This window comes from Streptomyces sp. NPDC005004 (genome assembly GCF_053600675.1).
Genome location: NZ_JBSGAH010000008.1, coordinates 115344 through 228163, shown reverse-complemented (window position 1 = coordinate 228163; position 112820 = coordinate 115344). Strand labels below are relative to the sequence as shown.

The window sequence follows — 112820 nt, the reverse complement described above, 5'->3', positions numbered from 1 at the left end:
CCAGGTCCTGGGCCTCGCTCTGACGGCCTGTGCCAACGCGCCGCTGGGAGAGCCCCGGTTCGGCGTCTTCCGGATGTAGAGGGAGGGGAATTCGTGTTCGACACAGTGCTGGTCGCCAACCGGGGCGAGATCGCCGTACGGGTCATCCGTACGCTCCGCGCGCTCGGCGTGCGCTCGGTGGCGGTCTTCTCCGACGCCGACGCAGGAGCGCGGCACGTCCGGGAGGCCGACACGGCGGTCCGGATCGGCCCGGCGCCCGCAGGGGAGAGCTATCTGTCGGTGGAGCGGCTCCTCGAGGCCGCCGCCCGCACCGGCGCCCAGGCCGTGCACCCGGGGTACGGCTTCCTCGCGGAGAACGCGGGCTTCGCGCGCGCCTGCGAGGAGGCGGGCCTGGTCTTCATCGGCCCGTCCGCCGACGCCATCGCCCTGATGGGCGACAAGATCCGTGCCAAGGAGACCGTCGCGGCGGCCGGGGTCCCGGTCGTGCCGGGCTCCAGCGGCAGCGGACTGACCGACGCCCAACTGGCCGAAGCGGCCCGCGAGATCGGCACCCCGGTACTGCTCAAGCCCTCGGCGGGCGGCGGCGGCAAGGGGATGCGTCTCGTCCGTGACGTCTCCGCCCTGGAGGAGGAGATCGCGGCCGCCCGCCGCGAGGCCCGCGCCTCCTTCGGCGACGACACGCTGCTGGTGGAGCGGTGGATCGACCGCCCCCGGCACATCGAGATCCAGGTGCTGGCGGACGGACACGGCAACGTCGTCCACCTCGGCGAGCGCGAGTGCTCGCTCCAGCGGCGGCACCAGAAGGTCGTCGAGGAGGCGCCCAGCGTCCTGCTCGACGAGGCGACCCGCGCCGCGATGGGCGAGGCGGCAGTGCAGGCGGCCCGCTCGTGCGGGTACCGGGGCGCGGGCACGGTGGAGTTCATCGTGCCGGGCGGCGACCCGTCCTCGTACTACTTCATGGAGATGAACACCCGTCTCCAGGTCGAGCACCCGGTCACCGAGCTGGTCACGGGCCTGGACCTGGTGGAGTGGCAGCTCCGGGTGGCCGCCGGTGAGCGGCTGGGCTTCGCGCAGGAGGACGTGACGCTGACCGGGCACGCGGTGGAGGCCCGCATCTGCGCGGAGGACCCCGCGCGCGGCTTCCTGCCCTCGGGCGGCACGGTCCTGCTGCTGGCCGAGCCCCAGAGCGACGGCGTCCGCACGGACTCCGGCCTCTCCGAGGGAACCGAGGTCGGCAGCCTGTACGACCCGATGCTGTCCAAGGTCATCGCCTACGGCCCCGACCGCGCGACGGCCCTGCGCAGGCTGCGCGGCGCCCTGGCGGAGACGGTCACCCTGGGCGTGCCGACCAACGCGGGCTTCCTGCGGCGGCTGCTGGCACATCCGGCGGTGGTGTCGGGCGAGCTGGACACCGGTCTGGTGGAGCGGGTGGTGGACGATCTGGTCTCCACCGAGGTCCCGGAAGAGGTGTACGAGGCGGCGGCGGCCGTCCGTCTGGAGGAGCTGCGGCCCGAGGGGGACGGCTGGACGGACCCGTTCTCGGTGCCGAGCGGATGGCGGCTGGGCGGGACGCCGAAGCCGGTGTCGTTCCCGCTGCGTGTCGCGGGACTCGAACCCGTCACTCGGACCGCCCGCGCCGCCGTGGTCACCGGTGACCACGTGACGGTCACCCTGGACGGCGTCCGCCACACCTTCCACCGCGCCGCCGACTGGCTGGGCCGCGACGGCGACGCATGGCAGGTGCGCGACCACGATCCGGTGGCCGCGTCCCTCACCCGCTCCGCGCGCGCCGGCGCCGACTCGCTGACCGCGCCGATGCCCGGCACGGTGACCGTGGTGAAGGTGGCCGTCGGCGACGAGGTGGAGGCCGGGCAGAGCCTGCTGGTCGTGGAGGCGATGAAGATGGAGCACGTCGTCTCCGCGCCGCACGCGGGCACGGTCGCCGAACTCGACGTGACACCCGGCAGCACGGTCGCCATGGACCAGGTCCTGGCGGTCATCGAGCCGAAGGAGGCGGCGGAGTGAGCACCGACGGGCTCCCCATGGTCGTACCGGCGCCGGGTCTCCCGGCCCGGGTGCGCATCCACGAGGTGGGCGCGCGCGACGGCCTGCAGAACGAGAAGACGGCCGTACCGACGGCGGTGAAGGCGGAGTTCGTGCGCCGTCTGGCGGACGCGGGCCTGACGACCATCGAGGCGACCAGCTTCGTGCACCCCAAGTGGGTGCCCCAACTGGCCGACGCGGAGGAGCTGTTCCCGCTCGTCAGCGATCTGGACGCGGACCTGCCGGTGCTGGTGCCCAACCAGCGCGGTCTGGACCGGGCCCTCGCGCTCGGGGCCCGCCGGATCGCGGTGTTCGCGAGCGCCACCGAGTCCTTCGCCAAGGCCAACCTCAACCGCACGGTGGACGAGTCGCTGGCCGTCTTCGAGCCGGTCGTACGGCAGGCCAAGGACGCGGGCGCGCATGTGCGCGGCTATGTGTCGATGTGCTTCGGCGACCCGTGGGAGGGCGCCGTCCCGCTCCACCAGGTCGTGAAGGTGTGCACGGCGCTGATGGACATGGGCTGCGACGAGCTGAGCCTCGGCGACACCATCGGCGTCGCCACCCCGGGCCACGTTCTCGAACTGCTCTCCCTGCTCAACGAGTCGGGCGTGCCGACCGACGCCCTCGGCGTGCACTTCCACGACACCTACGGCCAGGCGCTGGCCAACACCTACGCCGCCCTCCAGCACGGTGTGACCACCGTGGACGCCTCCGCAGGCGGCCTGGGCGGCTGCCCCTACGCCAAGTCCGCCACCGGGAACCTCGCCACCGAGGACCTGGTCTGGATGCTGCACGGTCTCGGCATCGAGACCGGCGTCGATCTCGACCGGCTCACCGCGACCAGCGTGTGGATGGCCGAACAGCTGGGCCGCCCGAGCCCCTCCCGAACCGTCCGCGCCCTCGGCAACACGACTCAGCCCGACAAGGACCAGTGATCAGCATGGACCACCGTCTCAGCCCCGAGCTGGAGGAACTCCGCCGCACGGTAGAGGAGTTCGCGCACGACGTCGTGGCGCCGAAGATCGGCGACTTCTACGAGCGGCACGAGTTCCCGTACGAGATCGTCCGCGAGATGGGCCGCATGGGCCTGTTCGGGCTGCCGTTCCCGGAGGAGTACGGCGGCATGGGCGGCGATTATCTGGCGCTCGGCATCGCGCTGGAGGAGCTGGCCCGGGTGGACTCGTCCGTGGCCATCACCCTGGAGGCGGGCGTCTCGCTCGGTGCCATGCCGATCCATCTCTTCGGCACCGAGGAGCAGAAGGCCGAGTGGCTGCCCCGGCTGTGCGCGGGCGAGATCCTCGGCGCGTTCGGCCTGACCGAGCCGGACGGCGGCAGCGACGCCGGGGCCACCCGCACCACGGCCCGCCTGGACGCGGACACGAACGAATGGGTGATCAACGGCAGCAAGTGCTTCATCACCAACTCCGGTACGGACATCACGGGGTTGGTGACGGTCACGGCGGTCACCGGCCGCAAGCCGGACAGCAAGCCGCTGATCTCCTCGATCATCGTGCCGTCGGGCACCCCCGGTTTCACGGTCGCGGCGCCGTACTCCAAGGTCGGCTGGAACGCCTCCGACACCCGTGAGCTGTCCTTCCAGGACGTGCGCGTCCCCGCCGCGAACCTGCTCGGCGCGGAGGGCCGCGGGTACGCCCAGTTCCTGCGCATCCTGGACGAGGGCCGCATCGCCATCGCCGCGCTGGGCACCGGGCTCGCCCAGGGCTGCGTGGACGAGTCGGTGCGCTACGCCAAGGAGCGGCACGCCTTCGGCCGGCCCATCGGCACCAACCAGGCCATCCAGTTCAAGCTGGCCGACATGGAGATGAAGGCCCACACCGCCCGCCTCGCCTGGCGCGACGCGGCGGCCCGCCTGGTCGCCGGCGAGCCCTTCAAGAAGGAGGCCGCCATCGCCAAGCTCTACTCCTCCACGGTCGCCGTCGACAACGCCCGCGACGCCACCCAGATCCACGGCGGCTACGGCTTCATGAACGAGTACCCGGTGGCCCGCATGTGGCGCGACTCCAAGATCCTCGAAATCGGCGAGGGCACGAGCGAGGTCCAGCGCATGCTGATCGCCCGGGAACTGGGGCTGACGGGCTGACACACTGCGGGCAGGTGCCCTATTCCTTGGGCACTTTGAAGTATTCGGGAGCGACGAGCGAAAGCTCGAACACCATGCCATAGCGCTTCCGGATGCCGGCCACCGTCACCGTGCCGGGTTCCCGCACGCACCGCATCACAGGCGGATTGTCGGCAAAACACGGCTGTGGCTCCCTGACCTGCGCAGGGGGCCTGTCGTGGAACTGCGTGTCCCAGGACAGGGAGTGCCATGCGTCGTCCAGTCTGGAGGGTTCGCTGCCGTTGTCTCCGCCGTGATGCCGGTAGTAATCGACGATGACTCCGTTACCGCGATGAGTGAACGGGATGCGCGACCCGGGCCGCTCACCGGCGGTGAGGATGTCGTCGAGGATCGAGGCGATGCGTTTGGGGTCGGCGCCGAAGTACGCGGTGACCTGCATCGTGCAGTTGGCTTTGTAGGTGTCGTCGCCGTTGGAGTCGAGCCACTGCTTGGCTTTTCCTCCCGCGCATGTGTCACGCAGGACAAGCAGGCCGAGGGCAAGGGAGGTCTGGTCCGTGTACTCGCGCACGGTGGCCCGGAGCCTGGCCTCCGTCCGCTGACGGGCCCCCTCCGCCTGAGCGCTGCCGGCCAGCCTGCGCACCTCCTCCGGGCTGGTGGCGCGGTCGGCCGTACAGGCGGATACGGCCAGCATGACGACCGTGGCGATGGTGCCCCACACCGTCTTGCGGGATCCCGACATGCTCGCGCCTCCCGTTCCCATGTGTTCCTGCGCCGTCTTCCGTCACTGTCCCGCCGGTCGGCGGATCGCGCATGAGTACCCGTACCTACACGCGATCGTTCCGGGGCGGCCCGGCGAAGGGGCGCCCCGGAACGATCGAGCAATCTACTCAGAGGCCCATGCCCGCCATGGTGCGTTCAAGCGAGTTGGCGTACAGACGTGCACCGCCGATCTTGGGATGGAACGACTGGGCGGAAAGCCCGTAGTCCTTCAGGATCGGCCAGTCCTTCACGGGCTTGTCCGAGGCGGTAAGAGTCTTGACGATGCCGTGGATATGTTCGGGATCGCCGCACACTCCCTTCCCTGCGAAGTCATCCGCCGGGTTGGAGAACCATGCGGAGACACCCTGAGCCTTCACGTCCTCGACGGCTCCCTTCATCGCCGACGCCAAGGTGCCGGCGGTGTCGCCGAGCCAGTTCGCGGAGTCCCCTGACAGACCGATGGGGCCGATTCGCAGACAGGACCCGGCATCGGAGATGAGCGGCGGATAACCCATGAGGACGATCTTGGCGTTGGGTGCCCGATCATGAATCGCCATCAGCGTCGTGACGATGTCCGGACGCACGATCTCGTTGATGATGCCAGGGACGGCAGTGCTCAACGGCAGACCGACAAAGCCCGCATCGCGACCGTGAACGTCATCGTCCTTCATGCTCGCATCAAACGACTTGCCGGCACAGTTTCCGCCCGTCCACATGAGGAGACACGCTTGGATGATGTCGCTGAACCGTGAGTCGTTGCCGCCGATGGAGATCGTGACCAGGGTCGTGTTCCCGTCGAGGTATCCCTGGCGGATCTGCGGTATCTCCCTGCTGTCCTGGAATTTGCTCAGGACGTTGTATGTGCGGGCTCCGGAGCAGGCGATGAGGTGGTAGTCCATCCGCGCGCTCCAGGAATCGTCCAGGGCCCCCGTCGACTGGGCTTCCCCGGGGATGGTCGCCTGCCTCGACCACGCCTGGCGGGAACGGTGGCAGGCGTCGCGGTCGCCCGTGACGCTGTTGCGGTTGTTCGTCTCCACGTAATAGTCGCGGTCACCTTCCGACGCGCCTTCGCCGGACGAGTAGGAGTCACCCATGGCGACAACCACATTGTTCGGTTTGCCGGACAAAGGCTGGAAGGCGACCGAGTCCCAGGCGACGTCCTCGTCCGCGGTCCCGTCCTCGGTGGTATTGGTCAGCGTGACACTGGGAGCACCGGTGAAGCGGAAGACGCCAAGGCTCACCCAGCGGTTCGCGCGCTGCTCCACCACCCGCTTTCCATTCGAATTGGTATCGGTCCCGTTGACCTCGTACCAGGCCTGACGTGTCTGCGCTCCCGTGTCTGGCAAATGAACCAGCACACGCGCCCATGTCAGGCTGGAGTCCAGGGTCCAGGTGCCCTTGATGGTCATCCGGCCGCCGTCGCCGCCTAGGTGAGCCGTGTCCCGAGTGTGCGCGTACCAAAAGTGACCGTCGTAACCGCCGCCGATCTGATGCAGATCGGCCTTGGCCTCGTACGGGCCGAGGCCGGGACCGGTCGCGGCCGGGTCCGCGTTGAACGTGAAATCGAAGTGCCCGTCGTCGGTACCCGTTTTCCCGCAGTCGCTGTAGGTGTTGATGTTGTCGGGCATGGAATGCACGATCCGCGTGTTCGGCGGCAGATCTGAGCGGGTGCAAACCGGGGTACCGTCGTGCAGACGGTAGCCGCGCCCCGGCTCGTCGCGCAGGGTGGCGTACTTGAGGCTCTCGTTTCCGCACGCGCCCAGTGCGCAGGCCTTCCAGGTCGCGTTGGATTCGTGCCACCAGTACTGGGTGAAGCAGGCCTTGTCCGGGCACTTCGGGGGGTTGGCCGAGTCACAGTTGTTGTGCGTGTTGCAGAAGGTGTCGAGGGGCGGCTTGATCGTATTGCGGTCCCCGTTGCTCAGCCACCATGCCGGCTGGAAGCCCGCCGTGGCGTATCCGGACTCGCCGAGCCAGTCCTGCCGCCCGGAGGTCGCGTAGGAGTAACCAGTGTCGATGGACCAGGCGGACCAGCCGAGCACCTTCTCCTCGTACGGCCAGTCCTGCGGGTGCGCGGGGTCCTTCGCCCAGCCGTCCGGATCCAGACTACTGTCCAGGAACGGCTTGCGGTCCGGCTTGAAGGTCGGGTTGGCGGGGTTGTTGTACCAGCCCAGGCCCCAGTTGCCGGCCTCACCCGCCTTCCCGGCGGGGTTCAGACCCGAGTTGTAGTTCCACAGCGCCGCGAACCAATTCTCCGGGCGCGCAGGGTCATCGTCGTTGATGGTGATCCTCTGCCCCGGCTCGTGGATCTCGTTCCACTTGTCGGCAAGGATGTACATGGAGGCGGCGATGTTCACGGCGTAGTCCAGCGCAACGCCACGCTGCTTGGCCGGCGACAGGGCCGTCTCCCCCTCCTTCTCGTATCCGGCGAGACGCATCCCATCGGTGACCTGCCCCACGCCGTAGCCGCAGTCTGAGAGATCCCAGTGGATCGCCCAGTACGAGTCCGGGTCGCCTTCTACCGGCTTGTGCCCGTAGAAGCCGTCGTAGGAGGCCAGCGGATTACCCACCTGGCCGGGGATCGTTCCGCCCTCGGCCTGCCACAGATTCGACTCCTGGGCCATGATGCCCAGCAGGACGTTGGCGGGGATGCGGCCGCCCCCGGTCAGCGACGGCCGGGGGAAGAGGCCCTGCGGATCTACGGTGCCGAGCCCGCTCTGGTCACGCCAGCCGCCCTGGACGAGCCACTGCGAGTGCAGCTCGCCTCGTACGGCCATGTCGACGGCCCATTCGACCTGATTCGGCGTCGGCTGCAGCGCCAGGAGCTTGATGTCGTTGCGAGGGACCGAGCACCACCGGTCAGTGTCCGTCGGATCGTGCGACACGGCGGCGGCAGCCACCCCGGCGCGAGGGCTCGCCTTCGACGTCTGTGCCGTCTGAGTACGCAGCGCCGGCGAGAGAGCGTCGTTACCGGTCTTCGCCACAGTGACAGCAACGCTCTGAGTGATCTTCTTCCCCGTGGCGGTGGCGGTGGAAGTCACCGTGGTCGGCTGGTCCGTCGCGACAGTATCCGGAGCCGGGGCTACCCGGTCCGTGGCCTTGGGGTTTGCGGTCTTCTTGTCGAAGCCCTTGCCCGCGTTCGCGACGTTGGCAAGACCACGCCGGACGCCGGGGGTGACAACTTGGCCGACGGCAAGTCGGCCGTGAGTGGAGATGTCCGCGTCGGCCGGAGCGGTGAGGTGAGTTACACCGGTTCCTGCCGTCTGCGGGGCATCCGTGGCGTGACCAGTGAGGAACACCCGCCCACGGTCGCCCTGATGAAGTGCCAGGTGGCCCAGCTTGCCCTTGGCAATCTGAGCCACTTTTCCATGGGCCTGCCAAATCTTGGCCACGGCAATGTCCTTGCCCTGGCGATCCATGAAGGCGACCTGACCATCCGCCGCGGACTGGATCTCGAATGGCACGTCGGAACCCGTGGCAAGGTTCTTCACCTTGCCAAGGCGGTCGACATGGACAAGATGGCGACCCTGCGCCGCCACCACCCCGTCCTTGACCGGGACCGCGCTGGTGACCTCACCAACAAGGGCGGTGACACGGGCCGTCTTGGCGGACGTGTCGACGGTGACCAGGCGCGTCTTCATCTTCGCCGGGTCGCTCATGTTCCGAAAGGCCGTGAACGCCGCCGTACGCGTCACCGTGTCACACGAGGGGTCGAAGTAGGCGAGCGAGGCAGTGAACGGCAACTTCGTCACGTGGCCGGTGCCGAGATTCACGATGGCTGCGAACGCACCGCCCTGCATGAGATCCGGCTTATTGGTGAACATGCGAGGTGCGTAGACGGCTGCAACGTGGTCGCGGTCCATGACGCACGTGTTACCGATCCACGAATCGGCCGGGACGCCAGGCTCGGCCAGAGCAGCCACAGTCTTCCACTCATACGCCTTCGTGGAGTCGGCTACGAGAATCTTGAAGCTGTTCGCATCAGAGGCGTCGGTGACCGCTCGGTCGTCGGAGGTGTCCCAGCCCTTGCCGAGACGGTGCACGGGGTCCGTGACGCGGGAAGGCGGCACGGAACTCGGCTCGGTCGAGGGGGAGGATGACGGTTGGGGTTTGGCCTCTATGGCGAATGCCGACGTGGTCGCCTGCATGAGGGCGGCCACGACCACCGTGGCCGCTAAGCCTGCCGTGACACGGACATGGCGGCCCCGTCTGGTGCCTTTTTGCATATTCGTCCTTTTCGTTGTCTCTCTGGACACGGCACAGCGACACCAAGGCCCGCCAGCCCGGTTCAGGCGGGCAGGCGGGGCGACGAGGCGTTGCTGTCGATGCGGGAAGCGGGCAATCCGAGAAGTGAGGAAGTGCGGCGTCAAGTAAGAGGAACCCGCGATTCTGACTGTGCGCATGGCGAATCGACGGCCGTTTTTCTCCTCCCTTGACGGCAGCGAAAACTCGTAACCACACGCCACACCAGGTTGAAGAACCTGTCAACGCCCCAACGCCGGGGGAGCATAGGCCACTCACAGGATGCGCAATAGAAGGTCAAAGGTGAAGGGTTTACAAAGCGGAGGGCGTCGCTACCCAAAGTTCCATCCCGTGCCCGCTTTCTCGCCTTTCGGGCCGCCTTCCTCTGACTTACTACACTCTCCCCCGACCGCCGGAGAGAAGTCGGCGATTCTCGGTCAGGTCCACACGATGGATGCACCGCTTTCGGTCGAGATACCTCCGCAGAACAACGAAGAAGGTTTGATCAGATTGCACACAGTGAGTAGTTGACCACCCCTGTGATCTAGTTCACACAAACCCAGTCCAGGTCGTCATGCTTGCGAAGTACTGGCTGTTCCAACTGATGGTCCCGGTGGACGTCGACGATACCTACGAACGTGTGGGGAATCGGTCAAACTCGACCACAACGCACGGCCTGTACAGATGCCCCTGAGCATGTTGGGCGAGAGATCAGCATCCGGCCAAACATGGCCGAGCACCCGCCGTAGCACTGGACCCTCCGCTCCCAGCTCCCCACAGGAACCTCGCACGCTGGAGGCGGTGGCGGCAATTGGCAAGATCGCGTCTGCTTCTGGCACGCAGGGATCGATTTCCTGCCACGCCCTCGATCAGGTCTTGCGACTTGCGTTCACGTCGCGACTAAAGTAACCCAGGCCGGAGCTGAATATCCCAGACCAGAAGCTTCGAGCCTTGACCATACACGGGGGCATGTCCAAGGGTGCGGGACCGCACACAACGGGACACCCCTTGGTGTGCAGAAGGCAAAAGGGGGACACATTGGCGCGTCTTGTAAGACCCATAACCACTCTCGCCACTGCGGCGGCGGCGCTCGCGGCCGTCTTTGCAACCTCACCACCCGCGTTCGCCGCGACCTCATACGTGGCTGACGAGTGCAGCTCCAGCTACAACCGGGCATGCTTCCGCATTCACTACGCCTCCCGCTCCGAGACAACGCAATTGTCCGAGAGCGGCTGTTTCATCAGCAACAAATCGATCACGAACCACTGGGGCTACTCCCCCAACGGGGCTTCGGTTGTTCGATACATCTTCAGTGCATTCCCTGGCTACTACACCGACCCTGACGGTGACACCCACAAGGGCATGTCCGCCCCGTGTGACAACAAGGGCGACGGACAGTACGCCACAGACAATGCCGCTTCTGCTTACAACCAGGACCCTTCCCACTCGTACACCGTCTACAGCAACACCGGGTACGCCGGCAGCAAGAAGACGATCCCAAAGTACGACGGCATCGCGCGGAACCTGAGCAGTGGCCTGAAGAACAAGAACTCGTCGAGCAAGAGGAATTAGTCATGCCCAAGAAGTGGATACGTTCCGCTGCGCTGGTCATCTCATGCTCGGCGCTCGCCAGCACCGCCGCATGCGGTACCGAGCACGCTCAGACCCGCCAGACGGTGCACACCAGAACCGAGGCCGGCTCCCTTCCGGACGCCGGCCTCCACGCCAAGTGGCCGACGGCCCGAGTGGAAAGTGGCCTTGCGGCGGGCATGCGGCTACCGCTTGAGGACTACATGCTGTCCTACCCGGACGAGGTCACCATCGAGACCGCTAAAGACAAGGTCAAGACCGCATGCATGGCGCGTCTGGGGTTCAAGTTCGCCCCGCCCGCTTCCGGCTCGACCCCGGCTCTTTCATATGACGACATGAACATGGAGCGTCGCTACGGCATCACCGACGCCAAGACCGCGCAGACGTACGGTTACCAGGCGCCCGGAGCAGCCGAGGAGCCTGCCGACGACACCGCCACGGAGGAGGAGACGGAAGGCCGCAGCGAAGGGTGGTTCGACGCCCTGGAGAACACATGCGTGCCTGAAGCCAATAAGAAGGTCGGCATTCTTTACGAAACCGACCTCGCCGGAGACCTCGCCGCTGAATCACTGGAGACCACGCAGCAGGACCCGAAGGTTGCGGCGGCCATAGCCAAGTGGTCGGCATGCATGGCCAGGCAGGATTACCCTGTGGACGACCCGCTCAACGCCATGCCTTCGGCGGCAGCAGGCACGGCGGAGAAGGCGTCCGTCTCCGAGATCGACCAGGCCAACGACGATGTCACCTGCAAGCGGTCGTCCGACCTCGTCACCGTCTGGCACGAGGCCGAAGCCGTGCACCAGCAACAGCAGATCGACGACCATAAGGCAGAGCTCAAGGCCGAGAAGGCCCGTAATGACAAAATGACCGATACGGCCCGGACCGTCCTCAGCGAGAACTAGCCGCCCCTTCAGGCCGAGTGCAACCGCCGCGGCTGTCCCCAGCCGCGGCGGTTGGCTCTCTCGTCCCGCAAACACGAGAATCCGCTCGGCAACGCCGGAAGCGCAACCGGCCCAGCCGGAGTCCATGCTCTACCCACATATGCGGCGCGGCCCCACCTCCGTGACCGGAAGCTCGCGGCGGTGGCCAGGTTTGCCGAACCAACAGCCCGGAGTCGCTTCATGCTCATGCGAACCTATACGCGCCGATCAGCTGGACTCGCCCTTCTTCTCCTGGCCCTCTCGGCGTGCACTGCCGACGCTGACCCGCAGGGACACAAGAGCACTTACGCACCAAAAGGCGACGTAACTATCACCCAGTACGACGTGGAAGCCACGAAGACCGGCCTTGTCGCCAAGGCCGAGTACCGTATCCGCAATAACAGACAGCACCCGCTCACCTATACGATCGCCTTCGTCTTCCTCGACTCCGACGGCTACGGAGTCGCCCAGCGGGCCGTACACAAACGCGTCAATGACCACACCACGTACACCGGAACGGTCAGCGCTCCGTGGAGCAGTCGGTCCGGATCTGCCGGCGCTCGTGTAGCCGACGTCGCCGTCGGTTGACCCACCTCGGCGATTACTTGATGAAGGATCAATTAACTCTCATGTCATCAGGGTTAGCCATGACGCCTCGCATCGCACGTCCCACACGCCCCCGCTCGCAGGCGATCGCCGCGCTCGCCCTGACCGTGTTCCTGGTCGGCGGGGGCACCGGCTGTTCGGTGCTGGAGGACAGTGCGCGGCCGGACGGCACGACGCGGGCGGCGGAGAAGCTGCCCGCCGACCAGGACCGGACGCGCTCGAAGGCGAACGCGCGGGAGTTCCGGGCCTGGACCGCCGTACACGGCACCGAGGCGCAGAAGTCGGCCGCCGCCCGCGTGGACCGCATCGTCGGCACCTGGGACGCGCACGCGGGCAACGCCTATGTCGCCACGGACATCGGCGGCGGCCGCACCCCGGTCGCGGACCCGCAGGGGGCGGCGGACGCCATCGCCGAGGCATTCGCCTCGTGGAAGGACTCCACGGCCGGATTCGTCTCCGTCTACGACGTCTTCGGCAACGCCGTCGTCACGAATCACAGGTTCTGACGGCCCCTCGGGCATCGATCGCACACCGGAAGGCCCCTGCCACCCCCTGGACATGGAGCAAGGTTAGGCTAACCTTGCTCCAAACCAGTCCGGCGGGCGACCCGCCCCGGTCGAAAGCAGTCACTCCATGTCCCACTCGCGTACCACCCTCACTCGTCGTGGCCTGCTCACCGCGGGCGGCGCTCTCGGGCTCGGCGTCGCGCTCGCCGCCTGCGGGGACGACAAGGGCAAGAGCGGTGACGCCGAGGGGCAGGCCAAGCCCGGCAGGTCCGGTGCGTGGAGCTACAAGGACGACCGCGGCACCACCGTGAAGCTGGACAGCGTCCCGACGCGGATCGTCGCCTTCACCGGCATGGCCGCCGCGCTCCACGACTACGGCGTCGAGGTCAAGGGCGTGTTCGGCCCGACCACGACGAAGGACGGCAAGGCCGACGTGCAGGCCGGCGACCTGGACGTCAAGAAGCTGACCGTCTTCGGCAACGCCTGGGACCAGTTCAACATCGAGAAGTACGCCGCCTTCGGCCCCCAGGTCCTCATCTCCACGAGCTTCGACGCCAAGGGCACCCTCTGGTACGTGCCGCAGGAGTCCGCCTCGAAGATCGCCAAGCTGGCGCCGAGCGTCGCGATCTCCGTCTTCGACCGCCCGCTGTCCAAGCCGCTCCAGCGCGTGTGGGAGCTGGCCGAGTCGCTGGGCGCCGACATGAAGGCCGCCGAGGTGCTCGCCGCGAAGAAGCGCTTCGAGGACGCCTCCGAGCGGCTGCGCAAGGCCGCGAAGTCCCGCCCGGAGATCAAGGTCATGGCCGGTTCCGCCGCCCCGAGCGTCTTCTACGTCTCCGGCACGCACCTCTCCGCCGACCTGGAGTACTTCAAGTCCCTCGGCGTGAACTTCGTCGAGCCCTCCGAGTCCGCCAAGAAGGCCACCGGCGGCTGGTTCGAGACGCTGAGCTGGGAGAACGTCGACAAGTACAAGGCCGACATCATCATGATGGACGACCGCACCTCGGCCCTCCAGCCCGCCGACATCACCAAGGCCACCTGGAAGAAGCTCCCCGCCGTCAAGGCCGGCCAGGTCATCCCGCGCTCCGCCGAGCCGATCCTGTCCTACGCCAAGTGCGCCCCGCTCCTCGAAAACCTCGCGAAGGCCATCGAAACGGCGAAGAAGGTCGGCTGACCTTCCCCTTCCTGACCTTCAGGAGCCCTCCCCCGCATGACGACGGCCCAGGCCGCCCTGATCCGCCACCCATCCCCCGGGGCGCCGCGAAAGGGGCGGCCTGGTTCGCATGCGGGGCCGCCCGCCGCCTGAGCGGAGCGCACCGAACACCACGACGGCGTACGGCAGGTGACGCAGACACCCCTGGCCGACGCCCACCCGGCCGCCCCGGCCCCGACCCCCGGTCACGGGGGCGAACTCTGGCTGCCCGACGCCCGGAAGACCCCGCCAAGAGGCGTCCACCCGACCGGCCGCACCCCCACCCCCGGCCCATCAGCCACAGTCGGCCGCGCCCTGACGCTCCCCACGCGAGCGAGCGCACAGCCCCACCCCTGAGCCCCGGCCCCCCGCGCCTGATACCAGCACACCCGACACCCTCACCGTCGAAGCCGAGCGCACCAGCGACGTGACCCCCGTCACCGCACCTCCGCGATCAACCCCAAGTCAACTAAGGTTAGGCTAACCTAAGCTGACGTTCCCGCACGGACAGTCCCCTCGGAGGACCCCACATGCGCTCGCACCTGCTCAATGGCCTCACCGCGGAGCACTACCGCCGCTCCGTGACCGAAGGAGTAGAGCGGGTGGCGGCCAAACTCGCCACCACCGAACGTCCGTTCACCGGCGTCACCGCCGACGACCTCGCCCCCCGCATCGACGCCGTCGACCTGGACCGCCCGCTCGGCGACACCGCCGCCGTGCTGGACGAGCTGGAGGAGCTGTACCTCCGCGACGCCGTCTACTTCCACCATCCCCGCTACCTCGCCCACCTCAACTGCCCGGTCGTCATTCCGGCGGTGCTCGGCGAGGCCGTGCTCTCCGCCGTCAACTCCTCGCTGGACACCTGGGACCAGTCGGCCGGGGCCACGCTCATCGAGCGGAAGCTGATCGACTGGACCACCGAACGCATCGGCCTCGGCGAGAACGCCGACGGGGTCTTCACCTCCGGTGGCAGCCAGTCCAATCTCCAGGCCCTGCTGCTCGCCCGCGAGGAGGCGAAGGCCGAACCCCTGGAGAAACTGCGGGTGTTCGCCTCCGAGGTGAGCCACTTCAGCGTGAGGAAGTCCGCGAAACTGCTCGGCCTCGGCCCCGACGCGGTCGTGACCATCCCCGTGGACCACGACAAGCGGATGCACACCGTCGCGCTCGCCCGCGAGCTGGAGCGCTGCGCACAGGACGGCCTGGTCCCGATGGCGGTCGTCGCCACCGCCGGCACCACCGACTTCGGCTCCATCGACCCGCTGCCCGAAATCGCCGAGCTGTGCGCCCAGTCCGGCGTGTGGATGCACGTGGACGCCGCGTACGGCTGCGGACTGCTCACCTCGCTGAAGCACCGCGACCGCCTGAACGGCATCGAGCGCGCCGACTCGGTCACCGTGGACTACCACAAGTCCTTCTTCCAGCCGGTGAGTTCGTCCGCCCTCCTGGTACGCGACGTGGCCACCCTGCGCCACGCCACCTACCACGCCGACTACCTCAACCCCCGTCGCACGGTCCAGGAGCGCATCCCCAACCAGGTCGACAAGTCCCTCCAGACCACGCGCCGTTTCGACGCGCTCAAGCTCTGGATGACGCTGCGCGTGATGGGCGCCGACGGCATCGGCGAACTCTTCGACGAGGTCTGCGAACTGGCCCGGCAGGGCTGGAAACTCCTTGCCGCCGACCCCCGTTACGAGGTGGTCGTGGAGCCCACCCTGTCCACTCTCGTCTTCCGGTGCGTCCCGGCCGGTGTCACCGACCCCGCCGAGATCGACCGCGCCAACCTCTACGCCCGCAAGGCCCTGTTCGCCTCCGGTGACGCCGTCGTCGCGGGCACCAAGGTCGGCGGCCGCCACTACCTGAAGTTCACCCTGCTCAACCCCGAGACCACCCCGGCCGACATCGCCGCCGTCCTCGATCTGATCGCCGGCCACGCCGAGCAGTACCTGGGAGAGTCCCTTGACCGCGCTTCCTGACGCCGGCCCCGTCCTCGACTTTGTCGGCATCGGCCTCGGCCCCTTCAACCTCGGCCTTGCCTGCCTCACCGAGCCCATCGACGAGCTGAACGGCGTCTTCCTCGAATCCAAGCCCGACTTCGAGTGGCACGCCGGGATGTTCCTCGACGGCGCCCACCTCCAGACGCCGTTCATGTCGGACCTGGTCACCCTGGCCGACCCGACCTCGCCGTACTCCTTCCTCAACTACCTGAAGGAGAAGGGCCGTCTGTACGCGTTCTACATCCGCGAGAACTTCTACCCGCTGCGGGTCGAGTACGACGACTACTGCCGCTGGGCGGCCAACAAGCTGACCAGCGTGCGTTTCGGCACGACGGTCACCGAAGTCACGTACGAGGACGGCGTGTACGCCGTGCACACGGACGCCGGTGACATCTACCGCGCCCAGCACCTGGTCCTCGGCACCGGCACCCCGCCGCACATCCCCGAGGCGTGCCAGGACCTCGGCGGCGACTTCATCCACAACTCCCGCTATCTGGCGAGCAAGGCGGAACTCCAGAAGAAGCGCTCCATCACCCTGGTCGGCAGCGGCCAGTCGGCCGCGGAGATCTACCACGACCTGCTCGGCGAGATCGACGTCCACGGCTACCGGCTGAACTGGGTCACCCGCTCCCCGCGCTTCTTCCCGCTCGAATACACCAAGCTCACGCTGGAGATGACCTCCCCGGAGTACATCGACTACTTCCACGCGCTCCCGGAGGACACCCGCTACCGCCTCACCACCGCGCAGAAGGGCCTGTTCAAGGGCATCGACGGCGAGCTGATCAACGAGATCTTCGACCTGCTCTACCAGAAGAACCTCGGCGGCCCGGTCCCCACCCGCCTGCTCACCAACTCCGCGCTCACCAAAGCCCGTTACGAGGACGGCACCTACACCCTCGCCTTCCGCCAGGAGGAGCAGGGCAAGGACTTCGAGCTGGAGAGCGAGGGGCTGATCCTGGCCACCGGCTACCGGTACCGCGAGCCGGAGTTCCTGAGGCCCGTCCGCGACCGCCTGCGCCACGACTCCCGCGGCAACTTCGACATCGCCCGCAACTACGCGATCGACGTCACCGGCCGGGGCGTCTTCCTCCAGAACGCCGGCGTCCACACCCACAGCGTCACCAGCCCCGACCTGGGCATGGGCCCGTACCGGAACGCCTCCATCATCCGCGACCTGCTCGGCAGGGAGTACTACCCGGTGGAGAAGAGCATCGCCTTCCAGGAGTTCGCCGTTTGACATGTTCCCCGCCCCACAGGGGCGGGGACCCTCACAGCTCGCGCTCTGAGCATTCCTGCTTCGTCACCGACCGCCCGCCCGGAGAGTTTCCGTTGAGGTCTTACATCGGCTCCACAGGCCGACACCGCCTGCCCGACGGCCAGAAGCCTGTACTCCAGCATTCGCCGCAATTCGCCCCACGCGGCATGGGCGATGGACCGCGCCAGCGGCCGGTTACCCATGAGATTCCGGACGGGGAGGTCCTCGATCACGACCAGTTGGTTCTCCTGGACGATTCGAGTCGAGATCTTATGCAGGACATCACGTCTGCGGTCAGCGATACGCGCGTGCAGTGCGGCCACTCTCCGGCGGGCTTTGACCTGATTCCTGGACCCCTTCTCCTTACGGGCCAACTCTCGCTGCGCCCTGGAAAGACGACCGGCTTGCTTGGCATCAACTCTGGAGGGAGACACCTTTTCACCGGCGGACAGAGTCACAAGGCCGTGAAAACCGACATCGATACCGGCTGCCGTATGGGTTTTCCGATGAGGCCATCGGATGCGGTCCTCCACGAGAATGGACACGAACCAGCGTCCGGCGGCATCGCGCGACACCGTCACCGTGGTCGGCCGGGATGCGTCCGGCAACGGTCGCGACCAACGGATATCAAGCGGAGCCGTCATCTTTGCCAGCGTCAGCTCACCGTTGCGCCATCTGAATGCGGATCGCGTGAACTCGGCCGCCTGCCGGGAGCGCTTCCGCGATTTGAAGCGGGGCCGTCCGGAGTGCTTGGCGAAGAAGCGGTCCCGTGCCACGTTGAGATGACGCAGCGCCTGCTGGAGCGGGACCGAGGAGACGCTGGACAGATAAGCGAGGTCATCTCGCCTTTTCCATTCGGTCAGTATTGCGGACGTCTCCGGATAGCGAATCCGGCGGCGTTCCTCGGTCCACGCTCGATCACGAGCCTCCAACGCCATGTTGTAGACCTTGCGAACGCAGCCGAAGGTCTGCTCAAGCTGCGTAGCTTGGTCCGACGTCGGATAGAAGCGGTACTTGAAGGCTCGCTTCACACGCTGCTCCCCCATGGCCCGAATCTAGCCGCCCGGAGAAACCCATCCTGCGCATCCGCTGAATACCGCACCCGAACGGATGAACGTGCGTGCCCTCGAGATCTGCCGCACGAAGTCACGCACCCGAGGAGTTCTTGATGAGTAGTACCCCCCTGCTGGGCTTCACGATCCGCCCCCTCGACCCCCTGAAGGACGCCAGTCTCGTCCACGGCTGGGTCACGGACCCGAAGGCGGCGTTCTGGATGATGCAGGACGCGCGGCTCGTGGACGTCGAGCGCGCGTACATGGAGATCGCGGCCGACGCGCACCACCACGCCTTCATCGGGCTGGACGGGTCCGGGGTGCCGGCCTTCCTGATGGAGAGCTATGACCCCGCCCACCGGGAGCTGGTCGGGCTGTACGAGCCGGAGCCGGGGGACGTGGGGATGCACTTCCTGGTGCCGTCCACGGACACGCCCGTGCACGGGTTCACCCGGTCGGTGATCACGGCCGTGATGGCGCATCTGTTCGCGGACCCGGCGACCCGACGGGTGGTCGTGGAGCCGGACGTCGGCAACAAGGCCGTGCACGTGCTCAACGAGACCGTCGGCTTCGAGGCTGTACGGGAGATAGCGAAGCCGGAGAAGCGGGCGTTGCTGAGTATCTGTACGCGGGAGCGGTTCGAGGCGGCGACGGGGGTGAGCGCGTGACGCTCGCCGATTCCGTCGCCCACCTCTCCCCCGAGCGCTGGGAGCAGGCCAACCGGCTGCTGATCCGCAAGGCTCTCGCGGAGTTCGCCCACGAGCGGCTGCTCACGCCGGAGGAGGACGGGGAGCGGTACGTCGTCCGCGGCGACGACAGGCTCACCTCGTACCGCTTCGCGGCCGTCCGCCGGGAGCTCGACCACTGGCAGGTCGACGCCGGTTCGATCACCCGGCACCGGGACGGCGCCGAACTCCCGTTCGCCGCGCTGGACTTCTTCGTCGAGTTCCGGGAAGCGCTCGGTCTGAGCGAGGAGATCCTGCCGGTGTACCTGGAGGAGATCTCCTCCACCCTGTCCGGCACCTGCTACAAGCTCGCCAAGCCCCGCGTGAGCGCGAAGGAGCTGGCGGCCGGCTCGTTCCAGGAGATCGAGACCGGGATGACCGAGGGCCACCCCTGCTTCGTCGCGAACAACGGACGGCTCGGCTTCGGCGTGCACGAGTACCTGGCGTACGCGCCGGAGACCGCGAGCCCGGTGAGACTGGTCTGGCTGGCCGCGCACCGCTCGCGGGCGGCGTTCACCGCCGGGACGGGCGTCGAGTACGAGGAGTTCTTCCGGCGTGAGCTGGGCGAGGCCACCCTGGAGCGGTTCCGGGGCGTGCTCACCGGCCAGGGTCTCGACCCGGAGGACTATCTGCTGATCCCGGTCCACCCCTGGCAGTGGTGGAACAAGCTCAGCGTGACCTTCGCCGCCGAGGTCGCCCGCCGCAACCTGGTGTGCCTGGGCGAGGGCGAGGACGAGTATCTGGCCCAGCAGTCCATCCGGACCTTCTTCAACACCTCGCACCCGGAGAAGCACTACGTGAAGACGGCCCTGTCCGTCCTCAACATGGGATTCATGCGGGGCCTGTCGGCCGCCTACATGGAGGCGACCCCGGCGATCAACGACTGGCTGGCGCGGTTGGTGGAGAGCGACCCGGTCCTGCGGGACACGGGCCTGACGATCATCCGCGAGCGGGCGGCCGTGGGCTACCGGCACCTGGAGTTCGAGCGGGCGGCCGACCGCCACTCGCCGTACCGCAAGATGCTGGCGGCGCTGTGGCGGGAGTCCCCGGTGACCCGGCTCGCCGAGGGCGAGTCGCTCGCGACCATGGCCTCCCTGCTCCACACCGACCAGGACGGCGCCTCCTTCGCGGCCGCGCTGATCGAGCGCTCGGGGCAGCCGCCCGCCGACTGGCTGCGCGCCTATCTGCGCGCGTACTACGTGCCGCTGCTGCACAGCTTCTACGCCTACGACCTGGTGTTCATGCCGCACGGCGAGAACGTGATCCTGGTCCTGGCCGACGGCGCGGTCCGGCGCGCGGTGTACAAGGACATCGCGGAGGAGATCGCCGTGCTGGACCCGGACGCGGTGCTGCCGCCGGAGGTCCGGCGCATCCGGGTCGAGGTGCCCGAGGACACGAAGCTGCTGTCGGTCTTCACGGACGTCTTCGACTGCTTCTTCCGCTTCCTGGCGGCCAGCCTGGCGGCCGAGGGCGTCCTGTCGGAGGACGAGTTCTGGGGCACGGTCGCGGAGGTCACCCGGGCGTACCAGGCGGCCAACCCGCAGCTCGCGGAGAAGTTCGCGCGGTACGACATTTTCGCGCCGGAGTTCGCGCTGTCCTGCCTGAACCGGCTGCAACTGCGCGACAACCGGCAGATGGTGGACCTCGCCGATCCCTCCGGCGCGCTCCAGCTCGTCGGCACTCTGCGGAACCCGCTCGCCGGGCGCTGAGCGGCAGCACAGGGCGCGGGCACCCCGGATTACGGTCCTCCGGGGTGCCCGTTCCCGTGCCCGCCGCCTACTTCGCCTTGCGCGCCACCGTGAAGTGGTCGATCCGCTCGCCGGTCTCCGCGATGCCCGACACGGTCAGCTTCGCCGTGTGCCCCTTCGGCGCGGGCGTGACGTCGACGCGCAGGAAGGAGTAGTCGAGGTAGCGCACCCGGGACCAGGTGACGGACTCGTCGTGCTTGCCGTCCTTGAGGTTGACGAAGGAGGCCACGGACTCGACCTCGTGCTCGTGCCCCTCGTAGGAGTCGGGCGCGGTGAAGGCGTACAGGCTGCGGCCGGCCGCACCGGCGGTGACGTAGACGACGCCCTCGCTCTCCGGGTAGGCGGTGCCGCCGATGGGGAGCTTCTTGACGACCTTGTCGCCCTTGATGACGTCGGTGCGCTCGTACTGGTGGTTGTGGCCGTTGATGACCAGGTCCACGGTGTACTTCTCGAACAGCGGCACCCACTCCTGCCGTACCCCTCCCTCGGAGGCGTGGGCGGTGGAGGTGCAGTAGGCGCAGTGGTGGAAGAAGACCACGATGAAGTCCACGTCCTTCGCGGCGCGGTACTTCTTGAGCTGGGTCTCCAGCCACGTGGTCTGGGTGCCGCCGGAGATGCCGAGGTTGGCGGGGATCTCGTAGGAGATGTCGTTGGCGTCGAGCGAGATCACGGCGGTGTTGCCGTAGACGAAGGAGTAGACGCCGGGGAGGTTCTTGCGGTCGGGGCCGTTGTCGGGGAGGGTCCAGCGGGCTTCCTCGCCGCCGTAGCCGTTGGGCGAGTACCAGGCTTCCATGTCGTGGTTGCCGTAGGCGGGCATCCAGGGGACCTGTTTGGCGACGGACTCCGTCTGGTGCAGGAACTGGTCCCAGGTGCGCGAGTCGAAGCCGGTGTCGGCGGTCTTGCCCTGGCCGGCCGGGTCGCCGTAGGCGATGTCGCCGGCGTGCAGGTGGAAGGCGGGGTTCTGGCCGAGGATCAGGGCGTTGTTGGCCAGTCCGTGGTAGCCGACGCCCTCGTCGCCGAACGCGGTGAAGGTGAAGGGCTTCTTCCCGGCGGGGGCGGTGGTGAAGGTGCCGAGGGTGCCGAGCAGGTGGGGCGCGGCGGGGTCGAAGCCCTGGTGGCCGACGCCGTAGTAATAGGTCTGGCCGGGGCGCAGGTGGGTCAGCTTGGCGTGGACGTAGTACTGGGTGTGGTCGCCACTGGCGCCGACTCCGGCCGGGGTGTGGAGAGTGCGGACCTCGGCCTGGATCCTGCGGGAGAGGTCCCAGGGGTGGGCGCCGACCCGGATGAAGGGCCGCTTGACCGCGACGGGCACCTGCCAGGAGACGGTGACCTCGGTGCGCGGGTCGTTGCCCCAGGCCAGATGGCGTCCGAAGGGGGCGACGAGGGCGCCGTCGACGCTCTCGGCGGGGCGGTGGGCGGGGATCGTGGCGGCGGTGCCGGCCGTCGGCGCGGCCGCCTGGGCCGAGGCGCCGGAGACGAACGCGCCGCCGACCACGGTGCCCACCGTCACGGCGCCGCCTCTGATCATGGTCCGCCGGGAGAACCTGGAGCGCAGATACTCGTGCTGCTCGGCCATGCTCATGCGGTCGGCCAGCTTCTCGGGTACGCCCATACGAGGAATGTCCATGCCACCAGAAGGTGCCCCCCGCGGGCGACGCCGCCCAGGACGCCGGGTGGACTTCCGGCTAACAGCACCCCATCGGAGCCCCAACAGGCGCTTGCCCGATTTCGGGCAGGATTCTTGCGAAAGTGGCGATCGTGCCCGAGGATCTACCGGGTGCACGAGGAACTTGTCGATCATCTGACGCGCTCCACCCCGCTGAGCAGGGGCGAAGCGCTGCGGGTGATCCAGGACGTGCTGGCCTACTTCGACGAGACGACCCAGGAGTACGTCCGTCGCCGCCACCGTGAACTGCAGGCCGAGGGCCTGCGGAACACGGCGATCTTCGAACAGATCGAGGCGGACCTGAAATACCGGGCCGTGGCGCCGCCGGAGCTGACGCTCAGGCAACTGCGCCGCATGGTCTACGGCTGAGAAACTCCAGGGTGAGGGAAGACATACATGTGCGGGATTGTCGGATACATCGGTAAGCGGGACGTCGCTCCGCTGCTGCTTGAGGGTCTCCAGCGCCTGGAGTACCGGGGCTACGACTCGGCGGGCATCGTCGTGTCCTCCCCGAAGTCGGCCGCCCTGAAGATGGTCAAGGCCAAGGGCCGGGTCCGTGACCTGGAGGCCAAGGTCCCCGCGCGCTTCAAGGGCACCACGGGCATCGCCCACACCCGCTGGGCCACCCACGGCGCCCCCTCCGACGTGAACGCCCACCCGCACATGTCGGCCGACGACAAGGTCGCCGTCGTCCACAACGGCATCATCGACAACGCCTCCGACCTGCGCCGCAAGCTGGAGGCGGACGGTGTCGAGTTCCTCTCCGACACCGACACCGAGGTCCTCACCCATCTGATCGCCCGCTCGGCGGCCGAGAAGCTGGAGGACAAGGTCCGCGAGGCGCTGCGCGTCGTCGAGGGCACCTACGGCATCGCCGTCATGCACGCCGACTTCCCCGACCGCATCGTGGTGGCCCGCAACGGCTCCCCGGTCGTGCTCGGCATCGGCGAGAAGGAGATGTTCGTCGCCTCGGACATCGCCGCACTGGTCACCCACACCCGTCAGATCGTCACCCTGGACGACGGCGAGATGGCCACCCTGAAGGCCGACGACTTCCGCACCTACACCACCGAGGGCACCCGGACCAGCTCCGAGCCCACCACCGTGGAGTGGGAGGCCGCCTCCTACGACATGGGCGGCCACGACACCTACATGCACAAGGAGATCCACGAGCAGGCCGACGCCGTGGACCGCGTGCTGCGCGGCCGCATCGACGACCGCTTCTCCACCGTGCACCTCGGCGGCCTCAACCTGGACGCCCGCGAGGCGCGCCGCATCCGCCGCGTGAAGATCCTCGGCTGCGGCACCTCGTACCACGCGGGCATGATCGGCGCCCAGATGATCGAGGAGCTGGCCCGCATCCCCGCCGACGCCGAGCCGGCGTCCGAGTTCCGCTACCGCAACGCGGTCGTGGACCCCGACACGCTGTACGTCGCGGTCTCCCAGTCCGGTGAGACGTACGACGTGCTGGCCGCGGTGCAGGAGCTGAAGCGCAAGGGCGCGCGCGTCCTCGGTGTGGTCAACGTGGTGGGCTCGGCCATCGCCCGCGAGGCCGACGGCGGCATCTACGTGCACGCCGGTCCCGAAGTGTGCGTGGTCTCCACCAAGTGCTTCACCAACACCACGGTCGCCTTCGCGCTGCTCGCGCTGCACCTCGGCCGCACCCGCGACCTCTCGGTGCGCGACGGCAAGCGGATCATCGAAGGTCTGCGCAAGCTGCCCGCCCAGATCGCCGAGATCCTCAAGCAGGAGGAGCAGGTCCGCGAGCTGGCCGAGGAGTACGCGCAGAGCCGCTCGATGCTCTTCATCGGCCGTGTGCGGGGCTACCCGGTCGCCCGCGAGGCCTCCCTGAAGCTCAAGGAGATCACCTACATCCACGCCGAGGCGTACCCCGCCTCCGAGCTGAAGCACGGCCCGCTGGCCCTGATCGAGCCCGCCCTGCCGACGGTCGCCATCGTCCCCGACGACGACCTGCTGGAGAAGAACCGCGCCGCGCTCGAGGAGATCAAGGCCCGCAGCGGTCAGATCCTCGCGGTCGCCCACCAGGAGCAGGAGAAGGCGGACCGCACCATCGTGGTCCCGAAGAACGAGGACGAGCTGGACCCGATCCTCATGGGCATCCCGCTCCAGCTCCTCGCCTACCACGCGGCGAAGGTCCTGGGCCGCGACATCGACAAGCCGCGCAACCTGGCGAAGTCGGTGACGGTGGAGTAGTCCACCCGTCTCGGAGAACGGACCCCTACGTGCCCGACGCGGGGGTCCATTCCGTGCCGCCCCCTCGGCCGGCGGCCGTCACCCGCCGGCACTGCGACACGCACCGAAGCCCCCGGCGGGATGCATGCCCCGCCGGGGGCTTCCGGACACCTGGATGACTGTTCAACCCGGCGCACTGGCAGGCGCGTTGAGGTTGCGCGCCGCGGCGCGCGCCCTCACGGGACGTCAGGGGATCACGATCACCGGACGGCGGGCCCGCTTGGCGAGCCGTCCCGCCACCGAGCCGAAGAGCCGGCCGACCAGGCCGTGGGTCGAGCCGACCACGATCGCGTCCGCCTCGTACTCCTGCCCGACCTCCTCCAGTTCGTGGCAGATGTCGCCGCCGCGCTCGACCAGGATCCAGGGCACCTCGGCGAGATGGTCCGCGCAGGCCAGCTCGAGACCGAGGACCTCGGTGCGGTGGTCGGGGACGTCGACGAAGACGGGCGGCTCGCAGCCCGCCCACACGGTGGTGGGCAGCCGGTTGGCCACATGGACGATGATCAGGCCGGAGCCGGATCGCCGGGCCACGCCGATCGCGTAGGCGAGGGCGCGCTCACTGGAGGTGGAGCCGTCGAAGCCGACGACCACTCCGTGCTGGAAGGCGGGATCGCAGGAAGGGCGTGCCTCTTCCGCCGCCAGGGGTTCGGCCGCCGTCGGTTCGGCAACCGGCCGCTTGCGGTCCGCGGGTTCGAAGAATTCGTGACCGGCCATGGCTGTCTCGGCGTCGTGATCCTTTATGGGAGGGGGACATCGTGCGGCGGAGCTGTGTCCGGGATTCGTCTTCCCAAGCCCATACCCCCAAGGGTACGGCGGCACGCCTCCCGGGCCCAGATCTCCCGCACGCTCCGTGAGCGGCCCTCCGGGGTGCCCCAGGGGGTTCCCCGGAGAATGCACGAGCGACGCCCGGGGCGCAATGGTCGCTGCCCCATACACGCGGTTTTGTGCGGGATTGGCGGACGTGCGCGGGACCCGCCCGGGGCCGACGGGTGACCGTTGTACGGAAATCCGGGCCCGGCGGGTGACCGAGCGGGCGCGGCCGCGTTGAACCCCGTGAACCGCTGCCCCCAGGGAGCATCCCGATGCCCGCACCACGGCCCCGTGCCGCCGCCGCACCGCGCGCCGAGTCGTCGGCGCCCTGCGGATCGCCGGCGCGGTCCGCTCCGTCCGGCTCCTCCGCGCCGGACACCGTGCGTGACCTGATCGGCTGGGGGGTCTTCGGGTGCCTGCTCGTCCCCGTCGTCCTGCTGTGGTGCGGCACCCCGCCGGTGACCGCCGCCGGCGCGGGCCTGGGGCTCACCGGCGTGACGGGAGCGTGTTGGGTCCTGCTGCGCCACTTCGAGCGCGCCGCGACGAAGGCGGAACGACAGACACCGGTTGACTGACCGGTTTCCGCGCCTCGGAACGCTGCTTTTCAGCCAACTTCTGAATATCGCTCCGGAGGGGTCGCAACCACCCCTCATCCCCCGTTCCACCTGCACAAACAGGGTCCACGAGACCCCACGCACCCTATGCGGTTTGGCCACCGCGCCGAGGCGTACTTCCCTGCGCGGCCCACGAGTGCAACCCTTCGTGATCGAATGCTTCACGCCAAGTTGTCATGTCGACAATGCGTGACGTAGAGAACTGGCCACCGGCAGACCACGGCAGCCAGTAGATTCGATCTTGACTGTCTTACGGCGGGGGACTCGTGCAGGACCGAGGGGAAACGTGCAGGAGCGACACAACCGAGGAGCCGCGACCACCGAGGGGGGCTTAGCAGTATGAGCCACGACTCCACCGCAGCGCCGGATGCCGCAGCCCGGAAGCTCGCCGGGCGACGCCGCAAGGAGATCGTCGCGGTGCTGCTGTTCAGCGGCGGCCCCATTTTCGAGAGTTCCATACCGCTTTCGGTGTTCGGGATCGACCGCCAGGACGCCGGAGTACCGCGCTACCGACTGCTGGTGTGCGGAGGCGAGGACGGCCCGCTGCGGACCACAGGGGGCCTGGAACTCACCGCGCCGCATGGCCTGGAGGCGATCTCCCGCGCGGGGACGGTCGTCGTACCGGCCTGGCGTTCGATCACCTCCCCACCGCCGGAGGAGGCGCTCGACGCGCTGCGCCGCGCGCACGAGGAGGGGGCCCGCATCGTCGGCCTGTGCACCGGGGCGTTCGTCCTGGCCGCGGCCGGCCTGCTGGACGGCCGCCCGGCGACCACCCACTGGATGTACGCGCCGACGCTGGCCAAGCGCTATCCGTCGGTGCACGTCGATCCGCGGGAACTCTTCGTGGACGACGGCGACGTGCTGACCTCAGCGGGGACGGCGGCCGGGATCGACCTCTGTCTCCACATCGTGCGGACGGACCACGGCAACGAGGCGGCGGGCGCACTCGCCCGGCGTCTGGTGGTCCCGCCGCGCCGCAGTGGCGGTCAGGAGCGCTATCTCGACAGGTCTTTACCCGAGGAGATCGGCGCCGACCCGCTGGCCGAGGTCGTCGCCTGGGCGCTGGAACACCTCCACGAGCAGTTCGACGTGGAGACGCTGGCGGCACGCGCCTACATGAGCCGCCGTACGTTCGACCGGCGGTTCCGCTCGCTCACCGGCAGCGCGCCGCTGCAGTGGCTGATCACCCAGCGGGTGCTCCAGGCACAGCGGCTGCTCGAGACCTCGGACTACTCCGTGGACGAGGTGGCGGGCCGGTGCGGCTTCCGCTCACCGGTCGCGCTGCGCGGGCACTTCCGCCGTCAGCTGGGCTCGTCGCCCGCCGCCTACCGGGCCGCCTACCGGGCCCGCAGGCCACAGGGCGAACGTCCGGTCGAGCAGGAGTCGCCGCTGCCGCCGCCCGGGGTGCCCGGTGCCGCGGTCGGTCTGGCCGGCCATGGCGTGGTCGGTCAGGTGCCCGCCGTACTGCACTCGGAGCGTTCGGAGCGTGACGGGGGAGTCCCGCTCCAGAGCCGCAGGCACGCGGCGGGCGCGGTGAGTCTGCTGCCGGGGGCGCGGGGCGGGGTCTGAGCTGTGGAGGGAGGGGAGGAGGCGGAAGTCACACGCCTCCTCCCCTCTCCCATACCTGGGGCACGGCCGGGTTCAGGTGGGGTCGGCTCACCGTAAGGTGAGACACATGAACGATCGCATGGTGTGGATCGACTGCGAGATGACCGGCCTCTCGCTGTCCGACGACGCGCTCATCGAGGTGGCCGCCCTCGTCACCGACTCCGAGCTGAACGTGCTCGGCGAGGGCGTGGACATCGTCATCCGTCCGCCGGACTCCGCGCTGGAGACGATGCCGGAGGTGGTGCGCCAGATGCACACCGCGTCCGGCCTGCTGGAGGAGCTGGCCGGCGGTACGACGCTGGCCGACGCCGAGGAGCAGGTGCTCGCCTACATCCGTGAGCACGTCAAGGAGCCGGGCAAAGCCCCGCTGTGCGGCAACTCGGTCGGCACCGACCGCGGCTTCCTGCTGCGCGACATGCCGACGCTGGAGGCGCACCTCCACTACCGCATCGTGGACGTCTCCTCGATCAAGGAGCTGGCCCGGCGCTGGTACCCGAGGGCGTACTTCAACAGCCCGGAGAAGAACGGCAACCACCGCGCGCTCGCCGACATCCGCGAGTCCATCGCCGAGCTGCGCTACTACCGCGAGGCGGTCTTCGTCCCCCAGCCCGGGCCGGACTCGGAGACGGCGAAGACGATCGCGGCGAAGTACGTCCTGCCCCGGCAGTAGCCCCCGCACGGAAACGTGTGCGCGAGCACCCCCGAGAACCCTGTAGACTTCTTCTCGGCCGGTCGGGGAACGACAAGTTCAACCGCCGGTCGTGGTGGGTGTAGCTCAGCTGGCAGAGCACCTGGTTGTGGTCCAGGATGTCGCGGGTTCAAGTCCCGTCACTCACCCTGATGGACTTGGGGCCGATCCGTTTCGACGGATCGGCCCCAAGTCGTTTCCGCACCGGACGGCCACCCCGCCACCCTCCCTGTCATGTGCGCACGAAGCCGCCGCCTGGCCAGCGTCCGCTCCGTGCGCCGCCGGACGGTGCCTAGGCGCCGGTCCGCCCGTCGAGGAGTTCCCGGACCACATCGAGATGGCCGTTGTGCCGGGACGTCTCCTCGATGAGGTGCAGGATCACCCACCGGAGATCGACGTGCCGCCCGTCCCCGAGGGGCCGCTTCGCCTTCGCGTCCAGCTCGTACTCGGACACCAGCCGGCGATAACGGTCGCCCTGCTCCTCGTACTCGGCGAGCAGTCGCGCCAGCGGAACGTCGACCGCCGTCCGCATCTCCGGGTCGGGATCCTCCTCGGTAGCGTCGGCCAGCGGCCCCTGGAGCTCCTCCCCGAGGAACATCACCTGGACCCAGTAGTACTCCACCCACCGCAGATGGCTGATCAGCCCGCACAGCGTCATCAACGGCGACCCCGGCAGCGGCGCCTTCCGCGCGTCCTCGGCTGACACCCCCTCGCACTTGGCCCGCGCGGTGTCCCGGGCGTAGTCGAGGAAGGTGGTGAGCTGCGCACGCTCGTCCCAGGTGGGGGGCGTGTCGGTTCGTCGGGTCACCGGGCGAGTGTGACGCGCCGGGGGGCGCGTGTCGACTGAGTTCGTCCGCCGAGCGTCGGTTCCACGGGTCCCGGTCGCCAGTTCCACGGCTCCCGGTAAGGATGCTCGCCGGGTCGACGGGGGTGGCGGTCGTCCTGGGGACCCCAGGGCCTGTCTGACAATTCTCGTCTGCCGGGCGACGACGGGAATTGTCAGACAGGCCCTACGCCGACTCCCGGCCCACCAGCTCCGTCGGCAGCACCACGTGCCGTCGCTCCAGCCCGCGCGCGGCTGCCGGGCGGCGGTCCGCGATTTCTTCCAGGAGGAGGCCGATCATCGCGCGGCCCATGTCCTGGATGGGCTGGCGGACGCTGGTGAGGGGTGGGTCCATGTGGCGGGCGATGGCGGAGTCGTCGTAGCCGACCAGGGCCACGTCCTCGGGGATGCGGCGGCCCGCTTCGCGCAGGACGCGGCGGGCGCCGGCGGCCGTGACGTCGGAGCCCGCGAAGACCGCGTCCAGGTCGGGGCGGCGGGACAGGAGGGCCGTCATCGCGCGACGGCCGCCGTCCTCCGTGAAGTCGCCCGGTTCCACGAGGAGTTCGTCCGGGGTCACCCCCGCCGACCGCAGCGCGTCCCGGTACCCGTCCACCCGTCGCTGGGCGCCGTACACGTCAGGACGGCCAGTGATGTGGGCGATGCGGCGGCGGCCGCGGGCGAGCAGGTGGGAGACCGCCGAGTGGGCGCCGCCGTAGTTGTCGGAGTCGACCGAGGGGAGGGTCTCGCCCGCTGAGCGGGGGCCGCTGATCACGGCCGGGATCTCCAGGCGGTCGAGGAGGTCGGGCAGGGGGTCGTCGGCGTGGACGGAGACCAGGAGGACGCCGTCGACGCGGTGGGCGGAGAGATAGTCCGCGAGCCGCTGCCGCTTGCGGTCGCTGCCCGCGAAGATCAGCAGCAACTGCCATTCCGTGTCGGCCAGTTCCGCGCCGACCCCGCTCAGCATGTCGGAGAAGTACGGCTCCGCGAAGAAGCGGGTCTCCGGCTCGGGGACGACCAGCGCGATGGAGTCGGTGCGGTTGGCGGCGAGGGCACGGGCCGCGGTGTTGGGAACGTAGCCGAGCTCCTCGACGGCGGCCTCGACGGCGGCGCGGGTCGCGTCGCTGACCCGGGGCGAACCGTTGATCACCCGGGAGACCGTGCCCCGGCCCACCCCGGCTCGGGCGGCCACCTCCTCGAGCGTGGGCCGCCCCCCGCTCCGGCCGCCCCGCGCTCCGTGGCTCGCCATGGCCTCCGCCTTTCCCGACCCGTACACCTCTGTCAACAGCCCGCCGCGCAGGCCGTGTCCGTCCACCGAGGACCCGTACCGCGGGTCGTACCCGCTCCCGGCCTGGAATGTAACAGTGCCCCGCGGCACCACCACCGGACGCCCGTTCCGCGTCGTCGCGCCGGACTAATTAACAGCCCGATAACTGAACGGACTTGGGCGTGCGCACTCCCTTGACACCCCGCCCCGGACGGACGACCCTTCAACACATCACTCGTGGGAGCGCTCCCACGGTACCTGACACCTACACATCCCGCACGTTCCCCGCCCGAGCCGCAGCGCGTACGAACGGGCCCAGCTCCAGCAGTAGTTCCATGCAGTTGGCCGGGGGGTCGGCACGTCAGGCAACAGGAGGACGCAATGCGCACGAGCATCCGCAGGTCTCGCGGAACGGTGGCCCTGATGGCCGCCGCCGCGCTGACCACGGGGCTGCTGGCCGGTTGCTCCAAGGACTCGGACGACGGCTCGTCGAACGCGGACGGCGGTGGCAACGGCAAGACCACGCTGACCGTCGGCACCTTCGGCGTCTTCGGCTACAAGCAGGCCGGCCTGTACGACGAGTACATGAAGCTCCACCCGGACATCACCATCAAGGAGAACGTCACCACCCGTACCGACGTGTACTGGCCGAAGGTGCTCACCCGCCTCCAGGCGGGCGCGGGCACCGACGACATCCAGGCCATCGAGGTCGGCAACATCACCGAGGCCGTGCAGACGCAGGCGAACAAGTTCGTCGACCTCGGCAAGGACGTCGACAAGTCCCAGTGGCTGGACTGGAAGCTCGCCCAGGCCACCACCAAGGACGGCAAGCTCATCGGTCTCGGCACGGACACCGGCCCGATGGCGGTCTGTTACCGCAAGGACCTCTTCGCGAAGGCCGGTCTGCCCACCGACCGCACCAAGCTCGCCGAGCTGTGGAAGGGCGACTGGTCGAAGTACGTCGACCTCGGCAAGAAGTACATGAAGAAGGCGCCCAAGGGCACCAAGTACGTCGACTCGGCGGCCTCGGTGTACAACGCGGCGGTGGGCGGTGCCTCCGAGCGGAACTACGACAAGGACGGCAAGGTCGTCTGGGACAAGTCCCCCGGTGTGAAGGCCGCGTGGGACGCCGCGATGAGCGTGGCGACCAGCAACATGTCCGCCAAGCTGAAGCAGTTCGACCCGACCTGGGACAACGGCTTCGCCAACGCCTCCTTCGCCACGGTCGCCTGCCCGGCGTGGATGATCGGCTACATCGAGCAGAAGTCCGGTGACTCGGGCAAGGGCAAGTGGGACGTGGCGCCGGCTCCGGCGGCGTCCAACTGGGGCGGCTCCTTCCTCGGCGTGCCGACCGCGAGCAAGCACCAGAAGGAGGCCGTCGCCCTGGCGAAGTGGCTGACCGCGCCCGCGCAGCAGGCCAAGGTCTTCGCCAAGCAGGCCAGCTTCCCGTCCACCCCGGCGGCGTACGCGAACCTGAAGCCCGCGGCCGACACCACCGCGTACTTCTCGGACGCGCCGCTCACGCAGATCTTCTCCGACGCCGCGAAGACCATCCCGGCCCAGCCGCTCGGTCCGAAGGACAAGCCGATCGACGGCGCGATCAGCGACATCGGCATCCTCCAGGTCGAGCAGAAGGGCAAGTCCCCGGCCGAGGGCTGGAAGGCGGCGTCCGCCGAGATCAAGGACGTGCTCGGCCAGTGACGTCCAAAGAGGCTCTCGCGCATCCCGCGTCGAGCGCCGAGGCCGCGCCCGGCACCCCGCCGGGCGCGGCCCGGGGCGCTCGGGACCGCGGTGCGCCGGCCGCGCCCGTCTCCTGGCGCAGCCGGCTCTACCGCTGGGACACCAAGGCGTCGCCGTACGCGTTCGTGTCCCCCTTCTTCCTGCTGTTCGCGGCCTTCACCCTGGTCCCGCTGCTCTACACGGCCTGGTACTCGCTGCACGACGTACAGCTCTCGGCGCTCGACCACCAGTCCTGGACCGGTCTCGCCAACTATCGCAACCTGCTGTCCTCGGAGTTCTTCTGGAACGCGCTGGAGAACACCTTCACCATCGGTGTGATCTCCACGGTCCCCCAGTTGCTGGCGGCGCTCTGGCTGGCCCACATGCTGAACTACAAGCTGCGCGGCTCGACCGTGTGGCGCGTGGTGATGCTGACGCCGTACGCCACCTCGGTCGCGGCCGCGACGCTCGTCTTCACGCTGCTGTACTCGTGGGACGGCGGCATGGTGAACTGGATTCTGCACTTCTTCGGCGTGAACCCGGTCAACTGGCGCGAGTCCGACTGGGGTTCGCAGTTCGCGGTGTCCACGATCGTCATCTGGCGCTGGACCGGCTACAACGCGCTGATCTATCTGGCCGCGATGCAGGCGATCCCGGCGGACCTGTACGAGTCGGCGGCGCTGGACGGAGCCAACCGCTGGCAGCAGTTCCGGCACGTGACCATCCCGCAGCTCAGGCCGACGGTGCTGTTCACCATCGTCGTCTCCACCATCGGCTCCACCCAGCTCTTCGGTGAGCCGCTGCTGTTCGGCGGGGTCAGCGGGTCCAAGGGCGGCTCGGAGCACCAGTACCAGACGCTCGGTCTGTACATGTACGACCAGGGCTGGATCATCGGCAACCTCGGCAAGGCGTCCGCCATCGCATGGTCGATGTTCCTGATCCTGCTGATCGTCGCGGCGGTCAACCTGCTGTTCACCCGATGGCTGAGGAAGTCCCAATGACCACCAGTGAACTGACCCTGCCGAAGGCGGCGAAGCCCGTGCCGTCGCCCGGGCGGCGCCGGGTCACGGGCGCGGGCAAGCAGTTGCACGCGGGCCCGGTGACGTACGTGGCGCTGACCGTCTTCGCGCTGATCTCGCTGGCGCCGCTGGTGTGGACGGCGATCGCGGCCTCGCGCACCGACCGACGGCTCGCGCAGACCCCGCCGCCGCTGTGGTTCGGCGGCAATCTGTTCAAGAACCTCCAGGCGGCCTGGGAGCAGGCCGGGCTCGGCACCGCGATGCTCAACTCGCTGCTGGTGGCGAGCACGATCACCGTGAGCACGGTGGTCTTCGCGACGCTGGCCGGGTTCGCCTTCGCCAAGCTGCGGTTCCGCTTCTCGGGGCTGCTGCTCCTGCTGACCGTGGGCACGATGATGATCCCGCCGCAGCTCGCGGTCGTCCCGCTGTATCTGTGGATGAGCGACTTCGGCTGGTCGAACCAGCTCCAGACGGTGATCCTGCCAAGCCTGGTGACGGCGTTCGGCACGTTCTTCATGCGGCAGTACCTGGTGCAGGCGCTGCCGACGGAGCTGATCGAGGCGGCGCGGGTGGACGGGGCGAGCAGTCTGCGGATCATCTGGCACGTGGTCTTCCCGGCCGCGCGGCCCGCGATGGCGGTGCTCGGTCTGCTGACCTTCGTGTTCGCCTGGAACGACTTCCTGTGGCCGATCATCGCGCTCAACCAGCAGAACCCCACCGTGCAGGTGGCCCTGAACTCGCTCGGCACCGGCTATGTCCCGGACCAGTCGGTGATCATGGCGGGCGCACTGCTGGGCACGCTGCCGCTGCTGGTCGCCTTCCTGCTGTTCGGCAAGCAGATCGTGGGCGGCATCATGCAGGGCGCGATCAAGGGCTGACCGGTTTTCCTCCAGGGGCCGGGTCAGCGTCGCCCCGGCCCCTTCCCCCCTTCCCTTCAGGTTCCCCCAGGTCTTGCCGACCCTCGGTCTTCCCGACTCTCGATGGGAGCGCTTCCATGCCCGACTCCTCCCCCACCGCCTCTCCGGTCACCTCCCCCGCCGCCTCTCCGGTCACCTTCCCGCCCGGCTTCCTCTGGGGCGCCGCGACCTCCGCGTACCAGATCGAGGGGGCGGTGCGCGAGGGCGGCCGTACGCCGTCGATCTGGGACACCTTCAGCCATACGCCCGGCAAGACGGCGGGCGGGGAGACCGGTGACACCGCCGTCGACCACTACCACCGCTTCCGCGAGGACGTGGCCCTCATGGCGGACCTGGGCCTGGGCGCCTACCGGTTCTCCGTCTCCTGGCCGCGCGTGCAGCCGACCGGGCGCGGCCCGGCCGTCCAGATCGGCCTGGACTTCTACCGCCGCCTGGTCGACGAGCTGCTGGAGAAGGGCATCCAGCCCGCCGTCACCCTCTACCACTGGGACCTGCCCCAGGAGCTGGAGGACGCGGGCGGCTGGCCCGAGCGCGACACCGCCCACCGCTTCGCGGAGTACGCGCAGTTGGTGGGCGAGGCGCTCGGTGACCGCGTGGAGAACTGGATCACCCTCAACGAGCCCTGGTGCAGCGCCTTCCTCGGCTACGGCTCCGGCGTCCACGCCCCCGGCCGCACCGATCCGGTGGCCACCCTGAAGGCGGCCCACCATCTCAACCTCGCGCACGGGCTCGGCGCATCGGCGCTGCGCGCGGCGATGCCGGCCCGCAACAAGGTCGCGATCAGCCTCAACTCGGCGGTCGTACGCCCGCTGTCGCAGAGCCCGGCCGACCTCGAAGCGGCCCGTCGCATCGACGACCTCGCCAACGGCGTCTTCCACGGCCCGCTGCTGCGCGGCGCCTACCCGGACTCGCTCCTGAAGGCGACCTCCCGGCTGACCGACTGGTCCTTCGTGCTCGACGGCGACCTGCGCACCGCCAACGCCCCGCTGGACGCGCTCGGCCTCAACTACTACAGCCCCGCCCTCGTCTCGGCCGCGGAGGGTGAGCTGAAGGGCCCGCGCGCCGACGGCCACGGCGCGAGCGAGCACTCCCCCTGGCCCGCCGCCGACGACGTCCTCTTCCACCAGACCCCCGGCGAGCGCACCGAGATGGGCTGGACGGTCGACCCGAGCGGCCTGTACGACCTGCTCATGCGCTACACCCGCGAGGCGCCGGGACTGCCGCTCTACATCACCGAGAACGGCGCGGCCTACGACGACAAGCCCGACGCGGACGGCCGGGTGCACGACCCCGAGCGCGTCGCCTATCTGCACGGCCACCTCTCCGCCGTGCGCCGCGCCCTCGCCGACGGCGCCGACGTGCGCGGGTACTACCTGTGGTCCCTGATGGACAACTTCGAGTGGTCCTACGGCTACGAGAAGCGGTTCGGCGCGGTCTACGTGGACTACGCGACGCTGGAGCGCACGCCGAAGTCGAGCGCGCGCTGGTACGCGGAGGTGGCGCGGACGGGCGCGCTGCCGGCGGTGGAGTCGGCGGGCTGAGCCCGGGCGGTTCCGCGGGTTGCGTGAGTTGCGCGGTTTGCGCGGGGCCGTACGGCTGTACGGCGAAGGCCCGGCGGTGTGTGTCACCGCCGGGCCCCCGGGTCATCGGTCGCCGTCAGCCGCCGATCCGTTTCCGCCGATCGGCGCTCCTCTGATCAGTCCCCCCTGATCAGCAGGTCAGTTGTAGGCCGCGAACGCCTTGGAGAAGGCGAACTTGTCCTGGTTGACGGAGCTGCAGGTGGCGTCGGCGGTGGGCTTGGTGCCGCCGTCGCACTGCTTGTCGCGGGTGCCCGACCACATGGACAGCGCGCCCAGGCCCTTGGACTTGGCGAAGTTCACGAGCTGCGTGGCGTCCTCGACCTTGAAGATCTCGGAGGCGACGTCGTTGACGCCGATCATCGGGGTGACCGCGACGGTCTTCCAGGCGTCCGCCTCGGAAAGGCCGAGGACGCCCTTGATCTGCGCCTGGGTGGCGGTGGCGGCCTGCTCGGCCAGGTCGCCCATGTCACCGCTGAACGCCGGGCCGTAGTCCATCGCCATGATGTTGACGGCGTCGACGCGCACGCCGTTGGACTTGGCGTCGGAGAGCAGGTTGACGCCGTCCTGGGTCAGGCCCTGGGGCATCACCGGGAGGGTGAAGGAGACGTTGAGGTCGGGGTGGGCGGCCTGGAGCTTGGCGATGGCCTGGGCGCGGCGGGTGTTGGCCGCGGTGTTGGGCAGCGTGGCGCCCTCGATGTCGAAGTCGACCTTGGTGAGCTTGAAGGCGTCCACGGCCTTGCCGTAGGCGGCCGCCAGCGCGTCGGCGGAGGAGCAGGTGGTGGCCAGCTCGGTGCCGGTGGCACCGCCGAAGGAGACGCGGACGTCGCCGCCCTTGGCGCGCAGGGCGCCGATCTGCGAGGCCACGCCGTCGGCGGTCAGGTCGGAGACGCCGCCGAACTTGGGGGTGCAGCCGCCGCCGTCGGTGACGAAGGCGAGGTTGAAGTTCTTCACGCCCGTGGCGTCGGCGGTGCCGACCAGGTCGAAGGCCGGGTAGAGCGAGGTGTCCACGTACGGCGCGAAGCCGGCGGTCTTGGTGGTGCCGCTGCCCGCGCTCTTGGTGGGGGCGGGGGTGTCGCTCTTGGTGGGCTCGGGCTGGGGCGCGGACTGGCTGGGCTGGGGCGAGGGGGCCTCGGTGGGGCGGCCGCTCGGCTCGGGAGTGGCAGTGGAGTCGGCGGAACACGAGGTGCCGTCGATCTGGCAGCCGGTGGGGTCGCCGCTGCCGTTGACCACGAAGCCGACGGTGAGGGACTTGCCGGGGGCGATGCCCTCGTCCCACTTGGCGGCCTTCACGGTGACGTGCTGTCCGCTGACGCTGGAGTCGGCGTTCCACAGGGAGCTGAGCCTGGCGCCCTGGGGGAGGTCGAACTCCAGGGTCCAGGACTTCTCGGTCTGGCCGGTGTCGTTGGAGATGACGTACTGGCCGCTGTAGCCGGAGGACCAGTCGCTGTTCTTGGTGTAGACGGCGCCGACACCGGCCGCGTGGGCGATTCCGGTCACGAAGAAGGCGCCGCCACCGGCGACGGCCGCGGCGACGATGCCGCCTATCGCCTTGTTCCTGCCGCTGATCCTGCGCCGGTGCGTGCTGCTCATGCGCGTGCCTGTCTTTCGTAGCGGGGTGGGGGGTGGTGAGGCAGCACGCTACCGATGCGGAATCGGGCAATCGGCTTGATAGGGACGGGCGTTCGAGACCTTAGGGTGCGCTTAAGGAAGAGATCGGGAGCGGTTAAAGGTCGAGACCAATACGCCGGATTCGCGGTCTCGCGGCCACCTCGGCGGCTCGTCCGTCAGCGCAGCGCGGGTGCGCGCCTGCGCCGCCGCTCGGTGCCCCGGTGGCCGCGGCGGTCCGGCTTGCGGCCGTCGAGCTGGAGCCAGATGCGCACCTCCGTGCCGCCGAGCACGGAGGAGCCGATGCGCACGTCGCCGCCGGTGGACTCCGCCAGCCTGCGGACTATGTCGAGTCCGAGTCCCGTGGAGCCCGCCGTGCCGGAGCCCTGGCCCCGCGCCATGGCGGTCTCCGGGTCGGCTATGCCGGTGCCCGCGTCGGAGACGAGCACGATCACCGCGTCGTCGGCGTTGTGCACGTCCACCGCGAAAGCCGTTCCCTCCGTGGTGTGCCGGAAAACATTGCCGAGCAGGGCGTCGAGGGCTGCGGCGAGGTCGGCGCGGGCGACGGGGACGCGGACCGGACGCTCGGCGCCCGCGACCCGCCACTTGCGGCCCTCGTCCTCGGCCAGGGCGGACCAGAACTCCATCCGCTCGCGCACCACTTCGGCCGCGTCGCAGCCCGCGCCCGGTCCTGCGGCGGCCGTCTGCGGCTTGGCCTCGCGGGCGGTGCGGATGATGGTGTCCACCTCGCCCTCCAGTTGGGCGACGGCGGCCCGGGTCTGGTCGGCTGCGGCCCCGGCGCCGAGCGAGGCGGCGTTCAGCCGGAGGACGGTCAGCGGGGTGCGCAGCCGGTGCGAGAGGTCGGCGGCCAGTTCGCGCTCGTTGGCGAGGAGCTGGACGACCTGGTCGGCCATGGAGTTGAACGCGACGGCGGCGAGCCGGAGTTCGGTCGGACCGTACTCGGGCACCCGGGCCCCCAGGTGCCCCTCGCCCAGTTCGCGCGCTCCCTCCACGAGCCGTCGCGCGGGGCGCACCATGCGCACCCCGAGCCGGTCGGCGACCGCGACGGACCCGGCGATCAGCGCGACGCCGACGGCGGCCAGCACCGCCCAGGCCGTGCCGACGCCGTTGCTCATCTCGGCCTCCGGCACCCACACCTCGACCACCGCGATGGCCCCGGAGCCGAGCGCGACGGGCTGGAGCAGCGCGGAGCCGCCGGGCACCTCGGCGGTGGAGGCGCGGCCCATCCGGCGCACGGCCTCGATGTCACGGGCGGCGGCCCGGCCGTGGCCCAGGTCGGTGGCGGCGCGGCCGTCCTCGGCGGGCAGGTGCACGGCCATGCCGGACTCGACCCCGGCGGCGGCCACCACCCGCTCCAGTTTGTCCCGGTCGGTGGTGATGGACAGCGCGGGGGCGACGGCGGCCGCCTCGCGTTCGGCGTTGGAGAACGCGCGGTCGCGGGCCATCTCCTGGACGACCAGACCGAGCGGTACGGCGAAGGCGACCACGACCATCGTGGTGACCGCGAGGCACACCTTGACCAGGGCCCATCTCATCGCGGCGACTCCCCCGCGAGCGGCGGCTCCAGCTTCACGCCGACCCCGCGCAGGGTGTGGAGATAGCGCGGCCGGGCCGCGGTCTCACCCAACTTGCGTCTGAGCCAGGACAGATGGACGTCGATGGTCTGGTCGTCGCCGTACGACTGCTGCCAGACCTCGGCGAGCAGCTCCTTGCGCGGGACGACCACGCCGGGGCGCCCCGCGAGGAAGGCGAGCAGGTCGAACTCCCGGCGCGTCAGGTCGAGTCGGCTGCCGTCCAGCTCGGCCTGGCGGCGCAGCGGGTCGACGGTCAGACCGCCGACCCGGATCACGGCCGGGGGCGGCGCCTCCCCGCCGCCGGAGCGGGCGCGGCGCAGCACGGCGGCGATACGGGCGGAGAGGTGCTCGACGGAGAAGGGCTTGGTCAGATAGTCGTCCGCACCGGCGTTGAGCAGCCGGACGATCTCCGTCTCGTCGTCCCGCGCGGTGGCGATGATCACCGGTACGTCGGTGATGCCGCGCAGCATCTTCAGCGCCTCGGAGCCGTCCAGGTCCGGCAGTCCGAGGTCGAGTATGACCACGTCGAACCGGAAGTGGGCGACCTCGCGCAGCGCTTCCAGCGCCGTGCCCACGCTGCGCACGGTGTGGGCGGCGTCGGTGAGATGCCTGATGAGCGCCGAGCGGACGAACTGATCGTCCTCGACCACGAGCACACTTGCCATGCGCCGCACCGTACGCCATGCGGACGAGCCGGGTCGTGGCCTGTGGACAACTCCCTGTGGACAACTGGGGCCCCGTGCGCGGCGGGTGGCGGCTGAGGCAGTATGGCCCCGATGCGCAGAGGACTCGTACACGTACTGGCGTGGCTGCTCGCCACGGGAGCGGCGGTTGCCCTCTCCTGGTGGGGCGTGCACACGGTCATGGCGGGCACGGCGTACGACCCGCCGCGCGCCGTCCCGATCACGGCCGCCGAGGCCGCCGCCGCCCATGCCCCACCGTCGCCGCTCGCCACGAGCCGCCGGTCCCCGACGACCGGCGGCGCCCCCCGCGCGGCGACCCCCACCCCGTCGCACCCTCCGGCCCGTACGGCCACCCCCTCCTCCAGGCCGGCCCCCTCGTCCCCCACGCCCTCGGTTCCCGCCCCGGCAGGCGACGTCAAGCCCTACGACACCCCCGGCGGCCGCGCGGTCTTCGACGTGGGCCCGACCAGCGCCACCCTCGTCTCCGCGACCCCGGGCACCGGCTGGTCCATGCAGGTGTGGAAGACGGAGACCTGGATCCGGGTCGAGTTCAGCCGCAGCACGGACCGCGTGACGGTCTTCTGCGACTGGCACGACGGCCCGCCGCACGTGGACGTGCAGACGTACTAGTCCCCTTGGCCGCCGTGCCGGTCGCCGTCGGCCGGTTGGCGAGAATGGCGCCATGACGGAGACCAAGCCCTGGACGTACGACGGCACCGAACTGTCCTGGCTCAAGGACCGGCTCGGCCGCCCGGACCCCGGTCCCGGGCACGTGGTGTCCGAGCTGGTACCGAGCGGCTACGAGGCGTACGTGCGGATCTTCCACCGCTTCGAGGCCACGGACGGATCGGGCCGCGTCCGCACCTGGCGCGCCTGGGCCGAGGAGGCGGCGGTCCCCTTCCGCCCCGAACTGTCCCACCACTGGCTGCGGAAAGCAGCCGACGGTCCGGAACGCCCGCTCTGGCTGGCCGAGGACGGCGCGCTCGACAGCGGCAGCCGACGGGCGCTCGCCCGTCTGCTCGCCCAGGTCTCCGGTGACCAGCCGGTCCACTTCGCCTACGATCTCGCGGCTCTGCTCCGGGGGGGAGGACCAACCCCTCGTCCGCAGCGCGTCCTTGGCGGAGCTGGAGAGCGTACGGGAGGCGGTCGTGGACCTGGTGGGGGACGGCGGCCCGGAGTTCTGGTGGCCGAGCGACCGCGGTTGGGTGGTCACCACCGACCACGACCTGCTGTCGACCTACGTCGGCTGCTCGGCGGAGACGGCCCGGCTGCTTCTGGCCGAGCCCGCGCTCGAAACCCTGCCGGTCACTCCGTGGACCCGCGTCGACTGGGACACCGTGCCGCCACGAACCCCGTGACCCCACGAGTCGGCGCCCGGCGTCACCTGGAGCGGAACACTCCCGACGGCGGAGCCGGTGACGCCACCGCAGCGCTGTCCGTCACCGGGGCCGCGCCGCCGGTGAAGTCCAGGAGGGCGCGGCCGTGTTCGACGCGGCCGGGGTGGGGGTCGGAGGCGGCTCGGCGGGTCAACTCCGCCGTGGGGAGCGGGGTGTCGGCGGCGACGAGGATCGCGTTGCCGAAGCGCTTGCCGCGCAGGACCGCCGCGTCGACGATCAGGGCGAGTTCCGCAAAGCGGGCGGCGGCGGTGGCTATCTGGCCGCGGAGGTGGGTGAGCGGCGGGCCGTCGGCGAGGTTGGCGACGTAGAGGCCGGAGGGGCTCAGGGCGCGGCGGACCTCGTCCAGGAACTCGGTGGAGGTGAGGTGGGCCGGGGTGCGGGCGCCGCTGAAGACGTCCGCGACGATCAAATCGGCCCAGCCGTCCGGCACCTTGGCCAGGCCCTCGCGGGCGTCGGCCGAGCGCACCCGTATCCGGGAGCTGGGGTCGAGCGGCAGTTCCCGGCGGACCAACTGCACGAGCGCCGCGTCACGCTCCACGACCTGCTGGGTGGCGCGGGGCCGGGTCGCGGCGACGTAGCGGGCCAGGGTGAGGGCGCCGCCACCGAGGTGGACGGCGCGCAGCGGCCTGCCGGGCGGCGCGGCGAGGTCGATGACATGGCCGATGCGGCGCTGGTACTCGAAGGTGAGGTGCGCCGGGTCGTCGAGGTCCACGTGCGACTGGGGCGCGCCGTCGACCAGCAGGGTCCAGGCGCGGGAGCGGTCCGGGTCCGGGATCAGCTCGGCGAGCCCACCGTCGACCGCCTCCACGACAGCCTCGGCGGCCGCCCCGCGCCGATTGTTCCTGGACCTGCCCATCGCCCCATTCTCGCAGGTGGCACGGGGGCCCGCCGGACGGGGCCGGGGGCAGGCGCGGCAGCGGCCCCGGCGGCGTGGACGCGGATGCGGCCAGGGCGGCGGATCGGCAGCCGGGCGGCGACCTCGGGTCGGCTCTCGGTGGCGACGGAGGGGGATGCCGAGCGGCGTCGGGGGCAGAACGGCAGCGGGCGTCCCGGCCGGCCTGTCGGCAGAGCGGCACCGGGTCGGCAAGCCCCGGCCCGACTCGGCCGCGGCGGACGGCACGACCGCGACCGCCCTCGGCGGTAGCGCGTAGGAGCGGCACGACGCCTGCGCTCAGCCCCATGCCGTGGCGGCGGAGAACGGCCCCCGCCCCTCTTCGCGAGCTCGGCGGCAGCGCCCCGTCATCGGCAGCTGTCCGCCGCCTCGATCAGCCTGGCCGCCTCCCCCAGGGCCCGCCGCAGTACCGCCGGGTCGGTGGCGGGGTCGCCGTCGTCGGGGGGCAGGAGCCAGTCGGAGCCGGCGAGTGGGGGCTCGGGGGTCAGGCGCAGGCCGCGGCCCTCGGTGCGCACGCAGGTGCTGCCCGGCAGGTCCCAGCCCGCCGCCGTACCGGCCGGGACCAGGAAGCCGAGGGTGTCCCGGCCGTCGTCGTGCAGGACCGGGCCGACCGTCGCGAGCGCGCCCCGGCGCAGGATGTCCACGGCCTCCAGGCCCTGCCGGGTCGGCACCGTCACCAGGTCGCACCCCGCGTCGCCCGGCGCCCGTGACCATGTCGGCGCCGTACAAGGTTCGTTGTTCTGGCTGGTCTCCATGCCGGCCTCCCCACGCTGCCCCGTTGCGGTCCATGGGGTACAACGCGCGATGCCGTCAACGGCTACGGCGCAAGTGTGCCGCAAAGGATGGCAGTTCATGGCAGATCGTGGATGAGATATCCGTTTTGTAGCCAAACACTGCGTGTCGGGCCGGACACAGCCGGTACGTTCGTGCCCGCCGGAACCAGGGTGTCACCCGGGCAGCTCTGCCCGAATTCGCCCCGGACCCGGCACGGTTCGACGGTTCGTACGAGAGGACCGCCATGGCGTCGTCAACCGAGACCTCGGCGCAGCCCGACCGGCCGCCCCGGCCCAACACCGCCTTCCGGCAGTTGCGCGGCCGCCGTTCCCCCGCGGAGTTCGCCGCGCTGGTACGGCGCGCGGCCCGCGAGATCGGGGAGCGGGTGAGCTGTGACGCGCGCTATGTCGGCAGGGTCGAGGCGGGTGAGATCCGCTGTCCCAACTACGCGTACGAGCGGGTGTTCCTGCACATGTTCCCCGGCCGCACCCTGACCGATCTCGGCTTCGCGCCGCGCTCGGCCGTCCGCGGGCGGGCGGCCCGGCCGGCCGGTCCCGCCAGGGAGCGGCCGGGTCCGGCGCCGGCCACCCGGGAGCTGCCACGGGGCCACCCGTACGACCGGCCGCGCCTGTACGACCCGCACCCGCACGACCCGTACCGCCCGGACGAGCCGGACGAGAACGACCCACTGAACCACGAGGAGAGCGACGTGCTGCGTCGCGCATTCATGACCGGCGGAGGCGCCACGATGGCCGCCGCCGCCCTGGGCCCCCTGGGGCTCGCCACGGACGCCTCGGCGTCCGGGACACCGCGCCGCCCCGGCACGACGGAGGCCGCCGCCGTCGAGGAGGCCGTCCGCCGCATCCGGGTGCTCGACGACCAGCACGGCGCCGACGGGCTGTACCGGCACGCCGCCCAGCCGCTGCGCCTGGCCTACGAACTGCTCGACGCCGGCGCCGCCCGGCAGTCCACCGCCGACCGGCTGCACTCGGGCGCCGGTGAACTGGCCATCTCGGTCGGCTGGCTGGCCCACGACTCGGGCCGCTTCGACGACGCCCGCTCGCACTACGCGGAGGCGCTGGCCACCGCCCGGATGACCGGCGACGCGGCTCTGGAGGCGCACGCCTTCTGCAACACGGCGTTCCTCGCGCGGGACGCGGGCCGCCCCCGGGAGGCGGTGCGGGCGGCGCAGGCGGCGCAGCGTGCGGCGCGCCCGCTGGGCTCACCCCGGCTGATGTCGCTGCTCGCGCTGCGCGAGGCGGGCGGCTGGGCCGGGCTCGCGGACCGCGCGGGGTGCCGTCAGGCGATGGCGCGGGCGCAGGCGCTGTTCGCTCGGGGCGAGTCGGACACCGACCCGGAGTGGATGAGCTTCTACGGACGGGCCGAGCTGGAGGGGCTGGAGGCGCAGTGCTGGTCGACGCTGGGCGACTGGTGGCGCGCGGCCCGGCACGCGCGGCGCGCGGCGGACCTCCAGGATCCGCACTTCACCCGGAACATCGCGCTCTACACCGCGGAACTCGCCGACGACCTGGCCCGTGACGGCCGCCCCGACGAGGCCGCCTCCGCCGGACTGCGGGTCCTGGAACTGCTCACCCAGGTGCAGTCCTCGCGCATCCAGACGATGCTCGCGGGCACCGCGCGCGTGCTGCTGCCGCACCGGCGCGCGTCCGGCGTGTCGGAGTTCCTGGAACGCCACGCCTCGGTGCCCCGGCCCCGGCAGTCCTGAGCGCACGGGCACGCGCGCGTACGGCCGCCTGCCGCGAAGTACGCCGTCCCGCGCGCGGGAGCCCGTCAGCCCACCAGGTGACCCACGTCGTTCCAGTTCTCGATCGCCGGTTCGCCGTAGGCCCAGCCGAGCACCGACAGCGAGGTCGGGTTGAGCCGGATGCGGGCGGCGAAGTCCAGGGGCAGGCCGAGCCAGCGGGCGCCGATGGAGCGCAGTATGTGGCCGTGGGCGAAGACCAGGACGTCGCGGTCGGCGGAGCGGGCCCACTCGACGACCTCGTCCGCGCGCGCGGTGACGTCCTCGACGCTCTCCCCGCCGGGCACCCCGTCGCGCCAGATCAGCCAGCCGGGCCGCTCGGCGTGGATCTCCGCCGGGGTCAGGCCCTCGTAGTCGCCGTAGTCCCACTCCATGAGCGTGTCCCAGGTGGTCGCGCGCTCGCCGAAACCGGCCAGTTCGCAGGTCTCTCGCGCGCGCACGAGCGGGCTGGTGCGCACCTCCGCGTTCGGGAGCCCGTCCAGCGGGGTGCGGTGCAGCCGCTCGCCGAGGAGCTTGGCGCCGCGCCGTCCCTCCTCCAGGAGGGGGATGTCCGTCCTGCCGGTGTGCTTGCCGGACAGCGACCAGGCCGTCTGTCCGTGCCGGGCCAGCAGGATGCGCGGTGCCATGAGAGACCTTTCCGGGAGAGGAATGCCAGATGGCCGCCGGGGTAACGACAGCCCAGGTCCCTCCATCATCGCGCACCGGCGGGGCGGGCAACCCGGCGGGCGGCGACGGCGTCTTCCAGGGCTGAAGCGTCCCCGCGGGGCGGAGAGCGGCACGTAAAGTGTCACGGCGCCCGACGGGGGCGTACGCGCGGGGGCACCGGAGGGGGAGGGCGATCGGATGCCGCAGACCGAGACACCGGGCACCGAGGCGGCGCCGCGACCCCGGTTGCGCTGGTGGACCGAACTGCCGCTGATCCTGCTGGTCTACGGCTGCTACTCGGCCGGCCGGCTCCTCGCGCGCGGGGACGTTTCCTCGGCCGTGGACCACGGTCTGGCGATCCTGCGGATCGAGCAGATCCTGCACCTGGACGCCGAGCACCCGCTCAACCGTCTGTTCACCCGCGAGCCCTGGCTCGGCGTGCCCGCCGACTTCTGGTACGCCTCGCTGCACTACCTGGTCACGCCCGCGATACTGGTCTGGCTGTTCCGCTCGCACGCGGTGCGCTACCGGGCGGCGCGCACCTGGCTGATGACGTCCACGTTCATCGGTCTGATCGGCTTCACGCTGCTGCCGACCTGCCCGCCGCGCCTGCTGCATCCGGGCCACGGCTTCACCGACACCATGGCGTACTACAGCTCGTACGGCTGGTGGGGCGGCGAGGCGAGCGCCCCGCGCGGCATGGGCGGCATGACGAACCAGTACGCGGCGATGCCGAGCCTGCACGTCGGCTGGGCGCTGTTCTGCGGCGTGATGCTGTGGCGCTACGGCCGCGGCCCCCTGGCGAAGGCGGGCGCGGTGGTCTATCCGCTGTTCACCGCGCTCGTGGTCATGGGCACCGCCAACCACTATCTGCTGGACGCGGTGGCGGGCGCGGCGGTGATGGGCGCCGGGCTGCTGCTCGCGCCGTACGTGCTGCGCGCGGCCGACGCGGTGAAGGCGCGGCTGAGCCTCGCCGGGGCCGCTCCGGCCGGTGTTCTCTCCCCCGTTGTCAGTGGCGGATGCCAGACTTCCACGGGTGAGCGAATTCCACGGCAGCGCGAGTCTCGGGTCGATCCCCCGGCAGGACCGGACGCCTCCCCCAGCGGAGCGGGCGACGGCACTCCGGCACCGGCTCGCTGAGCTGCGCGGCCCCGAGGTTCCGGCCAAGCCCCTGGACGCCCGCGCCCTCGCGGCGCTCGCGTCCAACCCGGGCTGCAGCCGCCGCGCGATCCTGGACGGCGCCGGGGTGGACAAGGCGCGCCTGGCGACCGGTCTCGGCTCCCCTTCGGACTACGGCCAGTCCCAGTTCGCCCTGATCCGGGGCAACGTTTTCGAGGCCCGCGTGAAGGCGGACCGCGGCGCCGAGCTGCTGCGTCTCGCGCACGCGTGCTTCGACCCCGCCACCGAGCCCGCGGCGTCCGCCGCCGTGCCCGACCTGACCGCGGACGGACCCAAGGGGCGTACGGCGCGTACGGAACTGGCGCTGCGCGAGGCCGCGGAGGCGGGCGGCTGGACCCTCCTGGACCACCCGATGCTCACCCTGGAGGTGGCGGGGGCGCCCGTGTTCCTGGAGCCGGACGCGGTGGTGGTGCACCCGGACGGTGTGTGGACGGTCGTGGAGATCAAGTCGTTCCCGATGCTGGACGGTTCGGCCGATCCGTCGAAGGTGGGCGCGGCCGCCCGCCAGTCGGCGGTGTACGTACTGGCCCTCGAGGAGGTCGCGGCCCGGCTGGACCCGGCGCCCCGGGTACGGCACGAGGTGCTGCTGGTGTGCCCGAAGGACTTCTCCAACCTGCCCACCGCGCGCGCGGTGGACGTGCGCCGTCAGCGCGCGGTGACGGCACGGCAGTTGACCCGGCTCACCCGGATCGAGGAGATCGCCGACGCGCTGCCGGAGGGCACCTGTTTCGCCCCGGACCGCACGTCCGAGGAGCTGACGGCGGCCGTCGACGCGGTTCCGGCGACGTACGCGCCGGAGTGTCTGTCCTCCTGCGAGCTGGCCTTCCACTGCCGGGAGCGCTCGCGCGCGTCCGGTGCGGTGACCCGGCTCGGCCGCCCCCTGCGGGCCGAACTCGGCGGTCTGCGCACGGTGGAGGAGGTCCTCTCGGCGGCGCGCGGCGAGAGCGGCGACCCGGACGACCCGGCGGTGGCCGCGCTGCGCCGGGCCGCCGCCCTGCGCGCGGAGGCGCTCGCGCACGCGGCGGCGGCGCGGGAGGTGTCCCTGTGTCCCTGATCGCGACCCTCGCCCGGCTGGAGGCCGTCGGCACCGGTGTGGCCCAGCCGCTCACGACGGTCCGGCACCGTCATCTCTCCGACCGCCCGCTGGTGTTCGTGCCGCTGACCACCTCCGGTGAGGCGGGCGCCCCGCTCGGCGCGCTGGTCGGCACCGACCGGGACGCGCCGAGGCTGCTGGTCGTGCCCCAGCCGCGCGACCGCGACCTGCGCTTCGCGTTCCTCGCCGAACTGGCCGACATCGCGCTGCCGTACATCGACTCCCACGCCGAGGCGGTGGAGGCGGCCGAGCGCACCGAGACCGACCCGGAGACCGGCAAGCGGGTCAAGGTCGAGGTCGACCTGTGCGCGGACGCGGCGCAGCTCGTCGTGCCGAGCCGGGCGGGCGTGGAGTACGTGCGCCTGCTCGGCCGCTCGACGCGTTTCCGTCGCACCGCCGAGCAGGAGCCGGAGGCGCCCAACCCGGCGCCGCCCCGGGTGCCGCTGCTCGGCCGCTGGCTGACCCACTACGGCGAGCGGGCCCGGGTGCCCGGCTCCTCGCTGCTGCTCGCGCTCACCGAGGTGCTGTCCCGGCACTGGGCGACCGGGCAGAGCAGCCTGGAGGACCAGCATCTGGGCGCCCTGCTCGCCTGGATCGCGCCGCCCGCGGACGGCTCGGGCGCCGAGGCCGCCTTCCGCGCGGAGCGCGAGCGGGACGGTCAGGGGCAGCTCACCTGCCCGCCCGCCGGTCCGGCCACCGACCCGGCGTTCGACAACAAGCTCCTCGCCCCGGCCATCGAGGCGTACGACCGGGCGCGGACCGCCCTGGCCGCCGCCGAGGACCCGGTGGAGGCGGAGGACCGTACGGCCGCCGTCACCGAGGCCGAGCGGCGGATCCGCGAGCTGGTGGAGCGGGTCACCCGGCCCACCTGGGACGCGGTGTGGGACGGCCTCGACCTGCTGCGGGCGCTGCCCGAGGGGGCGCACGTCGAGGAGCGGTGGACGCGGGACCGCTGGTCGTTCACCGGTCACCGGGACCGGGTACTGGCGGGTGAGCCCCCGCAGCCGCGCCGGGACGACGCGGTGACGGCGGCGAACAAGCTGGCCACGCGCGAGCGCGAGCAGTCCCGCCTGGAGGCGCAGGAGGCGTTGGACGACCCCCTGGTGATGGCGGGGCGGCGGCTGGCCGGGGAGGCGTTCGCGGGCGAGGTCGTCGACGTGGTCATGGCGTACAGCGAGGGCAAGCGGCCGAGTCCGCGCCCGCTGGTGACCGTGCGCACCGAGGACCGGCCGTATCTGGCGGAGCGCGCGAAGGCGTACCGCTCGCTGAACGGCAAGCCGCAGTCCGCCGAGTTCGTGGGGTACGAGGGCGACCCCGAGGAGGGGCTGCTCGTGCTGCGGATCATGGACAAGATGGGCCGGGGCAAGGAGCCCGAGGCGGGTTCGGTGCCGGAGAAGGGCGACCGGCTCTGCTTCACGCTCTTCGAGCACGAGCAGCGGGGCGGGGCGAAGCTCCCCGACCAGGAGGACACCCCGTGGACCCACGGCGGCCCCCCGGGCGAGGCCGTGACCGAGGCGCCGGACGCCATGACCGAGGAGGACGTGCTGTGACCACGGTGGACTTCGATCCGGGGACCGCCGCCGGGCGCGCCACGGACGCGATCCTCCACGACACCCTGCACGGCACCGAGCGGGGCGTGGTGGTGGACTCCCCGCCCGGCGCGGGCAAGTCGACCCTCGTGGTCCGCGCGGCGCTCGAACTCGCGGACGCGGGGCGCCCGCTGATGGTGGTGGCGCAGACCAACGCGCAGGTGGACGACCTCGTGCTGCGGCTCGCGGAGAAGAACCCCGACCTGCCGGTGGGCCGCCTGCACAGCAGCGACGCCGACGCCTACGACCGTTCCCTCGACGCCCTGCCGAACGTGCGCGCCTCCGCGAAGGCGGCCGACCTCGCCGGGCTCCCGGTGGTGCTGTCCACGGCCGCGAAGTGGGCGCACGTGACGGTGGACGAGCCGTGGCGGCACGCGATCGTGGACGAGGCGTACCAGATGCGCTCGGACTCGCTGCTGGCCGTGGCCGGGCTCTTCGAGCGGGCGCTGTTCGTGGGCGACCCGGGGCAGCTCGACCCGTTCTCGATCGTGGGCGGCGAGCAGTGGGCGGGGCTGTCGTACGACCCGTCCGCGTCGGCCGTGAGCACGCTCCTCGCGCACAACCCCCGGCTGCCGCAGCACCGGCTGCCGGTGTCCTGGCGGCTGCCCGCCTCGGCGGCTCCGCTGGTCTCGGCGGCGTTCTACCCGTACACCCCGTTCCGCAGCGGCACGGGCCACGGTGACCGCCGTCTGTCCTTCGCCGTGCCCTCGGACGGCTCGGGTCCCGACCGGGTGATCGACGAGGCGGCGGAGTCCGGCTGGGGTCTGCTGGAGCTGCCGCCCCGCCACACCCCGCGCACGGACCCGGAGGCGGTGCGGGCGGTAGCCCTGGTGGTACGCCGCCTGCTGGACCGGGGCGGCGCGGCTCTCTCGGAACGCTCCCCGGACCCGACCCCCCTGACCGCCGCCCGCGTCGCCGTCGGCACCGCCCACCGCGACCAGGCGGCGGCGATCCGCACGGCCCTGTCCGACCTGGGCGTAGCGGGCGTCACGGTCGACACGGCCAACCGCCTCCAGGGCCGCGAGTACGACGTCACGGTCGTCCTGCACCCCCTCTCCGGCCGCCCCGACGCCACCGCCTTCCACCTGGAGACCGGCCGCCTCTGCGTCCTGGCTTCCCGCCACCGCCACGCGTGCGTGGTCGTCTGCCGGGCGGGCGTCGACACCCTCCTGGACGACTACCCCTCCACGGAGCCGGTCCAGCTCGGCACGCTGGTGAAGTTTCCTGACGGCTGGGAGGCGAATCATGCGGTGCTGGCGCATCTGGGGGAACACCGGGTGACCTGGAAACCATGAGGGTGCGTCCCCGCGGCGCCCGCTCTCTGCGGTGCCCGCCTGGTCCGGCGATCGGTGTGCCGCCGCCCCTCCCGCCGGAGGGAGTCCGGCACGCCGCCGGAGGCGGCCGATGGACACAGCCCCGACGGCTGGGAGGCGAACCACGCGGTCCTGGCGCACCTGGCCGAGCACCGGGTGAGCTGGAAGCCATGAGCGGGCGCGGCACCGGGTAGGCATGGGCCAGTGCGTCCCGTCGCGTCCGCGCGGGACAATGGACGGTGGCCCACCCCGAGGCGGGCCGGAAACGCAGAGGAGGAGATGTGGACATGGCGGAGCCCACGCCGCGTCGGAACGAACCGCGGCTACGCCCCGCGCCCCTGCTCTTCGAGCCCGCCGAGGCGTCCGCCGACCCGGAGCACTTCTTCGACCTGGAGTCGATCGAGGACCCGAGGACGCTGCTGACCCGGGCGACGGAGCTGACCCAGGCGTTTCGCGCGGCGGCCGACCGCGCGATGGAGTTCCAGGCCATCGCGGCGGCCCAGCTCGCCGACCCGCGCCGGTTCGACCGGCTGACCTCGGCGGACCTCGCCGAGCGCGCGGAGTGGACCGAGGACTATGCCCGGAGAATGGTGGAGTTCGGGCGGGACCTGATGCGTGGCGCCGAGACGGAGGGCCGTACGCCCGTCGACCCGCGCTGACGCCGCTGACGTCACCCGTGTCCGACCCGTCTGGCATATGCCGAGCGGGCAAGATACCCCCTCCCGCACCCCCCTGTCCCTATTTTCCGCAACCCAGGGGAAGCGGGTGCTCACCGGCGGTAGACCTGTCGGTATGAGCAGCGCACCGAACGTCACCGCAGCCACCGCCGACGGCGCCGCCTGGCTCGCCTCCGCCGGTACGTATCCGCGCAGCACGCTCGCCCTGTGGGAGGAGCGGCCGGGCGCCCCGGTGGTCCTGCCCTGCGGGAGCGTCTTCGACGTGGTGAGCGCCCCGGCGATCTTCGGACGGCGGATGCTGGACCGGCTGTGGGGCGAGGGCCCGGGTTCGGGTCCGGTCGCGGTGCACCGGGGCCGGATGCTGCTGTTCGCCGCGCCGGGCACGGCCCAGCGGCTGCCCTCCCTGCTGACCTGGGAGGAGTGGGGTCCGCGCACCCACGCCGTACCGCCCCTGCTGTGCCACGGCACCGGGGACGCGGTGACCGTCCCGGCGCTGCACGGCGAGGACCCCGCGGGCCCGGCGGGGTCGCGCTGGCTGGTCGCGCCGGACACCCGGCAGCCGTGGCTGCCCGGTCCCGAGGTGGTGCTCTGGGCGGCGGTCCGGGCGGCCCGCGCGGCGGTGCGGATATCGATTTTTCCTCCCGCCGACCAGGATGCTAAGGTCTACGACGTCAGCAGGCGCCGCTAGCTCAGTTGGTTAGAGCAGCTGACTCTTAATCAGCGGGTCCGGGGTTCGAGTCCCTGGCGGCGCACAGACAACGATCAGGCCCCTCGCGCGAGCGGGGGGCCTGATCGCGTTCCGGCATACCTTGCACGAACCCGCCCCTCACCCTGTCACGCCCGGCGTGATGGACACCGTCCACGCCCCGGACGCCGTCCGCTCCTCCACCTCCACCTTCACGCCGTCCCCCGGCACGGTGAAGCTCTCCCCCGCCGCGAGCGGGGCGTCGGCGAGCGGCGGGTAGACGGAGTTCTCCCAGCAGGCGGCGCTGTGCGGGTGGGTGTCGATCACCCGGACCGGCCCGTCACCGGACTCGGTGCGGGCGCGGACGCGGTAGACGAGGACGCCCTCCCGGCAGCCGGATTCGTCGTTCCCGGCGGAGGCGCGCGCCTCGAAGGCCAGCGCGCTGTCCGCCCCGGTGCGCACGACCGCGAGCTTCGTGCCGCGCCCGAGCCCGAAGGCCGGAACCCCGGCCGCACCCGGCACCGACACCCCGGGTCCGGCCTCCAGAGGCTCCAGCGTGAGCCGGGTGGGACCTGTGCCCCGTACGCACGCCACCTGGCGAGGGCCGAGCCAGCCCAGCCGCCACTTGTGCCAGGCGAACAGGTCGGGCGAGAGACCGAACTGGCTGCCCATAAGGTCCCAGTCACCCACGTGGGTGTCCCAGTCGCCCTTGCCGTCCCGGGGGCGGTGGTAGAGGTCGGGCAGGTCGAAGACGTGACCGGTCTCGTGGGCCAGGACCAGACGGTCCGGCGGATGCTGCTCGAAGACGGTGACGACCCGGCGCACGTCCTTGCCGTCCAACCGGACGGGCGTCTCCAGGTTGACGACCTTCGTCGCGTCGGAGTCCACGCCGGGCGCGTCCGGGTCGGCGACGAGGTAGACGACGTCGTAGCGGGAGAAGTCCACCGCCTTGTCGGCGACGGTGAACGCGTCGCGCAGATAGGCGGACCGGTCGGCGGCGGCCCAGTCGCGCTTCATGGCGTACGAGGTGGAGGGGTGTGGCATCCGCAACCAGCGGTTCACGGGGTGCGGGCGCAGGGTGAAGCGGCCGTAGGAGGCCCGGGAGTAGAAGTCGCCGGTCTCCGGGAAGTGGTCGGCCGTCAGCTGCGCCGGCGTGGTGCGCGGGACGGCGTCCGGGAAGGACAGGAAGACCAGCACGGCGTCGCGGGTGCCGAGGGGGCGGACGTAGGCGGGGTTCCAGGTGTCCGCGCCCTCCGAGTGGTGGGCGGTGGTGCGGTGCAGGGCGCAGGGGGCCGCGGAGAAGGGTTCGGCGGCGGAGGGACCGCCGAGGATCGAGGTCGCGGCGAGCGCCGACATCGTGGTGGCCACGGCGGCGGCACTGCGCAGCATGGGCACGGACAGACCTCCGGACGCGGTTCAGGGGACACCGGATCCAGCCTGTGGCGGTTTGTCAGAAGATGCCCTGTTTATCTGAACCGGAAGGGTGAGTGCGCCCGTTCGTGCGCCGGTGTGCACCGGCGGACGACACCCCGAATCACTCACGCAACGTCACAACCGGTCGGAGCCCTGAAGAACCCGTCCAGGTGCGAGCAGAAACGATCTGTCGGAACGTGGGGTCCGCCGGGGACACTGGAGACCGGCTGGAAGGCCCCGGTACCAGCCTCTATGATCGGCACACTTTCCGGCACGGACAACGACGGACCACGATCGAGTGCACTGCGGGAGCGAGCGGTGAGCGGAACGTCCGAAGGGCCGACGCCCGCGGCAGACCTCGACCGGTCAGCCGTCACAGACAGTGACTACATGACCTATCGGCGCGTCTTCGCGGCCGCCCCGCTCGCCATGGCCCTCGTGGACGGCGACGGGCTCGTGGTCAGCGCGAACACCGCCCTCGGCCGCCTCCTCGGCACCGACGCGGAGACCCTGACGGGCCGTCCGGCCGCCGATCTGACCGGCCTCACCACCGACGCCCGTGCCTGGCACGCCTACCGCGAGGTGCTGCGTGGCCGCCGTGCCCGGCTGCGCTGCACCCGCCGCCTGAAACACCCCGACGGCACGGCGGTGTGGGCGCGGATCACCGTCGCCCCGCTGGCCGACGGCCGTCCGGGTGTCCTGCTGTCGCTCACCGACATCAGCGCCCGCCGAGAACTCCAGGCCCGTATACGGCATCTGCGGATGCACGACCCGGTGACCCGGCTGCCCAACCGCACCCTGTTCTTCGAGCGTCTGTCGGCCGCCCTGGAGACCGAGCCCGGCGAGTCGGGCGGCACCGGGCGGATCGGCCTGTGCCATCTGGACATCGACGGCTTCAAGGCCGTCAACGACACCCTCGGCCACCGCGTCGGCGACCGGCTGCTCGCGGCCGTGGCCGAGCGGCTGACCCGGGTGGCCACCGAGTGCGGTCACGGCCGCGCCGGTACGCCGTTGGTGGCCCGGCTCGGCGGCGACGAGTTCGCGCTGCTCGTGGAGGACTCCACCGGCACCGACCAGCTCTCCGACCTCGCCAGGTCCGCGCTGAACGCCCTGGAGGAGCCCTTCGACCTGGGCGGCCGGCGGCTGAACCTGACCGCCTCCGTCGGCGTCGTGGAACGGCACACGGCCGGGACCACCGCGACCGGTCTGATGCAGGCGGCCGACACCACGCTGTACTGGGCGAAGACCGACGGCAAGGCCCGCTGGACCCTCTTCGACCCCGAGCGCAACGCGCACCTCATGACCCGTCAGGCCCTCACCTCCGCGCTGCGCCCCGCCATCGAGCGCGGCGAGTTCGCCCTGGAGTACCAGCCGCTGGTCGGCATGGAGGACGGCTCGCTCAGTGGAGTGGAGGCGCTGATCCGCTGGCACCATCCGCAGTTCGGCACCCTGACGCCGAATCGGTTCATCGGTCTGGCCGAGGAGGACGGCTCGATCGTGCCGCTCGGCCGCTGGGCCCTGGCCACCGCCTGCCGCCAGGCCAGGCAGTGGCAGCTCGACCATCCGGGCGAGCCGCCCATCTTCGTCAGCGTGAACGTGGCCGTGCGCCAGGTGTGGGACTCCGACCTGGTCACGGACGTGGCGGCGGTCCTCGCCGAGACCGGCCTCGCCCCGCATCTGCTCCAGTTGGAGCTGACCGAGTCGGCCGTGATGGGCTCGGCCGGACGGCCCATCCAGGCGCTCCAGGCGCTCAGCGACATGGGCGTGCGCATCGCCATCGACGACTTCGGCACCGGCTACTCGAACCTGGCCTACCTCAGCCGCCTGCCGGTGTCCGTGCTCAAGCTGGACGGTTCCTTCGTGCGCGGCTTCCAGTACGAGGGCGAGCGCGACACCTCGGCCGCGCCCGCCAACCCCGCCGACGAGGTGATCGTGGAGGCGATGATCCAGCTCGCGCACCGGCTCGGGCTGACCGTCACCGCCGAGTGCGTGGAGACCTCGGCGCAGGCCACCCGGCTGCGCAGGATCGGCTGCGACACCGGGCAGGGCTGGCTCTACTCCCGCCCGGTGCCACCGGAGGGCATCTCCGAACTGCTCGGCGTGCGCTCCTGTACGGCGGGGAGCCAGCCCGCGGTCGCCCCCTAAGAGGCGTCTCCCCCCTGGAAGTCCTACACCGCCGGCAGGCCGTAGGCGTCCGCGATCAGTTCGTAGGAGCGCAGGCGCAGCTCGCCGCGGTGGCCGTGGGTGGTGAGCATCAGCTCGTCGGCGCCGGTGCGCTTGTGCAGGTCGTCCAGGCCCGCGCGGACCTCCTCGGCGGTGCCGTGCACGATGTTCTTCGTCCAGGAGGACGCGAAGTCCTCCTCCATCGGGCTGAACTCGTGCTTCGCCGCCTCCTCCGGGTCCGGGAAGAGCCCGGGGCGCCCGGTGCGCAGCCGGACCATGTTCAGTGCCGCCGCCCGCACCTGACGGGGCGCCTCGCGCTCGTCGTCCGTGGCCAGCGCGGAGACGCCGATGAGGGCGTACGGCGCGGACAGCACGGCGGAGGGGCGGAAGGTCTCCCGGTACAGGTCGAGCGCCGGGATGGTGTTGTGCGCCGAGAAGTGGTGCGCGAAGGCGAAGGGCAGACCGAGCATCCCGGCGAGCTGCGCGCTGAAGCCGGAGGAGCCGAGCAGCCAGATCGGCGGGCGGTGCGGGGACTGCACCCCGCCGGGGCTGGTGGCCTGCACCGGTCCGGGTACGGCGTGGATGCGGGCGTAGGGGTGGCCGTCGGGGAAGTCGTCGTCCAGGAAGCGGGTCAGCTCGGACAGTTGCTGCGGGAAGTCGTCGGCGCCCTCGTGCAGGGTGTCGCTGCGGCGCAGCGCGGCGGCGGTCGCCCCGTCGGTGCCGGGGGCGCGGCCGAGGCCCAGGTCGATCCGGCCCGGCGCGAGCGCCTCCAGGGTGCCGAACTGCTCCGCGATGACCAGCGGGGCGTGGTTGGGCAGCATGACGCCGCCCGAGCCGAGCCGGATGCGCTCGGTGTGGGCGGCGAGATGGGCGAGGATCACCGCGGGCGAGGAGGAGGCGACGCCCGGCATGGAGTGGTGCTCGGCGACCCAGAAGCGGTGGAAACCGCGCCCCTCGGTGAACCGGGCCAGGTCCGCACTGGTGCGCAGCGCGTCGGTGGCGGTGCTGCCCGCGCCGACGGTGACCAGGTCCAGTACGGAGAGGGGGACGGGGGCGGTGCCGAGGGCGGCGCCCCGGATCTCGTCTGCCGACACGGTGGGTGCCTCCTGCTGTCCGGCGTGGCTTTCCTGCCACGGGCCAACAGGAGACGGTCTCCGTTTATTTCCGCCACCGCCGCCGGTCTCCCGGTGTCACAGCTCCGAGGCGGGGGTGCGGGTGAACAGCGCGCCCAGATCGGGGGCGTGCACCCGCCGCTCGGCCAGCCGCAGCCCCTCCCACACGGTGACCTGGCTCGCGGTGAGCACCGGCTTGCCGGCCGCCTTCTCCAGCGCGGGCACCTGCGCGGCGGCCTCCAGCGCGGGGTCGGTGAGCAGCACGGCCTCGGCGTCCGGGGTGTCGGCGGCGGTCACCAGCGCCAGCAGGACGTCCTCGTCGGAGCCGGTGCCGGTGCCGGTGCCGGAAGCGGGGGCGGGTCCGGCGGTGTGGGTGCCGGTCACCTCCAGGCCGCCCGCGCGCAGGAAGCCGCGCAGCCGGGCCGTGTCCTCGTGGGTGCCGGCGGGCGCCGCCACCGCGACCCGGGTCACGCCGAGGTCGCGGACCGCGTTGACGAAGGCGAGCGCGGTGGAGGAGGCGGGCATCCCGGTCTGCCGGGCCAGTTCCTCCGCCCGGTTGGCCTCGTCCTCCGCGTCGTGCGCGAAGCCCTCCCCTGTACGCACCACCGCGTCGGCCCCGGCCAGCCGCAGCTCCTCCGCGGCGCCCGCGATCCCCGCGCCCGGGTCGAGGCGTACGAGGTCCACCCGGACGTCGCTGCCGAGGAGCTGCTCGATGCGGGGGTAGTCGTCCTCGCCCCGGTGGTCCGTGCAGAGCAGTCCGAGTGCGGTCATGTCGGCCCTTCCGTCGGGTTCGTGTGCGGGCCGGTCCCTGTGCGGGCCCGGCCGTCGGCGCGCCGCCCCGGTTGCCGGGCGGCCGCCTCCCGGTCACGTACCCCGTCGGAGCCGAACCCATGGGGTGAACGGCGCCACCGTCCCCGCGTGGCCGAGCGGGCCGTGGTCGTTGACGGGGTCCGGCATGCGTGCCAACGTGGTCGGTCCGCCTGTGCCGGACGCCCCGCGCGCCCCCGGACCCGGGAGGCCGATGCACGTTCCGACCCGTCCCACCCTGCTGGTGCTGGACGCCGATCCGCCGCCCCGGCTGGGCAGGCTCACCGGCCGGGTCCGCGTGCTGCGCACCGACGCGGCCGGGCTTGCCGGGCGGCTGCCCGAGGCCGATGTGCTGCTCGTGTGGGACTTCGCCTCCACCGCCGTCCGTGAGGCGTGGCCGGGGGACGGTTCCCGCCCGGTGTGGGTGCACACGGCGAGCGCGGGCGTGGACCATCTGCTGTGCCCGGAGCTGGCCGCGAGCGACACGGTGGTGACCAACGCGCGCGGGGTGTTCGAGCAGCCGGTCGCGGAGTACGTGGCGGCGCTGGTGCTGGCCGTCGCCAAGGACCTGCCGGGCACGGTGGAGTTCCAGCGGCGGCGCGAGTGGCGGCACCGCGAGACGCGGCGGGTCGCGGGCACGCGGGCGTGCGTGGTCGGCTCGGGGCCGATCGGCCGGGCCATCGCGCGTACGCTGAAGGCGCTCGGGGTGACCCCGGCGCTGGTGGGCCGGGTGCCCAGGACCGGGGTGCACGGCCCGGCCGACCTGGACCGTCTGATCGCCCGCTCGGACTGGGTGATCGCGGCCGCGCCGCTGACCGAGCGGACGTACCGCATGTTCGACACGCGCCGGTTCGGGGTCATGCAGCCCTCGGCGGTGTTCGTGAACGTCGGCCGGGGCGGTCTGGTCGACGAGAACGCCCTCGCCGGGGCCCTGCGCAACCGGTGGATCGCGGGCGCCGCCCTGGACGTGTTCGCCACCGAACCCCTGCCCGCCGACAGCCCGTTGTGGCACGCGCCGGGTCTACTCGTCTCCCCGCACATGGCCGGTGACACGGTCGGCTGGCGCGATGAACTGGGCACTCAGTTCGTGGAGTTGTACGAGCGCTGGGCGGCGGGCCGTCCACTGGTCAACATGGTGGACAAGAAGCGGGGTTACGTGCCGGGTCATTGATCCCGGCGAAAAGCGGCGGGCATACCCCGTGAACGTCTGGGTAGCGGCGCCGCCATGGCTTCACCACCAGGCAACGGCAGAGACGTAATCCGGCCACCCGTGCGCAGACGCTCGCTGCTGCTCGGGGCGGCCGCGCTCGGCGGGCTCGGCGCGGCGGGCTGCACACGGGTGGCTCCGGCTGCGGGCACGCGGGGCGGTGAACTGCTCGACCGGCTGCGGGCGCAGGGCGTCGCACGGCTCGGGATCGCCGGTGAGGTGCCCTTCGGGTACATCGACCGGCAGGGGCGGCTGACGGGCGAGGCGCCCGAGCTGGCCCGGGTGATCTTCAAGCGGCTCGGAGTGGACGCGGTGCAGCCCGTGCCGACCGAGTTCGGCTCACTCATCCCGGGCCTGAACTCCCAGCAGTTCGACGTGGTCGCGGCGGGGATGTACGTCAACGCCGAGCGCTGCGAGCAGGTCGTCTTCGCCGACCCGGACTATCAGATGCTGGACTCCTTCGTCGTCCGCAAGGGCAATCCGAAGGGCCTGCGCTCGTACCAGGACGTGGTGGCGAAGAAGGCGAAGTTCGCGACCGGCACCGGGTACGCGGAGATCCAGTACGCCGTCGAGGCGGGTTACAAGGAGAGCGACATCCTGATCGTGCCCGACCAGGTGGCCGGGCTGAACGCGGTCGAGGCGGGGCGGGTGGACGTGTTCGCCGGTACGGCGGTCACCGTCCGCGAGGTGGTGAAGAAGTCCGCGAAGGCGGAGGCCACCGAGCCGTTCGCACCGATCGTGAAGGGCCGACGGCACGTGGACGGAGGGGCGTTCGCGTTCCGGCCCGGCGAGACCCGGCTGCGCGACGCCTTCAACACCGAGCTGCACAAGCTGAGGAAGAGCGGCGAACTGCTCCGGATTCTGCGGCCCTTCGGGTTCACGAAGGACGAGATGACGGACCTGACCGCGAAGGAGCTGTGCGGCCGATGACCTCAGGGCTCTGGATACTCGTCCTCAAGGGCGTCTGGACCACGCTCCAACTGCTGCTGTTCAGCGCTGCGTTGGCGACGGTCGCCTCCTTCGCCGCCGGCATCGCGCGCACCGGGCGGCGCTGGATCACCCGCTTCCTCGCGGGGCTGTACACCGAGGTGTTCCGCGGCACCTCGGCGCTGGTGATGATCTTCTGGGTGTTCTTCGTGCTGCCGATCGCCTTCGGCTGGCAGTTGGTGCCGCTGTGGGCGGGCACCCTGGCGCTCGGGCTGACCTACGGCGCGTACGGCGCGGAGATCGTGCGCGGCGCGCTGAGCGCGGTCGACCCCGCGCAGCGCGAGGGCGGGATCGCGCTCGGGTTCACGCCCTGGCAGCGGCTGCGGCTGATCCTGCTGCCGCAGGCGGTGCCGGAGATGATCCCCTCCTTCTGCAATCTGCTGGTCGAGCTGCTCAAGGGCACCGCGCTGGTGTCGGTGATGGGCATGGGCGATCTGACGTTCAGCGCCAACCTGGTGCGGCTCGCGCTCCAGCAGAGCGCGGAGATCTACGCGTACGTGCTGCTCATCTACTTCGTGATCGCCTTCGTCCTCACCCGGCTGATGCGCGCGCTGGAGAAGCGGCTGAAGGCCGGGCTCGGCAAGGACGCGGGGACCGGGACGGCGGCGCGTGAGCACAAGCGCGCGCAGACGACCGGTGTCGCCACCGGCGGGGGTGGTGCGGCATGACCTGGGACTGGAACGCGGTCGGCGGCTTCATGCCGTACTTCTGGCAGGGCCTGCTCGTCACCCTGCGGGTGCTGGCGTTCGGTTCGCTGCTGTCCTTCACGCTGGGACTGGTGTGGGCGCTGCTGATGCGGCTGCCCTCGCGCTGGGTGCGTTGGCCGGTGGGCACGGTCACCGAGTTCGTGCGCAACACCCCGCTGCTGGTGCAGTTGTTCTTCCTGTTCTACGTGCTGCCCGAGTGGGGGCTGACCTTCTCGGCGCTGACCACGGGAGTCGTCGCGATCGGGCTGCACTACTCGACGTACACCATGCAGGTCTACCGCGCCGGTATCGAGGCCGTGCCCGCCGGGCAGTGGGAGGCGGCCACCGCGCTGAGCCTGTCGCGGCGCCGGACCTGGACGGCGGTGATCCTGCCGCAGGCCGTGCGACGGGTGGTGCCCGCCCTCGGCAACTACGTGATCTCCATGCTGAAGGACACGCCGATGCTGATGGTGATCACGGTGCTGGAGATGCTGGGCCGGGCCCGGCTCTTCTCCCAGCAGCACTTCCAGTTCACCGAGCCGCTGACCGTGATCGGGGTGGCCTTCATCGTCCTGTCCTATCTGGCCTCCCTTCTCCTGCGAGCCCTGGAGCGACGCCTTGTCCGCTGACATCGACCCGACGGCCGCCGACCCGACCCCGGCCGGGAGCACCCCCGGCGGCGAGCTGATCCGGCTGGCCGGGGTGAGCAAGAAGTTCGGTGAGAACACGGTCCTCGACCGCCTCGACTTCTCCGTGGACGCCGGCCGCCATGTGACCCTGATCGGCCCCTCCGGCTCGGGCAAGACGACGATCCTGCGGATGCTGATGACCCTCACCAAGCCGGACGAGGGCACGATCACCGTGGACGGCGAGGCGCTCTTCCCGGCGCCGGAGAAGCAGATCCGGGAGGTGCGCAAGAAGATCGGCATGGTGTTCCAGCAGTTCAACCTGTTCCCGAACATGTCGGTGCTGCGCAACATCACCGAGGCGCCCGTCCAGGTCCTCGGCCTGGACCGGGACGAGGCCGAGGCGCGGGCCCGGGAGCTCCTGGAGCTGGTCGGGCTCTCCGACAAGTGCGACGCGCGGCCCACCCGGCTCTCCGGCGGCCAGCAGCAGCGCGTGGCGATCGCCCGGGCGCTGGCGATGCGGCCCCGGGTGCTGCTCCTGGACGAGGTGACCAGCGCGCTCGACCCCGAGCTGGTCGCGGGCGTGCTGGATCTGCTGCGGGACATCGCGCGCGGCACCGACATCACCATGCTGTGCGTGACCCACGAGATGGGCTTCGCGCGGGACATCTCCGACCAGGTGCTGATGTTCGACGAGGGCCGGATCGTGGAAGCGGGTCCGCCGGAAAGGATTTTCAGCGATCCGGAGGAGGAGCGGACCCGGGAGTTCCTCAGCGCGGTGCTGTGAGCACCCAGGGTGAACGCGGGAAGCCGAGGTCCAGGCATTGGGTGATGCCTAAGGCATATGCCACAGGGCCCGCGCCGCAGCTCGGAGGGGGTCGGCAGGGGCGCGGGCGAGTTTGTCAACCCCCTCCTCTCCGGGGCCCGTTGGCCGTTATCGTGGAAAACGGTCCCGACCGGACCTCGCGGCCACAAGCGAGCGAGCGCAGGGGGAAACCGTGGCGCTGAAGCACGAGCCGACCGCCCCGTACCACTCGGCCCAGGACGCGCTGCGCGTGCTGGAGTGGGTGGCCCGGCACTCCGCCGGCGTCACCGACGCCGTCCTGTCCCGCCGTACGGCCCTGGACGCCGAACGACTGACCGCCCTGCTGCGCATGTTGCGCCGCGAGGGGTACGTCGAGCAGCTCACCGACGGCGCCTGGGTCACCGGGGACGCGCTGCGCCGGCTCACCTCGGCGCACGGCCGGGAGCGGGCGCTGCGCGAGAAGATCCAGCAGGTCCTGGACCGGCTGCGGGACTCGGTGGGTGCGGCGGTCTACATGAGCCGGTACGTGGACGGCGAGGTCCGGGTCACCCACTACGCGGCGGGCCCAACCACCCCGGCCGTCAACGAGTGGGTGGACTTCCGCTGCTCGGCGCACGCCACGGCGGTCGGCAAGAGCCTGCTGACCCAGCTCGACCCGGGCGCCCGCCGGGACCATCTGGCCCGGCACCGGATGGCCCGGCTCACCTCGCACACGATCACCAGCGACAAGCTGCTGCTGTCCCGGCTCGCCGCGCAGCCGCCCACGGCGCCGGTCCTGGACCTCCAGGAGTACGCGGTCGGCACGGTCTGCGCGGCCGTCCCCGTCACGGCCGGCTCCGCCGTGGGCTGCCTCGCGGTCTCGCTCCCGGTGGAGCGGGCGCACCGGCTGCGGCAGGCGGCGGACACGCTCCACCGCAGCGCGGCGCCGGTACTGCTGTCGCTCGCGCTGTAGGGGGCTGGGCGGGTGGTCACGAGCACCCTCCAGGACCAGGTAGTATTTTCTCTGTCGCCGGCCGCGAAGAGCGGAAGGCGAGAGTCACGCGCCGCTAGCTCAGTTGGTTAGAGCAGCTGACTCTTAATCAGCGGGTCCGGGGTTCGAGTCCCTGGCGGCGCACAGAACGAAGGCCCCTCGCGCAAGCGGGGGGCCTTCAGCGTGCTCCGGACCGGTCAGGGCATCAGGCTCGCCGCGCTCGCGGAGCCCTCGTGGACGACACCCATGAAGACGGCGCAGCCGACGACCACCACGCCGAGGATGGCCAGTCCGACCCCCGTGACCAGGGCGAGACGACCGGGCTGCGGGGGGAGCGCGGTGGCGCCCTCCGGCTCCTCCGGGAGGTAGCGCACGGTGACGTGATCGCCCGTGACGACCATCGGGGAGCCGTCCGTCTCGTCGAAGCGGTAGGTCCGGCCCTCGCGGGTGGTGAATTCGTACACGTGGTGCAGCGTGGTGTGGACGCTGGTGTCCCGGCCGCCACCGGTCGTGGCGTACGTGTGCAGACAGCGGCCCTCGGCGGTCAGCCCGTGCGCCCAGGTCCGGCCGACCCGGCGGCTGCGCCGCACCAGCTTGGCCGCGAAGAGGACGCACAGCGCGATCATGATCGACGGAATGACGTAGAGCACCAGATCCATGAGGTTCCCCCTTGCCGAGCGGTCTGCGGTGAACGTACCCACCCCGCAGGGGGTTCGGCCTCAAGCGAAGCTCAGAGATCGGCCGGAGGTCAGAAGGTGACGTCGGAGCAGGCGTAGAACGCGTTGCCCGTGTCCGCGATCGTCCACACCGCGAGGATGACGTGATGTCCGCTGAGCCCCGTCGGCAGCGTCCCGCTGTGGCTGAGCGAGGACGGCGGCCGCTGGTTGTTGTACGGCACCTTGAGGAACGGGGTGAGGTTGAGGTCGGAGCGGGAGAGCGCGTGGTTCTGGTTCCAGCCCTGCCTGGTGACGTAGTAGCTGAAGTCGGTGGTGGCGTGCGAGGCGGTGAACTGCCAGCGGAAGGTGTACGACTGGCCGCCGGTGACCCTGGTCGTGGGCCAGGCTCCGCCGGAGGGGGTGACCGGCGCGCTGAGCTGGGCGAAGCGGCTCACGCCGCCGTTGCAGAGCTGGCCGTCGGCGGGACCCGAGGCCGGGAAGCCCTTGGGGCCCTCGACGCTCTGCGGCTCCCACTGGATGTCGCCGCAGTTCGCCACGGTGCCGTTCTGGCACAGCTTCTGCCGGCTGACCGGAAGGTCGGTGTAGCCGTGCCCGCTGGCCGCGGTGGTGGAGAGCCCGAAGGCTCCCGCGGTCACCGCGACGAGCAGGGCGACGGACAACTTGGTCTTCATGCTGCCGCTCCTGGGAGAACGTGGGGGAAGTTCACTGAGCCGTGCAGTAGGTCTAGACCAAGTGTCAGATTATTACCGGGAGTTGAACATGTCCATACCGTGCGCGCACCCCGGGCGGCCGGACCTCAGGCGGGCTCCCCGCGCCCCGAGCAGAACGCCACGGTGAGGTCCCGCACCAGCGCCTTGCGCTCGTAGTCGTCCAGCTCGACCAGACCGCGCACGGTCAGCCGGGTCACCGTGTCCTCCACCGAATCCACCACCGAGCCGAGCATCGTGGCCCGCTGCCGGGCGTCCAGGGCGGCGATCCGGCGCCGGTGCATCGCGGCGGCCACCTCGGGGGCGTACTCCACCCGGAGCGGCCGTACCGAGAACACCTCCAGACCGGCCGCGGCCGCGTCCCCCGCCACCAGCCGGGTCAGCACCTCCGCCGACGCGTCCGCGCCGCCGCGGGTACCGCCCGGAGCCTCCACCGGCACCCGGGCCAGGGCCGCCTCCACACACTCGCGCAGATAGCCCTCGTGGTCCTCGATCCCGAGCAGCGCCCGCGCGGTGTCCCGCACCCGCCACACCAGGAGGACCGACACCCGCAGCGCCACCCCGCTCGCGTCCGCCGCCGGGATCGCCTCGCTGCGCCAGTGCCGCAGCCGCACGTCCGCCCGGCGCCGCCGCAGCAGCGGGTTCACCCAGAGCAGACCGGTACGGCGGACCGTGCCCCGGTAGCGGCCGAACATCCCGAGCACCCAGGCCCGTCCGGTGCGCCCCCGGGCCAGCCCCGCGAACCCGGACAGCCCGACCATCCCGGCCCCGGCGTACGCCGCCCACTGCGCCGGGCCGAGCCCCGCGCCCGCCTGCGCGGGCAGCCGAAGCGACTCCAGGAGGAGCGGCGGCAGCACGCCCGCCCACCACGAGGTGGCCAGGCACCCGGCGACCCCGCCGAGCCCCGCGCACACCCCGGCCGCCCCGGGCAGGACCCGCGCCGGGCGCTCCACCAGCTCCGGGTCGGCCAAAGGTGCCGGACGGGGGCGGCTCTGCGGCGCCGGGGGCGCGAGGCTCGGCTCGCCGGCGCCCTGTCGACGGCCCACCACGGCGGGTTTCAGCGGGACGGGCGCGGGGGCGGGGTCGTCGCGGAAGAGGAGATGGACGGGGATCTCGGTGGTCGCCTCGTTGTGGATCAGCCGGGGCGGCCGGTGGCCGTTCGCGCCCAGGGGGGCGCCCTCGGTCTGCTCCTCGGACTCGGACTCGGACTCGTGCGTGTGCGGTGCGGTCGTGCTCATGGGTGCCTCCAGCCTCCGCGCCAGATGCGTCATGACAAAGGGATGGGCCAAGGGATCAGCGGGTGAGTGACGAGGTCGGGCGGTGCGGGGCCGGGGGCGTCCGGCTCCGCCTCCGGGGGGTGAGTGCGGGTGCGGGCGGGGCTAGGTGAAGAGGCGGCGCCAGGTGTCGGGGCCCGGATAGCCGTCGGCCGCCGAGCCGCGCCAGCCCTGGGCCTTCTGGAACGCCTCGACGGCCCGCCGGTCGGACTCGCTCCAGACCGGACCCGGACCGGTGGCGTAGTAACTGCCGAATCCTTTCTTCACGAGCTGTTGCCCTAGCCGGGTGACGTAGACGTTGTTCGCGCCGGGACGGAAGTGGTCCCGGCCGGGATAGGCGGGTACCGAGCCCGCCTTGACGGGCGGGATGTCCTTGCCGGCGTTGGTGACGAGCAGCTCCCAGGTGCGCGGGCCCGGGAGCCCGTCGGCGGCCGGGCCGGTCCAGCCCTGCGCCTTCTGGAACGCCTCGGTGGCCCGCCGGTCCGCCTCGCCCCAGACCGGCCCCGGGCCCTTGTTGTAGAAGGAGGCGCCGCCCCGCGCGACCAGCATCCGGCCGAGCTGGGTGACGTAGGCGTTGTTCGCGCCGGGGCCGAAGCGCGAGGCGCCGGGGAAGGGGGTGAGCGCGCCCCCGGTGGCGGGCTCCGAACCGGACGCCCCGCTGGTGACGTTCTTGTAGCGGTAGGGGACGTACTTGGTGGCGTTGTTCCAGTAGGGGTACGGCGTGCTCTGGCGGCGGGTGTGCGGCGGGGTCTGCTCGTAGCCGGTGTAGGCGGTGTGGGTGTAGTCGGTCCAGCCGCCGAAGATCACGGCGTGGGAGCCGTTCTGCGGGTCGGCGGCGTTGTGGAAGAGCAGGATGTCGCCGGGCTGGAGTTCCTCCTTGGTGATCCGGACGCCGAACTGGGCGAGGCTGCCCGTCCACTCGTTGGAGAGCAGACCCCAGGCCATGGAGACGTAGCCCGAGCAGTCCTGGCGGTAGCCGTCGGACCAGTACTTGCCCGTGCTGTACGGCACCTGCGCGTCCACCCACAGCTTGGCCCGGTTGATGATCTGGGTCCGGGTCATGGCCGGGGAGCGGCTGGTCGGGGGCTGGGAGGTGCCGCTCCCGAAGAGTGGGGCGGTGCCGCCCTGCGGGGTGGTGGCCGCGCCGTCCGCCGCCGGGCCGCCGGGGCTGGCCGGGGCGTGCTCCCCGGCCAGCGCGACGGCCTGCGGGACGGCCCCGAAGGCGGCGGAAGCCGCGGCCACGACCGCGGCGCCCCGGGCCACCGGGCGGCCGAGGAAACCGCCGGGCGACGGACGGGGCGCCGTCCGCCGCCCGAGGACGCAGCCGGGGCAGTCGCAGTCGCTCGCGGGCTCGATTTCCTCGAACACCGGAGCGATCATGCGATCTACCTCACATTCGGGGTGGATTTGTCCGCGAGTGTGCACGTCGATCAGTCTCACAACTGTCGGCGGGACGCGCATGTTGACGGTCCGAATGATGTACGCCGACCACTCCCCCGCAGGCCGGGGAGCGCGGGACCGCCCCGCGGGTGGTCGGAGCACCCTTCCAGGTCATGTAGAGTTTTCTCTGTCAGCAGGCGCCGCTAGCTCAGTTGGTTAGAGCAGCTGACTCTTAATCAGCGGGTCCGGGGTTCGAGTCCCTGGCGGCGCACAGACAACGATCAGGCCTCTCGTGAAAACGAGGGGCCTGATCGCGTTGTGCGGTACATGAACACTTTTGACCGGTAAACACCGTGTTTCGCATCTTGCGATCATGCTCGACGCCGTAGAACCCTGTTGTCCATCATGCCGTGGAAACACGGTAGTTGGGGGTTTGATACCGGTGGTCGACCGGCGGGAGGGGAGCCCGCCGACCGAGCGGCGCCGAGGGGGATGCCGCGTCAACCGGAGTTCACCGTCCCGCGACGGCCGAGGGGGCACCGGCGGGGCGGAAGACCGACGAAACACGCGCCGACGCGCGTGTGGGGGGATCACTCATGACGTCGACGCCGCAGGGCGCCCGGCAGAGCCATGACCAGAGCGACGATCCGTCGCGGACCACGCATCCGCACACCGTCCGGCACCGGGACGGCCAGTTCCGCAGGATCAGGAGGAACCTGCCCAGATACGACTACGAGCACTACAGCCGCCTCGCCGGGCCGCTGACCGAGCCGCCGCCCGGCCGGCCCTACACCGTCCGCTACCGCTCCCTGCTCGCGCAGGAGCCGCACCGTATACGCGCGGCGCTCATGCTCGGCGCCGCCCCGCTGCTCTCGCTCGTCCTGCTGGCCTGGCTGCTTCAGCCGGAGCACTGGACCGAGCGCGACTATCCCGCCTTCGCCGCCCTGCCCGCGCTGGACACGGTGATGCTGGTCTCGATCGGCCTGATCGAGTTGTTCCGCTGTGTGAACGTGCTGTCCAACGCGCACGCCACCCTCGTCGCCCGCGACCCGGTGCCGGTGGTGCCCGAGACCGGCACCCGTGTGGCCTTCCTGACCACCTTCGTGCCGGGCAAGGAACCGCTGGAGATGGTCACCCGCACCCTGGAGGCCGCCGTCCGGCTGCGCCACCGGGGTCTGCTGCACGTCTGGCTCCTCGACGAGGGCGACGACCCGGCCGTCAAGGAGGTCTGCGCCCGGCTCGGCGTCCACCACTTCAGCCGCAAGGGCGTCGAGCGCTGGAACCGGCCCGAGGGGCCGTACCGCGCGAAGACCAAGCACGGCAACTACAACGCCTGGCTGGAGGCGCACGGCGAGGCGTACGACTTCTTCGCCTCCGTCGACACCGACCACGTCCCGCTCCCCAACTACCTGGAGCGGATGCTCGGCTACTTCCGCGACCCGGACGTCGGCTTCGTCATCGGCCCGCAGGTGTACGGCAATTACGACACCTTCGTCACCAAGGCCGCCGAGTCCCAGCAGTTCCTCTTCCACGCGCTCGTCCAGCGCGCCGGGAACCGGTACGGCGGCCCGATGTTCGTCGGCACCTCCAACGCGGTGCGGATCGGTGCGATCCGGCAGATCGGAGGGCTGTACGACTCGATCACCGAGGACATGGCCACCGGCTTCGAGATGCACCGGACGACGAACCCCGCCACCGGCCGCAAGTGGAAGTCCGTCTACACCCCCGACGTGCTCGCGGTCGGCGAGGGCCCGAACGCCTGGACCGACTTCTTCACCCAGCAACTGCGCTGGTCCCGGGGCACGTACGAGACGATCCTCAAGCAGTACTGGAAGGGCCTGTTCACGCTGCCGCCCGGCAAGCTCTTCAACTACACGATGATGATCGTGTTCTATCCGATGTCCGCCCTCAACTGGATTCTGGCGGCACTCAGTTGCGCCCTCTTCCTGGGCCTGGGCGCATCGGGCGTGAACATCGACCCGACCGTGTGGCTGATGCTCTACGGCAACGCCTCCGCGCTCCAGATCGGGCTGTACGTCTGGAACCGGCGGCACAACGTCTCCCCGCACGAGCCGGAGGGCTCCGGCGGGGTCGCGGGCATGGTGATGTCGGCGCTGTCCGCGCCGGTGTACGCCCGCTCGCTGATGGACGCCGTACTGCGCCGCAAGAGCCGCTTCGTGGTGACGCCCAAGGGCGAGTCGGCCAGCCCGGACACGCTGTTCGGTACCTTCCGCATCCACTGGTTCTTCATCGCGGTCTTCGCGGGATCGCTGACCGCGGGCTTCGCACTCGGGCACGCGCATCCGGCGATGATCACGTGGGCGGTGTTCGCGCTGCTGATCACGGCGGCGCCGATCTTCGCGTGGCGGTACACGCTGTGGCAGGAGCGGCGGGCGGTCGGGCGGGCGGCGCAGTCCGACTTCGTGGCCGAGACCGGGGCCGAGGTCGCGGGCGGGGGCGTGGCGCAGGTGGTCGCCGAAGACACCCCGCGCATCCCGCACCCCCGCCCCGCCTGGGGCGGGCCACCGCCGGACGGTGAGCGCGACGACACCCTGCCCATCGCCTTCGGTGGACTCGGGGGGCGTGGGGAATGAGAAACCACACCGGGCGACGCCGGGTCCGCCGGCTCGCCATGGGCAGCGTCGTCGTGCTCGCGCTCGCCGGGATGAACGGCCCCTGGCTCTACCGCTTCGGCACCGCGCAGTACCACCAGTACAAGATCAACGAGCCCGAGTACAAGGCGGCCAACGGGCACTGGGACGTCATCGAATTCCCCCCGCAGTACCGCCAGGACACCATCCACGCGGCGCTCCTGCACACCGGCAAGGTGCTGCTGGTGGCCGGGTCGGGCAACAAGCAGGACAACTTCGACAGGAAGAAGTTCGACACCCGGCTCTACGACCCGGTCAAGGGCACCATCAAGAAGATCCCCACGCCCAGCGACCTGTTCTGCACCGGCCACACCCAGCTCGCAAACGGCAACCTGCTGATCGCGGGCGGCACCAAGCGGTACGAGAAGCTCAAGGGCGACGTCACCAAGGCCGGCGGCCTGATGATCGTCCACAACGAGAACCCGGACAAGCCGATGACGCTGCCCGCGGGCACGAAGTTCACCGGGCGGACGAACGGCAGGACCTTCGTCTCCAAGGACCCGGTGCTCGTCCCGCGCGCGAAGAAGGTCTTCGACCGCAGGACGGGCAGGTTCCTGCACAACGACCCGGGTCTGGGGCGCATTTACGTCGAGGCGCGGCGCAGCGGCGCCAGGTACGAGACCGGTACGCAGGACAACTACCGCGTCCAGGGTCTCCAGGGCGCCGAGGCGCGCAACACGTACGGCATCGCGCAGAAGCTCGCGCTCGACAAGAAGGACTTCCAGGGCATCCGCGACGCCTACGAGTTCGACCCGGTGGCCGAGCGGTACATCAAGGTCGACCCGATGCACGAGGCCCGCTGGTACCCGACGCTCACCACGCTGTCCGACGGGAAGATCCTCAGCGTTTCCGGGCTCGACGACATCGGTCAGCTCGTTCCCGGCAAGAACGAGATCTTCGACCCCAGGACGAAGAAGTGGACGTACACCAAGAAGATCCGCCAGTTCCCGACCTATCCGGCACTGTTCCTGCTCCAGAACGGCAAGATCTTCTACTCCGGGTCGAACGCGGGCTACGGCCCCGACGACGTGGGGCGCACGCCAGGGATCTGGGACCTGGACAGCAACAAGTTCACCGACCTGCCCGGGCTCGGCGACCCGGACCGGATGGAGACCTCCGGGACCGTGCTGCTTCCTCCGGCTCAGGACGAACGGTTCCTGGTGATCGGCGGGGGCGGGGTCGGCGAGTCCGCGCTGTCCAGCAGGAAGACGCGGCTCATCGACCTCAAGGCCGAGCGGCCGCGCTTCACGGACGGGCCGCGGCTGGAGAAGGGGACCAGGTATCCGCAGTCCTCGATCCTGCCCGACGACACCGTGCTGGTCTCCGGCGGCTCCGAGGACTACCGGGGGCGTGGCGACTCCGACATCCACCAGGCGCGGCTCTACCACCCCGACGGCAACAGCTTCACCCGCGTCGCGGACCCGCTGGTGGGCCGGAACTACCACTCCGGCTCCCTGCTCCTTCCGGACGGGCGGGTGCTGTTCTTCGGCTCCGACTCGCTGTACGGGGACAGGGCGAACACGAAGCCGGGGGTGTTCGAGCAGCGGGTGGAGGTCTACAGCCCGCCGTATCTCTACCGGGACGCGCGGCCGGAGTTGAGCGGGGGGCCCGGTGTCCTTGCCCGGGGGGCCTCGGGGACGTTCACCTCTCGCCATGCGCGGAGTATCCGCAAGGTGCGGTTGATCCGGCCCAGCGCGTCCACGCACGTGACCGATGTGGATCAGCGGTCCATCGCGCTGGACTTCAAGGCGGCTGGGGACCGGGTGACCGTCACCGTGCCGAAGAGCCGGAATCTGGTGCAGTCGGGGTGGTACATGCTGTTCGTGGACGATGACCAGGGGACTCCGTCGGTGGCGCGGTGGGTTCGCGTGCCGTAGCGCTCCCGCGGGCTCTGTGAGCGGGTGCGGGAGCGCTGTGGCTTGTCGCACCCGCGCGGCGGAGCCGCGAATCGGCACAGCGGCCCCGCACCCCTTCAGGGAGTTGCAGCCTCCGCCAATTCCAAGGCGTAGGCCGGCCACCAATCTCCCGCCTTCGGGCCGCCCTTGCACGTGCCGTCCGACTCCCCCGGGCGCTTGACCCACAAGTAGGCGTCCACCAAGGGGTCCGCCGTCCGTGTGGTCGGGGCGGCGCCCAGGGCCCGCCCCGGCGGATTGCACCAGCGTTCGCCGGGGTTGCCGCCCGTGTAGGGGCCGTTGCCGTTGCGGCTGGTGTCGATCACGAAGTGTTTGCCGCCGACCTTGGCCGAGAGGCGTTTGCCGTAGGCGAGGGAGTCCTTGGTGGAGTAGAAGTTGGCGACGTTGACGGCGAAGCCGTCCGCGCGGGCGATGCCCGCTCGACGCAAGGGGGCGTGGATCTGGTCCGGGTGGCCCCAGCCGGCGTTGCCCGCGTCGAGGTAGACCTTGGTGTTCTTCAGGGACTTGAGCCGGGTCACCGCGCCGGAGAGCAGGTCGTAGCGCTCCTCGTGGAACTCGGCGGGGGTGCAGCCGTCGACCAGATGGAGCAGGGCGTCCGGTTCGAGGATCACGGTGGCGGAGCGGTCGCCGATGCCCCGGGCCACGCCGTCGATCCAGGCGCGGTAGGCGTCGCCGTCGGCCGCGCCGCCGCTCGAGTACTGGCCGCAGTCGCGGTGCGGGATGTCGTAGAGCACCAGCAGGGCGGTGCGGCCGGAGCGTTCGGCAGCCTCGGTGAAGCCGCGGGCCTCCTGCTCGGGGTTCTCCGGGCCGATCCACTCCCCCGTCGGCTGTTCCGCGATCCTGCGGATCCGGTCGGCCTCGGTCCTTCGGCCCGCCTTCTCGTAGGCGGCGACCTGGCGTGCCGCGTTGCCGTCCGGGTTCACCCAGAACGGGTCGGTCGCGCGCGGCTGCTGGGTGATCCGCCCGCCGGTGTCCTTGGCCCCCGTGTCCTTGCCGCCGCCGTCCCCCGAGGAACATCCGGCCGCGAGCAGTGCCGCCCCCAGCAGCATCGCGGACATCCGTGCCCGTCCCGAAGGACGGTCCCCCCTGCCGTCGTACATGCGGTTCCCCCCTGGAGCGCATCCGGTCGGGTACCAATCGTGGCATACCGGTCCGGACGCCACGAGGCTGTCCAGGAAGGGGAGTCGAGGCTTCCAGACGGCCGGGGTCAGGGGCCGGTGGCGGTGAGGTACGCCGAGACGACGACGTTGGCCGTGTAGCTCCGGGTGGTGCGGTCGAAGGTGCCGCCGCAGGTGATCAGGCGCAGCTCGGCGCGACCGGGCTCGCGGGTGCCGTAGGCGCGGTCGGCGTCGAAGCCGGCCAGGGGGATCACCTGGACGCCGTCGATGGTGAACTCCGCGACGGTGTTGTCCGCGCGGACGACACGGACCTTCTCGCCGGGCTTGAGGGTGCTGAGCCGGTAGAAGACGGCGGCGCGGGTCGTGGTGTCGACATGCCCGACCACGAGCGCGGTGCCGACGGCGCCCGGCGTGGTGCCGGCGCCGTACCAGCCGACTACTCCTGGCTGGTTGAAGGGCGGCGGGACGATGGCGCCCTCGCTGTCCAGGCCGCGTGACATCACCGGTGCCTGGACGTCGAGTTGGGGGATGTCGAGGCGACGCGGCGCCGAGGCGTCCAGCGGCTTCGCCGGGGCGGGCAGGGGGGTGCCGTCGTACGCCCTGCCGAGCCCGGCCAGGTCGCCGGCCGAGGTGTCCGGCAGTCCGGTCACCTCGCGGCCCCACAGCCACAGCCCGAGGAGCAGGACCGCCCAGGCCGTGAGCATGACCAGCCGGCCGGTTCCGGAGGTGTGCGCGCCCTCGCCGGACGCGGTGGATTCATCGGGCATGACGCGTTCCGTGCCCTCAGTCGGTGCCGCGTCTCCGGCGGGACCGGAGAAGGACGACTCCGGCCGCCGCGCAGCCCGCGAGAGCCAGCCCGGACAGCGCCTGCGCGGCGCCGGGTCCCGAGCCGGTGGGGGCGACCGTGGCGAAGAGGGTGTCGCTCTCCCCGTCCGCCGCGAGACCGTCCGCCGCGAGGTCGTGGGCCGTGAGGCCCTGCGCCGTGCCGCCGCCGCCCGCGTGGACCGGGGCGATGGGCGAAGCGGCGGTCAGCGGCTCCTCGCCGGAGTCGTCCGCCGAACCGTCGGGTCCCGTCGCCTGGCCGGAGTCACCGGCGACCGGGTCGGCCACCGTGATCCGGCTGGTGAACGAGTACCCGGCGCAGGTGACCGTGACGTCGTACGCCCCCGCCTGCAGCGCGGTGCGCACCCGGGTGTCCCCGGTCAGCGCGCCCCCGCTGCCGATCAGCCGGGCGGCCGAGACGAACGCGGACGATGCCGCGCTGCCCTGCGAGCCGGAACAGCCGCGTACCCGCAGGGACACGTCGGAGCCGGGAGCGGGCGCGGCCGGGGACACGGTCACCCCGCCGTCCGCCGCGTGGGCAGTGGTGAGCGAGGCGGGAGCGAGGGCGGCCACCGCCAGAAGTGACGTACAGAGAGTGAGGCGAGCTGAGCACATCGTGAACCTCCAGATATCTGGAGGCTCCCCCGAGCGGAGCGCCCCCGCATCCCCGGGAGGGGGGCGCTTGCTCCGAACGGGTGGGCCGGGGTGGAACCCGGGTGGGGCTCGGGTGAGGGCGGGTTTCGGCACGGTGGCCCGGGCCCCGGTCCGGGGCTCAGATCAGGTCGACCAGGTCCGCGATCGAGTCGACGACCTTGGAGGGGCGGAAGGGGTAGCGGTCGACCTCGTCGGGCTGGGTGACGCCGGTGAGGACGAGGAAGGTGCGCATCCCGGCCTCCAGGCCCGCGAGCACGTCGGTGTCCATGCGGTCGCCGATCATCGCGGAGGTCTCCGAGTGCGCGCCGATCGCGTTGAGCCCGGCGCGCATCATCAGCGGGTTGGGCTTGCCGACGAAGTACGGCTTCTTCTTCGTGGCGGCGGTGATCAGCGCGGCGACCGACCCGGTGGCGGGCAGCGCGCCCTCGGTGGAGGGGCCGACGTTGTCCGGGTTGGTGGCGATGAACCGGGCGCCGTCGTTGATCAGCCGGACCGCCTTGGTCATGGCCTCGAAGGAATAGGTACGTGTCTCCCCGAGGATCACGAAGTCCGGCTCGTGGTCGGTGAGGATGTAGCCGACGTCGTGCAGCGCGGTGGTCAGCCCGGCTTCCCCGATGACGTACGCGCTGCCGCCCGGGCGCTGGTCGTTCACGAACTGGGCCGTCGCCATCGCGGAGGTCCAGATGTTCTCCACCGGCACGTCCAGGCCCAGCCTGCGCAGCCTGGCGTGCAGGTCGCGTGCGGTGTAGATGGAGTTGTTGGTCAGCACCAGGAACGGCCGCTCCGCCTCCCGCAACTTCTTCAGGAAGGCATCGGCACCGGGGATCGGGACACCCTCGTGAATCAGCACCCCGTCCATGTCGGTGAGCCACGACTCGATGGGCTTGCGGTCTGCCATGTACGTCTCCGTCTCCCGGCTTGAGTGCGGTGCAGCCCCCAGCGTAGTGAGAGGGACGGAGTCAGTGACGTCGGCGGGGGTGGGTACGGGGGTGCCTGCGGGCGATCAGGAAGGCGACGGCGCCGAGGGCGAGGAGGGTGGAGGCGGCGGCGAGGAGGGGGCCGGTGGGGGTGGGGCCGGTCGCCGCGAGTTCCGGGTCTTCCGAGCCTTCGGGGTCCCAGGTGGTGTCGGTGCCGTCCGAGGTCTCCGTGTCGTCCGGGGTCCCTGCGTCCTCCGGCTCGGTTACGTCGTCGGAGGTGGAGGGGATGTCGGGGGCGGCGGTCTCGGCGGTCCCGGGGGCCTTGGCGGTCGGGGTGGGCCGGGGAGTGGTCGGGTAGAGGGTGGGGCCGGGGGATTCGGTGCCGGTGTGGGTGGGGGCCGGGGTGAGGGGGGAGACGGGGGTCCGGGGGCTCGCGGTGCCGGAGGCCTTGGGCTCGGGGGTGCCGGTGCCGTCCTGACCGGGGCCGGCGCTGCCGGTGGGGACGAGGGGCACGCCGGTCGGCGCTGAAGGAACAGCCGGTGTCGGGGGAACGGCCGGTGTCGATGGAATCGCCGGTGCTGAGGGAACAGCCGGCGCTGAGGAACTCACCGGTGCTGACGGCACCTCCTCCTCACCTCTCTCCTCGTCGGTGATGCCGAACCGATAGACGTTGGACTCCCCCACCCAGTCCCCGTCGTCGCCCTTGCGCTGGATGACGGCGGCGTTCGCGGTCACCTGTTCGAGGGCGGCGTCGGCGGCCAGGGCGAGACGCACCTCGACGCTCACCGTCTTGCCGGGGGCCACCGTGAACCCCCCGAACCCTTCACCCTCCAGCACACCGATGAGTTCCTGCTCATCGGTACTCACGAACCGGACCGCCCGTGCCCGCGAGCCGTCGTAGAAATCCATCCTCGGCTGGGCGGGCTTCAACGCCCGCCGCTCGTCCACGAGGACGACGACCGGGTGCACCCCGGTGCAGGCGACCTTGGAGGTGTTGGTGAGGTCGATGTACCAGGTCCCGAAATCACCGCCCGCCACATAGGAGTTGGGCCCCCCGTGAATCCGGGTCGCCAGCGGAAAGGTCCGGCCGTCCCCGGTGGGAGCACACCCGGCGGTGGCGGCGTGGGCGGCGGAGGGACTCAACGGGAGCAGGACGGAAGCCGAGGCAAGGCAGAAGACCGAAGGAAGGCAGGCGAGGGGAGACGATCGCATGACCATATGAACTTCCCAGCGAACCCCGGCGAACCCCGGAAAACCGCCCCCCACCCCCGGACGACACGCCAACTCCGCCCGATCAGTGCAGCCTCCTCCCCCAACCGGCTCCCCCGCGCACCCCCAACGGCAGCACACCCCCGAAAGCCGCCGACGGCGAGAACCCCCGCACGGGGACCACCCGCGCCCGAGACGACGAAAGCCGCACGGCCGGTGCGGGTGCGAACCGGACCCCCGCCGAAGGCGAAGCCGAGGCGGAAAGCCGACGCCCCCTACCCGTCCCGTCCGAACACCGGCCCCAACAACAACTGCCCGGCCCCCACGGCCACCCCCCGCTCCCCGCCGGAGGCGACCCGTACGGGCACCCCGTCCGGCACCCCCTCCGGTCCCGCCTCCCCCGCCCCCACAGCCCGCCGGGCCCGTGCCGCGAGCACCTCCGTCACGCCCCGCACGTACGCCTCCGGCTCCCCCGCGACCGTCCGCCCCCCGAGCAGCACAAGGTCGATGTCCAGCAACCCCACCAGATTCCCCGCACCCACGCCCAGCACCCGCGCCGCCTCGGAGGTCTCCCCCCGCCCCACAGCCGCCAGGCACAGCACCTCCACGCACCCCCGGTTCCCGCACGGACACACCGGACCGTCGAGTTGCAGGACCTGGTGCCCGAACTCCCCCGCCCCGGTCCGCGCCCCCCGATGCACCCGCCCCCCGATCACCAGCCCCGCACCAAGGCCCGTACCGAGGTGGAGGTAGGCGAAGGACCCCCCTTCACCCGCAGCCGCGAGGCCCAGCGCGGCGGCGTTCGTGTCCTTGTCGACCACGACCGGCACCCCCAGCCGCTCGGCAAGCGCGTCCCGCAGCGGAAACCCGGCCCACTCGGGAAACCCGGTGACCCGGTGCAGCACACCCCGGACGTGATCGAGCGGTCCCGGCAGCGCGACCCCGACCCCGAGCAACGTCGGGGCGTCGGCGGGCGCACCCCGGCCCAGCACCGTGCCGACCAGCGCCGTCACCTCGGCCGCGACCAGATCGAGCACCGCCTCCGCGCCCCCGCCGAGCCCGACCGTGCCGTAGCGCTCCCCCACCACCGTCCCGTTCAGGTCGAGCAGCACCGTACGCAACTCGTCCCGGTCCAGGTGCACACCGACCGCGTGCCCCGCCTCCGGCACGAGCCGCAGCACCGTCCGCGGCTTGCCCCCCGTGGAGGCCCGGCGCCCGGCCTCCACCGCGAACCCCTCCTCCCGCAGCCGCGCCGTGATCTTGCTGACGGCCTGCGGGGTGAGCCCCGTACGCTCGGCCAGCTCCAGGCGGCTGATCCCCTCCGCCCCGGCGCCCCGCAGCAGATCGAGCACGAGCGCGGTGTTGTGGGACCGCACCGCGAGGAGGTTCGCTCCCACCGGGCCGGGGCCGCTCTTCGTCCTGTTCACACGGTCCATTGTCCCCGCCGCTTGCACTTTGGCAACAGCGTTGCGAAAGTGGGACGCATGACTGGTACCCCTCTCCGCGTCGGCCTGATCGGCTACGGCCTCGCCGGCTCCGTCTTCCACGCCCCGCTGATCGCCGCCACCGACGACCTCGTCCTGGACACGGTCGTCACTGCGAACCCCGAGCGGCAGGAGCAGGCCCGCGCCGAGTTCCCCGACGTGCGCGTGGCCGCCACGCCCGAGGAGCTGTTCGAGCGCGCCGACGAGCTGGACCTGATCGTCATCGCGTCCCCGAACAAGACGCACGTGCCGCTCGCCACCACCGCCCTGAAGGCCGGCCTGCCGGTCGTCGTGGACAAGCCGATCGCGGGCACCGCGGCCGAGGCCCGCGAGCTGGCCGCCCTCGCCGACGAGCGCGGTGTGCTGCTCTCCGTCTTCCAGAACCGCCGCTGGGACAACGACTTCCTCACCCTGAAGAAGCTGGTCGAGGACGGCGCCCTCGGCGACGTCTGGCGCTTCGAGTCCCGCTTCGAGCGCTGGCGTCCGCAGCTCAAGGGCGGCTGGCGCGAGTCCGGCGACCCGGCCGAGATCGGCGGTCTGCTCTACGACCTCGGCAGCCACGTCGTCGACCAGGCGCTGGTCCTGTTCGGCCCGGTCACCGAGGTCTACGCCGAGGCGGTCGTCCGCCGCGACGGCGCGGAGACCGACGACGACACGTTCATCGCCCTGACCCACGCCGGCGGCGTCCGCTCCCACCTCTACGTCTCCGCCACCACCGCCCAGCTCGGCCCCCGCTTCCGGGTGCTCGGCTCGCGCGCGGGCTTCGTGAAGTACGGCCTGGACCCGCAGGAGGCCGCGCTGCGCGACGGCGCCCGTCCCGGCACCGAGGCCGCCTGGGGTGTCGAGGAGCCGGAGCTGTGGGGCCGCCTCGGCGCGGGCGAGTCCCCGGTGACCGGTGGCGGTACGCCCGTCGAGACCGTGCCCGGCGACTACCCGGCGTACTACGCGGCCGTCGCCGCCGCCGTGCGCGGCACCGGCCCCAACCCGGTGACCGCCCTGGAGGCCGCCGAGGCCCTCGACATCCTGGAAGCGGCCCGCCGCTCCGCTCTCGACAAGGTGACGGTGACGCTCTGATGACTTCCACTCCCGCACCGGCCCCGAGCGTCGCGGACCTGGAGGAGCAGGAACGGCGCCTGGTGTTCCGTACGTTCACGTACGACGACGCCTGGGCGCTCGGCTCGCTCCTGGTCGAGCTGGGCCGCGAGCGCCAGGCACCGATCGCGATCGACATCCACCGCGCGGGCCAGCAGCTCTTCCACGCCGCGCTGCCCGGCTCGACCCCGGACAACGACGCCTGGATCGCCCGCAAGCGCCGGGTCGTGGAGCGCTACGGCGCCGCGTCGTACCTGGTCGGCTCCCGCTTCCGCGCCAAGGGCACGACCTTCGAGGAATCCTCCCGCCTCGATGCCGATCGGTACGCGGCGCACGGCGGCTCCTTCCCGATCACGGTCGACGGCGTGGGTGTCGTCGGCTCGGTGACGGTCTCGGGGCTGCCGCAGGTGGAGGACCACCGGCTGGTGGTGGAGGCGCTGGAGCGGTTCCTGACGCGCTGAGCGTTGCCGCGGGCTGCCCGTGGCGGACGGTCGGCCCTTCGCGGGCGGGTCGCCCTTCGCGGGTCGCCCGCCCGCGGCCGACACACCCGCCCCGCGCTCACCTTCCGCACCGGGATTACCGCGCGGCTCCCTCCGGTTGGGACCGACGTGCACGACGATCGAGTGCCGACGATCGACGGCACCAACCCAGCCGGAGGGACAGACCCGATGAGCGAGTCGACGAGCGAACGCATCGCCAAGGAAGCGATCGGCCGGTACGGCGTCTGGAGCGTGGGACTGCGCTCCGAGGACCCCGACCGGCGTGACGCGATCGCGGAGGCGGCGGCGGAACTGGAACAACTCGGCTACGGCGCGGCCTGGTTGGGCGGCAGCAGCGCCCCGCGCCACGCCCTCCCGCTGCTCGGGGCGACCTCCCGTCTGGTCGTCGGCACGAGCATCCAGAGCATCTGGCAGTACGACGCGGCCGAGAGCGCGGCCCAGTTCTCCGAGGTGGACTCCACCTACCCCGGCCGCTTCCTGCTCGGCCTCGGCGTGAGCCACGCCAGGGTGGTGGAGCAGTACAAGCGCCCGTTCTCGGCACTGGTCTCCTACCTCGACGAGCTGGACAAGGCCGGTGTCCCGGCGGGCCGCCGAGTGCTGGCCGCACTCGGCCCCAAGACCCTGGCGCTGTCCGGCGAGCGCGCCCTCGGGGCGATCCCCTACCTGGTCACCCCCGAGCACACCGCCGAGGCCCGCGACATCCTGGGCTCCGAACCACTGCTCGCGCCGGAGCTCGGGGTGGTCCTGGAGCCCGACCCGGCCCGCGCCCGCGCGCTCGCCCGCGGCCACGTCGCGATGTACCTCCAGCTCCCGAACTACACCAACGCCTGGCGCCGCCTCGGCTTCACCGACGCCGACCTCGCCGACGGCGGCAGCGACCGGCTGATCGACGCGCTGTACGCCTGGGGCGACCCCGACCGCATCCGCGACCGCGCCGAGTCCTTCCTCACGGCGGGCGCCGACCACGTCGCCCTCCAGGTGGTGGAGGGCGACACGGCCCGCGACGACCTGCCGCGCGAGGCGTGGCGCAGGCTGGCGTCGATCCTCTTCTGAGCGTCCTCGGGGAGCGCGGCGGGTTACAGCAGTGCCCGCTCCGCCGCGCTCCACGCCGTGCTGGTGACGACGTACAGCGCGGCGGCCAGCGGCACGACCGCGACCGTCACCAGGGTGAGGAAGGACAGGAACGGCATGACCTTCCCGACGGTGCCGAGCCCCGGAACGGCGTTCTCCTGCGTCATGACGGGGTTCTCGGCCGCCAGCTTCCTGGTGGTGCGGTAGTTGACGGTGGCGACGGCCGCGACGAGGGCGAACAGGGCGAGGTAGACGACCCCGGCCGCCCCGAACACCCCGCCGCCGCCGAGCGCGTCGGCCCAGCGGCCGCCGAGCGGGGCGCCGAACAGGTCGTGCGCGAGCAGCCCGTTGCCGCCGCCGCCGATCGTCGTGCTGGAGAACAGGTGGTAGAGCAGGAAGAAGGCGGGCATCTGGAGCAGGCTCGGCAGCAGCCCGGCGAACGGCGAGACCTTCTCCTCCGCGTGCAGCTTCGCCACCGCCTCCCGCAGCCGCTCCGGGTCCTTCGCGTGCCGCGTCCGCAGCTCCGCGAGCCGCGGCCGCAACGCGGTCTGCGCCCGGCGTCCGCGCGCGGCGGCCCGGGACAGCGGATGCACGAGGAGCCGTACCAGCGCGGTGAACAGGACGATCGCGGCGGCGGCCGCGGAGGCGTGGCAGAGTGGCTGGAGCAGGCTTGCGAGCTGCTCGACGAGCCGGGCGAAGACGGACATGGGTGGAACCCTCCGGAGTGGGGTGCGTCGTGCCGGGTGTGGCATGGCAGGGCGGCATGACGACTCACGCGGGGAGCACCGAAGAAGCCCGGAACCGGGTCGGGGTCCCCTTCTTCTCCGGTTACGCGTGGATCGCCGGGAGGGCGATTCCGGGGGCCCGGGGCCGACGGCGGCCGGCCGCGTCGGGATCACGCTGCGGCAGGAAGGCCGTACGCCGGTCCCGGTCGCGTATCGCCGTGCGGACGCGGGTGCGGGGCACGGCGGGGACGCGGCGGGCGACCAGCGAGCAGACGGTGAGCGCGGAGGCGGCCGCGGTGGTCGCGGCGAGGGCGACGGCGGCGGAGAGCGTGCCGGTGCCGAGGAGGGCGGCCTGCAGCAGCAGAAGGTGCACGAAGACGAGCGGAAGAACGACCGACCGCACCGACGCCACCCCCTGTCCTCGATCCCTTCTCCGGTGATCTCTTCTCTGGGAACGCGGGAGATCGGCGCCCGGTTCCGGATTCGAAGAGGAATCCCGGAATTCCCCTCCAGGTCGATGCCGGACGCACCCTCCACCCGTGTCGGCGGTCGGCAGTACCGTGTCACCCATGCGCCCCGACACGCCTGCCGAGAACGTCGACCACACCGCTGAGGCGGCACGCCTGGAGCGGACCGCCGGGCTGTACCCGGAGGACGCGGAGGCGCTGCTGCTGCGCGCCGCGGCCCACCTGGAGCTGTCCGGCGCCCGCCCCGCGGCGACCGCGCTGTACGACCGCCTGCTGTCCGGCGCCGCCCCGCTGGACCATCCTCAGCTCGTCCGCGCCCTGAAGGCGTCGAACCTGTGGGAGTACGGCCACGAGGCGGAGGCCCGCGCGATCATCGACGGCATCCGCACGGCCGCGCCGCGTGATCCGGCACCGTGGGTGATCGTGGCGGAGTCCCTGGAGTCGCACGACGAGCTGGAAGCGGCGCACGAAACGTACACGGAGGGCGCCCGGCTCCTCCTGGCCGACGTCCCGGAGCGCCCGCCGTACGCGACCCACGCCCTGCTCTTCGGCCGCCACCGGGTCCGCAGGATGCTGGGCCTGCCCCACGACGACTGGGACGGCCTGGCCGACACCCTGCACGCGTCCCCGGTCTCCCTGGACGAGTTGCACGACCCCAAGCGCGTCTGGTCCCTCGGCTCGGACAACCCCGCCGAACTGGAAGCGGAGATCTCCCGCCTCCACGCCGAACTCAACGCCGCCCGCGAGGCCCTCTCCCGCCCCTTCCCCGTCGCCGTCCTCCACTGGCCGGCCCCCGAACTCACCGAACTCCTCACGGCGTACCCCTCCCTGACCTCCGAATACCCCACCCACGACGACCACCTCCTCCTGATAGAGACCTCCCTCCGCGAACTCGCCGCCTCCGGCACCCCGAACCTCGGCATCGTCACCGGCACGGTGCCGTCGTACGAAGCGTTCGCGGCGTCGGAGGGCGCGTCACCCTCCGACCCGTCCCTGCTGCCGCAGTACGCGACGACTCTGGCGGCGCGGGGGTTGGCGACGGAGTGGCCTCCGCAGCGGGGGGCGGGGTGTTGGTGTGGGGCGGGGGTGTCGTACACGGCGTGTCACGGCCTGAATGCTGAGAGTTCCTAGAGCTATCCCTGTCAGTGGCTGCTGTTAAAACAGATGCACATTGACAGGTAGTTGAGGGGGCTTTCGGTGGCCGAGGGGCACGAGTCGGGGCAACTGTCCGCTGGGGTGTACGAAAAGTTGATCACCCAGGACTTTGAGAAGGAACTGGGCCAGCTCAAGGCCATGGGGTGGAAGGCCATCGATGCGCCGGTTAGCGCGGAGTCCTCGCCGCACGTGCTGGCCCGGCACATCGGTGAGCTGGTTGCGCAGCGACTCAACCAGCTCCCGGCGGACAAGCAGGTGCCGTTCGCCAATCAGCTCCTGACCTCCCTGGCCGCACAGACCGCCGACCAGGGCTACCCGGAGCCGATCAGCACGCTCGTCGAAGGCCCGCGACAGCTTCTCGCGCTCGCCGAGCAGGAGGCACCTGGCGCTTATGCGATCCGACCGCTGACGCCGCTGTCCGAAGCCTCGCTGCTCACTAACTCCCCTGAGGACCTGAGCCTGGGCACCGAACTGCGGGCCGAACTCGCCACGGCAGACCGCATCGACCTGCTGTGCGCCTTCGTCAAGTGGTACGGCATTCGCGTTCTTGAGGACGCCCTGCGGGCAGCCAAGGAGCGCAACGTACCGATCCGCGTCATCACCACCACCTACATGGGCGCCACCGATCGGCACGCCTTGGACCGTCTGGTGCGCGACTTCGGCGCCACGGTCAAGGTGAACTACGAGATCCGCTCGACTCGGCTGCACGCGAAGGCGTGGATGTTCCGGCGAAAGACGGGTTTCGATACCGCCTATGTTGGCAGTTCGAACCTGTCCCGGGCCGCTTTGCTCGACGGTCTCGAGTGGAACGTACGGCTCTCCTCCGTGGCAACCCCTGCGGTGCTTGACAAGTTCGAGGCGACGTTCGACGCCTACTGGAACGACATCGCCTTCGAGACGTACGACCCGGACCAGCACGGCCAGCGCCTTGACGAAGCGCTCTCCCAGGCAAGTGGGACGAGCAGCGGAGCCGACCTCAAGATCAACCTGTCCGGTCTGGAAGTACGTCCGTTCCCTCACCAGCGGGACATGCTGGAGCGCCTTACGGTCGAGCGCGAATTGCGCGGACGGCACAGGAATCTGCTGGTTGCCGCCACCGGAACGGGAAAGACCGTCATGGCGGCGCTGGACTATCGCGGTCTGCGGAAGAAGTCGGACGACGGGCCGCCCAAGCTCCTGTTCGTGGCCCATCGCAAGGAGATCCTGAAGCAGTCGCTGCGCACCTACCGCGAGGTGCTAGACGACGCTTCCTTCGGCGAGTTGTTGCACGGTGGCCAGGACCCGCGCGAGTGGAACCATGTCTTCGCCAGCGTCCAGTCCCTCAACGTTCAGCGTCTTGAGCAGTTGGCGCCCGACCACTTTGACGTCATCGTCATCGACGAGTTCCACCACGCCACCGCGTCCACTTATCGGCGGGTCATCGACCACTTCAAGCCCAAGGAACTCCTGGGCCTCACCGCCACGCCCGAGCGGATGGATGGGCGGAACGTCCAGGACGAGTTCTTCGACGGTCGTATCGCGGCCGAAATGCGTCTTTGGGAAGCCTTGGAGAACGATCTCCTCTGCCCGTTCCACTACTTCGGTGTCCCGGACGGAACGGACCTGACGAACCTGCAGTGGCAGAAGGGTTCGTACACCGACCAAGAACTCGACAAGGTCTACACGGGCAATCATGCGCGCGCCCGGATCGTCGTGAAGCAGATCCAGGACAAGGTCTCCCACCCCGGGTCGATGCGAGCCCTGGGATTCTGCGTCACCAAGGCGCACGCCCGCTTCATGGCGAACTTCTTCCGTGAGGCCGGCTTCCAGGCCGTTGCCCTCGACAGCGACTCGCCGGCTGATGTGCGCGCTCAGGCGCTCACTGATCTGCGCGATGGCAAGCTCCAGGTGATTTTCTCCGTCGACCTCTTCAACGAGGGCCTGGACATCCCGGACGTCGACACGCTGCTCCTTCTCCGCCCGACCAACAGCGCCACGGTCTTCCTTCAGCAGTTGGGACGAGGACTCAGGCGCACCGAGTCGAAGCCCGTCCTCACGGTCCTCGACTTCATTGGCCAGCACAGGGCTGAGTTCCGATTCGAAGAACAGTTCCGTGCCATGACGAACCTGTCACGGAACCGGCTTATCGACCACATCGAGCACGACTTCCCCCAACTGCCCTCCGGCTGCCAGATCATCCTTGAGGGCAAGTCCAAGGACTTCGTCCTTGACAACATCCGCACGCAGATCGGCGCGACGGTAAAGACGCTGGTGAAGGAGGTGAAGACCTACTCCACGCCGCAGCTCGCCGACTACCTCCGCGAGAGCCGTCGGGAAATCAAGGAGCTGTACAAGAGCGACAACTCCTGGACCGCCATTCTGCGTCGTGCGGGGCTGCTGGAAGAGACCGGTCCCGCTGAGGAAACGGCGCTCCTGAAGCGGGTCCACGCCTTCCTTCATGTGGACGACCCTCAGCGCGCGGACGCTTACCGCCGTCTTCTCCAGGATGACGCCCCCTCCTACGACGAGTTGAGCCCTCTCGACCAGGCGTACGCACGGATGCTGTTCTTCAACATCTGGGACAACGCTGGTGATTTCACCACCTACCAGGAAGGGCTGGCCTCCCTACAGCCCCAGAAGGCATTCCGTGACGAGCTGACGCAGTTGCTCTCGTACGTCATGGAGCGGGCCGACCACTTCCCTCTCTCGCTGTCTGGTCGGCTCAGCCATGTGCCGCTGAAGGTGCACAGCTCCTACAACCGCTCGGAAGTCCTCGCCGCCCTCGGCGTGGCCCGCTTTGGTGGCCAGATGCCGCGCACCTTCGCGCAGGGCGTGCAGTGGGTGGAGGAGCTCCAGACCGACGCTCTTCTCGTCACCCTCGAAAAGAACGAGAAGGACTTCTCGCCCACGATCAGGTACAAGGACTACGCGCTCAGCCCGACGCTCTTCCACTGGGAATCACAGAACGCGACGTCTGAAGACTCCCGCACCGGCAGGCGTTACCAGCAGCACAAGCAGTTGGGCAGCGAGGTCCTGCTGTTCATGCGGCGCTACAAGAACACCGACATAGGCAAGTCCCAGCCGTGGATGCTGCTCGGTCCGGCCGCGTACGTGGAGCACACCGGGAGCAAGCCGATGGCTATCCAGTGGCGCCTGGAGCATCAGCTGCCGGCCGACGTCTGGACGTACTCGGCCATCATGGCCAGCTGATCAGGCCGCAAGGCTTTCTGCCGAGACGGTCGTCGCCGTCGCCAACTCCGCCCGCCCGAACAGCAGCGCGTAACCCCGCGGGAGGCAGCCCAGGAGCCGCGTCGTCGCCATCTCCGACTGGTGGGACAGGGCCGTCAGCACCGACGTCACGTGCCAGCGCGCCGTGGCCGACGGGACGTCCATCTCGGTCGCGATCGAGTCGACGAACTCGCGGGCCGTGAGGGGGTGAGGGGTCGGCGGCTGGGTGAGGAGGGGGTTGGCGGCTTCCGGGGGGAGGGTGGCGGTCAGGGGCTCGCGGTCTTCGAGGGGGACGAGCGCGGCCAGGGCCGTGAGGACGGTGTGGGTGACGGCTGCCGCCTCCGCCCTGGTCACGTACTGGCCCGCCTCGCGTACCGCGTCGGTCAGGGACAGGGGTGCCGGGATGGTGGTTCTCGGCTGCGACGTCGTCACGGTCATCTGTGCTCCTCCTGCGTGGTGTGGCATGGGGTGGCGAAACTCCGGATACCCCGTCCTTCCAGCCGTATGGGGTGCGGTTTCAGCCAATGTCCGGCCGGCGGCCGGGTAGGGGGCGGTCCGTGGGCGCGGGTGCGCGCCGCTGCCACCCGCCCGGAGGCCGCTCGCCGGCGCGCGTCCGACCCGGTCGAAGCCCGACCCCCGGCGCGCGTTAGCCTCGGCCGAGACACGACATACGGGAACAATCAGGAGGCGTTCATGGCCAGGGTTCCGAGCGCGGCGATCGCTGCTGCCGGGCTTGTCGGGGGTTACGGCGTGGCCCGCTGGACCAAGAAGCGTCCGCTGGGTGGAGTCGTCCTGGCCGCCGCTGGTACGGCTGCCGCCCGGCAGTGGCAGGCGCAGGCCGGTAACGCGGTTGCCGGTGGGCTCACCGCCGCGTACGTCGCCGCCTTCGCCGGTTCGCATCCCCTGGCCAAGAAGGTGGGCGCCTGGCCGTCGGTCTTCGGTGTCGCGGGTGCCGTGGCCCTCGCGTCCTGGGTCGTCGCGGACCGACGGGGTTAGGTTCCAGCGTCCGTGGAGGGGGGCGCCTGACCGTCCGTACTCGGCGTCGTCGGCGCCCTCCTGTGCTGGGCAGCCGTCGCGGAACGACGGGGTCGGGTTCCCGTCCGTGAGGCGGGCGCCTGACCGTCCGCCCTCGGCGCCGCGGGTGTCGTCGCCCGCGCGTCCGGGGGGTCGTCGCGGACCGGCGAGGTGAAGTTCCCCTCGCCCGAGAAAGGGCGCCCGGACGCCCCTTCCAGGCGCCGCCAGTCCCGTCCGTCGCCGTCGCCGACGCCGTCATACTCCGCCTCCTGAGCCGGTCTACGCCCCCTCCGCAGAGGTGGGCGCACGGTCGTCCGGCCTCACCGCCTGGCGCAGCGGGGTCACCGCTCACCGGCGCGAGCCCGCGGGCCCCCGCCTCCACGGTCCCGCCCGGGCGCCCTGCCCGGCTCACTTCTCCTCCCCGCCTCCGCCCACCGCGGTCAGCGGCGCCGCCACGTCCTCCAGCCCCCGCCGCTCCGCGTTCACGGCGAGGACCGCCGCCACGAGTCCCGCCACGCACATCAGCGCCGCGCCGATCTGGAAGGCGAGCACCGTGTCGCCGACGCGGCCCGTCCCCGTCAGGTCCGCGAAGAGAAGGGGTCCGCTGATGCCGCCTGCCGCCGTGCCCAGGGCGTAGAAGAAGGCGATCGACATCGCGCGGGTCTCCATGGGGAAGATCTCGGAGACGGTGAGGTAGGCGCTGGAGGCGCCCGCGGAGGCGAAGAAGAGGACCACGCACCAGCAGGCCGTCATGGTCGCCGCGTTGAGTACGCCGCGGTCGAAGAGCCAGGCCGTGCCGAAGAGGAGCAGCCCCGACAGCAGGTACGTCGAGGAGATCATGATCCGGCGGCCGACCGTGTCGAAGAGCTTGCCCAGCAGCAGGGGGCCGAAGAAGTTGCCGACGGCGATGACGGCGAAGTAGTAGCCGGTGTGGCCGGAGGGGACGTCGAAGAACTTCGTGAGGATCGCGCCGAAGCCGAAGGTGATCGCGTTGTAGAGGAACGCCTGGCCGATGAAGAGGGAGAAGCCGAGGATCGCGCGCCTGCGGTAGCGGGCGAAGAGGGTGTGGGCGATCTCGCGGAAGGTGACCGTGCCGCGCTGGTGGATCTCCAGCCGTCCCGACGGCTGCGGGAGCCGCTCACCGCTGTCCGCCTCGATCTTCCGCTCGATCCCCGAGACGATCTCCTCCGCCTCCCGCTCCCTGCCGTGGATCAGCAGCCAGCGCGGGCTCTCCGGGACGTGACGGCGTACGAGCAGGATCACCAGCGCCAGCACCGCGCCCAGCGCGAACGTCAGCCGCCAGCCCAGGTTCTCCGGCAGGAACGCCGTGTCCAGCGCCAGGATCGACAGCAGCGAACCGCCCACCGCGCCGAGCCAGAAGCTGCCGTTGATGATCAGGTCGACCCGGCCACGGTGATCGGAGGGGATCAGCTCGTCGATCGCGGAGTTGATCGCCGCGTACTCCCCGCCGATGCCGAAGCCCGTCAGGAAGCGGAACAGGAAGAACCACCACGCCTCGGTCGACAGCGAGGTCAGCGCCGTCGCCGCGAGATACACCGCCAGCGTGATCATGAACAGCTTGCGGCGACCGAACCGGTCCGTCAGCCGCGCCCAGAACAGCGCACCGACACACGCGCCCGCGACGTACAGCGCCGCCGCCACGCCCGTGACCTGCCCGGACGAGATCGCCAGCCCGCTGCCCGGCTCCGACAGCCGGCTCGCGATGTTGCCGACGACCGTGACCTCAAGACCGTCCAGGATCCATACGGTTCCCAGCCCGATCACGATGGTCCAGTGCCAGCGGGACCAGGGAAGCCGGTCCAGCCTCGCGGGGATGTCGGTGGTGATCGTGGGCGCGGTGCGGTGGGACGCCGGTGTCTCGGCTCGGCTCATGGGCTACTGCCTCCTCGTCGAAGGTGCAGATCCGGGTTCCCCGGCTCGGAGGAAACAGACCCGGCGATCACCGGTTCAGCGTCGCCCCGGCCAAGCGGCAACCCCGCCGACGGCTACGAGCCCGGGCCGACGCCTACACTCCGGGCCCGCTCTCCGCCCCCGACCCCGACCCCGCCCCGGCACCGGCACCGGCACCGGCACCGGCACCGAGCCAACGCCCCGCCGCGCACCCCCGCTGAAGCGGCGCAGCCCCTACGCTCCCAACCCCCGCGACACCGCGTAGATCACCAGCCCCGCCAGCGACCCCACGACCGTGCCGTTGATCCGGATGAACTGCAGATCGCGCCCGATGTGTGCCTCGATCTTCCGTGTCGTGTGCTCCGCGTCCCAGCCCGCCACGGTGTCGGTGATCAGGGAGGTGATCTCGTCGCGGTAGCTGGTGACGACGTGGACGGCCGCGCCCTCCACCCAACGGTCCACCTTCTCCTGCATCTTCGGCTCGGTCGCCATCCGCGTCCCCAGCGAGATCAGCCCCGCCCGCACCCGCAGCCGCAGCTCGCTGCGCTCGTCCTCCGCCGCCGCGACGATCATGGATCGTACGGCCGTCCACGCGGACGCGATCAGGTCCTGCACCTCGCCGCGGCCCAGCACCTCGCTCTTGAGCCGCTCCACCCGCGCCCGGGTCTCGGTGTCGGACTGGAGGTCGGAGGCGAAGTCGGTGAGGAAACGGTCCAGCGCGCCGCGCGCCGGGTGCGTCGGCATCTCGCGCATCTCGGTGACGAAGCGCAGCAGCTCCTTGTAGATCCGCTCGCCGACCTTGCGGTCCACGAAACGCGGGGTCCAGCCCGGCGCGCCGCCCTCCACCGCGACCATGACGTCGTCCCGGTGCCGCACCAGCCAGTCGTGGGCGCGGGAGATCACCAGGTCCACGACACGCCGGTGACCGCCGTCCTCGACGATCCGGTCGAGCAGCTTGCCCACCGCCGGGGCGATCTCACGCGAATCGGCCCGTCGGGTGATCGCCTCGCCCACCACCGCCTGCACGTCCGAGTCGCGCAGCACGGTCAGGGCACCGCGCAGCGCGGTGGCCAGCTCGGCGGTGACCCGGTCGGCGTTCTCCGGCTCCGCGAGCCACGCGCCGAGCCGGCTGCCGATGCCGACCGCGCGCAGGCGTTGCCGTACGACGTCCTGGGAGAGGAAGTTCTCCCCCACGAACTCCCCGAGCGACACCCCGAGCTGGTCCTTCTTGGTCGGGATGATCGCGGTGTGCGGGATCGGCAGGCCCAGCGGGTGCCGGAACAGCGCGGTCACCGCGAACCAGTCCGCGAGCGCGCCCACCATGCCCGCCTCGGCCGCCGCGGCGACGTACCCCGACCAGGAACCCGCTCCCGCGTGCTCGGCCCAGGTGGCCAGGACGTAGACCACCGCGACGAACAGCAGCATCCCGGTCGCGGTGAGCTTCATGCGCCGTACCCCGCGCCGCCGTTCCTCGTCGGCGGGGGTGAAGGCGGTCATGGTGCGGTACGACGCCGCGCCGCCCGGTTGCCGCTGCCCGACCGCACCGAGCGCACCGGATGCACCGGATGCACCGGATGCACCAGCCGTACCGTCCATACCGGCCCGGGGGCCCGCCGTGCCGTCCGGCCTGTCCTGTTCCGCGTGTTCCATCTCGCTCCACCCGTCCGGTGATCCCGCACACACATTGTCCCTTCCTGGGGACTTCAGGAACGGAACACGGGTTCCTCACGTCTGTCAGAGGGGTGGCACGGGCAGGGTCCTGTCAACCCCGTCGGTCCCATGGCCCATCATGGGATCTTTGGAAGCGGAGCCCCAGGCTCCAGGCCCCGAGGAGATCAGCACCAGCGTGACCAAGCGCCACGGTTATGCCCTGCTCAGTGCGCTCGCCGCACTCGTCGTGATCCTGTCCGCCGTCATCTACGTCACGACGACACGCGGTGAGGACACCACGCGCGGCACGGTCGCCGACAGCGGACCCCACCATGGCTCCACCGTCGCCCCCGCCTCCACGGGGACCTGGGTCGGAGCCTGGTCCGCCGCGCCCGCGGGCGCCGAGCCCGGCACCGAGACCCTCGGCATGGCGGGGCGTTCGGTGCGCAACGTCGTGCACGTGGGCACGGGCGGTACGAGCGCCCGCATCACGCTGTCCAACCTCTACGGCCAGACCCCGCTGACCATCACACACGCCTCGCTCGCCGTCTCCGCGGGCCAGAACACCGCCGCCGCCCGTGCGGAAACGATGCGGCGGCTCAGCTTCAACGGCGCCGCGAGCGTCGTCGTCCCCGCGGGCGAGCAGATCACCAGCGACGCGGTACGGGTGAACATCCCGCACGACACGGACGTGCTGGTCACCACGTACTCCCCCACCCCCTCGGGACCGGTCACCTACCACCCGCGCGCACGGCAGCTCTCGTACATCGCGACGGGCGACCGCACCGAGGACGCCACCGGGACGCCGTACACCGCGCAGACGCCCTTCTGGCGGTACCTGACCGCGCTGGACGTCATCAGCCACGAGGCGGACGGCACCGCCGTCGTGTTCGGCGACTCCATCACCGACGGGCTGACCTCCACGATCGGCGCCAACCGGCGCTGGCCCGACGTGCTCTCCCAGCGGCTGCGCGCAGCCGTGGAGAGCGGGGACGACCTTCCCCGCTACACCGTCGTCAACGAGGGCATCAGCGGCAACCAGGTCCTCGCGGACGGCCTCGGGCGCCCCGCCGACAACCCCAGCGGCATCGGCCGCTTCGGACGGGACGCACTCGGGCACCCCAACACCAAGGTCGTGATCATCGACCTCGGCATCAACGACATCCTGCGCAACCCGCGCCTGGCCGACCCGAACAAGATCGCCGACGGCCTGCGCGCCCTGGTCCGCCAGGCACACGCCCGCGGGCTGAAGGTCGTCGGCGCCACCCTGATGCCCTTCCAGGGCCACCTCGGCTGGACGCCCTCCCGCGAGGTCGTCCGCCAGCAGGTCAACGCCCAGATCCGCGCCGGCAAGGTCTTCGACGCGGTCGTCGACTTCGACGCCGCCCTCCGCGACCCCTACGCCCCCCACCACCTGCGCCCCGAATACGACTCCGGCGACCACCTCCACCCCAGCGACCTGGGCTTCCACAAGATGGCCGCGGTCTTCGACCTGCGGACGCTGCGCGGGGCGGGGCAGGCGGAGCTTTAGCCCACCGGGCGGTGCGAGGGTTTGAGGGCGGCTCCGAGCGCGGGCCCTGGAGGCACCCGCGCCGGAGGGGGCCGGGCGGAGCCGGCGCCGGGGGCGTGAATACTGGCCCCATGACCCGCTTGATCCTCGCCACCCGTAACGCCGGAAAGATCACCGAGCTGAGGGCGATCCTCGCCGAGGCCGGACTGCCCCATGAGCTGATCGGCGCCGACGCCTTTCCGGAGGTGCCGGACGTCAAGGAGACCGGCGTCACCTTCGCCGAGAACGCGCTGCTCAAGGCACACGCGCTCGCCCAGGCCACCGGTCTGCCCGCCGTCGCCGACGACTCCGGTCTCTGCGTGGACGTGCTGAACGGCGCGCCCGGCATCTTCTCCGCCCGCTGGGCCGGCCGCCACGGCGACGACCAGGCCAACCTGGACCTGCTCCTCGCCCAGCTCTCCGACATCGCGGACGAACACCGCGCCGCCCACTTCGCCTGCGCCGCCGCCCTCGCCCTGCCGGACGGCACCGAGCGCGTGGTGGAGGGACAGCTCCGCGGCACCCTGCGCCACGCCCCGGCCGGCACGAACGGCTTCGGCTACGACCCGATCCTTCAGCCGGAGGGCGAGACGCGCACCTGCGCGGAGCTGTCGGCGGCCGAGAAGAACGCGATCAGCCATCGAGGGAAGGCGTTCCGGGCGCTGGTTCCGGTGGTACGGGAGCTGCTGGGCTGAACGTGGCGAAGGGCCGCCTTGTCCAAGGCGGCCCTTCGATTCCAAGGCGTGCGGCCGATGGGAGTCGAACCCACATGGGCAAATGCCCCGAGGCACCTAAAACCTCTGCTTATACCATTCAGCAACGGCCGCGTGTCTCGCCCATGCTACCGGGCTGTCCACGGCTTTCGGCCTCCCCCTCGGCACCATGTGCTGGTGGTGGCGTGGCAGTTGGGACAGAGCAACCGCAGGTTCTCGCGCCGGTCGTCGCTCCAGTCTCCGTTGATGTGATCGACCTCCAGCGTCATGGGCATACCGAGCCACTGGGAACCAACTCCGCACTCGGCGCACACCTCGGGTACTCCCGTCTCGCGAAGCGCACGACGTAGCAGGTGCGTCCTCGTCCGGCGCTTGCCGTCGTGACGCACCAGGATGTCTTCGGCACGTCTGACCGGGGTGGTGCCCCGCTTCCCTCGCTGATGCGCCTGGCCCAGGAAGTGTGACGTGGTGAGGTGATCCTCGGCTGCCCATTGACGCAGCAGCGCACGCTGACTGCCGTTATCCGGGCGGCCGAGCCGACGAAGCGCCTCTGCGACGGAGATCGACTCGGCAACCGCCGTACGCAGCTCCTGAGGGGTGGGCCGGGGCGGTCGGCCGATGGGCTCGAAGTGCGAGATGTCGATCCCGAAGTGGGCGAAGCGCCTCAACAGGTAGCAATCGAGGTTGTCATACGCGGGGGTGCCGAAGACGGCGGCAACTTCACGGAGGCTGGAGCACTGCCCGGCCGCCCGCGTGAGCAGTTCCCGCGTGTACCGCACACCGTTACTCATCCGGCTCCCCCTTGGTCCGCCCCTTGCCCCGGCCCCGGTAACTGTCAGTCGTCGAGTGGCAATTGGGACAGAGGAACCGGAGGTTCTCGATACGGTTGTCCCGCCAGTCGCCGTCGACGTGATCGACCTCCAGCGGCAGAGGGAGGCCCTCCCAGACGGCTTCCGTGCCACAGAGCGCGCATCGCTCCCGTACTCCCATGGCGACCATCGCCCACTTGAGACGGTCGCCCGGGATGCGCCGGGCGCTGCCCCCGGGCTGCCGGACGAGCAACACCTCCGGGGTCCGGGCGCGCCGGGGCGTCCCTCGCCGTGCTGGCAGCCTGAAGTGCGAGGTGTCGATGCCGTACGCCTTGATCCGGCGACTGATGTGCGTGTGATGGCCGCCGACGACCTCCAGGCCGAGGTGCCGCAGCACGTCGCACATGTTCGTCGAGGCCCCGACCGCCTGCTCGAGGATCTCTCTCGTCCACTTCACGCCCTCACGCTCGAAGTGGGAGACGTCGATCCCCAGCTTCTTCATCCGTGCCAGCACGTACCACCGGGTCGAACTCCCCGGATCCACCCCCAGCCTCTCCAGCGCCTCCGACAGGTTCCGCGCACCCCGAGCCGCCTCCTCCAGCCGCTCACGCGTGTACACACTGACCGGCATCAAGCCCCTCCGTCCCGGCCGCACGTTCGTCGCCCGCTTGGACTAACGAACCGGTTATCGGACGGTCACGCACGGAAAACGGAAGCGGAAAGCAGGGGGGCGGAGAAAAGTGCGGCCCGCGCCGGGGGGTTCCGGGGCGGGCCGTGGGGCAGGGGGCGGTCAGATGCCCAGGTCCTTGATGATCTTAGCGACGTGGCCCGTGGCCTTGACGTTGTAGAGGGCGCGCTCGACCTTGCCGTGTTCGTCGACGATCACGGTGGAACGGATGACGCCGACGACGGTCTTGCCGTAGAGCTTCTTCTCGCCGTAGGCGCCGTACGCCTCCAGGACCTGCTTGTCGGGGTCGGCCAGGAGGGTGACCTCCAGGGACTCCGTGTCGCGGAACTTGGCCAGCTTCTCCGGCTTGTCGGGGGAGATGCCGATGACGTCGTAGCCGGCACCGGCCAGCAACTCCAGGTTGTCGGTGAAGTCGCAGGCCTGCTTGGTGCAGCCGGGGGTAAGCGCCGCGGGGTAGAAGTAGACGATGACCTTGCGGCCCTTGTGGTCCGCCAGGGACACCTCGTTGCCGTCGGCGTCGGGGAGGGTGAAGGCCGGGGCCGGGTCCCCGGGCTGGAGTCGCTCGCTCATCCCGCCAGCCTAATCGGCCGGACCGGGGGCCTCGCCGTGCGGAGCGGCCAGGAACTGACAGACTGTTCACCACAAAGCATCAGCAGACTTCGGAGGCCGTACGGTGGCGGAGACGTCGGACACCAGAACACCGGCGCAGATCGAGGCGGACATCAAGCGCCGTCGTGAAGTGCTGGCCGAGACGCTCGACGAGATCGGGGTGCGCGTGCACCCCAAGACGATCGTCGGCGATGCCAAGGCGAAGGCCGTCGCCAACCTCGACCATGTCTTCGGCCAGGCGTTCGTCACGGCCAACCGGGTGATGACCGAGGTACGGGACCAGTTCGTCGACGACGACGGCGCCCCCCGCATGGAGCGGATCGTGCCGGCCGCGCTGATCGTGGCGGGCGCGGTGGGTCTGATCGTCGTCGGCGCGACCCGGCGGCGCAGGCGCTGAGCCGCGGCGGGTAGGTTCAGGGGCGTGAGCGCCAACAGAGACGAGCAGAGCACACCCCACCACGACAAGCTGCCCATCCGGATGCTGCACGACCGGGTTCTCGTGCGGCAGGAGACCGGTGAGGGCGAGCGGCGGTCGGGGGGCGGCATCCTGATCCCCGCCACGGCGGCGGTCGGGCGCAGGCTGGCCTGGGCCGCGGTGGTCGCGGTCGGGCAGAACGTGCGGACGGTGGAGCCCGGCGACCGGGTGCTGTTCGACCCGGAGGACCTGGCCGAGGTCGAGGTGCGGGGCGTCGCGTACGTGCTCATGCGCGAGCGCGATCTGCACGCGGTGGCCGCCGACCGGTTCGAGGGGTCGGAGGACTCCACGGGGCTGTACCTGTAGGACCCGCGGATACGGAGAAGGGGCTGGTGACCTGGTCACCAGCCCCTTCTCGGTGCAGCCGTACAGCCATGCGGCCGTGCAGCCGTGTGGGCGTTCGGGTGTCAGTCGCGGCGCCCGTTCAGCGCCGGGCCGCCGAGCCCGGCCGGGAGGCCGCCCGTGCCGCCGTCGGCCGCGCCGCCGCCGCCCGTGGCGTCCCCGCCGGTCGCGCCGCCGGGGGTGCCGCCGGTGGCCGCGCCTCCCGTGGCGTCTCCGCCGGTCGCCGCCCCGCCGGTGGTGGGGGCGCCGCCGTTGGCGGCACCGCCGTCGGTCGGGGTGCCGCCGGTCGCGCCGCCGTCGGTGGGCGTGCCGGTGGCCGCGCCGCCGGTCTGGCCGCCGTCGGTCGGCGTGGCGCCCTGGCTGGGCGTGCCGGTGGCGGTGCCGCCGTCCTGGCCCGCGTCGGTGCCGGGCTCGGTGGGAGCCAGGGTGGCGGGGGCTTCGACCTCGGCGCCCTGCTGGAGGTCCAGGTCGAAGTTGGCGGCGGGCTTTCCGCTGAGGGCGTCCTTCGTGTACTGCGCCCAGATCGCGGTGGGCGGGCCGCCGCCGTTCATGCGGGGCTGGCCGAGGGCGCCGTACAGCGGCTGGTGCTGTGCCGTGACCGGGTCCTGGCCCATGACCGCGACGACGGTGGCCAGGTCGGGCGTGTATCCGGCGAACCAGGCGGCGGTGTCGCGTTCGGCGGTGCCGGTCTTGCCCGCGGCCGGACGGCCGGCGGCCTTCGCGGCCATGGCGGTACCGGTCTCGACGACGCTCTGGAGCACGGAGGTGGTGGTGTCGGCGGCCTCTCGGCTGACGACCTGCTTGGACTGCCCGCCGGGGAGGGTCACCGGGACGCCGCCCTTGGTGACCTTGTCGATGAGGGTGTACGTGCCGTGCCGGCCGTGGTTGGCGAGGGTGGCGTACGCCTGGGCCATCTCCAGGACGCTGGCGTTGGCGGTGCCGAGCGCGATGGACGGCGAGGGGTACATGTCCGGGGTGTCGGCGGGGATGCCGAGGTCGACCGCGGTCTTCTTGACCTTGGCGCCGGTGACGTCGGCGGCCATCTGCGCGTACACCGAGTTCACCGACAGGTCGGTGGCCTTGCGGACGGTGATCTGGCCGTACGACTTCTGGTCCTCGTTCTCCGGGGCGTAGGCGCCGCCGCTCCAGCCCTGTACGGGGCGCTTGTTGGTGCCGTCGTAGTAGGTGTTGGGGCTGATCGGCTTGCCGTCCTGGGTGGTGGAGCCGTTCTGGACCGCCGAGGTGAACACGAACGGCTTGAAGGTGGAGCCGACCTGGAAGTCACCGCGGGTGGCACCGTTGGTGTACTGCTTCAGGTAGTCGATGCCGCCGTAGATCGCGACGACGCGGCCGGTCTTGGGGTCGATGGACGCGCCGCCCGCGCGGACGTAGGTGTCGGCCTTGTTGTTCTTGTTCAGCTTGGACATGAGCTGGTCGTTGACGGCCTTGACGAAGTCGTCCTGCTTGTCCTTCTGGATGGTGGTCGTGATGCGGTAACCACCGCGTGTCATCTGCTCCTTGGTGAGGATGTGGTTGTCGGTGAGGTAGTCCTTGACCGCCTCGACGAGGTAACCGCGCTGGCCGGAGAGGCCGGTGGAGATGGTCTGTTCCTTCGGCATGGGGAACTTCAGGCCGGCGCGCTCGGACTGTGACAGCCAGCCCTTCTTGACCATGCCGTTCAGGACGTAGTTCCAACGGGCCACGGCGGCGGGCTTGTTCTCGGGGTGGGCGACGACGTCGTACTCGCTGGGCGCGTTGACGAGCGCGGCGAGGTAGGCGGCGTGGGCGGCGTCGAGCTTGACGGCGTCCTTGCCGTAGTACGCCTGGGCGGCGGCCTGGATGCCGTAGGCGCCGCGGCCGAAGAAGCTGGTGTTGAGGTAGCCCTGGAGGATCTCGTCCTTGGACTTCTCGCGGCCGAGCTTGACCGAGATGAAGAACTCCTTGGCCTTGCGGGTCAGGGTCTGTTCCTGGGCCAGGTAGTAGTTCTTCACGTACTGCTGGGTGATGGTGGAGCCGGACTGCTTGCCCTTGCCGGTGGCCATGTTCCAGCCCGCGCGGAGCATCGCCTTGGGGTCGACGGCGGGCTCGGTGTAGAAGTCCCGGTCCTCGGCGGCGAGTACGGCGTGCTGGGCGTTCTTGGAGACCTCGGCGAGGTTGACGTTCTCGCGGTTGACCTGGCTGTCGCGGGTGTCGCGGGCGAGCTGGGAGCCGTCGGCGTAGAGGTAGACGTTGCTCTGCTTCGTGGCGAGGGCGTTGGCGGGCGGGATCTTCACCATCGAGTAGCCGAGGAAGAAGAGCCCGACGAGCAGCAGCGCGCCGACGACGACGGTGCCGAGGATCAGGCGCCAGCCGGGGACGAAGCGGCGCCAGCCGGTGCGCTTGGGCTTCTTGCCCTTGCCGCCGCTGCCGCCGTCGCCGCTGCCGCTGCCGCTTGCCGCGGTGGCGGTCTCGGGGGCGGTGTCCGGGGTGCGGGGGATCACGCTGGTGGCCGCGGCCGCGGCGGTGCTTCCGGTACCGGTGACGGTGGGGGCGGCGGGCGTGGTGGTCTGCTTGTCCCCCTGGCGGGGCGCGCTGACGCGCCGGAGCACCTGCGTGTGCTCGTCGGCGGGCGGCTCGGCCTTGGGGTCCTTGATCCGGCGCAGCACCTGGGTGCTCTCGGTGGCCGGGGGCTCGCTCTTGTTCCCGTCCTTGGCGCCCTGGGGTGCCTTGATCCGCCGGAGCACCTGCGTGCTCTCGGCGGCGGGCGTCTCCTCGGCACCGGAACGGGGGCCGGGGACGGAGGGGGTCTGGGCGGTGCCCTGCTTGGCGCCGGGGGCGCCCGAGGACGAACGGCCGGACTGGGGGGCCGGGTTGGGGCGACCGGAGGGGTCGGCACCGGGTCCCTGACCGGGGCGTCCGGTGCCGCCGGACTGGCCGGTCCGGCCCGGGCGGGACGGGCCGCCGAACGGGGCTGCCTGGTCGCCCTGAGCCGGACGCTCGGCGCCGGAGCCCTGAGAGCCCTGGCCGCCCTGACCGGGACGGCTGCCCTGGCCGGTCTGGCCCGGGCGGGATGAGCGACCGAAGGGGGATGCCTGGCCGTCCCGCGTCGCGCGCTCGGCACCAGCCCCCTGGGAGGTCTGGCCGTCCTGCGCGGAGCGGGTCCCGTCACCGGTCCGGCCGCTCTGCCCGGGGCGACCCGCGCCGCCGGACGGGGACGCCTGACCGCCCTGGCCCGGACGGCTCGCGCCGCCGAGCCGGGCTGCCCGGCCGCCCTGCGTCGAGCTCTCGGAACCGGCGCCCTGGGGCGCCTGGCCGGTCTGGCCCGGACGGTCGGCAGTACGAGCCGCCGACGGCTCCTGGCCCTGGCGGCCCGCGCCTGCGGACTGGCCCGCTCGGTCGGCACCGGCGCCCTGCCCCTGTGGGGCCTGTCCACCGGAACGTGCGCGGTCCGCGCCCGCGGCCCGGGCGTCCTGGCCGTCGCGGCCGGTGCCGACCGAGCCGGAACCCTGCGCCGCACGGCCCGCACCGGAGCCCTGCGAGGACGCGGGGTCGGTGCCGTCGGCCCGACCGCCCTGGGCCGGACGGCCCGGACCACCGGTCCGACCGCTCTGGCTGCCCTGCCCCGGGCCACCCGTACCGGAACCCTGGCCCTGTCGGCCGCCCTGTCCCGGGCGCTCCGCGCCGGACGCCGGAGCCGGGCGGTCGGCGCCCCCGGTACCCCCGGCGGGGCGGCCCGCAGGGCCGTCGGTCCGGGCCGGGCGGCCCGCGTCACGTGGCTGGTCCCCCTGGTCCGCCCCATCCCCCGGGCGCCCGGGGACGCGGCGGGAATCGCCCGCGTCCCCGGGGGTCCGGGGGGCCGGCTTCGCCTGGTGGCCCGGGGTTTCGGGCCCCTCAGCCGGCTGCGGTGCGCCGGGCGCCCCGCCCTCGGTCGGCCGATGCGGCTGCTCGTCGCTCATCTCGTGCACGGACTCCTGTTTCGCGTCGTACGTTTCCGTACGCCTCGTACGCCTACCTGCGCCCCCAGTTTGAAGACTCTCGTACCTGGCATTCCGTTCCCGGATTCAGGCACGCTTCCGGCACGGAAAATGCGTGGCCGGCCGCCGGGCCTCCGGACTAGGCTCCTGCGCTTCGGTGTCGAAGAGTCCAGGAGGTGGACCGACATGAGCGCGGGACGGTTGTACGCGGCCGTCGCAGCAGGGGGATTCAGACGGTACGCGACCTACCGGGCCGCCACTGCGGCAGGGGTGTTCACCAACACCGTCTTCGGACTCGTCATCGTCTCCACCTACCGCGCCCTGTGGGACGCCCGTCCGCACCTCGGGGGGTACGACGAGGCGCAGGCCGTGACCTACGTGTGGCTGGGCCAGGCGCTGCTGTCGACGCTCGCGATCGGCGGCGGGGGCGCCGAGGAGGAGTTGATGGAACGCATCCGTACGGGTGATGTGGCGATCGACCTGTACCGGCCCGCGGATCTCCAACTGTGGTGGCTGGCCTCGGATCTGGGGCGGGCGTTCTTCCAGTTGCTGGGGCGCGGGGTCGTGCCGTTCGTGGTCGGCGTCCTGTGTTTCCCGGCGTATCTGCCCACGGACGCGGGCACGTGGCTGGCCTTCCTCGTCGCCGTCGTCCTGGCCATGCTGGTGGGCTTCGGCATCCGCTACCTCGTCGCGCTGAGCGCGTTCTGGCTCATGGACGGCGTAGGAATGGCCCAAATGGCCTGGTTGGCGGGGGTGTTCTGCTCGGGGATGCTGCTGCCGCTGAACGTGTTCCCGGGCGCGCTCGGCGAGGTCGTGCGCGCGCTGCCGTGGTCCTCGCTGCTCCAGGGCCCGGCGGACGTGCTGCTGGGACGGGCGGACCCGCTGGAGACGTATCTGTTCCAGGGCGCGTGGGCGGTGGCGCTGCTCGGTGCGGGCAGGCTGCTGCAGTCGGCGGCGACGCGGCGGGTGGTGGTTCAGGGTGGCTGAGGACACCGTGAGCCGGGTGCGCGAGGGCGCCCGCGCCTACCGGCTGGTCGCGGGCATGTGGCTGCGCTCGACGATGGCGTACCGGGCCTCGTTCGCGATGACCGCGTTCGGGAACTTCGCGGCGACCTCCTTCGACTTCGTGGCGATCATGCTGATGTTCTCGCGGGTGGAGCGGCTGGGCGGCTGGGCGCTGCCGGAGGTGGCGTTCCTGTACGGCCTGTCGGGACTGTCCTTCGGCCTGGCCGACCTGGCGATCGGTTCGATGGACCGCCTCGGCCGCCGGGTGCGCGACGGCACGCTGGACACCCTCCTGGTCCGCCCGGCGCCGGTCCTCGCGCAGGTGGCGGCGGACAAGTTCGCGCTGCGGCGGCTGGGCCGGGTGACCCAGGGCGCGCTGGTCCTCGGCTGGTCGCTGTCCAGGCTGGACGTCGACTGGACGGCGCCGAAGCTGCTCCTGCTGCCGGTGACGGTGGTGAGCGGGTTCGGGATCTTCTGCGCGGTGTTCGTGGCGGGGGCGGCGTTCCAGTTCGTGGCGCAGGACGCCTCGGAGGTGCAGAACGCGTTCACCTACGGCGGGACGACGCTGCTCCAGTACCCGCCGACGGTGTTCGGGCGGGAGCTGGTGCGCGGGGTGACGTTCGTGCTGCCGCTGGCCTTCGTCAACTGGCTGCCCGCCTGTTACGTGCTGGGGCGGCCGTATCCGCTGCGTCTGCCGGAGTGGGTGGCGTTCGCGCCGCTGCCGGTGGCGGTGGGCTGCTGCGCGCTGGCGGGGCTGGCGTGGCGGGCGGGACTTCGTTCGTATCGGAGCACAGGGAGCTAGCGGATGGCGGACGCTGATTTCATCGCGCTGGAGAAGGTGGAGAAGGTCTTCCGGGTGCGCAGGAAGACCGGGTTCCTGAAGCGGGAGCGGCGCGAGGTGCGGGCGGTGGACTCGCTGTCGTTCACGGTGGCGCGCGGCGAGATGGTGGGGTACATCGGTCCGAACGGCGCGGGGAAGTCGACCACGATCAAGATGCTGACCGGCATCCTGACGCCGAGCGCGGGCCGGCTGCGGGTGGCCGGGATCGACCCCTCGCGGGAGCGGAGCCGCCTCGCGCACCGGATCGGTGTGGTGTTCGGGCAGCGTACGACGCTGTGGTGGGACCTGCCGTTGATCGACTCGTACCGGCTGGCGCACCGCATGTACCGCGTCCCGGACGCCCGTTACCGGGAGAACCTGGAGCGCTGCGTCGAACTGCTGGAGCTGCGGGACCTGTTGGACGTGCCGGTGCGCCAGTTGTCGCTCGGCCAGCGGATGCGCGGTGACATCGCGGCGGCGCTGCTGCACGATCCCGAGGTCCTGTACCTGGACGAGCCGACGATCGGTCTGGACGTGGTGTCCAAGGCCAAGGTCCGGGGTTTCCTCAAGGAGTTGAACTCCGAGCGGGGCACGACCGTCCTGCTGACCACCCACGACCTCCAGGACATCGAGCAGTTGTGCTCACGGGTGATGGTGATCGACCACGGCAGGCTGATGTACGACGGTCCGCTGGCCGGGCTGCACGAGGCCGCGGAGGGCGAGCGGACGCTGGTGGTGGACCTGGAGCGGGAACTGCCGCCGGTGGAGGTGCCCTCGGCGCGGGTGGTGCGGGTGGAGGGGCCCCGGCAGTGGCTGGCGTTCCCGGCGGGACAGTCGGCGGCGCCGCTGGTGGCGCATCTGGCGGCGGCCTATCCACTGGTCGACCTCTCGGTGCGCGAACCCGACATCGAGTCGGTCATCGCCAAGATGTACGCGGAGAAGGCGGTCTCGTAGTCTGCTGTCATGACCGACGACGCCGTTCCGGACCTTCGTTCTCCCGATGCCGTCCCGGACCTCAGGGCCTCCGACGCGGACCGTGAGCGCGTCGCCGAGGTGCTGCGCGACGCGCTCGCCGAAGGGCGCCTGGACATGCAGGAGTTCGAGGAGCGGCTGGAGGGCGCGTACACGGCGCGTACGTACGGCGAGCTGGCTCCGCTGACCCGGGATCTTCCGGTGGCGGGGGTTGCGGCGCCGTCGCCGGTGTCGTTCGTCAAGCAGCCTGTCGCCGAGGGGAGTTGGGCCTCGCGGATCACCGGCGGCGAGGGTTCCTCGACGGGCGCGGTAGCGGTGCTGTCGGGCTTCCAGCGCAAGGGGCGCTGGACGATGCCGAAGAAGTTCACCTGCTTCGCGTTCATGGGCGGCGGCGAGATCGACCTGCGCGAGGCGTACTTCGCGGACCGCGAGGTCGAGATCAAGTGCGTCGCGGTCATGGGCGGTATGGAGGTGACCGTGCCGCCGGGTGTCGAGGTGGTGGTGCGCGGCATCGGCGTGATGGGCGGTTTCGAGCACCCCGAGTGGGACGAGCCGGGCGAGCCCGGGGCGCCACGGGTGATCATCAGCGGGTTCGCCTTCTGGGGCGGGGTCGGTGTCGAGCGCAAGGTGACCCGGGCCGAGCGGCTGCGCCTGAAGGAGTTGCGCCGCCAGGAGCGGCACCTGCGCCGTCAGGAACGGCACGAGCGGCGCTGCGCCCGCCGCGAGGAGCAGCGGGAGCGCCACCGGGGCCGTTGAGGCCCGACGCCCTTACGGCGTGCAGACCTTGGTGAGTTCGCCCGCCGCGTCGGTCACCGGCGTGACGTCCGGGGTGGCGTCGCCGTCCTTGATGGCCCGGCGGACGCCCGCCACGGCGTGGTCCAGGTGGTCGACGGCTTTGTTGACGTCGGCGTCGTCGGTCCTGTCGCCGATCCGGTCGAGGTCCTTCTGGATGGCGTCGAGGGAGGAGTCGGCCCGGGTCGGGTCGTCGCTCGCGTTCTCCACCGCCTGCTGGAGGTCGGTGACGCTGTCGGCGACGGAGTCGGCGGTCCGCACGCAGTCCAGGGCCTTGTCCACGGCGCCGCAGCCGGTGAGCCCGGCGGTGAGCGCGGCGGCCGCCAGTGCGGCGGCGATGGCGGTGGTACGGCGGCGGCCGGCGGCCATGTCGTGCTCCTCCCCTGGTGCAGCTGGCCGGGCGCGCGGTCTTTCGGCCGCGCGCCCGTACCGTCACAGACGCCGTGGGACGAGCGGGGGTTGCCCGGGGCGCCCCCTTGTCTTGACCGCCGCTTTGCCTATGCGCCGAGGGTGGTCTCGAGCGCGGCCCGCTGGAGCAGGGCGAGTTCGTCGCAGCCGGTGACGGCGAGGTCGAGCAGGGCGTTCAGCTCGTCGCGGGCGAAGGGCTCGGCCTCGGCGGTGCCCTGGACCTCGACGAAGCGGCCGTCGCCGGTGCAGACGACGTTCATGTCGGTCTCGGCGCGCACGTCCTCCTCGTAGCAGAGGTCGAGCAGCGGGACGCCGCCGACGATGCCGACGGAGACGGCGCTGACGGTGCCGGTGAGCGGCTTGCGGCCGGGCTTGACGAGCTTCTTGGCTTGCGCCCACGCGACGGCGTCGGCGAGGGCGACGTAGGCGCCGGTGATGGCGGCGGTGCGGGTGCCGCCGTCGGCCTGGAGGACGTCGCAGTCGAGGACGATGGTGTTCTCGCCGAGCGCCTTGTAGTCGATGACGGCGCGCAGGGAGCGGCCGACGAGGCGGGAGATCTCGTGGGTGCGGCCGCCGATCTTGCCGCGCACGGACTCGCGGTCGCCGCGGGTGTTGGTGGAGCGGGGCAGCATGGAGTACTCGGCGGTCACCCAGCCCTCGCCGCTGCCCTTGCGCCAGCGGGGGACGCCTTCGGTGACGGTGGCGGTGCAGAAGACCTTGGTGTCGCCGAAGGAGACGAGGACGGAGCCCTCGGCGTGCTTGCTCCAGCCGCGTTCGATGGTGACAGGGCGGAGCTGTTCGGGCGTGCGGCCGTCGATGCGAGACATGGGGACGACCCTATCGGGCGCGGGCGGGGTCCCTTTCCCCCGCGGGCGCGACGAAGGGCTCCTTCCCGGTCGGGAGGGAAGGAGCCCCTGCGCGGCGAGCCGGTCGGCTCACATCATGTCTTCGATCTCCGCGGCGATCGGGTCGGCGTCGGTGCCGATGACGACCTGGATGGCGTTGCCCATCTTGACGACACCGTGGGCGCCCGCGGCCTTCAGGGCGGCGTCGTCGACCAGGGAGGCGTCGTGGACCTCGGTCCGCAGGCGGGTGATGCAGCCCTCGATCTCGTCGATGTTCTCGATGCCGCCGAGCCCGGCGACGATCTTCTCAGCCTTGGTGGCCATGTTCCTTCTCCCTGATCCGAACCCATCGGGACCGCTGCCGGTCCGCGGACTGGTCTACACCACGGCCCCGACCCCCGCCAAACCCCCCGGTTCTCACGGGTTCCTTATATCGACGCCATCGTGCTACAAACAGGTCTACACCACTGAGTGGTGTAGACCATCACCGATGGAGGACGTATGAGCACCGCCACCGCAGAGGCGGCCCCCGCAAAGAAGCGGGGATCGGGCCTGTTCCAGGGCCTGCAGAAGGTCGGCCGGAGCCTTCAGCTCCCGATCGCCGTACTGCCGGCGGCTGGCATCCTGCTCCGCTTCGGTCAGGACGACATTCACGACAAGCTGCATCTGCCCGCCAAGGTCACGGCGGTCTTCGCCACGGCAGGCGGCGCGATCTTCGACAACCTGCCCCTTCTCTTCTGTGTCGGCGTCGCCATCGGCTTCGCCAAGAAGGCGGACGGCTCCACCGCGCTCGCCGCGCTGGTCGGTTTCCTGGTGTACAGCAACGTCCTGAAGGCGTTCCCGGTCACCGAGGCGAAGGTCCAGAAGGGCGCGGACATCGCCGCGACCTACAATAACCCCGGCGTTCTCGGCGGCGTCATCATGGGTCTGCTGGCCGCCGTGCTCTGGCAGCGCTACCACCGCAAGCGGCTGGTCGACTGGCTCGGCTTCTTCAACGGCCGCCGTCTGGTGCCGATCATCATGGCCTTCGTCGGCACGCTGGTCGGTGTCGTCTTCGGTCTGATCTGGGAGCCGATCGGCAAGGGCATCTCCAGCTTCGGCGAGTGGATGACGGGCCTCGGCGCCTTCGGTGCCGGTCTGTTCGGTCTGGTCAACCGTGCGCTGATCCCGGTCGGCATGCACCAGTTCGTGAACGCCGTCTCCTGGTTCCAGCTCGGTGACTTCAAGAACGCGGCCGGCGACATCGTCCACGGCGACCTGAACCGCTTCTTCGCCGGTGACCCGACCGCCGGACAGTTCATGTCGGGCTTCTTCCCGATCATGATGTTTGGCCTCCCGGCCGCCGCCATCGCCATCGCGCACTCCGCCCGCCCCGAGCGCCGCAAGGCCGTCATGGGCATGATGATCTCGCTCGCCCTCACCTCCTTCGTGACCGGCGTGACGGAGCCCATCGAGTTCTCCTTCATGTTCATCGCGCCGGTGCTCTACGCGATCCACGCGGTGCTGACCGCCCTGTCGATGGCCATCACCTGGGCCCTGGGCGTACACGCGGGCTTCACCTTCTCCGCCGGTGCCATCGACTACGTACTGAACTGGAACCTGGCCACCAAGCCGTGGCTGATCATCCCGATCGGCCTGGTGTTCGCGGCGGTCTACTACGTGCTCTTCCGCTTCGCGATCACCAAGTTCGACCTGCCGACCCCGGGCCGTGAGCCCGAGGAGGAGGTGGAGGACCTCACCAAGGCGTGAGCCCTCCCCCAGCGAACGGCCGAAGGCCCCGGAGACCGATGAGGTCCCGGGGCCTTCGTCATGCCGCACGGCGTTCGCGGGCGCCGTGCGGCTACAGCTCGTACGTCGTCCGCGGCGTCGCCAGTTCCACCGGCCCCGCGTACGCCGCGCGGGCGTCCGCCAGGTTGATCCCGGGGTCGGTCCACGGGGGGATGTGGGTGAGGAGCAGGAGACCGGCGCCCGCGCGGGTCGCCGTCTCGCCGGCCTCGCGGCCGTTGAGGTGGAGGTCGGGGATGTTCTCCTTGCCGTGGGTGAAGGCGGCCTCGCACAGGAAGAGGTCGGTGTCCCGGGCCAGCTCGTCCAGCGCCTCGCACACGCCGGTGTCGCCGGAGTACGTCAGGGACTTGCCCTCGTGCTCGATGCGGATGGCGTACGCCTCGACAGGGTGCCGGACCCGCTCGGTGTGCACGGTGAACGGGCCGATCTCGAAGGTGGACGGCTTGACCGTGTGGAAGTCGAAGACCTCGCTCATGGAGGACGCCGAGGGGGTGTCGGCGTAGGCCGTGGTCAGCCGGTGCTCGGTGCCCTCGGGGCCGTAGACCGGGATGGGGGCGCAGCGGCCGCCTTCGTGCCGGTAGTAGCGCGCGACGAAGTAGGCGCACATGTCGATGCAGTGGTCGGCGTGCAGGTGGCTGAGGAAGATCGCGTCGAGGTCGTAGAGACCGATGTGGCGCTGCAACTCGCCGAGGGCGCCGTTGCCCATGTCGAGAAGCAGCCGGAAGCCGTCGGCCTCGACGAGGTAGCTCGAACAGGCCGATTCCGCGGACGGGAACGACCCCGAGCAGCCGACGACGGTGAGCTTCATGAAGCAGAAACCTCCGTTGGCGGGGGACGGATGGGCGGATTACGGAAGGGCGGGGCGTGCGGTTCGTCGAGCGTAAGGCGCGAAAGCACGGGTCGCTCCTCCGCCCGGCGTCGTTGTGGGCGAACTCACCTGCGGTGTCACCGGTTCGGCTGGATCGGGGGCGCGTTGGGATGCGCCAAGGGCGCGCGAGGGGCGGCGCGCGCCGGTAACGTCGTCCTCATGGACACGTCCTGGTGGCTCGCGCTCGCGGCGGTGGTGCTGCTCGCGCTGGTCGCCACGCTGGTGGACGGCTGGGGGCGCGGTCACCGCCCGCGCGGGCGGCGGCTGCGGCCGCCCGGCCGGCCCGCGCCGGGTCCCCGGCCGGGGACCCGGTCCCGGGGCGGCGCACGGACTCTGACGGACCGTCCGCGACCGGGTGACATCTGGTGGGCCGACGTGCCCTACGAGGACCGGCCGGAGTCCAAGGACCGGCCGTGTCTGGTGCTGTCCGTGCGCGGCGACCGGGTCACGGTCGCGAAGATCACCAGCAAGTACCACGACCAGCACGCCGGGGTCATCCCGCTGCCGCCCGGCTCCGTGGGCGACGCCCAGGGGCGCCCCAGCTTCCTACGCACCGACGAACTGCGCGAGGTCCGCGTGCGCGACTTCCGGCGCCGGGTGGGCGTGGTCGACCCGGCCCTGTGGGACCAGGTCCGCCACCTGGCGCGCTAGGAAGCGTCTTCCCCCGGGGGTCGGCACACGGCCTTGCCCCCGCCCCTGCGGGAACCCTCCCGGAGAGCGTCCGGCGACCGTGCCCGCTCCCCCCGTGGCTAGCCGATCCGGACCGTGACCTGGAACTCCTGGATGCCCTTGCAGGAGACGCCGCCCGGCTTGGTGGGCCGGGCGCACAGGGGGCGGCTGGAGGTCAGGTGGACCGTGCCGGTGGCGGCGGCGCGGTAGGCGGCGGTGGCGTCGCCGGGCTGGAGGACGATCCCGGCGTTGATCGCGGTCAGCGCGTTGCCGCTCGTGCGGACCGGCTCCCAGGGGCGGGACTTGGTGCCGTCGAGGGTGAGCCGCAGCTCGCCGCCCCGCTTGAGGCACACCGTCTTCCCCGCCGCGGCGGAGGTCAGCCGCACCTCGTCCGCGCAGCCGCCCGAGCGCGAGGGGACGGCGGACGGCTTGGTCGAGGCCGAGGGCGTGGACTGGCTGCCACAGCCTGCGAGCAGCAGGAGCAGGGCCGTCGCCGCGAGGGCGCGGGACGTCGTACGGCGCATGGGGTCCGCCTCTCCGTCGTGGCCGGTGCCACTCGGCACCGCTGGTGGTGTGACGTAACACCGGCGCGATCGGCTCCCCCGCGAACGCGCGCGTCCCGCGCGCGGACGGCTTCCGCGCGCGGGACGGGAGGTGCTGGTGGTGCGGTTCAGCTCGTGGTGACGGCGGTGTCGTCCACGACGAAGCTGGTCTGCTGGGAGGAGTCCTCGACGCCGCTGAACTTCACGGTGACCGTCTGGCCCGCGAAGGACGACAGGTCGAAGGTCTTCTGCGCGTACCCGGAGGCGGCGTTGACGTTGGAGTACGTCGCCAGGGTGGTCGAACCGGCGGTCACGGTCAGCTTGTCGTACGCGGTGCTGCCCGTCTCGGCGGTGTCGATGTGCAGGTAGAAGGTGAAGCTGGCCCGGCAGCCGGCGGGGATCGTCACCGACTGGGAGAGCGTGTCGGTGTGGCTGGAGCCGTAGCCGTCGAGCCACGCCTTGTACGAACCGGCGTGCGCGGCCTCGCCGCTGTCGGTGTTGATGACCCCGCTGCTGGCGGTCCAGGTGGTGTTGCCGGACTCGAAGCCGGGGTTGCCGAGCAACTGCGCCGAGGTGCAGGTGCCGCCGCCCCCGCCACCGCCGCCGGAGGTGAAGGCGGCCGTGCCGTTGGGGGTGCCCCAGCCGGTCGGGCCGTCGTAACCGGCGCGCGCGGTGCAGAAGTACGAGGTGGAGCAGGAGCCGTTGCTGCCGCTGGTCACGTCGTTGAGGTTCGCGGTGTGGCTGTAGGGGTACTGCGCCGGGTAGTCCGTGGCGCCCGGGGTGCCCGCCAGCGCGTAGACGCCGGCGATGATCGGGGCGGAGGCGCTGGTGCCGCCGTAGACCGCCCAGCCGGAGCCGCCGTAGGTGTCGTAGACGGCGACGCCGGTGGCCGGGTCGGCGACGGCGGAGACGTCGGCCTCCATGCGCTTGGCGCAGCCGGTGTCGGTCTGCCAGGTGGGCTTCGGGTCGTAGGCGGAGCAGCCGGAGCCGGTGCCCTCGGTGGAGCTGGTGTGCCAGACGGACTCGCTCCAGCCGCGGGAGTTGGACGCGGTGGTGAGCGCGGTGCCGCCGACGGCGGTCACGTACTGCGAGGTCGCCGGGTACTCGGCGCCGTAGGCGGAGTCACCGGCGGAGACGGTGATCGCGACGCCCGGGTGCTTGAAGTACTGGGTGTCCTCGGTGGTCTGGGAGGACGCCTCGGAGCCGCCCCAGCTGTTGGAGACGAACTTGGCGCCCAGCGAGACGGCCTCGTTCTCGGCGATGCCGAGGTCGGTGTCGTTGGCGGAGTTGGCCTCGACCAGGATGATCTTGCAGTTGGGGCAGACCGCGCTGACCATGTCGAGGTCCAGCGCCTCCTCGCCCGCCCAGCCCTTGTCGCTGGTGGGCAGCGAGGTGGTGGAGCCGGTCTGGCTGACCTGCTTGAAGCAGCCGTTGGCCTTGGTGCAGGCGGACAGGCCGTAAGTGGAACGGTAGGTGCCCAGGTCGGCCTCGGCGTTGGGGTCGTTGTAGGCGTCGACCACGGCGACCGTCATGCCGGAACCGCCGGTGGAGGGCAGGTTGTAGGCGCTGTGCAGGTTGGCCGGGGAGAGGCCGGAGGGGGTGGCGGCGGCGACCGCGGAGGCGAGCCGCTGCTTGATGTCGGTGCGGCGCTGGGCGAAGCAGGAGGCGTGGCCGGGCTTCGCGGTGGCGCACAGGTGGGTGGTGGGGACCTTCTGGCCGGCCTTGCCGGTGGGGTGGAAGGTCTGCCGGTCCGGGTCGGTCAGCGCCTTGTGGTTCTGGGCGGTGTGCGAGGTGGCGTGGGACGTGGTCGGGGCGGCGGGGCCGGCCGAGGCCGTGGGGGCCGCGGTGAATCCGGCGACGGAGAGGGCGAGGGCGGGGAGGGCGACGGCGAGGAGTCGGGGAAGACTCCGTCTCCGCCCGCCGGTGCGTGACTCACGCATGGGGTACTGCCTCCATGGGGAAGTGGGGTTCTCGCACTGGATTGGCAGGCACGTGACGCGCGTAGCGGCGGCAGGGCGCGCGGTCATGAGCATGACACTCGCAGACGTCCGGCATGTCAGTGAACATGACATGACAGGTCGCGGGAGGAACGTAGCCTCGGGGCGCCGAGGCCCGGCAGTACCGCAGGGAATTCTTTGCCCCGCCATAGAAAGCGGTTGGCCCCCTCATAGGAGGGGGCTGACGCGATCTTGTGAGCTTCCCGGGTTTGACCGGAAGAAGCCTTGTGGCAGGTGGCCGGAGAGGGGTCAGGCCCAGAGCTGGCCGTGCAGGGCCTCGACCGCCTCTTCGGTGGTCGCGGCGGTGTAGACGCCGGTGGAGAGGTACTTCCAGCCGCCGTCGGCCACCACGAACACGATGTCCGCGCTCTCCCCCGCCTTGACCGCCTTGCGTCCGACCCCGATCGCCGCGTGCAGCACGGCGCCGGTGGAGACGCCCGCGAAGATGCCCTCCTGCTGGAGGAGTTCACGGGTACGGGCCACCGCGTCGGCCGAGCCGACGGAGAAGCGGGTGGTGAGCACCGAGGCGTCGTACAGCTCGGGCACGAAGCCCTCGTCGAGGTTGCGCAGGCCGTAGACGAGGTCGTCGTAGCGCGGTTCGGCGGCGACGATCTTGACGTCCGGCTTCTGCTCGCGCAGATAGCGGCCGACGCCCATCAGGGTGCCGGTGGTGCCGAGGCCCGCCACGAAGTGGGTGACCGAGGGCAGGTCGGCCAGGATCTCGGGGCCGGTGCCGGCGTAGTGGGCGCCCGCGTTGTCCGGGTTGCCGTACTGGTAGAGCATCACCCAGTCGGGGTGCTCGGCCGCCAGCTCCTTGGCCACGCGGACGGCGGTGTTGGAGCCGCCCGCCGCCGGGGAGGAGATGATCTCCGCGCCCCACATGGCCAGCAGGTCGCGCCGCTCCTGCGAGGTGTTCTCCGGCATCACGCACACCATCCGGTAGCCCTTGAGCCTGGCGGCCATGGCGAGCGAGATACCGGTGTTGCCGGAGGTGGGCTCCAGAATCGTGCAGCCCGGGGTGAGCCGGCCGTCCTTCTCCGCCTGCTCGATCATGTGCAGCGCGGGGCGGTCCTTGACCGAGCCGGTGGGGTTGCGGTCCTCGAGCTTGGCCCAGAGGCGGACGTCGGGGGACGGCGAGAGCCGCGGCAGGCGCACCAGAGGGGTGTCGCCCACCGCGGCCAGCGGGGAGTCGTAACGCATGAGGGACCGGTGCCCGATCAGACCATGCCGCCGGCGACCGCCGGCAGGATCGTGACCGTGTCGCCGTCGGCCAGCTTGCTGTCGATGCCGTCCACGAAGCGCACGTCCTCGTCGTTCAGGTAGACGTTCACGAACCGGCGCAACTGGCCGGCGTCGACCACCCGGTCCCGGATGCCCGCGTGCCGGGTCTCCAGGTCGGCGAACAGCTCGGCGAGGGTCTCCCCGGTGCCCTCGACCGCCTTCTGGCCGTCGGTGTACTGGCGGAGGATAGTGGGGATGCGGACCTCGATGGCCATGGTTGCGGGCTCCTGTCGGAAGGGGTCGTCGGGGCTGCGGGCTCGCTACGTCAACTGTGGACGTCGGCGGTGGGCCCACACCACGGTCAGAACCATGAGCTCATCGTATCGATTCCCGGACCGCCGCCCGGAAGGCGTTCCCACATGCCGGACATTTTCCGACCGCAGCATGAGATCAGTACGCCTCGACGACCTTGATCTCCTCTTCGGTGACCTCGCCGTCCAGGATGCGGAAGGAACGGAACTGGAAGTCGCCGAGGCCGTCGGCGTCCGCCGTGGAGACCAGGACGTAGTGGGCGCCGGGCTCGTTCGCGTAGCCGATGTCGGTGCGCGAGGGGTATGCCTCGGTCGCGGTGTGGGAGTGGTAGACGATCACCGGCTCCTCGTCGCGGTCGTCCATCTCCCGGTAGAGCTTGAGCAGGTCCTGCGAGTCGAACTCGTAGAACGTGGGCGAACGGGCCGCGTTCAGCATCGGGACGAAGCGCTCGGGGCGGCCGGTGCCCTCCGGCCCCGCGACCACGCCGCACGCCTCGTCGGGGTGGTCCGCACGGGCGTGGGCGACGATCTTGTCGTACAGGTCCTGGGTGATGGTCAGCATGGTCGCCAGGATAGGAGCATGGGCCGCCCCGTACCGAGGTGCGGTACGGGACGGCCCACATGGCGGACGCCCTGAGCGGCGGCCGGCGGGAGTGCCACGAGTACTCCCGACGGCCGGGCGTCCTGGATGGTCTTGCCGGTGGGGTCAGCCCACCTTCTCCAGAGCGGGTTCGTCGCGCTCCCCGGTCTGCGGCGTACGCGACTTCATGACGAACCAGCCGATGCCGAGGGCGACGGCCCAGACCGCCATCACGTAGAGGCAGACGCGGGAGTCGGCATCGTACGCGATCAAGCCCGTGACGAAGAGCAGGAAGGCGATGGCGATGTACGAGCACACCGCGCCGCCCGGAGCCGGGAAGGACGAGGCGGGCAGGCGGCCCGCGTCGACCGCGCGGCGGTAGAGCACGTGGCTGATCAGGATCATCAGCCAGGTCCAGATGCCCGCGGCGGTGGCGATGGAGGTGACGTAGCCGAACGCCTTCGCCGGGACGATGTAGTTCAGGACCACGCCGATGCCCATGAAGAGCACCGACACGGTGACGCCGAGCGCCGGGGTCTTGGAGGCCGACAGGCGGGAGAAGACCTTGGGGGCCTCGCCGCTGTCCGCCAGGTTGCGCAGCATCCGGCCCGTGGAGTACATGCCCGAGTTGCAGGAGGAGAGCGCGGCGGTCAGGACGACGAAGTTGACGACGCCCGCGCCGGCCGGGATGCCGATCTCCGCGAACGCCTTCACGAAGGGGCTGACGCCCGCCGAGAACTCGGTCCACTTGACCACGCACAGGATCACGGTCAGGGCGCCGACGTAGAAGAGGGCGATGCGCCAGGGCAGGGTGTTGATGGCCTTCGGCAGGGTCTTCTCGGGGTCCTCGGACTCGCCCGCGGTGACGCCGACCAGCTCGACGGCGAGGTAGGCGAACATGACGCCCTGGAGCGTCATCAGGGAGGAGCCGATGCCC

101 protein-coding genes and 5 tRNA genes (2 of these 106 cut by a window edge) are annotated in these 112820 nt (G+C 71.0%); 60 read left to right on the top strand and 46 right to left on the bottom strand.

Annotation, left to right across the window (positions count from 1 at the left end; all coding sequences use genetic code 11):
* The 4 genes in view from ACWEEU_RS14020 to ACWEEU_RS14005 are tightly spaced (at most 17 nt apart) and all read left to right on the top strand, a layout consistent with a single transcriptional unit that may run on beyond the window.
* Window positions 1-79 carry the 3' portion of a carboxyl transferase domain-containing protein gene (locus tag ACWEEU_RS14020; RefSeq protein ID WP_385741490.1) on the top strand. Its footprint begins 1538 nt before the window's first position, so the window shows 79 of its 1617 coding nt (coding positions 1539-1617); its start codon lies beyond the left edge, outside the window; the stop codon is at window positions 77-79.
* Window positions 80-93: 14 nt separating this feature from the next.
* Entirely contained in the window at window positions 94-2025 is a 1932-nt protein-coding gene (locus tag ACWEEU_RS14015; protein WP_451731938.1) for an ATP-binding protein, read from the top strand.
* A 17-nt stretch (window positions 2026-2042) separates the two neighbouring features.
* Window positions 2043-2978 carry a hydroxymethylglutaryl-CoA lyase gene (locus tag ACWEEU_RS14010; protein WP_451732124.1) on the top strand — a complete coding sequence of 312 codons (936 nt, stop codon included), beginning with the start codon at window positions 2043-2045 and terminating at the stop codon, window positions 2976-2978.
* Between the two features lie 5 nt (window positions 2979-2983).
* Window positions 2984-4144 (top strand): acyl-CoA dehydrogenase family protein, encoded by a 1161-nt coding sequence (locus tag ACWEEU_RS14005; RefSeq protein ID WP_451731935.1) that lies wholly within the window; start codon window positions 2984-2986, stop codon window positions 4142-4144.
* A 19-nt stretch (window positions 4145-4163) separates the two neighbouring features.
* On the opposite strand, the gene ACWEEU_RS14000 is transcribed toward ACWEEU_RS14005, so the two are convergent.
* Window positions 4164-4862 carry a hypothetical protein gene (locus ACWEEU_RS14000; protein WP_451731932.1) on the bottom strand — a complete coding sequence of 233 codons (699 nt, stop codon included), beginning with the start codon at window positions 4860-4862 and terminating at the stop codon, window positions 4164-4166.
* A gap of 148 nt (window positions 4863-5010) precedes the next feature.
* Complete coding sequence (locus ACWEEU_RS13995; RefSeq protein ID WP_451731929.1) at window positions 5011-9105, bottom strand: SGNH/GDSL hydrolase family protein; 4095 nt, start codon at window positions 9103-9105, stop codon at window positions 5011-5013.
* Between the two features lie 1054 nt (window positions 9106-10159).
* Between ACWEEU_RS13995 and ACWEEU_RS13990 the strand changes: the two genes are divergently transcribed.
* The 7 genes from ACWEEU_RS13990 (at window position 10160) to ACWEEU_RS13960 (ending at window position 17163) form a co-directional block, all read left to right on the top strand.
* Window positions 10160-10693, top strand: coding sequence for a hypothetical protein (locus tag ACWEEU_RS13990; RefSeq protein WP_451731926.1), 534 nt, complete (start codon window positions 10160-10162; stop codon window positions 10691-10693).
* A 2-nt stretch (window positions 10694-10695) separates the two neighbouring features.
* Window positions 10696-11613 (top strand): hypothetical protein, encoded by a 918-nt coding sequence (locus tag ACWEEU_RS13985; protein WP_451731923.1) that lies wholly within the window; start codon window positions 10696-10698, stop codon window positions 11611-11613.
* 363 nt (window positions 11614-11976) lie between these two features.
* Window positions 11977-12219 (top strand): hypothetical protein, encoded by a 243-nt coding sequence (locus tag ACWEEU_RS13980; protein WP_451731920.1) that lies wholly within the window; start codon window positions 11977-11979, stop codon window positions 12217-12219.
* Window positions 12220-12278: 59 nt separating this feature from the next.
* A complete protein-coding gene (locus ACWEEU_RS13975) occupies window positions 12279-12743 on the top strand; it encodes a hypothetical protein (RefSeq protein ID WP_451731918.1) in 465 nt (154 codons plus the stop codon).
* 127 nt (window positions 12744-12870) lie between these two features.
* On the top strand, window positions 12871-13914 hold the full coding sequence (locus ACWEEU_RS13970) for an ABC transporter substrate-binding protein (protein ID WP_451731915.1): 1044 nt from the start codon (window positions 12871-12873) through the stop codon (window positions 13912-13914).
* 548 nt (window positions 13915-14462) lie between these two features.
* On the top strand, window positions 14463-15905 hold the full coding sequence (gene desA / locus ACWEEU_RS13965; protein WP_451731912.1) for a lysine decarboxylase DesA: 1443 nt from the start codon (window positions 14463-14465) through the stop codon (window positions 15903-15905).
* Complete coding sequence (locus ACWEEU_RS13960; protein ID WP_451731909.1) at window positions 15889-17163, top strand: lysine N(6)-hydroxylase/L-ornithine N(5)-oxygenase family protein; 1275 nt, start codon at window positions 15889-15891, stop codon at window positions 17161-17163. The genes desA and ACWEEU_RS13960 overlap by 17 nt, the downstream gene beginning before the upstream one ends.
* Here ACWEEU_RS13960 and ACWEEU_RS13955 read toward each other — a convergent pair.
* Window positions 17118-18227 carry an RNA-guided endonuclease InsQ/TnpB family protein gene (locus ACWEEU_RS13955; RefSeq protein ID WP_451731906.1) on the bottom strand — a complete coding sequence of 370 codons (1110 nt, stop codon included), beginning with the start codon at window positions 18225-18227 and terminating at the stop codon, window positions 17118-17120. The genes ACWEEU_RS13960 and ACWEEU_RS13955 overlap by 46 nt on opposite strands.
* A gap of 122 nt (window positions 18228-18349) precedes the next feature.
* On the opposite strand from ACWEEU_RS13955, the gene ACWEEU_RS13950 reads away from it, so the two are divergent.
* Together ACWEEU_RS13950 and ACWEEU_RS13945 are read left to right on the top strand one after the other, a co-directional pair.
* Window positions 18350-18901 carry a GNAT family N-acetyltransferase gene (locus ACWEEU_RS13950; RefSeq protein ID WP_451731903.1) on the top strand — a complete coding sequence of 184 codons (552 nt, stop codon included), beginning with the start codon at window positions 18350-18352 and terminating at the stop codon, window positions 18899-18901.
* Window positions 18898-20667 carry an IucA/IucC family protein gene (locus ACWEEU_RS13945; protein ID WP_451731900.1) on the top strand — a complete coding sequence of 590 codons (1770 nt, stop codon included), beginning with the start codon at window positions 18898-18900 and terminating at the stop codon, window positions 20665-20667. The genes ACWEEU_RS13950 and ACWEEU_RS13945 overlap by 4 nt, the downstream gene beginning before the upstream one ends.
* A gap of 67 nt (window positions 20668-20734) precedes the next feature.
* Here ACWEEU_RS13945 and ACWEEU_RS13940 read toward each other — a convergent pair whose 3' ends face one another.
* Window positions 20735-22318, bottom strand: a complete 1584-nt coding sequence (locus ACWEEU_RS13940; protein ID WP_451732121.1) for a purple acid phosphatase family protein — start codon at window positions 22316-22318, stop codon at window positions 20735-20737.
* 165 nt (window positions 22319-22483) lie between these two features.
* On the opposite strand from ACWEEU_RS13940, the gene ACWEEU_RS13935 reads away from it, so the two are divergent.
* Both ACWEEU_RS13935 and glmS read left to right on the top strand, forming a co-directional pair.
* Window positions 22484-22741, top strand: a complete 258-nt coding sequence (locus tag ACWEEU_RS13935) for a hypothetical protein (RefSeq protein WP_385741468.1) — start codon at window positions 22484-22486, stop codon at window positions 22739-22741.
* 27 nt (window positions 22742-22768) lie between these two features.
* Window positions 22769-24586 carry a glutamine--fructose-6-phosphate transaminase (isomerizing) gene (gene glmS / locus ACWEEU_RS13930; protein ID WP_451731897.1) on the top strand — a complete coding sequence of 606 codons (1818 nt, stop codon included), beginning with the start codon at window positions 22769-22771 and terminating at the stop codon, window positions 24584-24586.
* Between the two features lie 225 nt (window positions 24587-24811).
* Here glmS and ACWEEU_RS13925 read toward each other — a convergent pair whose 3' ends face one another.
* Window positions 24812-25339, bottom strand: coding sequence for a universal stress protein (locus ACWEEU_RS13925; protein ID WP_385741464.1), 528 nt, complete (start codon window positions 25337-25339; stop codon window positions 24812-24814).
* Between the two features lie 368 nt (window positions 25340-25707).
* Between ACWEEU_RS13925 and ACWEEU_RS13920 the strand changes: the two genes are divergently transcribed.
* From ACWEEU_RS13920 to ACWEEU_RS13905, 4 genes are all read left to right on the top strand, one after another.
* A complete protein-coding gene (locus ACWEEU_RS13920; RefSeq protein ID WP_385741462.1) occupies window positions 25708-26010 on the top strand; it encodes a hypothetical protein in 303 nt (100 codons plus the stop codon).
* A 378-nt stretch (window positions 26011-26388) separates the two neighbouring features.
* Window positions 26389-27618 (top strand): helix-turn-helix domain-containing protein, encoded by a 1230-nt coding sequence (locus ACWEEU_RS13915; RefSeq protein ID WP_451731893.1) that lies wholly within the window; start codon window positions 26389-26391, stop codon window positions 27616-27618.
* 106 nt (window positions 27619-27724) lie between these two features.
* Window positions 27725-28327, top strand: a complete 603-nt coding sequence (gene orn, locus ACWEEU_RS13910; protein ID WP_385741456.1) for an oligoribonuclease — start codon at window positions 27725-27727, stop codon at window positions 28325-28327.
* Window positions 28328-28421: 94 nt separating this feature from the next.
* Window positions 28422-28494: transfer RNA gene (locus tag ACWEEU_RS13905), tRNA-His, on the top strand.
* A 143-nt stretch (window positions 28495-28637) separates the two neighbouring features.
* Here ACWEEU_RS13905 and ACWEEU_RS13900 read toward each other — a convergent pair.
* Window positions 28638-29153, bottom strand: coding sequence for a DinB family protein (locus ACWEEU_RS13900; protein ID WP_385741453.1), 516 nt, complete (start codon window positions 29151-29153; stop codon window positions 28638-28640).
* Between the two features lie 202 nt (window positions 29154-29355).
* Window positions 29356-30414, bottom strand: coding sequence for a LacI family DNA-binding transcriptional regulator (locus ACWEEU_RS13895; RefSeq protein WP_451731889.1), 1059 nt, complete (start codon window positions 30412-30414; stop codon window positions 29356-29358).
* A 399-nt stretch (window positions 30415-30813) separates the two neighbouring features.
* Here ACWEEU_RS13895 and ACWEEU_RS13890 point away from each other — a divergent pair, with 399 nt between their 5' ends.
* The 4 genes from ACWEEU_RS13890 (at window position 30814) to ACWEEU_RS13875 (ending at window position 35628) form a co-directional block, all read left to right on the top strand.
* Window positions 30814-32133: an ABC transporter substrate-binding protein gene (locus ACWEEU_RS13890; protein WP_385741450.1), complete on the top strand. Its 1320-nt coding sequence runs from the start codon at window positions 30814-30816 to the stop codon at window positions 32131-32133.
* Window positions 32130-33152 carry a carbohydrate ABC transporter permease gene (locus tag ACWEEU_RS13885; RefSeq protein WP_451731886.1) on the top strand — a complete coding sequence of 341 codons (1023 nt, stop codon included), beginning with the start codon at window positions 32130-32132 and terminating at the stop codon, window positions 33150-33152. Before ACWEEU_RS13890 ends, ACWEEU_RS13885 begins: the two co-directional genes overlap by 4 nt.
* On the top strand, window positions 33149-34048 hold the full coding sequence (locus tag ACWEEU_RS13880) for a carbohydrate ABC transporter permease (protein WP_385741444.1): 900 nt from the start codon (window positions 33149-33151) through the stop codon (window positions 34046-34048). The genes ACWEEU_RS13885 and ACWEEU_RS13880 overlap by 4 nt, the downstream gene beginning before the upstream one ends.
* Window positions 34049-34164: 116 nt before the next feature.
* Complete coding sequence (locus ACWEEU_RS13875; protein ID WP_385741441.1) at window positions 34165-35628, top strand: GH1 family beta-glucosidase; 1464 nt, start codon at window positions 34165-34167, stop codon at window positions 35626-35628.
* Window positions 35629-35805: 177 nt separating this feature from the next.
* Here the strand turns inward: ACWEEU_RS13875 and ACWEEU_RS13870 are convergent, their stop codons facing one another.
* From ACWEEU_RS13870 to ACWEEU_RS13860, 3 genes are all read right to left on the bottom strand, one after another.
* Window positions 35806-37257: a cellulose binding domain-containing protein gene (locus tag ACWEEU_RS13870; protein ID WP_451731881.1), complete on the bottom strand. Its 1452-nt coding sequence runs from the start codon at window positions 37255-37257 to the stop codon at window positions 35806-35808.
* A 194-nt stretch (window positions 37258-37451) separates the two neighbouring features.
* Window positions 37452-38828, bottom strand: a complete 1377-nt coding sequence (locus ACWEEU_RS13865) for a sensor histidine kinase (RefSeq protein WP_385741435.1) — start codon at window positions 38826-38828, stop codon at window positions 37452-37454.
* Entirely contained in the window at window positions 38825-39532 is a 708-nt protein-coding gene (locus ACWEEU_RS13860; protein ID WP_199585753.1) for a response regulator transcription factor, read from the bottom strand. The genes ACWEEU_RS13865 and ACWEEU_RS13860 overlap by 4 nt, the downstream gene beginning before the upstream one ends.
* Window positions 39533-39643: 111 nt before the next feature.
* Between ACWEEU_RS13860 and ACWEEU_RS13855 the strand changes: the two genes are divergently transcribed.
* Together ACWEEU_RS13855 and ACWEEU_RS13850 are read left to right on the top strand one after the other, a co-directional pair.
* Window positions 39644-40180 carry a hypothetical protein gene (locus tag ACWEEU_RS13855; protein WP_451731876.1) on the top strand — a complete coding sequence of 179 codons (537 nt, stop codon included), beginning with the start codon at window positions 39644-39646 and terminating at the stop codon, window positions 40178-40180.
* A gap of 485 nt (window positions 40181-40665) precedes the next feature.
* Window positions 40666-40908, top strand: coding sequence for a hypothetical protein (locus tag ACWEEU_RS13850; protein WP_451731873.1), 243 nt, complete (start codon window positions 40666-40668; stop codon window positions 40906-40908).
* A gap of 22 nt (window positions 40909-40930) precedes the next feature.
* Here ACWEEU_RS13850 and ACWEEU_RS13845 read toward each other — a convergent pair whose 3' ends face one another.
* Complete coding sequence (locus ACWEEU_RS13845) at window positions 40931-41803, bottom strand: spermidine synthase (RefSeq protein ID WP_451731870.1); 873 nt, start codon at window positions 41801-41803, stop codon at window positions 40931-40933.
* A gap of 383 nt (window positions 41804-42186) precedes the next feature.
* A complete protein-coding gene (locus ACWEEU_RS13840) occupies window positions 42187-42594 on the bottom strand; it encodes a hypothetical protein (protein WP_451731868.1) in 408 nt (135 codons plus the stop codon).
* 263 nt (window positions 42595-42857) lie between these two features.
* On the opposite strand from ACWEEU_RS13840, the gene ACWEEU_RS13835 reads away from it, so the two are divergent.
* Window positions 42858-44339 carry a hypothetical protein gene (locus ACWEEU_RS13835; RefSeq protein WP_451731865.1) on the top strand — a complete coding sequence of 494 codons (1482 nt, stop codon included), beginning with the start codon at window positions 42858-42860 and terminating at the stop codon, window positions 44337-44339.
* Between the two features lie 65 nt (window positions 44340-44404).
* Here ACWEEU_RS13835 and ACWEEU_RS13830 read toward each other — a convergent pair whose 3' ends face one another.
* Window positions 44405-45001 carry a histidine phosphatase family protein gene (locus ACWEEU_RS13830; protein WP_451731862.1) on the bottom strand — a complete coding sequence of 199 codons (597 nt, stop codon included), beginning with the start codon at window positions 44999-45001 and terminating at the stop codon, window positions 44405-44407.
* Window positions 45002-45218: 217 nt separating this feature from the next.
* On the opposite strand from ACWEEU_RS13830, the gene ACWEEU_RS13825 reads away from it, so the two are divergent.
* From ACWEEU_RS13825 to ACWEEU_RS13795, 7 genes are all read left to right on the top strand, one after another.
* Entirely contained in the window at window positions 45219-46160 is a 942-nt protein-coding gene (locus ACWEEU_RS13825) for a phosphatase PAP2 family protein (RefSeq protein WP_451731859.1), read from the top strand.
* Window positions 46093-47253 carry a hypothetical protein gene (locus tag ACWEEU_RS13820; protein WP_451732118.1) on the top strand — a complete coding sequence of 387 codons (1161 nt, stop codon included), beginning with the start codon at window positions 46093-46095 and terminating at the stop codon, window positions 47251-47253. Before ACWEEU_RS13825 ends, ACWEEU_RS13820 begins: the two co-directional genes overlap by 68 nt.
* Complete coding sequence (locus tag ACWEEU_RS13815; protein WP_451731856.1) at window positions 47244-48842, top strand: hypothetical protein; 1599 nt, start codon at window positions 47244-47246, stop codon at window positions 48840-48842. Before ACWEEU_RS13820 ends, ACWEEU_RS13815 begins: the two co-directional genes overlap by 10 nt.
* Window positions 48839-50176 (top strand): AAA domain-containing protein, encoded by a 1338-nt coding sequence (locus ACWEEU_RS13810; RefSeq protein ID WP_451731853.1) that lies wholly within the window; start codon window positions 48839-48841, stop codon window positions 50174-50176. The genes ACWEEU_RS13815 and ACWEEU_RS13810 overlap by 4 nt, the downstream gene beginning before the upstream one ends.
* A 305-nt stretch (window positions 50177-50481) precedes the next feature.
* On the top strand, window positions 50482-50853 hold the full coding sequence (locus tag ACWEEU_RS13805) for a hypothetical protein (protein ID WP_385741405.1): 372 nt from the start codon (window positions 50482-50484) through the stop codon (window positions 50851-50853).
* A 133-nt stretch (window positions 50854-50986) separates the two neighbouring features.
* A complete protein-coding gene (locus ACWEEU_RS13800) occupies window positions 50987-51559 on the top strand; it encodes a bifunctional DNA primase/polymerase (RefSeq protein WP_385741402.1) in 573 nt (190 codons plus the stop codon).
* Window positions 51550-51623, top strand: a tRNA-Lys gene (locus ACWEEU_RS13795). The genes ACWEEU_RS13800 and ACWEEU_RS13795 overlap by 10 nt, the downstream gene beginning before the upstream one ends.
* A gap of 74 nt (window positions 51624-51697) precedes the next feature.
* Here ACWEEU_RS13795 and ACWEEU_RS13790 read toward each other — a convergent pair.
* A complete protein-coding gene (locus tag ACWEEU_RS13790) occupies window positions 51698-52945 on the bottom strand; it encodes a M6 family metalloprotease domain-containing protein (protein ID WP_451731850.1) in 1248 nt (415 codons plus the stop codon).
* 342 nt (window positions 52946-53287) lie between these two features.
* Here ACWEEU_RS13790 and ACWEEU_RS13785 point away from each other — a divergent pair, with 342 nt between their 5' ends.
* Complete coding sequence (locus ACWEEU_RS13785; protein ID WP_451731847.1) at window positions 53288-55114, top strand: putative bifunctional diguanylate cyclase/phosphodiesterase; 1827 nt, start codon at window positions 53288-53290, stop codon at window positions 55112-55114.
* A 23-nt stretch (window positions 55115-55137) separates the two neighbouring features.
* Here the strand turns inward: ACWEEU_RS13785 and ACWEEU_RS13780 are convergent, their stop codons facing one another.
* Together ACWEEU_RS13780 and ACWEEU_RS13775 are read right to left on the bottom strand one after the other, a co-directional pair.
* On the bottom strand, window positions 55138-56226 hold the full coding sequence (locus ACWEEU_RS13780; protein WP_451731844.1) for an LLM class flavin-dependent oxidoreductase: 1089 nt from the start codon (window positions 56224-56226) through the stop codon (window positions 55138-55140).
* A 96-nt stretch (window positions 56227-56322) separates the two neighbouring features.
* A complete protein-coding gene (locus ACWEEU_RS13775; protein WP_451731841.1) occupies window positions 56323-57015 on the bottom strand; it encodes an aspartate racemase/maleate isomerase family protein in 693 nt (230 codons plus the stop codon).
* A gap of 250 nt (window positions 57016-57265) precedes the next feature.
* Here ACWEEU_RS13775 and ACWEEU_RS13770 point away from each other — a divergent pair, with 250 nt between their 5' ends.
* From ACWEEU_RS13770 to ACWEEU_RS13740, 7 genes are all read left to right on the top strand, one after another.
* Complete coding sequence (locus ACWEEU_RS13770) at window positions 57266-58222, top strand: D-2-hydroxyacid dehydrogenase (protein WP_385741387.1); 957 nt, start codon at window positions 57266-57268, stop codon at window positions 58220-58222.
* 54 nt (window positions 58223-58276) lie between these two features.
* Window positions 58277-59188 (top strand): ectoine/hydroxyectoine ABC transporter substrate-binding protein EhuB, encoded by a 912-nt coding sequence (gene ehuB, locus ACWEEU_RS13765; protein ID WP_451731838.1) that lies wholly within the window; start codon window positions 58277-58279, stop codon window positions 59186-59188.
* The gene (gene ehuC / locus ACWEEU_RS13760) at window positions 59185-59913 is read left to right on the top strand and encodes an ectoine/hydroxyectoine ABC transporter permease subunit EhuC (RefSeq protein WP_385741381.1); all 729 of its coding nucleotides are present in this window, start codon (window positions 59185-59187) and stop codon (window positions 59911-59913) included. Before ehuB ends, ehuC begins: the two co-directional genes overlap by 4 nt.
* On the top strand, window positions 59910-60560 hold the full coding sequence (gene ehuD / locus ACWEEU_RS13755) for an ectoine/hydroxyectoine ABC transporter permease subunit EhuD (protein WP_385741378.1): 651 nt from the start codon (window positions 59910-59912) through the stop codon (window positions 60558-60560). Before ehuC ends, ehuD begins: the two co-directional genes overlap by 4 nt.
* On the top strand, window positions 60550-61344 hold the full coding sequence (ehuA, locus tag ACWEEU_RS13750; RefSeq protein WP_385741375.1) for an ectoine/hydroxyectoine ABC transporter ATP-binding protein EhuA: 795 nt from the start codon (window positions 60550-60552) through the stop codon (window positions 61342-61344). The genes ehuD and ehuA overlap by 11 nt, the downstream gene beginning before the upstream one ends.
* Before the next feature lie 211 nt (window positions 61345-61555).
* On the top strand, window positions 61556-62314 hold the full coding sequence (locus tag ACWEEU_RS13745) for an IclR family transcriptional regulator (RefSeq protein ID WP_385741372.1): 759 nt from the start codon (window positions 61556-61558) through the stop codon (window positions 62312-62314).
* Window positions 62315-62402: 88 nt separating this feature from the next.
* Window positions 62403-62476, top strand: a tRNA-Lys gene (locus ACWEEU_RS13740).
* Window positions 62477-62529: 53 nt separating this feature from the next.
* Here the strand turns inward: ACWEEU_RS13740 and ACWEEU_RS13735 are convergent.
* The 4 genes from ACWEEU_RS13735 to ACWEEU_RS13720 form a co-directional block, all read right to left on the bottom strand.
* A complete protein-coding gene (locus ACWEEU_RS13735; RefSeq protein ID WP_451731833.1) occupies window positions 62530-62991 on the bottom strand; it encodes a DUF3592 domain-containing protein in 462 nt (153 codons plus the stop codon).
* Between the two features lie 89 nt (window positions 62992-63080).
* Window positions 63081-63680, bottom strand: a complete 600-nt coding sequence (locus ACWEEU_RS13730; RefSeq protein WP_451731830.1) for a lytic polysaccharide monooxygenase auxiliary activity family 9 protein — start codon at window positions 63678-63680, stop codon at window positions 63081-63083.
* A 125-nt stretch (window positions 63681-63805) separates the two neighbouring features.
* The gene (locus ACWEEU_RS13725; RefSeq protein WP_451731827.1) at window positions 63806-64954 is read right to left on the bottom strand and encodes an SPFH domain-containing protein; all 1149 of its coding nucleotides are present in this window, start codon (window positions 64952-64954) and stop codon (window positions 63806-63808) included.
* A gap of 141 nt (window positions 64955-65095) precedes the next feature.
* Complete coding sequence (locus ACWEEU_RS13720; protein WP_451731824.1) at window positions 65096-66370, bottom strand: peptidoglycan-binding protein; 1275 nt, start codon at window positions 66368-66370, stop codon at window positions 65096-65098.
* 197 nt (window positions 66371-66567) lie between these two features.
* Here ACWEEU_RS13720 and ACWEEU_RS13715 point away from each other — a divergent pair.
* The 3 genes from ACWEEU_RS13715 to ACWEEU_RS13705 all read left to right on the top strand — a co-directional run bounded on the left by ACWEEU_RS13715 (window position 66568) and on the right by ACWEEU_RS13705 (window position 70898).
* Window positions 66568-66641, top strand: a tRNA-Lys gene (locus ACWEEU_RS13715).
* Between the two features lie 325 nt (window positions 66642-66966).
* Window positions 66967-68964, top strand: coding sequence for a glycosyltransferase family 2 protein (locus tag ACWEEU_RS13710; protein WP_451731821.1), 1998 nt, complete (start codon window positions 66967-66969; stop codon window positions 68962-68964).
* The gene (locus ACWEEU_RS13705; protein WP_451731818.1) at window positions 68961-70898 is read left to right on the top strand and encodes a galactose oxidase-like domain-containing protein; all 1938 of its coding nucleotides are present in this window, start codon (window positions 68961-68963) and stop codon (window positions 70896-70898) included. Before ACWEEU_RS13710 ends, ACWEEU_RS13705 begins: the two co-directional genes overlap by 4 nt.
* A gap of 95 nt (window positions 70899-70993) precedes the next feature.
* Here the strand turns inward: ACWEEU_RS13705 and ACWEEU_RS13700 are convergent, their stop codons facing one another.
* The 6 genes from ACWEEU_RS13700 to ACWEEU_RS13675 form a co-directional block, all read right to left on the bottom strand.
* Entirely contained in the window at window positions 70994-72034 is a 1041-nt protein-coding gene (locus ACWEEU_RS13700; RefSeq protein WP_451731815.1) for a glycoside hydrolase family 6 protein, read from the bottom strand.
* 107 nt (window positions 72035-72141) lie between these two features.
* The gene (locus ACWEEU_RS13695; protein WP_451731812.1) at window positions 72142-72819 is read right to left on the bottom strand and encodes a class F sortase; all 678 of its coding nucleotides are present in this window, start codon (window positions 72817-72819) and stop codon (window positions 72142-72144) included.
* Between the two features lie 16 nt (window positions 72820-72835).
* Entirely contained in the window at window positions 72836-73447 is a 612-nt protein-coding gene (locus ACWEEU_RS13690) for a hypothetical protein (protein WP_451731809.1), read from the bottom strand.
* A 199-nt stretch (window positions 73448-73646) separates the two neighbouring features.
* Window positions 73647-74426, bottom strand: coding sequence for an HAD-IIA family hydrolase (locus ACWEEU_RS13685; protein ID WP_385741343.1), 780 nt, complete (start codon window positions 74424-74426; stop codon window positions 73647-73649).
* A gap of 61 nt (window positions 74427-74487) precedes the next feature.
* On the bottom strand, window positions 74488-75657 hold the full coding sequence (locus ACWEEU_RS13680; RefSeq protein ID WP_451731806.1) for a hypothetical protein: 1170 nt from the start codon (window positions 75655-75657) through the stop codon (window positions 74488-74490).
* 272 nt (window positions 75658-75929) lie between these two features.
* Window positions 75930-77090 (bottom strand): ROK family protein, encoded by a 1161-nt coding sequence (locus ACWEEU_RS13675; RefSeq protein WP_451731803.1) that lies wholly within the window; start codon window positions 77088-77090, stop codon window positions 75930-75932.
* A gap of 48 nt (window positions 77091-77138) precedes the next feature.
* On the opposite strand from ACWEEU_RS13675, the gene ACWEEU_RS13670 reads away from it, so the two are divergent.
* From ACWEEU_RS13670 to ACWEEU_RS13660, 3 genes are all read left to right on the top strand, one after another.
* Window positions 77139-78212, top strand: coding sequence for a Gfo/Idh/MocA family protein (locus ACWEEU_RS13670; protein WP_451731800.1), 1074 nt, complete (start codon window positions 77139-77141; stop codon window positions 78210-78212).
* Complete coding sequence (locus tag ACWEEU_RS13665) at window positions 78212-78691, top strand: heme-degrading domain-containing protein (RefSeq protein ID WP_451731797.1); 480 nt, start codon at window positions 78212-78214, stop codon at window positions 78689-78691. Before ACWEEU_RS13670 ends, ACWEEU_RS13665 begins: the two co-directional genes overlap by 1 nt.
* Before the next feature lie 207 nt (window positions 78692-78898).
* Window positions 78899-79783 (top strand): LLM class F420-dependent oxidoreductase, encoded by an 885-nt coding sequence (locus ACWEEU_RS13660; protein WP_451731794.1) that lies wholly within the window; start codon window positions 78899-78901, stop codon window positions 79781-79783.
* A 23-nt stretch (window positions 79784-79806) separates the two neighbouring features.
* Here ACWEEU_RS13660 and yidC read toward each other — a convergent pair whose 3' ends face one another.
* Together yidC and ACWEEU_RS13650 are read right to left on the bottom strand one after the other, a co-directional pair.
* Window positions 79807-80508 carry a membrane protein insertase YidC gene (gene yidC, locus ACWEEU_RS13655; protein WP_451731791.1) on the bottom strand — a complete coding sequence of 234 codons (702 nt, stop codon included), beginning with the start codon at window positions 80506-80508 and terminating at the stop codon, window positions 79807-79809.
* 121 nt (window positions 80509-80629) lie between these two features.
* On the bottom strand, window positions 80630-80938 hold the full coding sequence (locus tag ACWEEU_RS13650; RefSeq protein ID WP_451731788.1) for a DUF6412 domain-containing protein: 309 nt from the start codon (window positions 80936-80938) through the stop codon (window positions 80630-80632).
* Between the two features lie 157 nt (window positions 80939-81095).
* Between ACWEEU_RS13650 and ACWEEU_RS13645 the strand changes: the two genes are divergently transcribed.
* Both ACWEEU_RS13645 and ACWEEU_RS13640 read left to right on the top strand, forming a co-directional pair.
* Complete coding sequence (locus tag ACWEEU_RS13645) at window positions 81096-82124, top strand: hypothetical protein (protein ID WP_451731785.1); 1029 nt, start codon at window positions 81096-81098, stop codon at window positions 82122-82124.
* A gap of 93 nt (window positions 82125-82217) precedes the next feature.
* Window positions 82218-85337, top strand: a complete 3120-nt coding sequence (locus ACWEEU_RS13640; RefSeq protein ID WP_451732115.1) for a DUF3427 domain-containing protein — start codon at window positions 82218-82220, stop codon at window positions 85335-85337.
* Here the strand turns inward: ACWEEU_RS13640 and ACWEEU_RS13635 are convergent, their stop codons facing one another.
* Window positions 85338-85793, bottom strand: a complete 456-nt coding sequence (locus ACWEEU_RS13635; RefSeq protein ID WP_451731782.1) for a DUF2267 domain-containing protein — start codon at window positions 85791-85793, stop codon at window positions 85338-85340.
* Between the two features lie 255 nt (window positions 85794-86048).
* Between ACWEEU_RS13635 and ACWEEU_RS13630 the strand changes: the two genes are divergently transcribed.
* Complete coding sequence (locus ACWEEU_RS13630) at window positions 86049-86351, top strand: hypothetical protein (RefSeq protein ID WP_385741283.1); 303 nt, start codon at window positions 86049-86051, stop codon at window positions 86349-86351.
* Between the two features lie 426 nt (window positions 86352-86777).
* On the opposite strand, the gene ACWEEU_RS13625 is transcribed toward ACWEEU_RS13630, so the two are convergent.
* Window positions 86778-88262: an MFS transporter gene (locus tag ACWEEU_RS13625; protein WP_451731779.1), complete on the bottom strand. Its 1485-nt coding sequence runs from the start codon at window positions 88260-88262 to the stop codon at window positions 86778-86780.
* 252 nt (window positions 88263-88514) lie between these two features.
* Window positions 88515-89930, bottom strand: coding sequence for a DUF445 domain-containing protein (locus ACWEEU_RS13620; RefSeq protein ID WP_451731776.1), 1416 nt, complete (start codon window positions 89928-89930; stop codon window positions 88515-88517).
* Between the two features lie 196 nt (window positions 89931-90126).
* Between ACWEEU_RS13620 and ACWEEU_RS13615 the strand changes: the two genes are divergently transcribed.
* A complete protein-coding gene (locus ACWEEU_RS13615) occupies window positions 90127-91461 on the top strand; it encodes an SGNH/GDSL hydrolase family protein (protein WP_451732112.1) in 1335 nt (444 codons plus the stop codon).
* Between the two features lie 110 nt (window positions 91462-91571).
* Window positions 91572-92174: an RdgB/HAM1 family non-canonical purine NTP pyrophosphatase gene (gene rdgB / locus ACWEEU_RS13610; RefSeq protein ID WP_451731773.1), complete on the top strand. Its 603-nt coding sequence runs from the start codon at window positions 91572-91574 to the stop codon at window positions 92172-92174.
* A 49-nt stretch (window positions 92175-92223) separates the two neighbouring features.
* On the opposite strand, the gene ACWEEU_RS13605 is transcribed toward rdgB, so the two are convergent.
* The 4 genes from ACWEEU_RS13605 to bcp form a co-directional block, all read right to left on the bottom strand.
* A tRNA-Leu gene (locus ACWEEU_RS13605) sits at window positions 92224-92306 on the bottom strand.
* Between the two features lie 14 nt (window positions 92307-92320).
* Complete coding sequence (locus ACWEEU_RS13600) at window positions 92321-92983, bottom strand: HNH endonuclease (protein WP_451731770.1); 663 nt, start codon at window positions 92981-92983, stop codon at window positions 92321-92323.
* Window positions 92976-93632, bottom strand: coding sequence for an HNH endonuclease signature motif containing protein (locus tag ACWEEU_RS13595; RefSeq protein WP_385741269.1), 657 nt, complete (start codon window positions 93630-93632; stop codon window positions 92976-92978). The genes ACWEEU_RS13600 and ACWEEU_RS13595 overlap by 8 nt, the downstream gene beginning before the upstream one ends.
* 159 nt (window positions 93633-93791) lie before the next feature.
* On the bottom strand, window positions 93792-94259 hold the full coding sequence (bcp, locus tag ACWEEU_RS13590) for a thioredoxin-dependent thiol peroxidase (RefSeq protein ID WP_385741266.1): 468 nt from the start codon (window positions 94257-94259) through the stop codon (window positions 93792-93794).
* A 103-nt stretch (window positions 94260-94362) separates the two neighbouring features.
* Here bcp and ACWEEU_RS13585 point away from each other — a divergent pair, with 103 nt between their 5' ends.
* Both ACWEEU_RS13585 and ACWEEU_RS13580 read left to right on the top strand, forming a co-directional pair.
* A complete protein-coding gene (locus ACWEEU_RS13585; RefSeq protein ID WP_366801909.1) occupies window positions 94363-94695 on the top strand; it encodes a DUF3618 domain-containing protein in 333 nt (110 codons plus the stop codon).
* 81 nt (window positions 94696-94776) lie between these two features.
* Entirely contained in the window at window positions 94777-95079 is a 303-nt protein-coding gene (locus ACWEEU_RS13580) for a GroES family chaperonin (RefSeq protein ID WP_135788791.1), read from the top strand.
* Between the two features lie 101 nt (window positions 95080-95180).
* Here the strand turns inward: ACWEEU_RS13580 and ACWEEU_RS13575 are convergent, their stop codons facing one another.
* On the bottom strand, window positions 95181-97592 hold the full coding sequence (locus ACWEEU_RS13575) for a transglycosylase domain-containing protein (RefSeq protein ID WP_451732109.1): 2412 nt from the start codon (window positions 97590-97592) through the stop codon (window positions 95181-95183).
* A 1662-nt stretch (window positions 97593-99254) separates the two neighbouring features.
* Here ACWEEU_RS13575 and ACWEEU_RS13570 point away from each other — a divergent pair.
* The 4 genes from ACWEEU_RS13570 to ACWEEU_RS13555 are packed head-to-tail and all read left to right on the top strand — an operon-like array spanning window position 99255 to window position 102621.
* Entirely contained in the window at window positions 99255-100055 is an 801-nt protein-coding gene (locus ACWEEU_RS13570) for an ABC transporter permease (protein ID WP_385745275.1), read from the top strand.
* A 55-nt stretch (window positions 100056-100110) separates the two neighbouring features.
* A complete protein-coding gene (locus tag ACWEEU_RS13565) occupies window positions 100111-100875 on the top strand; it encodes an ABC transporter permease (RefSeq protein ID WP_451732106.1) in 765 nt (254 codons plus the stop codon).
* Window positions 100876-100878: 3 nt separating this feature from the next.
* The gene (locus ACWEEU_RS13560) at window positions 100879-101847 is read left to right on the top strand and encodes an ABC transporter ATP-binding protein (RefSeq protein WP_385745272.1); all 969 of its coding nucleotides are present in this window, start codon (window positions 100879-100881) and stop codon (window positions 101845-101847) included.
* Between the two features lie 9 nt (window positions 101848-101856).
* Complete coding sequence (locus ACWEEU_RS13555; protein WP_385745270.1) at window positions 101857-102621, top strand: DUF1707 SHOCT-like domain-containing protein; 765 nt, start codon at window positions 101857-101859, stop codon at window positions 102619-102621.
* Window positions 102622-102633: 12 nt separating this feature from the next.
* Here the strand turns inward: ACWEEU_RS13555 and ACWEEU_RS13550 are convergent, their stop codons facing one another.
* The 3 genes from ACWEEU_RS13550 to ACWEEU_RS13540 all read right to left on the bottom strand — a co-directional run bounded on the left by ACWEEU_RS13550 (window position 102634) and on the right by ACWEEU_RS13540 (window position 104234).
* Window positions 102634-103026: a hypothetical protein gene (locus ACWEEU_RS13550; protein WP_451731763.1), complete on the bottom strand. Its 393-nt coding sequence runs from the start codon at window positions 103024-103026 to the stop codon at window positions 102634-102636.
* 128 nt (window positions 103027-103154) lie between these two features.
* Window positions 103155-103892 carry a ribonuclease PH gene (gene rph / locus ACWEEU_RS13545; protein ID WP_451731760.1) on the bottom strand — a complete coding sequence of 246 codons (738 nt, stop codon included), beginning with the start codon at window positions 103890-103892 and terminating at the stop codon, window positions 103155-103157.
* A gap of 108 nt (window positions 103893-104000) precedes the next feature.
* A complete protein-coding gene (locus ACWEEU_RS13540; RefSeq protein WP_018549655.1) occupies window positions 104001-104234 on the bottom strand; it encodes a glucose PTS transporter subunit EIIB in 234 nt (77 codons plus the stop codon).
* A 177-nt stretch (window positions 104235-104411) separates the two neighbouring features.
* On the opposite strand from ACWEEU_RS13540, the gene ACWEEU_RS13535 reads away from it, so the two are divergent.
* Window positions 104412-105659, top strand: a complete 1248-nt coding sequence (locus ACWEEU_RS13535) for a PTS transporter subunit EIIC (RefSeq protein ID WP_385745263.1) — start codon at window positions 104412-104414, stop codon at window positions 105657-105659.
* 91 nt (window positions 105660-105750) lie between these two features.
* On the opposite strand, the gene ACWEEU_RS13530 is transcribed toward ACWEEU_RS13535, so the two are convergent.
* The gene (locus ACWEEU_RS13530) at window positions 105751-106503 is read right to left on the bottom strand and encodes an MBL fold metallo-hydrolase (protein ID WP_451731756.1); all 753 of its coding nucleotides are present in this window, start codon (window positions 106501-106503) and stop codon (window positions 105751-105753) included.
* 219 nt (window positions 106504-106722) lie between these two features.
* On the opposite strand from ACWEEU_RS13530, the gene ACWEEU_RS13525 reads away from it, so the two are divergent.
* Complete coding sequence (locus tag ACWEEU_RS13525; protein ID WP_451731753.1) at window positions 106723-107214, top strand: type II toxin-antitoxin system PemK/MazF family toxin; 492 nt, start codon at window positions 106723-106725, stop codon at window positions 107212-107214.
* Window positions 107215-107312: 98 nt separating this feature from the next.
* Here the strand turns inward: ACWEEU_RS13525 and ACWEEU_RS13520 are convergent, their stop codons facing one another.
* The 6 genes from ACWEEU_RS13520 to ACWEEU_RS13495 form a co-directional block, all read right to left on the bottom strand.
* A complete protein-coding gene (locus ACWEEU_RS13520) occupies window positions 107313-107756 on the bottom strand; it encodes a hypothetical protein (protein WP_451731750.1) in 444 nt (147 codons plus the stop codon).
* Between the two features lie 146 nt (window positions 107757-107902).
* The gene (locus ACWEEU_RS13515) at window positions 107903-109714 is read right to left on the bottom strand and encodes a hypothetical protein (protein ID WP_385745255.1); all 1812 of its coding nucleotides are present in this window, start codon (window positions 109712-109714) and stop codon (window positions 107903-107905) included.
* Window positions 109715-110020: 306 nt separating this feature from the next.
* Window positions 110021-110971 carry a PLP-dependent cysteine synthase family protein gene (locus ACWEEU_RS13510; protein ID WP_451731747.1) on the bottom strand — a complete coding sequence of 317 codons (951 nt, stop codon included), beginning with the start codon at window positions 110969-110971 and terminating at the stop codon, window positions 110021-110023.
* Window positions 110972-110988: 17 nt separating this feature from the next.
* Window positions 110989-111267 (bottom strand): MoaD/ThiS family protein, encoded by a 279-nt coding sequence (locus ACWEEU_RS13505; RefSeq protein WP_385745251.1) that lies wholly within the window; start codon window positions 111265-111267, stop codon window positions 110989-110991.
* A gap of 175 nt (window positions 111268-111442) precedes the next feature.
* Window positions 111443-111865, bottom strand: a complete 423-nt coding sequence (locus ACWEEU_RS13500) for a Mov34/MPN/PAD-1 family protein (protein WP_451731744.1) — start codon at window positions 111863-111865, stop codon at window positions 111443-111445.
* Window positions 111866-112009: 144 nt separating this feature from the next.
* Window positions 112010-112820, bottom strand: partial view of an amino acid permease gene (locus ACWEEU_RS13495; protein ID WP_451731741.1) — the 3' portion only. Its footprint extends 608 nt past the window's final position; the window shows 811 of its 1419 coding nt (coding positions 609-1419); its start codon lies beyond the right edge, outside the window; it ends in the stop codon at window positions 112010-112012.

Bases quoted from the DNA above. Each gene is read 5' to 3' on its own strand.
- ACWEEU_RS14010 (WP_451732124.1), top strand. From the start codon at position 2,043: ATGGTCGTACCGGCGCCGGGTCTCCCGGCCCGGGTGCGCATCCACGAG.
- ACWEEU_RS14005 (WP_451731935.1), top strand. From the start codon at position 2,984: ATGGACCACCGTCTCAGCCCCGAGCTGGAGGAACTCCGCCGCACGGTA.
- ACWEEU_RS14000 (WP_451731932.1), bottom strand. From the start codon at position 4,862: ATGTCGGGATCCCGCAAGACGGTGTGGGGCACCATCGCCACGGTCGTC.
- ACWEEU_RS13995 (WP_451731929.1), bottom strand. From the start codon at position 9,105: ATGCAAAAAGGCACCAGACGGGGCCGCCATGTCCGTGTCACGGCAGGC.
- ACWEEU_RS13985 (WP_451731923.1), top strand. From the start codon at position 10,696: ATGCCCAAGAAGTGGATACGTTCCGCTGCGCTGGTCATCTCATGCTCG.
- ACWEEU_RS13975 (WP_451731918.1), top strand. From the start codon at position 12,279: ATGACGCCTCGCATCGCACGTCCCACACGCCCCCGCTCGCAGGCGATC.
- ACWEEU_RS13970 (WP_451731915.1), top strand. From the start codon at position 12,871: ATGTCCCACTCGCGTACCACCCTCACTCGTCGTGGCCTGCTCACCGCG.
- desA (WP_451731912.1), top strand. From the start codon at position 14,463: ATGCGCTCGCACCTGCTCAATGGCCTCACCGCGGAGCACTACCGCCGC.
- ACWEEU_RS13955 (WP_451731906.1), bottom strand. From the start codon at position 18,227: ATGGGGGAGCAGCGTGTGAAGCGAGCCTTCAAGTACCGCTTCTATCCG.
- ACWEEU_RS13950 (WP_451731903.1), top strand. From the start codon at position 18,350: ATGAGTAGTACCCCCCTGCTGGGCTTCACGATCCGCCCCCTCGACCCC.
- ACWEEU_RS13940 (WP_451732121.1), bottom strand. From the start codon at position 22,318: ATGGGCGTACCCGAGAAGCTGGCCGACCGCATGAGCATGGCCGAGCAG.
- glmS (WP_451731897.1), top strand. From the start codon at position 22,769: ATGTGCGGGATTGTCGGATACATCGGTAAGCGGGACGTCGCTCCGCTG.
- ACWEEU_RS13925 (WP_385741464.1), bottom strand. From the start codon at position 25,339: ATGGCCGGTCACGAATTCTTCGAACCCGCGGACCGCAAGCGGCCGGTT.
- ACWEEU_RS13920 (WP_385741462.1), top strand. From the start codon at position 25,708: ATGCCCGCACCACGGCCCCGTGCCGCCGCCGCACCGCGCGCCGAGTCG.
- ACWEEU_RS13915 (WP_451731893.1), top strand. From the start codon at position 26,389: ATGAGCCACGACTCCACCGCAGCGCCGGATGCCGCAGCCCGGAAGCTC.
- orn (WP_385741456.1), top strand. From the start codon at position 27,725: ATGAACGATCGCATGGTGTGGATCGACTGCGAGATGACCGGCCTCTCG.
- ACWEEU_RS13895 (WP_451731889.1), bottom strand. From the start codon at position 30,414: ATGGCGAGCCACGGAGCGCGGGGCGGCCGGAGCGGGGGGCGGCCCACG.
- ACWEEU_RS13890 (WP_385741450.1), top strand. From the start codon at position 30,814: ATGCGCACGAGCATCCGCAGGTCTCGCGGAACGGTGGCCCTGATGGCC.
- ACWEEU_RS13880 (WP_385741444.1), top strand. From the start codon at position 33,149: ATGACCACCAGTGAACTGACCCTGCCGAAGGCGGCGAAGCCCGTGCCG.
- ACWEEU_RS13875 (WP_385741441.1), top strand. From the start codon at position 34,165: ATGCCCGACTCCTCCCCCACCGCCTCTCCGGTCACCTCCCCCGCCGCC.
- ACWEEU_RS13870 (WP_451731881.1), bottom strand. From the start codon at position 37,257: ATGAGCAGCACGCACCGGCGCAGGATCAGCGGCAGGAACAAGGCGATA.
- ACWEEU_RS13865 (WP_385741435.1), bottom strand. From the start codon at position 38,828: ATGAGATGGGCCCTGGTCAAGGTGTGCCTCGCGGTCACCACGATGGTC.
- ACWEEU_RS13860 (WP_199585753.1), bottom strand. From the start codon at position 39,532: ATGGCAAGTGTGCTCGTGGTCGAGGACGATCAGTTCGTCCGCTCGGCG.
- ACWEEU_RS13855 (WP_451731876.1), top strand. From the start codon at position 39,644: ATGCGCAGAGGACTCGTACACGTACTGGCGTGGCTGCTCGCCACGGGA.
- ACWEEU_RS13845 (WP_451731870.1), bottom strand. From the start codon at position 41,803: ATGGGCAGGTCCAGGAACAATCGGCGCGGGGCGGCCGCCGAGGCTGTC.
- ACWEEU_RS13840 (WP_451731868.1), bottom strand. From the start codon at position 42,594: ATGGAGACCAGCCAGAACAACGAACCTTGTACGGCGCCGACATGGTCA.
- ACWEEU_RS13835 (WP_451731865.1), top strand. From the start codon at position 42,858: ATGGCGTCGTCAACCGAGACCTCGGCGCAGCCCGACCGGCCGCCCCGG.
- ACWEEU_RS13830 (WP_451731862.1), bottom strand. From the start codon at position 45,001: ATGGCACCGCGCATCCTGCTGGCCCGGCACGGACAGACGGCCTGGTCG.
- ACWEEU_RS13825 (WP_451731859.1), top strand. From the start codon at position 45,219: ATGCCGCAGACCGAGACACCGGGCACCGAGGCGGCGCCGCGACCCCGG.
- ACWEEU_RS13805 (WP_385741405.1), top strand. From the start codon at position 50,482: ATGGCGGAGCCCACGCCGCGTCGGAACGAACCGCGGCTACGCCCCGCG.
- ACWEEU_RS13800 (WP_385741402.1), top strand. From the start codon at position 50,987: ATGAGCAGCGCACCGAACGTCACCGCAGCCACCGCCGACGGCGCCGCC.
- ACWEEU_RS13790 (WP_451731850.1), bottom strand. From the start codon at position 52,945: ATGCTGCGCAGTGCCGCCGCCGTGGCCACCACGATGTCGGCGCTCGCC.
- ACWEEU_RS13775 (WP_451731841.1), bottom strand. From the start codon at position 57,015: ATGACCGCACTCGGACTGCTCTGCACGGACCACCGGGGCGAGGACGAC.
- ACWEEU_RS13770 (WP_385741387.1), top strand. From the start codon at position 57,266: ATGCACGTTCCGACCCGTCCCACCCTGCTGGTGCTGGACGCCGATCCG.
- ehuB (WP_451731838.1), top strand. From the start codon at position 58,277: ATGGCTTCACCACCAGGCAACGGCAGAGACGTAATCCGGCCACCCGTG.
- ehuC (WP_385741381.1), top strand. From the start codon at position 59,185: ATGACCTCAGGGCTCTGGATACTCGTCCTCAAGGGCGTCTGGACCACG.
- ehuD (WP_385741378.1), top strand. From the start codon at position 59,910: ATGACCTGGGACTGGAACGCGGTCGGCGGCTTCATGCCGTACTTCTGG.
- ACWEEU_RS13735 (WP_451731833.1), bottom strand. From the start codon at position 62,991: ATGGATCTGGTGCTCTACGTCATTCCGTCGATCATGATCGCGCTGTGC.
- ACWEEU_RS13730 (WP_451731830.1), bottom strand. From the start codon at position 63,680: ATGAAGACCAAGTTGTCCGTCGCCCTGCTCGTCGCGGTGACCGCGGGA.
- ACWEEU_RS13725 (WP_451731827.1), bottom strand. From the start codon at position 64,954: ATGAGCACGACCGCACCGCACACGCACGAGTCCGAGTCCGAGTCCGAG.
- ACWEEU_RS13720 (WP_451731824.1), bottom strand. From the start codon at position 66,370: ATGATCGCTCCGGTGTTCGAGGAAATCGAGCCCGCGAGCGACTGCGAC.
- ACWEEU_RS13710 (WP_451731821.1), top strand. From the start codon at position 66,967: ATGACGTCGACGCCGCAGGGCGCCCGGCAGAGCCATGACCAGAGCGAC.
- ACWEEU_RS13705 (WP_451731818.1), top strand. From the start codon at position 68,961: ATGAGAAACCACACCGGGCGACGCCGGGTCCGCCGGCTCGCCATGGGC.
- ACWEEU_RS13700 (WP_451731815.1), bottom strand. From the start codon at position 72,034: ATGTACGACGGCAGGGGGGACCGTCCTTCGGGACGGGCACGGATGTCC.
- ACWEEU_RS13695 (WP_451731812.1), bottom strand. From the start codon at position 72,819: ATGCCCGATGAATCCACCGCGTCCGGCGAGGGCGCGCACACCTCCGGA.
- ACWEEU_RS13685 (WP_385741343.1), bottom strand. From the start codon at position 74,426: ATGGCAGACCGCAAGCCCATCGAGTCGTGGCTCACCGACATGGACGGG.
- ACWEEU_RS13680 (WP_451731806.1), bottom strand. From the start codon at position 75,657: ATGCGATCGTCTCCCCTCGCCTGCCTTCCTTCGGTCTTCTGCCTTGCC.
- ACWEEU_RS13675 (WP_451731803.1), bottom strand. From the start codon at position 77,090: ATGGACCGTGTGAACAGGACGAAGAGCGGCCCCGGCCCGGTGGGAGCG.
- ACWEEU_RS13670 (WP_451731800.1), top strand. From the start codon at position 77,139: ATGACTGGTACCCCTCTCCGCGTCGGCCTGATCGGCTACGGCCTCGCC.
- ACWEEU_RS13665 (WP_451731797.1), top strand. From the start codon at position 78,212: ATGACTTCCACTCCCGCACCGGCCCCGAGCGTCGCGGACCTGGAGGAG.
- ACWEEU_RS13660 (WP_451731794.1), top strand. From the start codon at position 78,899: ATGAGCGAGTCGACGAGCGAACGCATCGCCAAGGAAGCGATCGGCCGG.
- yidC (WP_451731791.1), bottom strand. From the start codon at position 80,508: ATGTCCGTCTTCGCCCGGCTCGTCGAGCAGCTCGCAAGCCTGCTCCAG.
- ACWEEU_RS13645 (WP_451731785.1), top strand. From the start codon at position 81,096: ATGCGCCCCGACACGCCTGCCGAGAACGTCGACCACACCGCTGAGGCG.
- ACWEEU_RS13635 (WP_451731782.1), bottom strand. From the start codon at position 85,793: ATGACCGTGACGACGTCGCAGCCGAGAACCACCATCCCGGCACCCCTG.
- ACWEEU_RS13630 (WP_385741283.1), top strand. From the start codon at position 86,049: ATGGCCAGGGTTCCGAGCGCGGCGATCGCTGCTGCCGGGCTTGTCGGG.
- ACWEEU_RS13625 (WP_451731779.1), bottom strand. From the start codon at position 88,262: ATGAGCCGAGCCGAGACACCGGCGTCCCACCGCACCGCGCCCACGATC.
- ACWEEU_RS13620 (WP_451731776.1), bottom strand. From the start codon at position 89,930: ATGGAACACGCGGAACAGGACAGGCCGGACGGCACGGCGGGCCCCCGG.
- rdgB (WP_451731773.1), top strand. From the start codon at position 91,572: ATGACCCGCTTGATCCTCGCCACCCGTAACGCCGGAAAGATCACCGAG.
- ACWEEU_RS13600 (WP_451731770.1), bottom strand. From the start codon at position 92,983: ATGAGTAACGGTGTGCGGTACACGCGGGAACTGCTCACGCGGGCGGCC.
- ACWEEU_RS13595 (WP_385741269.1), bottom strand. From the start codon at position 93,632: ATGCCGGTCAGTGTGTACACGCGTGAGCGGCTGGAGGAGGCGGCTCGG.
- bcp (WP_385741266.1), bottom strand. From the start codon at position 94,259: ATGAGCGAGCGACTCCAGCCCGGGGACCCGGCCCCGGCCTTCACCCTC.
- ACWEEU_RS13580 (WP_135788791.1), top strand. From the start codon at position 94,777: ATGCTGCACGACCGGGTTCTCGTGCGGCAGGAGACCGGTGAGGGCGAG.
- ACWEEU_RS13570 (WP_385745275.1), top strand. From the start codon at position 99,255: ATGAGCGCGGGACGGTTGTACGCGGCCGTCGCAGCAGGGGGATTCAGA.
- ACWEEU_RS13565 (WP_451732106.1), top strand. From the start codon at position 100,111: ATGTGGCTGCGCTCGACGATGGCGTACCGGGCCTCGTTCGCGATGACC.
- ACWEEU_RS13560 (WP_385745272.1), top strand. From the start codon at position 100,879: ATGGCGGACGCTGATTTCATCGCGCTGGAGAAGGTGGAGAAGGTCTTC.
- ACWEEU_RS13555 (WP_385745270.1), top strand. From the start codon at position 101,857: ATGACCGACGACGCCGTTCCGGACCTTCGTTCTCCCGATGCCGTCCCG.
- ACWEEU_RS13550 (WP_451731763.1), bottom strand. From the start codon at position 103,026: ATGGCCGCCGGCCGCCGCCGTACCACCGCCATCGCCGCCGCACTGGCG.
- rph (WP_451731760.1), bottom strand. From the start codon at position 103,892: ATGTCTCGCATCGACGGCCGCACGCCCGAACAGCTCCGCCCTGTCACC.
- ACWEEU_RS13540 (WP_018549655.1), bottom strand. From the start codon at position 104,234: ATGGCCACCAAGGCTGAGAAGATCGTCGCCGGGCTCGGCGGCATCGAG.
- ACWEEU_RS13535 (WP_385745263.1), top strand. From the start codon at position 104,412: ATGAGCACCGCCACCGCAGAGGCGGCCCCCGCAAAGAAGCGGGGATCG.
- ACWEEU_RS13530 (WP_451731756.1), bottom strand. From the start codon at position 106,503: ATGAAGCTCACCGTCGTCGGCTGCTCGGGGTCGTTCCCGTCCGCGGAA.
- ACWEEU_RS13525 (WP_451731753.1), top strand. From the start codon at position 106,723: ATGGACACGTCCTGGTGGCTCGCGCTCGCGGCGGTGGTGCTGCTCGCG.
- ACWEEU_RS13520 (WP_451731750.1), bottom strand. From the start codon at position 107,756: ATGCGCCGTACGACGTCCCGCGCCCTCGCGGCGACGGCCCTGCTCCTG.
- ACWEEU_RS13515 (WP_385745255.1), bottom strand. From the start codon at position 109,714: ATGCGTGAGTCACGCACCGGCGGGCGGAGACGGAGTCTTCCCCGACTC.
- ACWEEU_RS13510 (WP_451731747.1), bottom strand. From the start codon at position 110,971: ATGCGTTACGACTCCCCGCTGGCCGCGGTGGGCGACACCCCTCTGGTG.
- ACWEEU_RS13505 (WP_385745251.1), bottom strand. From the start codon at position 111,267: ATGGCCATCGAGGTCCGCATCCCCACTATCCTCCGCCAGTACACCGAC.
- ACWEEU_RS13500 (WP_451731744.1), bottom strand. From the start codon at position 111,865: ATGCTGACCATCACCCAGGACCTGTACGACAAGATCGTCGCCCACGCC.